The sequence below is a fragment of the Streptomyces sp. NPDC001492 genome (assembly GCF_053597275.1).
Map to the genome: position 1 here is coordinate 1 of NZ_JBSFHW010000020.1, position 108,001 is coordinate 108,001.

Consider the following 108,001-nt stretch of genomic DNA (forward strand, 5'->3'; position numbering starts at 1 on the left):
CCGCCGGCACCCCGCAACGCGCGTTCACCGGCTGACCCACCCGCAACGCCTGCGCTGCCACTTGGCGGCGCAGGCGATCGCCATCAGCCAGGACCGGAAGCTGTCCGGGTCGCGGAGCGAACCGAGGTTGCCGACGGCGCGCAGCATGGTTTTCGCGGAAGGACCCTACGAGGCGCCGCCCGCCACCGCCACGGCGTTGGGCCCGGCCCCCACCTCGACGGTGGCGGTGACTTCCCCGGTGCTGGTGTCGACGACCTGGGTCTCGCGGGCGTCGGCACCCGAGGTCACGTACGCGCGACGCCCCCCGTCGCCGAGCGCGATGCCTTCCGCGCCCGCGCCGACGTCCAGGTAGCCGCTCACGGTGTCGTTGCGCGCGTCGATGACCGACACCCCGTCGGAGCCGAAGCCGGTGGTCACATAGACCCGGCGGCTGTCCGGGGTGACGGCGAGGTGCTCCGCGCCCTCGGGCAGCATGACCGTGTCCTCGACGTCGCGCTCCTTGGTGTCGATCACGGCCACGGCGTCGGTTCCGAGGCCCAGCGTCACGTACGCCCGGCGGCCGTCGGGCGCGATCGCCACGTCGAAGGGGGCCGCTGCGGTGGTGAACCGGATGGTGTCGATCACCTTCTCCCGGGACGTGGAGATCACCGACACCGTGCCCGAGAGCAGGTTTGTCACGAAGGCGCGGGAGCCGTCCGGGGTGATGGCGACGTTCTGTGGCCGGCGGCCGACGTGGAGGGTCTTGGTGACCCGGTTGGTGGCGGTGTCGATGACCGACACCGTGTTGCTGCGGGCGTTCGTGACGTAGACCCGCTTGTCGTTCGGGGTCACGGCCACGCCTTCGGGCCGCTGCCCGACGCGGATGGTCCGGATCGCGGTCCTGCGGGTGGTGTCGATCACGGTGACGGCATCGGATCCGGCGCCGCCGGTCACGTACGCGCGCCCGCCGTGCGAGCCGACGGCGATGTCCGCCGCGCCGGAGGGTACGGAAATGGTGCCGACGACGGCGTTCTCGGCCGCGTCCACGACCGAGACCGTACGGGCGCCGGAGTTCGCGACGTACGCATAGCCGCCGCCACCGTCCCCGTCTCCGCACCCGCACCGTCGGCTCAGGTCTGCCGCCGCCGCCTGAGGGGCCGTCAGCGCCGCCGCGAGCAGGGCAGCCATGGCACAGCCACTCGCCGCTCTCCCCAGGGCGCGCGACCGCCGCCCCTGCTCGTGCCGCGCGGAACGGCTCTTGGCCTGCTGATGCGGGCGAACGTCGTACACGGGGCCTCCATGGCCATTCACCGGATCCGGAAGGAGCCGCTCCAGAATCCTGGGCCCCGGCACCCCTCCGTGGCAGGTGGTCGCGGTGCCGCGTGGAGTGTCACGCATTCGCCGACCCTTGGGCGACCGTTCGGGTGAAGGAGGGTCGGCCGTCCCTGTGGCCCACCCCTTCTTCGTCGCGATGGCGGCTACGACATCAGATGCGCGCATGCGCTGAAGACCCGTCATGCCCGATTCCTGCGACCTCAGGCGGAGCCACCATGCCTCGTTCACGGAACACCACGACAAGACGCCGCCGACACCTCATCCGTGCCTCGGCCGCGGCCCTCCTCGCGATGGCGGCTGCAGCCGCTCTGCCGGGCTCGGCACGCGCCGACCTGCCGGGGGCCGACCCCCAGCTGACCCGCGCTCCCTACCTCACGGATCTCGGTACGGGAAAGGTCCAGGTGAACTGGGCCACCACGACCCAGACCCGAGGCATCGTCAAGTACGGACCGCTCGGCAACTGCACCGCGAACACCGTGCAGTCCGTCCCGCTGGGTTCGCCGACCACCATCAACGGCGTCCGGGAGTACACGAACTCGGTGGCCGTCACCGGCCTTTCGGCCGACACCCACTACTGCTACCGGATCTACACGGGCGACGCCGCCCAGACCGATCTGCTGGGCACCAACACCTCCCCCGACTTCACGACCCTGCAGGCCGCGGGCGGGACGTCGCCGGTCACCTTCGCCGCGCTCGGCGACTGGGGCGACACCACCAACCGCGGTGTGAACGACGGCTCCCTCAACGTCAACCAGGCCAACGTCCTCTCGCGGCTGGCGAGCAGCGGGGCCCGGTTCGCCCTCACGACGGGCGACGTGGCCTACCCGGGCGGTACGCCCACCAGCTACGGCGACCTCAACCAGACGGGCGTGAACATCAGCGCCGTCTTCGGGCCCTCGTACTGGACCGTGCCGGGGCAGCGGATCCCGTACTTCTCACTCAACGGCAACCACGGCCGCAACCAGACCCTGCTGACCACCTGGCCGGAGAGCGCGACCGCGACCGCGTCGAGCGGCAAGTACGTGATGGAGGACTACGCCTCCTTCGACGGCTCGACCCCGGCCAGCTACCCCTCGACGTGGTACGCGTTCACCACCGGCGGGGTACGCGTCTACGCACTGGACGCCTCCTGGTCCGACAGCAACGTCGGGTCGGCCACCGGCGGCGCGTGCGGGTCGCCCTGCGCCAAGTACCAGGTCGACCACGACGCCCACTGGACGACGTCGTCGCCCGAGTACCAGTGGCTCCAGCAGGACCTGGCCGCGCACCCCGGCGGCATCAAGATCGCCGCGTTCCACTTCCCGCTGCGCTCCGACGACTCGACCGAGCCGGACGACGCGTACCTGAAGAACACCCCGGGCAGCACCGACACGCTGGAGCAGCTGCTGCACGACAACGGCGTCAACCTGGTGCTCAACGGCCACGCCCACATCTACCAGCGCAACATCGCCCCGCCCGGCGGCGTCATCAGCTACGTGACCGGGGGCGGCGGCGCCAACCTGAGCGGCTTCGCGGGCCACGGCTGCGCCACCACGGACGCCTACGGGATCAGCTGGTCGTACACCTCGAACGTGGGCCGCAAGTGCGGCGCCGCGCCCGCCCCGACCAGCGACTCGCAGGTGTACCACTTCCTGAAGATCACGGTGAACGGCAACCTCGTGACCGTCGCGCCCACCGATTCCAACGGCACCGTCTTCGACCAGAAGACGTACGACTTCGGACCGGACAGCAGCGCGCCCTCGGCGCCGGTCGCGCTGACCGCCAAGCGGCAGGGCTCCACCACCGCGCGGCTGGACTGGCGCAAGAGCACGGACAACAAGTCCGTGGCGGCGTACGACGTGTACCGCAACGGCACGTACCTGGCCACGCTGGCACCCGACGTGACGACGTACAGCGACAAGACGGCCACCTGCCCGGCCACCTACAGCTACCGAGTGGCGGCCCGCGATCTCGCGGGCAACACCAGCACATCCACGATGTCGGTCACCTGCTGACGGACTCGGACCGCCTGCGTCGCCACACGGCGACGCAGGCGACCGCCACCGCCGGAACCACCAGCCCCGTCACCACGATGACCAGGCGCTCGGCCTTGTGCTGCGCGGGACTGCGCCTGGAATCGTCGGCCGCGGCCGACTGCGGCGCGGGTGCGGCACCGTGCAGTTCGCGCAGGAGGTCGAGGTAGCGGGTGCCGAACGCCCTGCTCGGCTCGACCTGGGAGTTCTCGCTGAACTCGTTCCAGCTGATCAGACCGAGTGCATCGGGCGAGGAGCCCATGGCGTTGGCGTACTCGGTGCGCAAAGTGCGGCCGTCACGGCGCGGGACGGAGGAGGTGCCACCGACGCGGCGGGCGTCGAACCCCGGCGCGAACGGCGCGATCCAGTAGTGTCCGTCGGCGTGGACGGCGCGGGCCATGGCCCGGAGTTTGGCCGGAGCATCGGGATAGGTGTCCGGGTTGACGGACGACCAGTAGTAGGCGTCTCCGTCGGTGACATCGGCGAGCCGGCGGTAGCCGGCGGCGTTCTTCTCCGTCGACAGCACCAACAGCCCGGGGCGGACACCCGATGTGACACGGGCGACGTCCTCGCGCGAGAACTTGCAGGTACCGCTGAAGATGGTGAGCGGTCTGCCGTCCAGCCGCAGGAAGACGGGATCGTGGGCGTACCGGTCGCGGAAGGTGCGGAAGTCGGCGGCGACCCGGTCCACGGGCTGCGGACGGCGGGCGAAGTCGAGACCCTCGTAGAGCATGGCGAGCTTGAAGTGCTCGGACTTGGCGAGAGCCATCAGCTTCTCCAGCCGGTGGTCCAGCTTCGGGGTGTCCTTCCAGCTGGTGATGAAGCCGTCGATGCCCGCGGACCTGGCCCAGCGGATGTGCTGCCGGATCACCTGGGCGTCGTCGCTGGAGTAGGCGCCGAGAGCGGGGAGGTCGGTCTTGCCCCGCCGCCATGAACCGGCGTCGAACCACTGGTAGTAGTACGCCAGCAGCGGGACGGCAGGCTTTGCGGGGGCGGCCGGACCCGGTTCGTCGGCGGCGCGTCCCGGGGAGGGGATGCAGCACAGCACGAGGGCGGCCAGCAGCACGAACCAGCGCTTCACGGCGGCCAGCTCCTCGCGAAGACGTCCTCACCTGCCAGCGGTCCCGGCCTCAGCGGCTGCAGCTCCGACCCCCGCCGGGGCCTGCGGGTGCGACGGATCACCAGGACCGCACTGGCCAGGGCGAGCAGGGGGAGGCCGACGAACAGGAGGTCGAGGGGCGTGATCACCGGGGTGTCGACGGTCCGCGAACCGGACAGCCGGACCTCCTGGTCGGCGATCAGGCCGGCGGGCGCCTTCACCCTCACCAGGTAGCTGCCGCGCGGCAGATGAGTGAGGACGCCGGTCCCGTGCGCACCGAACCGTACCGTGCGCACCTTCCCGTCGGGCCCGGTCACCTCGGCCCGCTTTCCCGTACGGCCGCCGAAGACGGCGTCGTGCGCGGTGATCCTCAGGTCGTGGAAGGGGCCGGTGAAGGTGACGGGCTGCGAGGTGCGAGGGCTGAAGCGCTGGCGTCCGGCGTCGGCCAGCTGGGCCCCGTCGTAGATCAGGCTCTGCAGGGAGTACGTGACGGGCGTGTCGGCCAGCCGGCTGCCGCGGTACACCGGGATCGCTCCGTCGAGCCAGGTGATGCCGCGCACGTTCAGGTCCGTCAGCCGTCCGGTGGAGCTCTTCACGGTGGCCTTGGAGATGTGGGCGAGGTCGAGCGGGGCGGCGTGCTGGTCGGTGAAGCGCGCGGTCACGGGGTACTGCACGGTGAACGCGGCCGTGACCGTGTAGTCGGCGCGCAGCGGGAGGCCGTTCACGACGGGGCGGAAGGCCTGGTCCGGGTCGCGCTGACCGGCCCAGCGGGTGAAGCGGTAGCGGTGCCCCGCAGTGTCGACGGCGGTGTCCAGAAGGTGCAGCGTCTGGGGTGCGCGCGTGTGCGGAGCTGTGTAGCTCGCGTGACCGGCCGCGTCGGTGGTGACCACATGGCCGCCGAACCTGATCCGCACACCGGCCACCGCGGGCACGGTGCGGAAGCCGACCGTGACCGGGCGGGGGTCGGAGGCCGTGTGGCCCGGGGTCTTCGCCGCGCCGGCCTTCGCGGGTGCGGACGGCTGCGGGGCCGGGGACGCCTGCGGCGCTTCGGTCGCGGCGAGGACCAGGCCGCCGAGGGCGAGCAGTACGGCGGTCAGTGGCGGGCGCGGTCGTCGGGGGTTCACCGCTCTGGTCCTTTCCGGAGCCCCGGGACGTTGGGCGGGAGGTCGGCGGCGGAGCGCTGGAGCGGGGTGCCGGCGGCCGAACGATCCGCCCGGGAAGCCGCGGAGTGGCCGTCGGGCCGCGGCCCCGCGGTCGGACGGCCCCGACGGGAGCCGGCGCCCGGGCGGCGGAACGGGACGTCGAGCGGGGAGCGGGCGCTGACCTGGGCGGCGTAAGCCGCGAGGAGGACCACCGCGGAGGCCGCGGTGCCGTAGATCCCGTAGACCAGCGGCGCGTCGATGCGGCCGACCGGGCGGCGGGCCTGCAGGGCGGGGAGGACCTGGGGGGCGCGCGGTCCGTGTCCGAAGTCGAACGCACCGGCGATGCTCGGGGCACCGGCGTCCCGCTCGGCCAGCGGCTTCAGCCGCCAGTTGTCCTCGACGAAGCGCAGCGCGCCGGTGGAGTCGAGCACGGTGTGGTCGACGTGGCCCTGCCGGGCGTAGGGGCTGAGCAGGACGGCGGGCACCCTGAGGCCGCGGGGTCCGTCGGCGGCGCGGGGCGGGGAGACGTGGTCGTACCAGCCGCCGGAGCCGTCGTAGGTCCACAGCAGGGCCGAGCTGTCCCAGTAGTGGCTGAGCGCCAGCTGGGTCGCGAGGTTGCGGATGAGGTGCTGGCCGGCGGGGATGGAGCGGGCCGAGCGCTCGGCCGAGCCGTTCGTGGCGATGTAGGCGACGGACGGCAGGGTGCCTTTGTCGAGGTCGCGATAGTACTGGTCGAGGCCGACGATGTGCCCGCGCAGGGCCGGGTCGTCGACGAAGCGGGCGTAGCCGAGCAGCGGCACGCGGACCGGCTGGGTGCTGCCGGCGGTCCGGAAGGTCTCCTCGGGCCGGTAGCCCTCGACGTAGAACTTCCAGCTGACTGAGGCCTGTTGGAGCCGGTCGAAGATGGTGGGCCGGTCGCCGTAGCCGTCGGCCGGCACCTTGTCACCGCTCCCGGGCGCGGGCGTGGCGGACACCCAGTAGGAGCGCTCGGTCGCGGCGCCGTAGGGGGCGGCGGAGAAGAACCGGTCGAACAGGGTGCCGTGTTGTGCCGCGGCCCAGCTGAAGGGGAGGTCGCGACCGTCGTAGTGGCCCATGGCGGTGGAACCGTCGCGGCCCTGCCGGGTGTAGGCGGACACGAAGCCGTCCATACGGCCCCGGTCCAGCTGGTTGCCGATGATCGAGCGGGTGGGCGAGAGCGGCGCCGGCACCGTGCCATGCAGCGCGAAGGGCCGGACACAGCCCTGGGAGCGGTCCTGTTCGGAGCGGAGCTGGCAGGTACCGGCCGGCAGACCGTCGGCTCCGGGGAACGTGCCGAAGTAGTTGTCGAACGTCCGGCCGCCCTGCATGAGGTAGAGGAAGTGATGGATCGGCGTCGCGGGCCCCGGGTCCGAACCGGCCTGTGCTGCGGCCGCCGGAGTCAGCAGGGCGAGAGCCGCGACCAGCGCGCCGAGCAGCCGGGCGGCCCTCATGACGCACGCACCTTGTAGATCACGATGGTCTTCCGGTCCGCGTGGGCGCCGCTGGGTCCGCCGCGCACGTGCTCGACGCCGGTGTAGACGGTCATGCCGTGGTACTTGGCCGCCAGGGTGCGGACCTTGTCGCCGTAGAAGGAGGAACGGGCCGCGGTGTACGAGTCCCATACGACGTACTGGTACTGGCCGGTGCGCAGCGCGCGGTCGGGGTTGCGCACCGGCTGGTAGGCCGGGTTGTGGTGGAGCGTGCCGCCGGTGACCGAGAGGGCCGACACCTGGCGGTGGCCGTAGAACTGCAGCACGTTGGCGAGCGACGGTCCCGCCGCAAGCAGCCGTGCGCCCCGGGGGACATGGGCGCGGACCCAGTGGCCTGCCTCCCGGCCGCCGGGAAGTCCGCCCGTTCCGGCGAGCAGCTTTCCGGTGGGCGGGGGGTCGATCCGGGCGGCGGCGGGCACGGCCAGGGAGGCCGCGACCGCAAGGCAGAGCACCACGGATGCCACGGGGGCGGGCCACCGTCCGGGCAGGCGCAGTCCGGCGACCGCGACCAGGGTCCGTCCGGCGAGGACGGCGAGCACCGGGGCGATCGGCAGCAGGTACTGGTAGCCCTTGACGGGCCACAGGTCGAAGAAGAGCACCGGTACGGCGATCCACCACAGCAGCAGCGGCTCGCGCCAGGTGTTCCGCCGGCGCAGCCAGACCAGTCCGGCCGCCGCGGCGACGAGGACGGCCCAGCCGACCGCGCCGGGCACGGTGACCAGGTAGAACCACGGGTGGTGGTTCGCGCGGCGGAACAGCTGCCACAGCACGTAGTTCTGTCCGGTGCGGTGGCTCCCCGACAAGTACACCGCGAGCGGGAAGGCGGCGGCCACCGCGGTCATGGTCGCGAGGGCGTAGAGCAGGTGGCGCAGCCGGACCGGGACGCCCTTGGTGAGCGCGAAGAACCCGTACAGCGCGCCGAGGAACACGGCGCCGGTCTCCTTGGACAGGACGGTGGCGCCCATGGCTGCTCCGGCAGCGAGCAGCCATGGCTGGCTCGTGCTCTCGACGTACCGGACCACGCAGTACAGCACGCCGGTGGCGCACAGGGTCAGCAGACCGTCGAGGAGGACCTGGCGGCTGACGATCACGTGGTACGGCATGACGGCGAGCAGCAGCGCCGCGGCGAGGCCCGTCCTGTGCCCGTAGAGCCGCTTGGCCAGCAGATAGGTCAGGGCGACGCAGGCCACTCCGATGGCCGCCGTGACGGCGCGGGCGGAGTAGTCGTCGATCCCGCGCCCCAGGAGGCTCGACATGACGGTGGCCAGCAGCAGCGGGTGGGCGCGGAAGACCGGGAAGAACTGCTGGAGCGTCGGGTCGCCGGCCAGCGAGGCGGCCGTTCCCGTGTAGACGGCCTCGTCGCTGTTGAACCCCCTCGCGCCCAGGGCCCAGAACCGCATGAGGCCGGCCAGGGCGAGGACGGCGGTGAGCGGCACCGCCGCGTACAGCTTGCGCAGAACGTGCCCGCGCAGATCCGGCGCCCCGGGCCGGTTCCGCCGGGGGCCGGGGTCTGCGCGGGTGCTCGTGCCGGACGGACCGCGGGCGGTCGGTCGTCCGGCGGTGTCGGTCAGGCCGTGCACCAGCATGGCGGTGCCGGTGCGCAGCGCCCGGGCCTGCCGCATCATGGCGGTCCTCCGGCGGGCGTCGGGCGGACGGCGCCGTTCACGGCGAGCGGAGCCGTGAACTGCCAGTCCCAGCGCGGCCGTTCCTCGCCGTCGAGATGTCCGTCGGCGGCCGTGTGGACGCCTTCGCGCGCCAGCAGGCGGGGGATCTCCTCGGCCCAGCCGAAGTGGTCGGAGGCCAGGGCCCTGACCCGGACCCCGGACAGGAATCCGGAGAGGATCTCCCGTTCGCGGACGCGCAGTTCGGCATGGTCGAGGCCGTCCACGGTGAGGGCCGGGGCGAAGTAGCGGAAGGGCGGGAAGCCGTACGCGTCCTCGGTGTTGCCCAGGAGTCGGCGGACCGCCTCGTCGGAGGGGATGTCGGCCAGCCCGGGGGCACCGCGCTCGATGACGAACAGGTCGCGGACGGCGGTGGCGGTGCCGATGTCGCAGGGCACCAGCCGGTCCACGGCGTACTTGGGCGGCGGCACGAGGATCTGGGTGAGGGCGTTGATCGCCATGATGGGGAGGTTGAGGCGGGCGAGGGTCAGGGCGAAGGAGCGGCCCTCCTTGGAGTGCAGCCGGCTCTGCAGGCGCAGCTTCATCCACTCCGGGCCGGTCAGGTCGTCCGCGTGGACCGCGTGCAGGGTGTGGGCGCTGATGGTGAGCGGCTTGGGGAAGCACAGGGCGTGGCCGGCCGCGTCGACCAGCGTCATGTCGTCCGAGAGGAAGCGACCTCCCTGCTCGCGCAGGAGCTTGAGGATGGTGCAGGTCTTCCCGGTGTCGGTCAGGGCGGAGAGCATCACCCCGGTGCCGTTGAAGTCGAGGCATGCCGAGTGCAGCAGCATCCAGCCGCGGGGCACCAGCACGAAGCGCAGCAGGGCCTCGACGACGTTCGTGTAGACGACGTGCGGTGAGTGCGCCAGCAGCGGGCTGACCTCGATGGAGACCGGGTGGCCCAGATCGACGCGGAAGTTGGCACCGATGCGGCCGAGTTGCTCCTCGTAGTTCAGGCTCAGGGGCCGGCCGTCCTCGGGGCGGGAGAGTTCGGTCAGGGCGGCGCGGTGGTGTGGCATGCGGCGCCCGATGTCGCCGACCCGGATGACGATGTCGCAGCTGTCCGGCGCCACCCACTGGGCGCGGAAGAACTCCAGCTCGGGCAGGGCGACCTGGGATCCGATGGTGACCTGGCCCGCAATGTCGTAGCGGTGGGAGAGGTACTTCGGCCGCTTGTGGGCGCCGTGCGCCGTGGCCGGGTCGTCCGCGGCGGACTGCGGGTCGACCAGCGTGCGCACCGGGTCGCGCTTCGCCGCGCGGTGGTCGCCGGTTCCGTAGATGATCCGGTCGCTGAACAGGAAGCGCAGCAGGAACAGCCCGACGAGGGTGACGATGTTCGCGGACAGGACACCGACACCCCAGCTCACCAGCAGGGCCAGCACCGGCAGACGGCCGAGCAGCAGCACGTTGTTGAGCGCGAAGAAGCGGGCGGCACGGCCGGAGCGGGTGCCGTTGCCGGTGCCGCGGTAGACGAGGGACTCGACGAGAGCGAAGTTCCAGGCCGTGGAGACCTGGGTGGCCAGCGCCGCGCCCAGCAGGGGTGAGAGTCCCAGCACGTCGAAGAACAGCCACAGCGCGGCCGTGTTGGCACCGATCCCGCTCAGACCGATGAGCCCGAAGGCGATCAACCGGCCGAGCTCACGGGCACGTTGACCGCTCCGGCCCTGCCGCCCGGTCCGGCGCAGCCTCAGCAGATGACGCAGGTAGGTGAGCCCTTCGCGGAGGGAGGCCTTGGACCGGCCCGCGGCGCGCGGCGCGAAGGTGTACGCCACCTCGGCGACCCGGGCCGACGGATTGCGGACGAGCATCTCCAACAGGACCTTGAAGCCGAGGGGGTTGAGCCGGTCCAGGCCGACGGCGTCCTTGCGGAAGGCGAACAGTCCGCTCATCGGGTCGGAGACGGTGGCGAGGCGGCGCGGGAAGAACACCTTGGCCAGCAACGCACTGCCGGAGGAGGCCAGGGACCGTCCGGCACCGCTCAGCCCGCCGCTGGAACCCGACCCGGCGTGCCGTGTCCCGATCACGATGTCCATGTCGTGCCCCATGGCGGTCCGGGCGACCGCCGCGGCCGCTTCCGGCGGATGCTGCAGATCGGCGTCCATGACCAGCACCCAGTCACCCCGCGCCTGCCGTGCTCCGGCGAGCACCGCGCCCGACAGGCCACCGCCACGGGCCCCGGGCACGCGGTGCAGCATGCGCACGGGGCACGGACACAGCTCCGCGTGCTCCGCGGCGACGGCCGGAGTGTCGTCATCGCTGTCGTCGACGAGCAGAACCTCCGCACCCAGGGACGCGAAGGCGGGCCCCAGGGCACGCAGCAGCAGGGGGATCACTTCCTGCTCGTTGCGGGTCGGCACCACGACGGTCAGACGAGGTGGAGCAGCCCGAGGGGGCTCGTTGAGATCCAGGCAGGACAAGGTGGGGAGCGGGGGGATGCCGGTGCGATCCATCGTTCATCCGCCTCCAGACTGGCCGTCCCAAGTCGTATGTTTACGACGTAAGCGTACGGCTAGTCTGCTGCGCACATGTCCTCACAGTCAAGAACTAATGACGCATAAGCGACATATAGGTGAACTGAGGCTTTCCAGCCCATCCGGCTCGGCCCGTAAGGGATCCCCGAGGCCTCCGGTCCGGGTCGGCACCCTCCTCGGTGACGATCCCCGATCACGCTTCACCCCCCGAGGATGATCACCGACAGCAACCCGCCGACTCCCGGAGCAGCCGATGCGCCCCCGTAGCGCCCGTACCACCGCCGCCCTCACCGCGTCACTCGCCCTCGCCCTCGCCCTGGCGGCAGGCTCGTCGGCCGCCCCCGCGTTCGCCGCACCCGCGACCGCCTCCACGTCCGCCCCCGCCGCCACCGGCCCCGACACCGACGCCCTGCGTGCCGCCATCGCGGGGCTGCCCGACACGGACGCCACCTCCGCGGCCATCCGCGTCGGCGGCGACGGGACGTGGCACGGCACGGCCGGTGTGCGGGACGTCCGGACCGGGGCGCCGGCGCTGGAGAACGGGCGCTTCCGGGCCGGTTCCGTGACGAAGGTGGTCACCGCGGCGATCGCGCTGCAACTGGCCGCGGAGGGCCGCATCGACCTGGACGGCACCGTGCAGCAGTATCTGCCCGGCCTCCTCACCGAGGAGTTCGAGCCCGTCACCGTAAGGGAGTTGCTCAACTACACCAGCGGTCTGCGCTCGGGCGCATCCCTCGGGGACACGGTCGAGGACGGCTACCCGCACCGTTTCGAGACGCTGACCCCGCGGCAGGTCGTGGCGGCCTCCGTCGCCAAGGGCCCGGCGTACGCACCCGGCACACGGCAGGACTACGACAACATCCACTACACGGTCCTCGGCATGCTCATCGAGAAGGTGACCGGCGACTCGTACGCACACCAGGCCGAGATACGGATCTTCCGGCCGCTCGGCATGCGGGACAGCTCGTTCCCCGTCGGCGCCGACCCCCGCATCCACGGTCCGCACAACCGCGGGTACGACTGGATCGACGGCAGGCTGGTGGACGTGACCGACTGGAACATGTCCGACCGGTTCGCGGCCGGGGACCTGATCTCCACCACCGCCGATCTGCAGCGACTGCTGGTGGGGCTGTTCCGCGGCAGGGTCGTGCCCGAGCCGCAGCTCAGGGAGATGTTCACGCTGCCCGACGTGCCCGGCGCACGGTACGCGGCGGCGCTGGAGCGGTTCGAGCTGAACGGCAGGGTGATCTGGGGCAAGACCGGCTCGCGGCCGGGCTACGCCACGGTGATCGCCGCCACCCCCGACCTCTCCCGCACCCTGGTCTACTCGGTCACCTCGACCGACGCCAAGGGCGACGGCCAGGCGACCGCCGAGCGTTTCGCCTACCCCGCCTTCAACCGCTGAGAGGCCCCCACGCCCAGCCCCTCCAGCCGCTTGATCTTCTTCCGTACGACGTACAGCGGGATCACCCCGAAGATCCCGAACGACATGTCGATCACCGACCACCAGAAGGGGATCCCCCGGAGCGGCCCGCAGATCAGGGCGAGCGGGATGATCCCGGCGCAGGCGATCATCGCGAACTCGACGACCCAGATGTTGCGCACCGGGTCGCGGTAGGGGCCGTAGAAGGCGACCGCGATGACGAGGTGGGCGAAGGCGAGCCAGTCCGTGCCGTAGAGCAGGAAGGGGTAGTCGGCGTCGGCGGTGTCCAGTCCGTGCCGGACGCGCTCGATCCAGTCCATGAGGGCGTCCGGAGCGGGGAGGTGGCGGAGCAGATCCTCGGTCCAGCGCAGTTCGTGGACCAGGGGGAAGGCCGTGGCGCCGCTGAGCACCAGGCAGACGACGAAGAAGGCCAGCCAGGCGCGGATGCCCTTCAGCAGGGCGGCTCTGTCGCTCATGGCAGCAGCGTACGCCCGTTGTTGAACGTGTTCAAAACTGCTGTCGTCCGCTGCTTTCGCTCACCTGCCGGAGGGGATGACACCTCCGTCGCGGGCCGACTGTGCGACCGTCGGCACGGATCTCGCCGACGGTTCGGCGGTCCGGGGGGCCGACGGGCGGCTGGGGACCATGGAGGGGCTGGCGCTGGGAGTGGGAGTGACCGGGGCGGGTGCCGCCTTCGACGGCGGCAGCGTCGAGGGGCTGCTCGCGGGCGGCGGGGCGAGAGGGACCGCCGGAGCCGCCGGGCCGCCGGAGGCGGTGAAATGCAGAGGCAGCACGACGAGTGCGGCGACACCGCAGGTCAGGGCCGCTCCGGCGGCCGCACGCAGCAGGCGTCGGCGGGATGCGCCGCGCCGGATCTCCGCGTAGCGGCCGGGGGGTGCGCCCAGGTATTCGGCGGGGGGCCGCAGGAGGACGGTGAGCGGGTCGTCGGGGTCGAAGTCCGGGCCCTCGTCAGAGTGTGTGATCAAGGCTTCTCCTCAGGTGGGCGCGGAGCAGTTCGCGGGCCGTGTGGAGGTCGGCCTTGACGGTTCCTTCCTTGCGTCCGGTCAGCACGGACACCTCCCGGATCGGCATGTCAGCGTAGTAGTGCAGCAGGATCGGGACCCGCAGTCGTTCCGGGAGGGACTGCACGAGCAGCCGTACCGAGGGGTCCGCCTGTTCGGGATGCGGGGCCACCGCGGCCTCCGTGGTCGCCCGGCGCACGGCTCTGCGTTCGCGCTCCAGCTTGCGCCAGTGGTCCCGGACGAGGTTGGCCGCGGTGACGTAGAGGAAGCCGCGCGGCTCCGCGACGGACGTCCAGCGGGCCCAGAGCCGGGTGAACGCCTCCGAGGCGATCTCATGGGCCGTCTCGTCGTCGTCGACCAGCCGGCGGCACCAACCGGCGAGACGCGGATAGAGGGCGGCGAACAGCTCGGACGCGGCCTTCTCACGGGACCGTTTCAACGTTCTCCAGGGTCGTGGGGGCACTCGTAGGGGCGCTTGCGGAGGAAGACCCCGGGCCGACGGCGTACGTTCCGCCGGCCCGGGTGGCCGGTCAGGGACCGGCGGAGCTCAGCACCGCGAAGACGATCACGTTGTCGAGGTAGCCGTCACCGGTCCGCTTGCCGCCGCAGGTGATGAGCCGCAGCTCCGGCCGGTTCACGTTCCCGTAGACCTCCTCCGACGGGAAGTGCGCCTTGGACACCGTGCGGACCTCGGTCACGGCGAACACCGCGGCCGTGCCGTTCTCCAGGCGTGTCACGATCTTCTCGCCCCGGTGCAGCTCCCCCAGGCGCCGGAAGACTCCGTCCCCGTAGGCGCCGACCGTGACATGGCCGAGGATCACCGAGGGACCGGTCTGGCCCGGCGTCGGGGAGTGCTCGTACCAGCCCGCCCGGTCGTGCGCCGCGATCGGCGGCACCTGCACACTGCCGTCCGCGGCCAGGCCCAGCTTCATCACCGGGGTGTCCACCCCGATGGCCGGAATCCGGAGCCCGACCGGGACCGATCGCCCCACCGCGGACACCGACTTGGCGGACTGGGCCGCGGGCGGCGCGGAGGCGGAGGGCGTGTTTGCGGAGCCCGCGGAGCTCCCGGTCGTGGCGCCGGGGCCGCCGCAGGCGACAAGCAGTGCGGCCAGGGCCATGGCGGCGAGGGCGCGCCCGGAGCGCGGGCTCATGCCCCGTTCGCCTGCCGGCGGCGTACGAGGAGGACGGCGCCGCCGCCGAGGACGACGGCCGCGGCGGCGCCCCCGCCGACCAGCGCCCCCGTGTTCGAGGAGTCCGAAGTCGTCGGCGCCACACCGGTGTTCGGGGCACCGCTCGGCACGCGGGAGACCTGGCCCGAGGAAGGCGCCCGGGTCGGGGCCGCGCTCGGCACGGCACTCGGAGCAGTGGAGGCGCTGGGCCTGGTACTGGGGGGCGAGGTGGGCGCCTGGGTGGCGCTGGGGACGGGGCTCGGGGCCGTCTTCGCCCCGTCGGCGAACGCGGGCAGCGCGCCCGCCAGCACGGCGGTGCACGCAAGTGCCATGGCACTGAGGCCGGTTCGGCGCATGAATCGCTCTCTTTCGTCGGTCCGCCCGGTGGTCGACCGGCGGGTTGTGTGACTGATCGAGCGGAGAGACGAGGCAGCGGAGGGGCGGGTTGTAAAGAGCCGGCAAAGTCCCGTGAGACAGGGGGGACGGTGGGATCCGGCCAATGATCGGGGAATTGGTGACGACCGTGTGCGCGGGTCTTGAAGGTGCCTTGCGGCCGTTCTCGTCATGACGTAAGTACGTGAATCATGAACCTGTTCACCCGTGCTGCGTCTCCGCGCCGCCCGGCTCCCCCCACCGCCCCGCAACGCCCCCTCCGACCACCGGCGTTCGCCCCCACAGCGAACCGTCCGAGCCCCGCTCTCGCGGCGCTGACCGGAGAGTGGCTGATCGACCCGGCACACAGCCGTATCGGTTTCTCCGTGCGCCATGCCATGGTGACCACCGTGCGCGGGGCTTTCACCGAGTACCAGAGCCGGCTCTACTTCGACGGCCGTGATCCCTCCCGTTCACGGGCCGAGATCGTCCTGTCCACGGCGTCCGTCGACACCGGCGTGGAACAGCGCGACGCGCACCTGATCGGCCGTGACTTCCTGGACGCGGCGAACCATCCGAGGATGCGCTTCGTCAGTACGACGGTGCAGCTCGTGGAGCCCGACGTCTACCGTATGAACGGCGAGCTCACCATCAAGAACACCACCCGCCCCGTCGACCTGGAGCTCACCTACATCGGGCACGTCGTCGACGCGTTCGGGGACGAGCGGGTGGGCTTCGACGGCACGACCACCATCAACCGCTCCGACTGGGGCCTGACGTACAGCCAGAAGCTGGCGGAGGGCGGCGCCATGGTGAGCGAGAAGGTGCGCCTCCAGTTCGACATCGCGGCCATCCGCACCCTGCCCGCCTGACCCGGGGCGGGCCGCGGAGGAACCCGCCGTCCCTGTCACAAGCCCACGATCTTGTTCCACCTCTTCGCGAACTCCACCCGCTCCGTCGACGTGATGTCCCGGGCGATCACGAGCCGTTTGCGCATCTCGGCGTCCGGGAAGATCAGCGGGTTCTCGGCGAGGGCCGCGGTGTCCTTGTCCTTGGCGGCCGCGAGGACGTCCCGGGCGGCGGGGACGGGGCAGACGTAGTTCACCCAGGCGGCGAGTTCGGCGGCGACCTCGGGCGCGTAGTAGTAGTCGACGAGCCGCTCGGCGTTCCTCTTGTGCACCGCCCGGTCCGGGATCATCAGCGAGTCGGCCCACAGCTCCGCGCCCTCCTCGGGGACGACGAAGCGGATGTGCGGGTTGTCGGCCTGCAGCTGGATGACGTCACCGGAGTACGCCTGACAGGCCAGGACGTCGCCGCTGACCAGGTCCTTGGTGTAGTCGTTGCCGGTGAAGCGGCGGATGTGGCCCCGCGCGACGTACCTCTCGACCTGGTCGCAGACCCGGTGGAAGTCGGCCGCCGTCCACCTGGTGATGTCGACGCCGTTGCCCTGCATCAGCAGCGCGAACGCCTCGTCGAGGCCGGACAGCAGGGTCACCCTCCCCTTGAGGTCGCTCGCCCACAGGTCCGAGACATGGCGGATCTCGCGGCCGAGCCTGCGGCGGTCGTACGCGATGCCGGTGATGCCCGACTGCCACGGCACCGAGTACCTGCGGCCCGGGTCGAAGGCGGGCGAACGCAGCTGCGGGTCGAGGTACCCGGCCACGTTCGGCTGCCCCGCCCGGTCCATCTCCTGGACCCACCCGAGCCGCACGAACCGCGCACACATCCAGTCGCTCATGACGATCAGATCGCGGCCCGTGCGCTGATGGTTCATCAGGGCGGGGCTGATCTTGCCGAAGAACTCGTCGTTGTCGTTGATCTCCTCGGTGTACTCGACGGAGATCCCGGTGCGCTTCTCGAAGGCCTCAAGGGTGGGCCGCCGGTTCGGGTTGTCGTCGTCGGTGTCGATGTACAGCGGCCAGTTCGCCCAGGCCAGCCGCTTGTCACGGGCGGACAGATCGGCGACGGCACGCTCGCCGGGCCGCACATACGCGGCGGGCACCCCGCACCCGGCCAGACCGCCGAGCACCGCACCACCACCCAGCGCGCGCAGCAGGGACCGGCGGGAGGGGGAGGAGGTCTTCGGTGTGCGGGGCATGGGCGCAGCATGCCGTCCCTGCCGGTACGCCGACAATCGACGCAGCGTCGAGTACGCCCGCACCGGCCGGACACCCTGTCGAACGGCGCGGCCCCGGACGGAACTTGATCCGCCCGGGGCCGGGTGTCACGTCGTGGGGACTAGGCGTCCAGCGAGGTCATCACGTGCTTGATCCGCGTGTAGTCCTCGAACCCGTACCCCGACAGGTCCTTGCCGTACCCGGACTTCTTGAACCCGCCGTGCGGCATCTCCGCGACCAGCGGGATGTGCGTGTTGATCCATACGCAGCCGAAGTCCAGCTTCTTCGACATCCGCATCGCACGGCCGTGGTCCTTGGTCCACACCGACGAGGCCAGCGCGTACTCGACGCCGTTGGCCCACTCCACGGCCTGGTCCTCGTCCGTGAAGGACTGGACGGTGATGACGGGACCGAAGACCTCCTTCTGGATGATCTCGTCGTCCTGCTTCAGCCCGGAGACGACGGTCGGCGCGTAGAAGTAGCCCTTCTCGCCCACCTGGTGACCGCCGGCCTCGACCTTGGCGTGCGCGGGCAGCCGCTCGATGAAACCGGCCACCTGCTTGAGCTGGTTGGGGTTGTTGAGCGGGCCGAACAGCACGTCCTCGTCGTCCGGCTGCCCGGTCTTCGTCTCGGCCGCGGCCTTCGCCAGCGCCGCCACGAACTCGTCGTGGATGCCCTCCTGCACGAGGACGCGGGTGGCCGCCGTACAGTCCTGGCCGGCGTTGAAGAAGCCCGCGACGGAGATGTCCTCCACGGCCTTGGCGATGTCGGTGTCCTCGAAGACGACGACCGGCGCCTTGCCGCCCAGCTCCAGGTGGACCCGCTTGAGGTCCTTGGACGCCGACTCGGCGACCGACATGCCCGCCCGCACCGAGCCGGTGATGGAGGCCATCGCCGGGGTGGGGTGCTCGACCATCAGCCGGCCGGTGTCACGGTCGCCGGTGATGACGTTGAAGACACCCTTGGGCAGGATCGACCCGATGATGTCGGCGATCAGGACGGTGGACGCCGGGGTGGTGTCCGAGGGCTTCAGCACGACCGTGTTGCCCGCCGCGATCGCCGGCGCGAACTTCCACACGGCCATCATCATCGGGTAGTTCCACGGCGCGACCTGCGCGCAGACGCCGACCGGCTCGCGGCGGATGATGGACGTCATCCCGTCCATGTACTCACCGGCCGACCGGCCCTCCAGCATCCGGGCCGCGCCCGCGAAGAAGCGGATCTGGTCGACCATCGGCGGGATCTCCTCGGACCGCGTGAGCCCGATCGGCTTGCCGGTGTTCTCCACCTCGGCCGCGATGAGCTCCTCGGCCCGCTCCTCGAACGCGTCCGCGATCTTCAGGAGGTGCTTCTGCCGCTCGGCCGGGGTCGTGTCGCGCCAGCCCGGGAAGGCGGCGGCGGCCGCGGCCATGGCGGCATCCACATCCGCCTGGCCCGACAGCGGCGCGGTCGCGTACGCCTCGCCCGTCGCGGGGTTGACCACCTCGGTGGTCCGTCCGTCGGCGGCGTCCCGGAACTCACCGTCGATGTAGTTGCGCAGACGACGCAGCTCGGTGCTCACTGCCGGCCCTCCAAGTTCGAGTGGATCCAACGTGTCCATTGAATGAGACACCCACACTAATCCGATAGCCCACGTTTTCAACACCCCCGGTCACGCCAAGACTGCGAAATCCGCAGTACTCAGTCATGTAAACAACGAATTTCATCGGTCCGCCCTTGCGGAACCGCCGAGACGTCGTGCACAGTGAGGTCGTGGCCAGTCGAAGCGCAGAGCAAAGGGACTCGTCCCGCGAGTCCAGGAACGGCAGTCCCCATCTGGACGCCGTCTCCCTCGCCATCATCGAACAGCTCCAGGAGGACGGCCGCCGGCCGTACGCCGCGATCGGCAAGGCCGTGGGCCTGTCCGAGGCGGCCGTGCGCCAGCGCGTGCAGAAGCTGCTCGACCAGGGCGTGATGCAGATCGTCGCCGTCACGGACCCGCTCACCGTGGGCTTCCGCCGGCAGGCGATGGTCGGCGTCAACGTCGAGGGCGACGTGGAGAAGATCGCCGAAGCGCTCACCGACATGTCGGAGGTCGAGTACGTGGTGATGACCGCGGGCTCGTTCGACATCCTCGCCGAGGTCGTCTGCGAGGACGACGACCACCTGCTGGACGTCATCAACAAACGCATCCGGGCACTGCCCGGCGTGCGCTCCACCGAAAGCTTCGTCTACCTGAAGCTGAAGAAGCAGACCTACATGTGGGGAACCCGATAACCGTGAGGACCCGATAACCGTGAGCTCCAAGGACCTCAGCAAGACCGCGTACGACCACCTGTGGATGCACTTCACCCGCATGTCCTCGTACGAGAACTCCCCCGTCCCGACGATCGTGCGCGGCGAGGGCACCTACATCTACGACGACAAGGGCAAGCGCTACCTCGACGGTCTCGCGGGTCTGTTCGTGGTCCAGGCCGGTCACGGCCGCACGGAGCTCGCCGAGACCGCCTTCAAGCAGGCGCAGGAGCTGGCGTTCTTCCCGGTGTGGTCCTACGCCCACCCGAAGGCCGTGGAGCTGGCCGAGCGCCTCGCGGACGAGGCCCCGGGCGACCTCAACAAGGTCTTCTTCACCACCGGCGGCGGCGAGGCGGTCGAGACCGCCTGGAAGCTGGCCAAGCAGTACTTCAAGCTGGTGGGCAAGCCCACCAAGTACAAGGTCATCTCCCGCGCGGTCGCCTACCACGGCACCCCGCAGGGCGCCCTGTCGATCACCGGCCTGCCGGGGCTGAAGGCCCCCTTCGAGCCGCTGGTCCCGGGCGCGCACAAGGTTCCGAACACCAACATCTACCGCGCCCCGCTCTTCGGCGACGACCCCGAGGCCTTCGGCCGCTGGGCCGCCGACCAGATCGAGCAGCAGATCCTCTTCGAGGGCCCGGACACGGTCGCGGCCGTCTTCCTGGAGCCGGTGCAGAACGCGGGCGGCTGCTTCCCGCCCCCGCCCGGCTACTTCCAGCGCGTGCGCGAGATCTGCGACCAGTACGACGTGCTGCTGGTCTCGGACGAGGTCATCTGCGCCTTCGGCCGCCTGGGCACCACCTTCGCCTGCGACAAGTTCGGCTACGTCCCGGACATGATCACCTGCGCCAAGGGCATGACCTCGGGCTACTCCCCGATCGGCGCGTGCATCGTCTCCGACCGTCTGGCCGAGCCGTTCTACAAGGGCGACAACACCTTCCTGCACGGCTACACCTTCGGCGGCCACCCGGTCTCCGCGGCGGTCGGCCTCGCCAACCTCGACCTGTTCGAGCGCGAGGGCCTGAACCAGCACGTGCTCGACAACGAGGGCGCGTTCCTGTCCACGCTCCAGAAGCTGCACGACCTGCCGATCGTCGGCGACGTCCGCGGCAACGGCTTCTTCTACGGCATCGAGCTCGTGAAGGACAAGGCCACCAAGGAGTCCTTCAACGACGAGGAGACCGAGCGCGTCCTGTACGGCTTCCTCTCCAAGGCCCTCTTCGACAACGGCCTGTACTGCCGTGCCGACGACCGCGGCGACCCGGTGATCCAGCTCGCCCCGCCGCTGATCTCCCACCAGGAGACCTTCGACGAGATCGAGCAGATCCTGCGCGCCACGCTGACGGAGGCCTGGACGAAGCTCTGACCTCCCGGCGGTTCAGCCGCTTATACGGCCCGGTGTGCACCCGTACGAGTGAGAAGGGTGCATGCCGGGCCGCGTGCTGTCCGGCGTCGGCGCCGCCGCTCCTTAGCGTGCCTGGTAACCGATCGGCCCTGTCCTCGTTCCCCCGCACGGGGGAACAAAGATCACGGGAACCACAGATCCGAACCGAGGTGTACGCCCATGGAGGCCCCGCCGGACAACGACGTGCTCTGGGCACGCTCACTGCACTTCCAGCACAGTGACGGCTCGCCCGCGCTCAGCGGCGTCTCGTTCGGTGTCCGGGAGGGCGAGATCCTCGCCGTCAGCGGTCCCCGGGGCAGCGGGAAGACGACTCTGCTGCGCTGTCTGTCCGGCCAGGTAACAGCCCAGCGGGGCGAGGTCTGGTTCAACAGCGTGCCGGTCCACACCATGGCCCAGCCCGCCCGCGAGCGGCTGCGCCGCGACCGTTTCGGCTGGATCGACCCGGCCCCCGTGCTCGTACCCGAACTCAACGCCTGGGAGAACGCCGCCCTGCCGCTGATGCTGCGCGGCACCAGCCGCGAGCGCGCCAGGACGGCAGCCCTGGAGTGGCTCGAACGCCTCGACGTCGGCGACCTGTCCCGTCGGCGTCCGCACGAGATGAAGCAGGCCGAGCGGCAGCGCGTGACGATCGCCCGGGCTCTCGCCCAGGGCCCCACCGTCCTGTACGCCGACGAACCCACCGCCCCCCTGCACCGCGCCGACCGCGCCCACGTCCTGCGCACGCTCACCACGGCGGCCCGTTCGCACGGCATCACGGTCGTCGTCGCCACCCACGACCAGGAGACCGCGGCCATCGCCGACCGCACGCTGTCGCTGCTGGACGGCCGCTGCGTGAACACGGTCCACCTGCCCCCGGTGGCCGAGGCGGAAGGCCGGGCCCCGTGCTCGCTCTCCGTCTGACCCGCGACGCCCACCCGGCCGTACAGCTGCGCCGCCTCCTGGTGGCGGTGGCCTCGGCCGGCACGGGCTTCCTGCTGCTGTGCGCCCTCGGTTACGCGATGAGCCACCCGGCCAACCCCGGCGGCTCGGCCCTCCGTCTCGCCTGGTGCCTGACCCCCCTGGCCGCCACCGTGCACTTCGCGGTGGCGGTGGCCCGCACCGACCCCGGCACGAAACCCCGCTCCGGCCTCGCGGCCATCGGCCTCGGCCCCTTCCGCCTGATGGCGCTCTCCGCCACGACGACGGCCGTGTCCTGCACGCTCGGCTCGCTCCTGGCCCTCCTCGTCTTCCTCGACCTGCGCGGCGACCTCATGGGGGTCCCCTTCGACGGCGCGGCCTCGGTGTTCCTGGCAGCCGACCAGCCCCTGCCCGTCCCGGCGGCCCTGACCCTGCTGGCGCTGGTCCCGGCCGTCGCCTCGGCGACGGTGGCACTGGTCCTCCTCCCGCGGGACGCGCGACCGGCCGCGGCACGGGCGGTGGCACGGCACTACGGCCGCTTCGGGGCCTACGGCCGGACGGTGGCACGGGAGACCTTCGGAACGTACGGCCGCTTCGGCGCCCGCCTGCGCACCCGGCCCGCGGGCAGTGCTGCCGCCGACGCGACTCCCGCCCCGAAGACGGGCAGCACCCCGCCGCCCCAGCCTGCGGGCAGTCGTGCCGCTTGGGGCGGCTCCCGACCCGAAGAGAGCGGCACCCCGCACGCGCGGGCAAGCGAACCCACCCCCACAGCGCCACCCCCGGGCGAGGACTCGACCGGTGCCCGGCCGAACCCCGCCGCTGCTCACTCCCCCGCACCCGGCACCGCCCCCGCGGGCCTCCCCTGGGGCGTCGCCGTCCTCACCGCGGGACTGGCCGTGCAGGCCTACGCCACCGGCGCGTCGACCACCCCCGGCCCCCGGCTCCCCGGCGGCCTTGCCACCGGCGCCCCGTCGGTCCTCCTCGGCTGGGTGCTCACCACCCTCGGCCTCGCCGTCGCCGGCCCCGGCCTCGCCCATCTGTGCGGCCGCCTCCTCCAGGCGGGGCGCCCCGGCCCCCTCCGGCTGCTGTCCGGCCGCGTCCTCATGGAGGAGGCCACCCGCATCGGCCGCCCCCTCGGCATCGTCTGCGCGGTCGCCTCCGGCACCTACGCCATGGCCGCCCTGTACGACACGGGCAGCCCCGCCTTCGGGCCGCTCACCACCCTCGGCACGCTCCTGGTGTCCGGCTGCACCCTCGCCACGCTGCTCACCGCGGCCGTGGAGGCCAAGCACGCCCGGGCCGACACCACGGCAGCCCTGCTGCGCCTCGGCGCCCCGGCCACGATGCTGCGCGGCGCCGCCGCCCTGCGGGTGGGCGCACTGCTCGCCCTGTTCGTGCCGCTGACCCTGGTGGTGGCGGAGCTGGCGGCCCTGCCACTGGCCCGCTGAGAATTCGTACGAACAGAGTTCCCGGGAATCGATGAGTTCCGCGCGGGCCCCCGGTCTACCCCTGCGAACACCACGCATCCGACGGGAGAGACCTCACATGTACCAGCAGATGATCTTCGTGAACCTGGCCACCGACGACGTCGAGGCGTCGAAGAAGTTCTTCACGGAGCTCGGCTACACGATCAACCCGCAGTTCAGCACCGACGACTGCGCCTGTGTCGTGATCAGCGACACCATCATCACGATGCTGCTGAGCAGGCAGCGGTACGCGGACTTCACCAAGAAGGAGATCGCGGACTCGACGAAGACCAGCGAGGTGCTGATCTGTCTGAGCGCCGAGAGCCGCGAGAAGGTCGACGAGCTGGTGGGCAGGGCGGTCGCGGCCGGCGGCACCGCCAACGACGACGTCCAGGACCACGGCTACATGTACGGCCGTTCCTTCGACGACCTCGACGGCCACAGCTGGGAGGTCGTGTGGATGGACCCGGCGGCGGTCCAGGGCTGAGAGCCTGGGTCATATCCCCGACGAACGGCGTGCCTAGCATGGGCCCGTGCAGACGAGCCCGGCCCATGCGGCCCACCACGACGAGCGCGAGATCGAGACGCTGGAGGACTTCGACGCGACGGTGTCGGCCCGCGGCACCCTCGCCGGTTACCGCGTGCAGGCCGTCGACCTGACGGACCGTACAAGGGAGTTGCTCACCACCGACACCGCCGAGGCGGTGTTCCTCGGCTGTCCGATGCGCGAGGAAGCGGCCGCGAAGGTCCGCGCCGGCGGGGCGCTGGTCTTTCCGCCCGTCCCGCATCTGCCCTTCGACCCCTACCGCGGGCACCTGTACACGCCCGACGAGCTGTTCGCCTCGCTGGAGAAGGGGTACGAGCAGACGCCGGACGCCCTCGCCTACGCCTGGTTCCAGCGCACCAAAACGGACGGCGACATATTCGCCTCGATGCTGCGTGCCGTGCACGACGACTCGATCTCCGACGCCCTCGACGAACTCCTGCGCGGCGCACGCGTGGTGGGTGTCATGGGCGGCCATGCGATGGCACGCGGGACTCAGGCCTACGCCGGAGCGGCGCGCCTCGGCCGCGAGCTGAGCCGCTCCGGTTTCGTGGTGGCGACCGGCGGCGGTCCGGGCGCCATGGAAGCGGCGAACCTGGGCGCGTACGCGGCGCCGTACGAGGACGGCATGCTGGAGGAGGCCTGCCGACTCCTCGCGAAGTCACCCTCGTTCGTGCCCTCGATCACCGAGTGGGCCCGCGCCGCCTTCGAGGTGCGCACCCGCTGGCCGAAGGGCAACCACTCCATCGGCATCCCCACCTGGTTCTACGGCCACGAGCCGCCGAACCCCTTCGCCTCGCACATCGCCAAGTACTTCGCCAACGCCACCCGCGAGGACGGTCTGCTGGCCCGCTCGAACGCGGGTGTGGTCTTCCTGCCGGGCGCCGCCGGCACCGTACAGGAGATCTTCGACAACGCGACGCCCAACTATTACGAGTCACGGGGCGAGCCGACGCCCATGGTGCTCGTCGACCGCAGGCACTGGACGGAGCACCTGCCGACCTGGCCCCTCTTGCAGTCACTCGCCCGGGAACGCTCGATGGAGTCCCGTATCGCCCTCGTTGACCGGATCGAGGAGGCTCCGGCGGCGCTGAAACGTCTCGGTGGTTAATAAGAGTGCAAAGCCAACGCCCCAGGTACGCCTGCGCATTGACACTCCTTATCAAACGCTTATAAACCTTTGAGTCTCCTGGGGAGGGTGAGGCTTCACCTCCACAGTCGCCTCACGTCCCTCGTCAACCCCCCGCAGTTGCGCATCCCGTGAAGGGCAAACGTGTCCATATCTCGCCGTACCGCACGTCGTTCCGTGCAGATCCTGGGCGTCGCCGCCGCGTCCTCCGCGCTCGCGCTGAGCGCCGCGGGCTCCGCGCTCGCCTGCAACATCAGTGAGTTCTCCGCCGCACCCAAGTGCGACGGCAGCAAGGGCGTCATCACCGTCACCGACAAGGACGCCTCGGGTACCCCGGCGACGATCACCGTGTTCCTCGAGAACAACGGCGCCGACGCGAAGCAGGTCGGCGAGCAGGACGTCACCGGTTCCCGCGAGGGCGTCACCGTCACGTTCAACGAGGACTGGTCGCCGAACGCCGAGTACCGCATCCATGTCGCGGCCGGCAAGGACAAGGACCACCTGATCGTCGACAAGGACATCACGCCGAACCTGACGACTCCGTCCGAGGGCTGCTCGAAGGACGAGACCACGCCGCCGGCATCGCCGACGCCGACCCCGTCCGCCTCCACCCCGGCCTCGGAGTCCCCGTCCCCGTCCGCCTCGGACAGCACCCCTCCGGCGGACACCTCGTCCAACGCCCCGTCCCCGGCGGCCGGTGACGACAACCTCGCCGAGACCGGTGCCAACTCCAACACCGGCCTGATCGCCGGTATCGCCGGCGCGCTGGTCGTGGTCGGCGGCGGCGCCGTCTTCTTCGGCATGCGCCGTCGTGGGGCGAACAGCAGCCGCTGACGCCTCCCGCAGAGCAACGCTGTGGCCCGTCCCCGTATCCCCGGGGGACGGGCCGCGGTCGTTCACCCGAAGCTCGCCCGCTCCAGCCAGAACTCCAGCAGCTTCCGCTCGCCGACGATCTCCAGCTCCGGGCTGTCCAGGGGAATGCGGCGGTAGAAGGCGAGAAGCAGGGAGGTGAGCGGTCCGCGCAGGGCGACGTCCGCCTTCTCATGGCCGCGGCGCCAGCCGAAGCCCTCCTCGGTGCCCTCGATCAGCCTCCCCCATCCTTCGGACGGGGGGACCCCCGTCTCGCTTCGCTCGGCATGCGACTGCGGTGCGGTGTCGGTGGCATGGAGGTGAATGCTTTCTCCGGCGCCGATCGGCGCTTCCTTCCCCTCCCGCTCCCGCACCCATCCCACGATCTGCAACCACTCGTCGATCGCGTCGGCGGCGATGTCGGGGGCCACTTCGTACGGCAGCCCCGCGGCAAGCGTGGCGTCGGCACGGTGGACGGTGATCTCGTGGGCCATCCGGCGGGCCCAGAAGCCGGCGGTCTGGGGCCCGGCCCAGCCCCATACCTTCGCGTCGGGCCCGGCCTCGCGCAGCGCGCCCACGGCCAGCTCGCCGGCCTCCGCCAGCCAGGCGTCGAGGGCGGCGGCGTCACCCGGCGTCTCGGGGCCGTCGCCGCGCGGTATCTCCTCGTCGGGGACGTTCTCCTCGGCCCGTTTTTGCACTAGCGTCCCGGCCCAGCGCAGGACGCCGCCCATGTGCAGGTTGAGCTGTTCCAGGGTCCAGTCCGGACAGGTCGGGACGGTCGCGGACAGATCGGCGCCGCTCGTCACCACCGCCCTCAACTGCTCCACCTGGTGGGCGATTTCATCGCAGTAGCGATCATGCGTAAGTAGTGTCATCGCGCGCACCCTACGCGGAAACTCCTGGGCCGAGCACCACGATTTCCGCCGCGTCGAACTCCACCCCGACCGCGTTCCCGACCTCCGGCGCCTCCCGCAGCGCCACCGCCGCCTCCAGGCGCGGCGCCTCCTCCGGCTGCACCTGTACGGCGACATGGGTGCCCTTGAAGGTGCGGGCGGCCACGGTGCAGCGCAGGCCCTCGTCGGCGGGAACGAGCCGTACGCCGGCGGGCCGCACAAGCAGCGTGCGGGTGCCCTGCGGGGCGTCCTGGGGCACCGGCAGCTTGCCCCAGGGGGTGTCCGCCGCCTCACCCGTCACCATGCCCTCGACCACGTTGTCGAAGCCGAGGAAGCGGGCCACGAACTCGTCCGCGGGGCGCTGCCACACCTCCAGCGGCGTACCGGACTGGGCGATCCGCCCGTCCCGCATCACCACGACCCGGTCGGCGAGCGCGAAGGCCTCGCCCTGGTCGTGCGTCACGGCGAGGACGGTGGTCCCCAACCGCCCGAAGAGTTCCCGGAGTTCGACGACGAGGCGCTCCCGCAGCGAGCGGTCGAGCTGGCCGAGCGGCTCGTCCAGCATCAGCAGCCGCGGCCGGGGGGCGAGGGCGCGGGCCAGCGCGACGCGCTGCTGCTCACCGCCGGAGAGCGAGGCGACGGCCCGGCGGGCGGCGCCCGGCAGCCCGACGAGGTCCAGCAACTCCCGTACCCGTTCGCCCTGTTGAGAGCGCGTGGCGCCGTGCATCCGCAGCCCGAAGGCGACGTTGCCGCCCACGTCCCGCTGCGGGAACAGCTGGTGGTCCTGGAACATCAGGCCCACCTCCCGTTTGTGCGCGGGCACGCCCGACTGGTCGCGTCCGTCGAGCAGCACCCGCCCCCCGTCCAGGGGCTGGAGCCCCGCCACCACCCGCAGCAGGGTCGACTTGCCGCTGCCGCTGGGCCCGAGCACGCACACGATCTCGTGTTCGGCGACATCGAGGCCGACGGAGTCGAGCACGGCCCGCCCGCCGAACCGTACGGTCGCGTCCTCAAGGCTCAGCAGCATCTAGAACTCCCCGCTCCGGTCGGTGCGCAGCCGCTCGAGCACCAGCAGCGCCACCGCGCACACCACCATCAGAATCGTCGAAAGGGCCATCGCCTGGCCGTAGTTGAGCTCGCCCGGCCGGCCGAGCAGTCGAGCGACGGCGACCGGCAGCGTGGGATTGTCCGGCCGCGCGATGAACACCGTGGCCCCGAACTCCCCCAGTGACACCGCGAACGCGAACCCGGCCGCGACCAGCAGCGCCCGCCGCACCATCGGCAGATCGACCTCCCGCCACACCCGCCACGGCGACGCCCCGAGCACGGCCGCCGCCTCCCTCAGGCGCGCGTCCACGGCCCGCAACACGGGCAGCATGGTCCGTACGACGAAGGGGACGCCCACCAGCGCCTGTGCGAGCGGCACCAGAATCCACGAACTGCGCAGATCCAGCGGCGGCTTGTCCAGCGCGATCAGGAACCCGAAGCCCACGGTCACGGCGGAGACGCCCAGCGGCAGCATCAGCAGCGCGTCGAAGCCACGGACCAGCCGGCCCGCGTCCCGGCGCGCGAGCGCCGCGGCGGCCAGACCGCCGATCAGCACCGCGATGGCCGTCGCGGCGAGGGCGTACTGGAGGGAGTTGCCGACGGCCTCGATCAGCGGCACGAGGAAGGTGCCGCCGTCGTCGTGGGTCAGCGCCCGGTAGTAGCCGAAGCCGGAGGCACCGAGGGACCGCTGCACCAGCACGGCCAGTGGCAGGACGAGCAGCACGAGGACGGTGGCGAGGACCCCGGCGAGCAGTCCCCACTCCCCCGCCCCGCGGGGCCGCCGCGCCGTGACGTTCGCGTCCACCAGCCGCAGGGCGGCCTCCCGCCGCCGTACGGTCCAGGCGTGCACGGCGAGGATCGCCCCGACGGCGACGAACTGGACGATCGTGAGCACGGCGGCGGTGGACAGGTCGAAGATCTCCGAGGTCTGCCGGTAGATCTCGACCTCGAGGGTGGAGAAGGTCGGTCCGCCGAGGATCTGCACCACGCCGAAAGAGGTGAAGGTGAACAGGAAGACCATCAGCGCGGCGGCGGCGACGGCAGGCCCGAGCGCCGGCAGAGTCACCTTCCGCCAGGCCCTGAACGGCGAGGCGCCCAGCATCCGCGCCGCCTCCTCCTGACGCGGGTCGAGCTGCCCCCACAGGCCGCCGACGGTCCGTACCACCACGGCGTAGTTGAAGAAGACGTGCGCCAGCAGGATGGCCCACACAGTGGTGTCCAGCCGTACGCCCCACAGCTCGTCGAGCAGCCCCCCGCGCCCGACCAGCGCCAGGAACGCCGTACCGACGACGACCGTCGGCAGCACGAACGGGACGGTGACGACGGCGCGCAGCACCTGCTTGCCGGGAAAGTCGAGGCGCGCGAAGACATACGCGCCGGGGAGCGCGACCAGCAGCGTGAGCGCGGTGGAGGCGAGCGCCTGCCAGGTGGTGAACCACAGAACGTGCCGGATGTCGGACCGTGCGACGACATCCGCGATCCGCCCGAACTGCCACTGCCCGTCGACCTTGAGCCCGCGCGCCACGATCGCGGCGACGGGCCAGGCGAAGAAGGCGGCGAAGAACAGGGCGGGCACGGCCATCAGGCCGAGCCGCACCGCGCTCCCCGTCCGCCTTCTGCGGACGGCTACTTCAGTACGAGTGACGTCCACGACTTGACCCACTGGTCACGGTTTGCGGCGATCTTCGTCGGGGCCATGGTCTCGGGGTCCTTGGCCGGCTGCCCGTACTTCACGAACTCCGGCGGCACCTGGGCGCCCTCGATCACCGGGTAGACGAACATTTTCAGCGGCATGTCCTCCTGGAACTCCTTGGTGACCAGGAAGTCGAGGAAGGCCTTGCCGCCCTTGGCGTTCCGGGCGTTGCTGAGCAGTCCCGCGTACTCGATCTGCCGGAAGCAGGTGCCGTACGACGTCCCGGTCGGCGCGCTCTTCGGCTTCGGGTCGCCATAGATGACCTCGGCGGGCGGCGAGGAGGCGTAGGAGACGACGAGCGGCCGGTCCGCCTTGGCCTTCTTGCCGCCGGCGGACCCGGAGAACTCGTCGTTGTAGGCCTGCTCCCAGCCGTCGACGACCTTCACGCCGTTCGCCTTGAGCTTCTTCCAGTAGCCCTGCCAGCCGTCGTCGCCGTACTTGGCGGCGGTGCCGAGCAGGAAACCGAGGCCGGGCGAGGAGGTGGAGGCGTTCTCGGTGACGAGGAGGTTCTTGTACGCGGGCTTGATCAGATCGTCGAACGACTGGGGCGGAGCCAGCTTGTGCTTGCTGAAGTACGCCTTGTCGTAGTTGACGCAGATGTCACCGGAGTCGATCGGCGTGACCCGGTGCTTGGCCTGGTCGACCCGGTACTGCGCCTGGATCCGGTCGGACCCCTTCGCCTCGTACGACTGGAACAGCCCGTTGTCGAGGGCCCGCGAGAGCAGGGTGTTGTCGACGCCGAAGAAGACGTCGCCCTGCGGGTTGTCCTTGGTGAGGATGGCCTTGTTGACGGCCTGCCCGGCGTCGCCGCTCGGGAGAACCCTGACCTTGTATCCGGACTGCTTCTCGAAGTCCGCGAGGACGCTCTTCGAGACGGCCCACGAGTCGTGGCTGACAAGGGTGACGGTCTTGGAGCCGCCGGAGCCCTCGCTGCCGGACGACGACGAACCGCACGCGGACAACGTGACGAGACCGAGGCCGACCGCGGCGGCCACGAACGTCTTGGTGTGCACTGAATTCCTCCTGGCTGACCAGGAAGAGACGCGGCCCTGCCCGGGAGCGCCGGAGAAATCCGCCGGCTCCCGGGCAGGGCGCAACAGCTCGAGTGAAGACCGAACTTCCTACCCAGAATGACCTGGGCAAGGTTCAGAGGGTCTGCGGCCCGGTTGCCGCACTCTCAGCGCTGTGGCGCTCCCCTGTCGGAATATGAAGATGTACGTACGGGCTCAGGTTACCGCTCGGTGGCCGCGAGCTGGCCGCAGGCCCCGTCGATCTCCTGCCCCCGGGTGTCCCGGACGGTCACCGGCACACCATGCGCGGCGATGGCCTCGACGAATGCCTTCTCGTCCTCGGGCCGGGAGGCGGTCCACTTCGACCCGGGCGTCGGGTTCAGCGGGATGAGGTTGACGTGCACCGGCTTGCCGCGCAGCAGCCGCCCGAGCCGGTCACCTCGCCAGGCCTGGTCGTTGATGTCGCGGATGAGCGCGTACTCGATGCTGAGCCTTCGCCCGCTCTTCTCGACGTACTCGAACCCGGCGTCGAGGACCTCGCGCACCTTCCACCGCGTGTTGACGGGGACGAGGGTGTCGCGCAGCTCGTCGTCCGGGGCGTGCAGCGAGATGGCGAGCCGGCACTTGAAGCCCTCGTCGGCGAACCGGTGGATGGCGGGCACGAGCCCGACGGTCGACACGGTGATGCCGCGCTGCGACAGCCCGAGCCCGTCGGGCGCGGGATCGGTGAGCGCCCGGACGGCCCCGACGACCCGCTTGTAGTTGGCGAGCGGCTCACCCATCCCCATGAAGACGATGTTGGAGAGCCGGGCGGGCCCGCCGGGCACCTCTCCGTCCCTGAGCGCCCGCATCCCGTCGACGATCTGGTGCACGATCTCGGCGGTGGACAGATTCCGGTCGAGCCCGGCCTGTCCGGTGGCGCAGAACGGGCAGTTCATCCCGCACCCGGCCTGCGAGCTGATACACATGGTCACCCGGTCCGGGTAGCGCATCAGCACCGACTCGACGAGCGTCCCGTCGAACAGCCGCCACAGGGTCTTGCGCGTGGTCCCCTGGTCGGTCGACAGATGCCGTACGACGGTCATCAGCTCGGGAAGCAGCGCCTCCTGCAGCTTGCCGCGCGCACCGGCCGGGATGTCGGTCCACTCCGCCGGGTCGTGCGCATACCGCGCGAAGTAGTGCTGCGAGAGCTGCTTGGCACGAAACGGCTTCTCGCCGATCTCGGCCACCGCTTCCTTGCGCTCGGCAGGCGTGAGATCGGCAAGATGCCGCGGCGGCTTCTTGGCTCCGCGGGGGGCGACGAAAGTGAGTTCTCCGGGCTTAGGCATGGCTGTACCAGTGTCGCAGATCCCGCAGGGTGGCCCGCCCCCCTGAATGCAGGGCCCGCCTAAGCGGTGGTGTGCTCCAGCTTGGCCTTGAGCAGTTGCTCGTTGCGGGGCATCTCCTTGCGGACCTGCGGGCGGACGACCAGGGGGAGCAGGACCTTGCCGATGCCGTGTCCCTCGAAGTCGAGGTCCATGGTGATGTGGGTGCGGCGGCCGTCGTCGAGGGGTGTGATCTCGCCGTGGAAGTTGCCCCTGACAGGGCCGTCGATCCCGCGCACGGTCCAGGAGCGCTGCGGTTCGTACTGGGTGCACTCCATGGTCATGGGGATGTCGCGGCGGCCCACGTGCCGGGTGACCCGGACCCGGGACCCGAGTCCGAAGGGGCGGTCGTCGAGCTGTTCGGTGGCGACCGCGCTCAGCTGCCACTCCGGCATGTGGGAGGGGTCGATGATGTACGCCCAGGCGTCCTCGGGACGGCAGTCCACGTCGAACTCCTCGTGGATGGTGGACATGGCGCCTCCTCTTCGGGTTCGGGAGATTCCGTTTGAGGGCTTACATCGGAATCGTCCCACTCGGCCGACCGGTCCGCCATCGTCCGAAAAGCCTTCCGAAAAGCGTGGAGCCCCCGCCCTCTGGAGGGCGGGGGCTCCAGGCGTCACGACCGGTCAGCCGGACCCCACGAACAGCACCATCAACAGCCACACCACCGGCGCCGTCGGCAGCAGAGAATCCAGCCGGTCCATGATGCCGCCGTGCCCCGGCAGCAGCGTGCCCATGTCCTTGATGCCCAGGTCCCGCTTGATCATCGATTCGCCGAGGTCGCCCAGAGTGGCGCTGGCCGCGACCGCGAGGCCGAGGATCAGGCCCTGCCACCAGGCACCGTCGTCGATCAGGAACTGCATGCACAGCGCGCCCGCCACCATCGCGAAGGTGACCGCGCCGAGCAGGCCCTCGCGGGTCTTGCCGGGGCTGATGCGCGGGGCCAGCTTGTGGCTCCCGAAGCGCCAGCCGACGGCGTACGCGCCCGTGTCGCTGACCACCGTCAGCAACAGGAAGGTCAGCACACGCCACGGCCCGTCCCCGGCCGCCAGCATCAGTGCCACGAACGTCGCGAGGAAGGGCACGTAGAAGGCCGCGAAGACGCCCGCCGTGACGTCCTTGAGGTAGCCCTCCGGTGGCTCCGTCATGCGCCATACGAGGACAGCGAGCGCCGTGAGTGCCATGGCGACCCAGGCGCCCTCGGCGCCCCGCACATATCCCGCGACGACCATGGCCGCACCGCCGAGTGCCAGCGGAACCAGGGGCGCCTTGATGCCCTTGCGCTCCTGGAGGCGGCTGGTCAGCTCCCACAGCCCGACCACGACGGCGACCGCGACGACGCCGACGAAGACGGCCTTGACGATGAACAACGACGCGATGATCACCACACCGAGCGCGACACCGACCCCTATGGCCGCGCCCAGGTCGCGGCCCGCGCTCTTCTTCTGCGGGCGGGGCGCCGGCTGCGGGGCGTCGGGCATGGGCTCCGGATTCTGCTGCGCCGCCGGGTAGGGCGGCGACTGAGGGGGTTCGTCGCGGAACAAGGGACCGCTCAGCCGAGCGGCCCCCCGGTCGTCATCCTGGTCACCGCCGTACGCGGGTACCTCGGGCACGATGGGCATGGGGCGAGTCTGCTGCGCCTTGGGCGCATCGTACGCGGGACCCGCCGGGGCAGCCCCCTGGACAGGTCCCTGGTCGGACGGCCCCCAGTACCCCGCCTGCGACCCGGTGTGGGGCGGCGTTCCCCAGGAAGAGTCGTTCATCAGACCTCGAGCAGCTCCGCTTCCTTGTGCTTCAGGAGCTCGTCCACCTGGGCCACGTACTTGTGGGTGGAGTCGTCGAGCTCCTTCTCGGCGCGGCGGCCCTCGTCCTCGCCGACCTCGCCGTCCTTGATGAGCTTGTCGATGGCGTCCTTGGCCTTGCGGCGCACGGACCGGATGGACACGCGCGCGTCCTCGGCCTTGCCCTTGGCGACCTTGATGTAGTCGCGGCGGCGCTCCTCGGTGAGCTCGGGGAACACCACCCGGATGATGTTGCCGTCGTTGCTCGGGTTGACGCCCAGGTCGGAGTCGCGGATGGCCTGCTCGATGTTGCGCAGCGCCGTCTTGTCGAACGGGGTCACGACCGCCATGCGCGGCTCCGGCACGGAGAACGAAGCCAGCTGGTTGATCGGCGTCGGCGCGCCGTAGTAGTCGGCCACGATCTTGTTGAACATCGCCGGGTGCGCACGACCGGTGCGGATCGCGGCGAAGTCCTCCTTGGCGACCACGACGGCCTTCTCCATCTTCTCCTCGGCCTCGAGGAGGGTCTCTTCGATCACCACTTGCTCCTGCGTGTCTTGAGTAGGCCCGGCTGCTGTTCCGTATGCGTGGGGGCGGCGGCCGGCTGCGTCGCGTCTTCTTCCTGCACGGTTCCCGACCTGCGGGACATTGTCCATCCCCCGGTCAGGGTCCGTGGGTGTTGCTGGTCAGTCCCGGCTGCCGTGCTCACCCACAAGCGTGCCGATCTTCTCACCCTTGACGGCGCGGGCGATATTGCCCTCGGCCAGAAGCTCGAAGACGAGGATCGGGAGCTTGTTGTCGCGGCACAGCGTGATCGCGGTCGCGTCGGCGACCTTGAGGTCGCGGGTGATGACCTCGCCGTAGCCGAGGGAGTCGAACTTGACGGCGTCCGGGTTGCGCTTGGGGTCGGAGTCGTAGACCCCGTCCACGCCGTTCTTGCCCATCAGCAGCGCCTCGGCGTCGATCTCCAGGGCGCGCTGTGCGGCGGTGGTGTCGGTGGAGAAGTACGGCATGCCCATACCGGCGCCGAAGATGACGACCCGGCCCTTCTCCAGGTGGCGCACCGCGCGCAGCGGGATGTACGGCTCGGCGACCTGGCCCATGGTGATGGCGGTCTGCACCCGGCTGTCGATGCCCTCCTTCTCCAGGAAGTCCTGGAGGGCGAGGCAGTTCATCACGGTGCCGAGCATGCCCATGTAGTCGGAGCGGGCCCGGTCCATGCCGCGCTGCTGGAGCTCGGCGCCGCGGAAGAAGTTGCCGCCGCCGATGACGACCGCGACCTGCGCCCCGTCCCGCACGACGGCCGCGATCTCGCGGGCGATCTTGTGCACCACGTCGGGGTCCACGCCCAGGCCCCCGCCACCGGAGAAGGCCTCACCGGACAGCTTCAGCAGAAACCGGCCGCGTACTTTGCCGTCGTCGCTCTTCTGGGGCTTGGTGGTGGTCATGGAGATCCCGCCTCTTTCACGTGTTGCACATGCGAAGAAGGCCATTGCCGCTGGGGTGTTGGCATCCCATGCTCGGCAATGGCCTCCTCGTCAGATCTGCTGTCGTCCGTCACGCGCGTGCGGGACGGACGGCCGGACGGCTGCCTTCGACCCTATCGGGCCGAGGCGCCGATCGCGGCACGGACTCAGATGCCGACCTTGATACGCGTGAAGCGCTTCAGGGTGACACCGGCCTCGTCCAGGACCTTCTGGACGGACTTCTTGTTGTCGAGCGCGTACGGCTGGCCCAGCAGCGTGGCGTCCTTGAAGAAGCCGTTGAGGCGACCCTCGACGATCTTCGGCAGGGCGGCCTCGGGCTTGCCCTCGGCGCGGGTGGTCTCCTCGGCGACACGGCGCTCGGACTCGACGACGTCGGCCGGCACGTCCTCCTTGGAGAGGTACTTCGGCGCGAAGGCGGCGATGTGCTGGGCGACGCCCTTGGCCAGCTCGGCGTCGGCCTTGTCCAGCTCGACCAGGACACCGATCTGCGGGGGCAGGTCGGGCATGGTGCGGTGCATGTAGGAGAAGACGAAACCGTCGGCGAACTGCGCGAAGCGGTCCAGGACGATCTTCTCGCCGAGGTTGGCGTTGGCCTCGTCCACGAACGCCTGGACGGTCTTGCCGGCCTCGATCTCGGAGGCGAGCAGGGCCTCGAGGTCGGCCGGGGAGGTCTTGGCGACGTGCTCGGCGATCGCGTTGGCGACGGCCTGGAACTTCTCGCCCTTGGCGACGAAGTCCGTCTCGCACTTCAGCTCGACCAGGACACCGGAGGTGTTGTCGTCGGCGATGAGGGAGACCACGGCGCCGTTCTCGGCGGAGCGGCCCTCGCGCTTGGCGACGCCCTTCTGGCCCTTGATACGGAGCGCCTCGACGGCCTTGTCGACGTTGCCCTCGGCCTCGTCCAGCGCCTTCTTGCAGTCCATCATGCCGGCGCCGGTGAGCTCACGAAGCTTCTTGACGTCGGCGGCGGTGTAGTTCGCCATGAGTCTGTGAATCTTTCTCGAAGTCTGGAAGATCGAAGATCTACGGGGTCTACGGCCCCCATGTAGCCGGGGGCCGCTGACTCGCCGCTGACCTACGGGTGAACGGCGGGGGCGGACTTCACGCCGCCCCCGCCGTCAACCTCTGACGCTGACGGGTCAGGCCTGCTCGGCGTCCGCGGCCGGAGCCTCGGCGGCCGGAGCCTCAGCCTCGGGGGCCTCGGCGGCAGGGGCCTCGGCGGCGGGGGCCTCGGCAGCGGCCTCGGCCGGCTTCTCGGCCTCGGCGGCCGGAGCCTCGTCGGCCTTCTTCTCGCCCTCGAGCAGGTCGCGCTCCCACTCGGCGAGCGGCTCGCCCGCGGCCTTCTCGCCCTTGTCACCGGTGGCGACGCGCGAGCGGCTGATGAGGCCCTCGGCGACGGCGTCGGCGATCACACGGGTGAGCAGGGTGACGGAGCGGATCGCGTCGTCGTTGCCCGGGATCTTGTAGTCGACCTCGTCCGGGTCGCAGTTGGTGTCGAGGATCGCGACGACCGGGATGTTGAGCTTCCGGGCCTCACCGACCGCGATGTGCTCCTTCTTGGTGTCCACGATCCAGACGGCGCTGGGCACCTTCTGCATCTCGCGGATACCGCCGAGGGTCTTCTCCAGCTTGGCCTTCTCGCGCGAGAGCACGAGAAGCTCCTTCTTGGTCAGACCCGACGCGGCGACGTCCTCGAAGTCGATCTGCTCGAGCTCCTTGAGGCGCTGCAGACGCTTGTAGACGGTGGAGAAGTTGGTGAGCATGCCGCCCAGCCAGCGCTGGTTGACGTAGGGCATGCCGACGCGGGTGGCCTGCTCGGCGATGGCCTCCTGCGCCTGCTTCTTCGTGCCGACGAACATGACCGTGCCGCCGTGGGCGACGGTCTCCTTGACGAACTCGTAGGCGCGGTCGATGTACGACAGCGACTGGAGCAGGTCGATGATGTAGATGCCGTTGCGCTCGGTGAAGATGAAGCGCTTCATCTTCGGGTTCCAGCGACGGGTCTGGTGACCGAAGTGGACGCCGCTTTCCAGCAGCTCCCGCATCGTGACGACGGCCATGGCCGTTCTCCTTGAGTTTCTCGGTTGTACCGCGGGTGCCGGTGGGCACTCGCGCCTGACGCCCGCATGCGCCGTGCCACGAAGGACCGAGGGGCGCTGACATCCGGCTTTTGATCACCTGGTGTCGGGGCGTGCGAAGTCGACCCGGTGACCCGGATCGCCAGAAGAAGTGTACGGGACCGGCGAGGCACCGGGTGACGCCGCTGTCCACAACCGGGGAGTAGTCCACAGATCCCGGCCGTGATCGGGGACTGCGCGGGAGGGTTCTCGCATGCGAGCGAGGCGATACGTGCAGATGACGTGGGCGGCGGTGCTGGGACTGGCGTTGACGGTCCTGTCCCCCTGGGCCTGGGCGGACGACCCGCCGCCACCCGCGGCGCCGGGCCCACCGGTCCCCGCAGTCGGCCGCGCCTGGCCGGTGGGAACCCACCCCACGGTCCTACGAGGCTGGGAGCCCCCGGCGACGGTCTACGGCCGCGGCCACCGGGGCGTGGACCTGGCAGCCCCCGCCGGAACCCCGGTAAGAGCGGTGGCAGCCGGCCGCGTCTCCTTCGCGGGCCGGGTGGCAGGCCGCGGCGTGATCTCCGTACAGCTGACGGACACGAACCTGCGCACGACGTACGAACCGGTGACGGCGTCGGTGCGGAAGGGGGACGAGGTGGCGCCGGGCGAGGTGGTGGGGACGGTGGAACCGGGATCCGGCCACTGCACGGTCACGTGTGTGCACTGGGGCCTGCTGAGGGGCGAGACCTACCTGGACCCGCTGTCGCTGCTACCGCCATGGCTGCTGCGCAGGGGCCCGTCGAGGCTGCTGCCGGTCCTGGGAGTGCCCTTGCCACGTCAGTCTGCCCAGCCTGCGGGCAGTCGTGCCGCTGGGGCGGCTCCCGGCCCAGAGAAAGGCGGCACCCCGACAAGCGCGGGCCAGCGGCACCGCTCCGACGGCACCCCCACCGCCCTCAGCCGCGAACTCCCCGCAGCGCCATGGCCACCGCAGCCTCAGTGATCTCCGAGGGCTCCTCAGCCGCCCCGAGCTCGATCCGCCGCACAGCCGCGTCCACAACCCCCTGCACCAACATCGCAGCCAACCGGGGCGAAGAGTGCCCCATCTCCCCGAGCGCCTCGACGATCATCGCGACCAGCCCCCCATGCGCGGCCCGGATCTTCTCCCGAGCCCCCGCATCCAGCTCACTCGCGGAAATCGCCACCACGGCCCGATGCCGCCGGTCCCCGACCAGCACCAGCTGCTGCCGCACATACGCCTCGACCTTGCCCTCGGCCGACCCCGCCCGCTCCATCGCGGCCGAGACCTCCGCGGCCCACACCGGGAAGTCGACCGCGCACAGTTCCTCGACGACGGCCGCCCGGGAGCGGAAGTACTCGTACACGGACGACCGCGCGAGCCCCGTCCGCTCGGCGAGGGCCGGGAACGTCAGCGCCTCCGTCCCACCCTCGGACAGCAGAGACCGGGCCGCGTCCAGCAGGGCGGCTCGCTGCATCGACCGGTGTTCGGCCACGGAGGCCGCTCGAATCCTTGGCACGTCAACCACTTTACGGACGGACCACCCCCGACGGGAGTGAGTCGTGCCGCTCAGCGTCCGAAGCCGGCCAGCTTCGCCCGCAGCTGCAGCACCGACTTGGTGTGGATCTGGCTCACCCGGCTCTCGGTCACGCCGAGGACGTTCCCGATCTCGGCGAGCGTGAGGCCCTCGTAGTAGTACAGCGTGACGACGGTCTTCTCCCGCTCCGGCAGGGTGTTGATGGCCCGGGCCAGGAACCGTCTGAGTTCCCGGTCCTCGGCCACCTCCACGGGGTTGTCGGCGGCGGTGTCCTCCAGCGTGTCCATCAGACTGAGCCGGTCGCCGCCCTCACCCCCCACATGCAGCAGCTCTTCCAGGGCCACCACGTTGGCCAGCGACAACTGGCTGAACACGGCGTGGAGTTCATCGACGGGGATGCCCATCTCGACGGCCACCTCGCTCTCCGAGGGTGTCCGCCGCAGGCGCGCCTCCAGGGTCGCGTACGCCCGCTCCACGTTCCGCGCCTTCTGCCGCACCGATCGGGGAATCCAGTCCAGCGCCCTGAGCTCGTCGATCATCGCGCCCCGGATCCGGGTGATCGCGTACGTCTCGAACTTGATCTCCCGGTCGATGTCGAACTTCTCGATCGCGTCGATGAGCCCGAAGACCCCGGAGGAGACGAAGTCGGCCTGCTCCACGTTCGGCGGCAGTCCGACGCTCACCCGTCCCGCCACGTACTTCACCAGCGGCGAGTAGTGCAGGATCAACTGCTCCCGCAGCCGCTCGTCGCCCGTGTCCTTGTACGACCGCCACAGCTCGTCGAGCGTCGAGGGAGCGGGCGGCCGCACGCTGCCACCGTCACGGGCGGCTGGGGGGATCGCCGCCCGGTCGGACCCGGAGGTGTGCTGGGGCATTCGTCGCCTTGTGCCGTTCTGCTGTGAAGTGGGGGTGCCTGGGGGAGCTGTCGGTCTGGTGTCTAGATGCCGGTCTGTGCCGGAATCCTCGTGAGCGTAGCGTGACTGAAGTGTCGCGGTGCGCGAAGGCCGACGCGGATCGGGTGCGCAGATACGTTCCGCAGGACGCCCCAGCGAGTCACGGCGATCGCTGAGTGTGACTGCCGGGGGACGCCAACTGCGGGTATTTGCACAGGTGTCAGGCTTCCCCCGGACGGCCGAACACCCTCGGTCAACACGGACTGCGACCCTCGCGGACGGAGATCATCGCCTGGCGTGTCAACTTCCAGCCGTCGCCGTGTCGTTCGACGTAACCGAGTGATCGGAGTTCGTACAGTCTCGCGATCGCGTCGTCCTGCGTGGTCTGCGCACCCCGCGCGATGTCACCGGGCGGCGCCGCCCCGCGGCCGGGCAGTGCGGCCAGGACGCGGCGGGCGGCGGGCTCCAGCAGATCGCGGGGCAGCACGGGTCCGCGCCGGTCCGGCGCCAGTTCGCCCATGTCGCCGACCAGCTCGACGACCTCCGCGGCGTCGGTGACGAGCACGGCGTCGCCCCGCAGGAGCTCGTGCACTCCCGCGGACAGGCCGCTGGTGGCCGGCCCCGGCACCCCCATGGTGTGGCGCCCCAGCCGCTGCGCGGCCCGTGCCGTGACCAGCGAGCCGCTGCGGTGCGCGGCCTCGACGACCACGGTGCCCCGGGTCAGGGCGGCGATCACCCGGTTGCGGACGATGAATCTGCTCGGCGTCGGATGATCGCCGGGCGGCAACTCGCCGATCACCAGTCCCTGTTCCGCGATCCTGCCGAGCAACTCGGTGTGACCGCGCGGGTAGGCCCGGTCGGCGCCGCAGGCCAGCACCGCGACGGTGGCGCCGCCGGCGCCGAGCGCGCCCCTGTGAGCGGCGCCGTCGACCCCGTAGGCCCCGCCGGACACGACCACCCACCCGTGCTCGGCGAGCCCGGCGCCGAGTGTGGCCGCCATGTGCGCCCCGTACTCGGTACACGCCCGTGCCCCGACGATCGCGACGGATCTGAGGGCCCACATCCGCAGACTGGGCCGCCCGCGCACCCACAGCCCCACCGGCCGTGCGTCCCCGAGGTCGTCGAGCTGACCCGGCCACTCTCCGTCCCCGGGCGCCACGAACCGCATGTCGGCCTCCCGGGCGACGGCGAGATCCCGCTCCGGCTCGGCCTGCCCGGCCCGGTCCAGCAGCCCGGCCCACCGCTTGTCGGTGATCCCGACGAGCTGCGGCCCGCCCTCGCGCAGCCGGCGCGCCACTTCCACCGCGCCGAGCTCCCGCAGCCACCGCCCGCCGACCTCGTCCCCCGGTTCGAGAACACGGCTGAGAAGGACACGGGCCAGCAGCTCGCCGGCCGGGTCGTCGGCGAGGCTCATGTCAGCGCCCCGATGGCCATGGGGACGCCGCGCGGCACGCCGGTACGCAGTTGCAGCGCCAGGGCGACGTCCGTCGCGTCGGGCCGGTCGTGTCCCACGAGGTCCGCCACGGTCCAGGCGACACGCAGTACGCGGTCGAGCCCGCGGGCGGTCAGCACGCCCCGCTCCAGATTCCGTTCCGCCTCGTCCATCGCCCCGCTCGCTGCGTGCCAGCGGCTGCGCAGCTCCCGCCCGGGAACCTCGCTGTTGGTCCGCCACGGTGTGCCCACGAGCCGTGCCGCCGCACGCTCCCTGGCGGCCCGTACCCGGTCGGCGACGGTCGTGGTGGACTCGCCGCCGGCGCCGCGCTGGGTCAGCTGGGCGCGGGTGACCCGGTCGACCTCGACACGCAGGTCGACCCGGTCGAGCAGCGGGCCGGACAGCCGGGCCTGGTAGCGGCGGATCGCCGAGGGCGGGCACTCGCAGAAGTCGTCCGTCTGCGAGAAGCGGCCGCAGGGACAGGGGTTCGCCGCGAGAACCATCAGGAATTTCGCCGGGAACCGCACGACTCCCGCGCTGCGGGCGAGCACCACGTGCCCCGCCTCCAGGGGCTGCCGCAGCGCGTCGAGCGCATGGCTGCTGAACTCGGGTGTCTCGTCGAGGAAGAGGACGCCCCGATGGGAGAGCGAGACCGCGCCGGGCCGCGCGATGCCCGGGCCGCCGCCCACGAGCGCCTGCATGGTGGCCGAATGGTGCGGGGCGCAGTACGGAGCGACGTCGATCAGGGGTTTGCCCGGCGGGAGCAGTCCTGCCACCGAGTGCACCGCCGTGACCTCCAGCGACTCCTGTCGGCCGAGCAGCGGGAGGATCGCGGGGAGCCGCTCCGCCAGCATCGTCTTACCGGCGCCGGGCGGGCCCTCCAGGAACAGGTGGTGGCCGCCCGCCGCGGCGACCTCCACCGCCGTCCGCGCCGAGATCTGGCCCACCACGTCGGCGAGGTCATGCCCCTGGTCGTGCTGTGCGGCGCCCAGGCCGTGCATCCCCGTGGCCGCGCCGGTGCCGGGCACCCGCAGACCGGCGAGCAGGGGATCGGGACGGCCCTGCTCGTCCGGTTCCTCCTCGGGTACGGGCTCGTCAGCCAGGACGGCGATCAGCTGGCGCAGGCTGCGCACGCCCAGGACGGACACACCGGGCACCAGCGAGGCCTCGGCGGCCGCGCACTCGGGCACGACCACCTGCTCGTAGCCCGCGTCCGCCGCGGCCAGCACCGCCGGCAGGATGCCCCGCACGGGCCGGACGCGGCCGTCCAGACCCAGCTCCCCGATCATGACGATGTCGGCGAGCACCCGCGGGTCGATCCGTTCGCAGGCGCCGAGCACGGCGCAGGCGACGGCCAGATCGAAGCCTGACGAGATGCAGTATTAAACCCGCAGGTCGGTGGCTGCGGGTTCGATACGTGCCGCCTCCCGGATTATCTGCCGGGCCAGTTCTGCGACCAGTTACGAGCTATGCACCCAAGCTGGTCGGCGAGCTCTTCCGCGGCCTGCGCGGTGATGTGCTCCTTCGAGGCCAGCATGGTGAGCCGGCCTTCCTGCTCGACGGTGACGACGGCCCGCCCCCCGGGGAGGCTGTCGCGCAACTCCATGTGGATCTGAGGCCGAGGCTGCCGGGACCCGCTGTCACCCGTCGGGGGAACCCCTCCTCCTTCGTCCGCCATCGCAAGTACCTCCCTGCTCACAGCCGCACACTCGTTCGCATGTTCGAACGTACGGTCGAGGTGATCCGTTTGCGCCCCCCAGGCGGATCACCGACTGTGCCATACCGATCAGGCTGTGACCAGAGTGATTCAGCGGGTAACGGAAAGTCGTACTATTGGTCCGAATTTCCGTCACTCTGAGTGCGCCTACGGGCAAAGCTCTCCGCGATGTCCGCGAGCTGAAGCCTCTCCTCCGGCGTCATTTCCTCAATCCGCGCCGCGAGCACGCGCGTCGTACGGTCATCGCTCCACACGAACGGGTCCACGTGGAGGTACTGCGCCGCCGCAGCAGCGGACACCAGCGCGGGCGGCAGTTGGAGGCCTTCGGCAAGCGCACGGCACAGGCCGGCGGTGGGGATGTCGATGGGGAGGTTCTTCTCCACCTTCGCGATCCATCCGAACTTCGCTCGCTCGGGTTGCTTGCCCTCTTCGGGCTTCGGGTCGATGGACCGGGCTTCGAGGTCGCGCAGGCTGATGCCCAGCTCGGCGCGTCGTTCTCGCACGAGGTCACTGAAGTCGGTCCGCTGCGTCCGCTCGGTCATGGCGTGCATTCTGCCCTCTTCGCTCCCCGACGTGACGCCTGATGTCTACGTTACGACTATTGATCACTGAGTAAATAGCAGGTCAGTCGACGCAACCGTTCACGCCCTAGCACGAAGTGTCTACGGAAACCCCCGGTGCGCGCCATCCCCACGGGGTGTGATGTCTCAATCTGGCTGCGCCGTGCGTTTCCGTAGACAGCGCGTCTACGCACGTGTACTGTCGTCCTTGTTCACGCAAACGCACACAGCGTCTACGGAGGTGAATGCGTGCGTCCGCAAGAGGACTACATGGTGCTCGTAAGCGCTGGCCTACTGGTCCAGCTCATGGAGCGCACCGGCGATGGACGCTCAGTCAGCGTCCGAGAACTCGCCGAAGCAGCCGGATGCCACCCCAGCAAGATCGACGCCCTACGCCGAGGCAGGCGCGAGAAGTCCACCCTCGCCGAATCCCTGGCAATTGCCAAACGGCTGGGAGTCGACCTCCTGGTGCTCTGGGAGCACACCGGCCGCAGCAACCCGGCCCCCGCCGACGAACCCAGCCACATTGCAGCGGTGCCGGCATGACGGGCCCCCGGTTCTCCCGCGCCGAGGCGGAGCGCGTGCTCGGCCCGGCCGTCATCGAGAGGGCCCGCCGGCTGGTTGATGAGGCGCCGCCCCTTCGCCCTGAACTGCGCGAGCAGCTGCGGGCGGTATTCGCCTCGGCCCGCGCGATGCGTAAGCAGCCCCCGGCCGACGCCGCCTGAAAGACCGCGGGGCCGACCCGGACGCGACCCGGAATCGACCCCTCGCAACCCACTGAAACAGATGAACTGGAGTGGATCGCGTTGAACGCATCATCTCAGACCCCCATCCCGCTGCACGAGGCAGCCGTGCCGTGGCACGAGAAGCAGGCCGCGCGTGAGCGGAACGAGCTCTCGTACCAGACGACCTGCTCGTACCACGGCCTGCCCGAGGCGCACGTCGCCGCGCGAGCCACGGAGTCCGCGGTCCTAGTCACGGCCACCGACATCGACGTCCTCGCCGAGTGGCTGTTCGTGCAGGGCGGCAAGGTCAGGACGTCCGATCTCCCGTGCGGCCAGACCGTGTGGACGCTGGAGACGCGGACGTGGACGGACTCGCCGAAGTTCCCGCCGGTCCCGGTGTTCGTGACGGTGGTCCTGGTGACGGGCGAGTCTGTGATTTGGGAGATCGAGGACGCCACCCGCACGGCGCGTCCGGCCGCTGATGAGGCGGTGTCGGCATGAGCGAGCCGATCGTGAACGCCGTGGGTGCGGTGCGCGAGTTGGGTGCGCTGCCGGTGCCGATGGGCGCGGAGCCGTCCCCGTTCCCGCCTGCCTCTCGGGACTTCGAGGAGAAGCTCCGGCAGGACGTTGCCCGTCTTCAGGGCCTGTTGGCCGAGGCGGTCCGCGATGCCCACTTGGCTCGTCGTGAGCGCGACCTGATCCGTGAGCGGGTGTCGGAGCCGTACGGCTGCGCCCACTGTGGTGAGGCGAAGCGCTATCACGGTCGTCGGTACATCGCCAGCGCGGGCGTGCACTCGTGGGAGCAGCCGTCCGACGAGCAGGTCAAGGGCCGGATGCTGGCCCGGCGTGCGGCCCGGTTCCCGTTTCCGACGGTCCCGGAGTTGGACCAGGTCGAGGACGAGCTGGCGGGCGCCAACCTCTCGTTGTACGAGGAGGAGTTGACGTCGACTCGGCTGCGGCTGGCCCTGGCGTCGGCGCAGCGCGGGCGGCGTGAGTTGCGGGCCCGGGTCGCCGAGCAGCGCACGCAGACCGGCGGTGCGTGATGCAGATGCCGACCGAAGTCATCGACGCCCTCGCCGACATGAGCGTCGAGCAGGCCCTGTCCCTCGCGGTCGGACTGTTCGGCTCCGCCGCCTGCGCGTGCCTCCTCCTCATCGACGCCCACATCGACCCCGACACAGCCACGGGCCGCGCCATCGCGACGGCACACCAGACCGCAGTACACGCACGCCACGACCTGAACCGGTGGGCGGCTATCGCCTGGCTGCACACCAGGAAGGGCGTGCTCCTGGCCCGGATCGCTCTGGTGGCGCTGCTCCTGATCGCGGCCGCCTACTTCGCCCCCGCTGACTCCGCCTCGAAGGAGAGCGTCCGATGATCCACTCGAATAAGCCTGACCTCTCCTGGGAGACCAGCAGCGACCACCTGCGGGGCGTCCTCCGCGTCGACCAGATCCGCAACGACACCCTCGTGCAGCTGGTGCAGCACTGGGCGGACCCGAAGGCCCGTGACGAGATCCTCGACGCGCTCGACGAGCTCGCCGACGTCGTCACCCACGCCCGCCGTGAGGGCGAGTTGGACGCGGCGATCGAGCAGGTCGAGGACGCGGCGTCGATGGACACCGCCCAGGTCGAGGTCAGCTCGCACGACGTGCGGCGTCTGCTGGCTGAGAACGCCGAGGTTGAGCGGGTCACGTCGCGGTTCCTGCGGAGCGCATCGTGAGCGCCCGGGCCGAGCTGGTCCATCAGCTGCAGTGCGTGGGCGCGAACACCGAACGCGCCGCCGAGGAGATCGCTGACGCCCACGCGGCGGAAGTCCTCGCCGCCGACGGGCAGCAGTACCCGGGCCAGCTCGCCATGCTCACCGGCCTCGTCGCCACCCTGCGGGCCGTCGCCACGCACGGCGACATCGACGACGTCCGCAAGCTCCTCGACGAGCACCAGCGCGACGAGCAGGACGCGTACGCCGAGGCGGGTGAGCGCCGGTGACCGCCCGCCAGCTCCTGCCGGCCGCCGCCTACGTGGCCGAGGTCGCTGTGTTCGCCGTCGTTGCTTGGTTCGCCGCGTGGCCGATCCACAGCCCTGCTGTGTCCATCGCGACCGGCGTCACGGCCGCCTGGTTCGCCGGGATGTTCCTGCCCTGCCCCTGCCACCGCGCCACCTCACGTCGCACCACTTCGAACGGGGACCGCACATGACCGACACGACCGTGGCCGGGCCCACCAGCCCGGCCGCCGGCCGCCGGGTCACACCCACTGGCCGACTCATCCTCCCCGCCGACGCCGACCGCGCCGACTGGCTCACTGCCCGCCGCTCCGGCATCGGCTCCTCCGACGTCCCCGCCATCCTCGGCCTCGTCGAGCAGAACCCGCCGATCAAGGTCTACTACGACAAGCTCGGCTACGACGTCGACGATGCAGGCGAAGCCGCCTACTGGGGCACCGTCAACGAGGAGAACGTCGCCCGCCGTTGGGCCATGCAGAACCGCAGCGTGATCCGCCGTGTCGGGCTCGTCGCCCACCAGGATCACCCGCATTGGATGACCACCCTCGACCGGCGCGTCACCGAGTGTCCCCTTGACTCCAGCGAGCAGGCGCCCTGCGCGCTGGAGATCAAGACCCGGTCCGCGTTCAAGTCCGCGCAGTGGCACGCCGGGGCGCCCGACGACGTCACCGCACAGGTGCTGTGGCAGATCGCCGTCAACGGCTACGAGCACATGCACTACGCGGTGTTGATCGGCGGCAACGACTACCACCAGGGCGTCATCCGGGCCGACCAGTACACGGACGTGCTGGACGACATCACCACCGCGGTCGACAAGTTCTGGACCGAACATGTGCAGGCGCAGGTACCGCCCGCCCCCGACGGCGACGGGGAAGCCGTCACCCGGGTGCTACGCCGCCTGCACCCCACCCGTTCCGGGGCTGTGGACGTCGACATGCACCCCGACGCCTACGACGCACTCTGCGACTACAACCGGCACCAGCGCGCCGAGGCGGCCGCGAAGAAGGCGAAGAACCAGGCCAAGGCCCGCATGGTCGCCGCGCTCGGCGACGCGCAGGAAGCCCTGCTCTCGGGTGAGCGGGCGTACTCGCTGGAACCCACGAACGCCGCGCCGAAGGTCGACTTCGAGCTGATGGCCGAGCGCTACCCCGACGCCTACGCCGCCTGCGTGGCCCCGAATCCGACCGAGCGCATCTCCATTGCGCCGCAGTACAAGGGGGAAATCTGACATGGGACTGCGCGAGAACGCAGCCGTCGCGGCCGGCCGGACGCTGGATGAGACCGAGCTGGCCGACGTTCGGTACGAAGTACGTGAGACGCCTGACCTGACCGAGCCTGACCTCGGCGATCTCACCCAGGACGCCGAGTCCGTCCCAGCCGTCGTTGCCTGGTCCCGCGTCATGGGCGAAGTCCGCGCCATCGGCAAGAAGCAGGAGTTCAGGGGCGGCAACGCGGGCAACTTCAACTTCCGTGGCGTCGACCTTGCGTTGAACGCCTTCGGCCCCGCCTGCCGCAAGCACGGCGTCGTAGTCGCCCCCGTGAAGGTCGAACCGCAGTACCGCGACATCGGCACCAAGGCAGGCGGCACGAAGCGAGAGTGCACCGTCCTCGTCACCTACCGGATCTTCGGACCGTCCGGTGACTTCTTCGACACACAGGCCGCAGGCGAGGCCTCCGACTCCGGCGGCCGGTCCACGCCGAAGGCACAGAGCATCGCGCTGCGCACGTTGTTGCTGTCGGCCGGTCTGGTGCCGACCGAGGACCGGGACGCGGACGCCGACCACTTCGAGCGGGCCGAGTCCCCGGTGCGTACGGCCGCCTCATACCGAGACGAGATTTTGGAACAGGGCACGTCCCGGCAGCGGATGGCGCAGATCAACTACGAGATCAAGCAAGTCGGTCTCTACAACACGAAGGTCACCAACGAGGTTGGCGACGAGGAGCCGCTGGGCGCGTTCTTGTTCCGCGTCGGTAACGAGCGGTTCCAGGTTCAGGGCGGTGGCCAGTGAACGCCCCCTGGCACGTCCAGCGCATGGCCGCCCTCGACTTCGAGGCATCCGACAAGGACCCGGCCACCGCCCGCATCGTCTCCTGCGCCCTCATCCTCGTCGGCGGCGACCTGCCCACCGACACCCGCGAATGGATCGTCAACCCCGGCATCGCGCAGGAGCCCGGCGCGATCGCCGTCCACGGCCTGACAGACGAGTACCTCGCCGAGCACGGCACACCGGCCGAGCAGGCGATCGGTGAGATCGCCAAGTCGGTGGCGGAGGTAGTGGCCGCGGGCACGCCGCTGGTCGGCCACAACCTCGGCGGCTTCGACCTGAATCTCCTCAGCGCGGAGTGCCAGCGACACCTCGGCGACTCCCTCGAAGGGATCGCGCGACAGCCGCTCACGAGGGTCATCGACACGATGATCTGCGACTGGTGGGCCGCGCCGTTCCGGCGGCGAGTGTCGAAGGACCAGGGCCCATACGAGATGAAGACGACCGCCCAGACGTACGGGCTCGGCTGGGACGACAAGGCAGCCCACGAGGCCACCTACGACGCCCTGATGTCCGCCCGCGCCGCCTACCGCATGGGGGCGATCGCGCACACGCGGCCGGAGGACCGGCCCGACTGGGTGCAGCAGCTGCGGAACCGGCGCGGCCCGTACGACCGGTTCAATGACCTCGCGTTCGTAGACGTCGAGGAGCTGCACCGCCGTCAGGCGCGGTGGGCGGCGGAGCGAGCGGACGGGTTGCAGGCGTACTTCCGGGACCCGGCGAAGTCGGGTGAGAAGCACGATCCGGACGCGGTGATCGACGGCCGGTGGCCGCTGCGCCCCGTCGAGACGGGCGGTGCCGCATGAGTTTGCGCCGCAAGTACGACGACCTCCTCGACCGCTACAACGCGCGCGTCGCCGCCGACGAAGCCGAAACCGAAGCCACCGCCACCGAGGACTACGCCCTCTCCCACCTCTCCGCCGAGCTCGACCGGTGCAAGGAGACCGTGGCGCTCCACATCGTCGCCGCCGGGCATCCGTCGACGGTCGTGCATGACGTGAAGGCGTTCGCGGAGTCGCTGCGTGAGGCGCTCGCCGCGAACGGCGTCGATCTGCGGTTGGAGCTCGCCCGCCTCGAAGGGAGCCAGCTGTGAACGACCGCATCACCGCCGGTGCCGCCGCCGTCATGGGCACGCTCGTCGCCGCGACCGCCGCCGTCCGCTGGGCCGTCGCGCCCACCCGGCCGGCCATCGACGAGGACGACCTGATCGGGCCGCCCACCGCCTACACCACCGCCTTCGATCACGCACCCGCACCCATCTGCCGCAGCTTCGCCTACTGCCCGAACTGCCGCTGCACGACGGCGGGCTCGGTCAATGACAACGGCTGGCTGTGCGGCGAATGCCTCCAGCCCGCCACAACCACCACGGGGGGACAACCGTGAGCACCACCACCATCGCCTGCGCCGAGCCCGCAACCGGCCCGGCCCGACCCGACCTTGAGTTCACCGTCCACGACCACCGGCCCGCCCCGCAGGGCAGTAAGAAGCGAGGCCGCTACGGGCAGATCATCGACGACTGCAAGCGCCTCCATCCCTGGCGCGAGGCCGTCGAGGATGCCGCCCGGGACGCCATGATCGATGCACAGGACGACCCTGAGGAGTGGGTCATCTCCGAGTGCCTGCCCGGCGGAGTCATCGAGGCAAAGCCGATCGAGACGCTGGACGGTCCGCTGTCGGTCGAGATCGTGTTCACCGTCCGCAAGCCGGCCTCGGCCCCGAAGCGGCGCATCACCTGGCCCACCACCCGGGACAGCGGTGACATCGACAAGCTGCTCCGCTCCACGTTCGACGCCCTCACCAACGCCGGCGCGATCGCCGATGACTCGCGGGTCGTCGAGGTCACCGCGCGGAAGGTGTTCCCGGGCGAGGGCCTCGACGCGCTCGAAGCTCCTGGTGCGGTGATCCGCGTGTGGAAGCTCGCCGAGGCGGTCCCACGGTGAGCGCCTACAGCGGGCAGATCCCCGACACCCGCACCCTCCCCGGCGAATGGGCCAAGCAAGCCGCCTGCATCGGCCTCGAAGACCAGATGCACCCCGACAACGACGAACGCGAGATCGCCGACGCGAAGGCCATCTGCGGCCGCTGCTGGGTGACCCGCGAATGCTTCTGGGACGCCGTCGCCACCGGCGACATGCAGCACGGCATCCGAGCCGGGCTGCGGCCGAACGAACGGCGGGCCGTGCTCAAGGAGTTGCAGCGGCGGCAGGCGGAGAAGGCGGCGGACACGGAGCTGGCGGCATGAGCGCCGCTCTGTGGCTGGACTCCGCGCTCACCGTCGACCTCGGCGAAGGCTTCGAGATCAAGCAGGGCGACCGCGCCGGACAGATCAAGTACACGCGTCAGCCGCGCGCCAAGTTCGAGTGCCTGCGCTGCAACAGCCTCGAAGGCCCGGTGTCCGGGGCGGCGGCGGTGATGCGGTTCACGGCCACGGTCCGGGCCGCGCACATCTGTCATGCGCCGCCCCGGCAGCAAGCCGCCTGACCGCTCAACAACAAGCGCCCCGCCGGGCGGAATCCGGCGGGGCACCACACCCCAAGGAGAACACGATGCCCGACCAGCCCAACACCCTCACCCCCGACGAGGTCAACGCGATCGTCCGCAACATGGACGACCCCCGCTACCCGACCCGCATCACCGTCTACTGCGACCGCTACGGCTGCGAGACCGAGCACACCGGCGAGTACATGGTCAGCGCGGAGATGGACAGCGAGGAGCGCCTCGCCATCGCCCGGAAGCACCTCGTCGATAACGCGGGGTGGGAGCACACCGACGAGGGCGACGACTTCTGCCCCACCCACGCCGGGTCCGGCGACTGACTACCTGACCGGCGGCCGGCCCCACAGTGCCCCCGCGCTGCGGCCGCCACCGGGCCCGTCCCCGCACTTCCCCCGCCGCGGGGACGGGCCCAACCCGCACAACACGAAGCCCCGCCGAAGCGGGGCCGGATACGGAAGGAGGGAACGGTGTCAGGACGCCGCGGAACGTTGCTCCTCGACCTCGCGCACAAGCCGGCGTACGTGCTCGCGCGTGTACCCGGTCAGTTCCACCACGTCGCCCTGCCGCATGCCCTCCCGCATGGCATCGGCCATGGCGATGGCCAGCGCGGCGCGCGCGTCATCGGCGCGCTTCTCGGCAGCGTTCTTGACGCGCACGGCCTTCCGCAGTGCGGCAACGGTTTCTTCGGTGGCGGGCATGTCGACATGTTCGCACATCCAGGTGGCCACACGGAAGCCCACTCCTCAATGGCGATTCCGATACTCCCATGTGGCCACATTCATGTGGCATCATGGATGTGCGCCAGAGGCCCGTAGTGCGCAGCACTCACACACGCACTGGCCTGCCCATTCACCCCACCCCATCCGCCAGAGAGGCACCACGTGACCACCCAGACCGACACCGAACACCAGGACGACTTCGCCGTCTTCCTCATCCAGCACAGCCGCGGCGAAGCCCACATCCAGATCAGCAGCGAACTCCGCGAGCTGCTCTCCGCCGTCCAGGAACACGGCCGCAAGGGCTCGCTGACCCTCAAAGTCACCGCCGAACCGCCCAAGGGCCACGTCGACGGCCAGCCCCTCCTCATCTCCGTCGAGTCCGAGCTGAAGGCACCCCGGCCGATCGCGCCGCCCTCCATGTACTTCGTCGACGACGACGGCCGGCCCACTCGCAACGACCCCCGCCAGATGCAGGCCTTCGACGTCCGCGACATCAACACCGCCACCGGCGAGATCAAGGAAATCTGACCCGTGACCAACACCGACAGCAGCAGCGTCGTCGCCATCAGCACGCTCGCCCAGCAGGCCCTCGCCCCCAAGGACGTCGAGCCCGGCAACATCTACCTTGTCGCCACTGCCGACGGCCGCGTCCAGACCGTCGACCTGACCGGGCCCGAGTACACCGGCCAGCTCGCCCGCAAGGTCGGCACGACCGTCGTCCGCGACGCAGCGTCGTTCCTCACCTACTACGCCAAGCACCACGACGACGCGTCCGAGGTCTACTCCGACGTCGAGAAGCTCACTGTCGTGGCCGTCCTCGACGCGCACTCCGCCGACGAGCCCGGTTTCGGCGGCCACCGCCTCAGCCTCCAACTGCGCCGCACCAAGGCCTGGGAAGAGTGGACCAAGCTCGACGGCAACCTCGTCAGCCAGGACGACTTCGCGAACTTCCTGGAGGACCACCTGCCCAACCTCGTCGAGCCGGACGCCGCGACCATGCTGGAGATCGCGCAGTCCATCAAGGCCACCACGAAGGCCGACTTCCAGAGCAGCAGCCGGCTGCAGTCCGGTGAGCGGAAGTTCAGCTTCGTCGAGGACACCAAGGCTTCCGCCGGGAGCAAGGGCGACATCGCGATCCCCGAGACCTTCAAGATCGCCGTGCAGCCGTTCGAGGGTGCTGACCCGTACTCGATGACCGCCCGCTTCAAGTACCGGCTCGGCGGCGGACAACTCGCCCTCGGCTTCAAGTTGGAGCAGCCCGAAGAGCGCGCCAAGGCCGCGTTCACCGACGTCCTCCAACAGATCGCCGAGGGCATCGACACGCCGATCCTCAACGGGACACCGGCCTGATGGCCGGCCGCGGGCAGGGACGCGCCGACTCCCGCTGCCCTGCCTGCGGCCTGCCCCTCCTCGTGCAGTGGGTCGGTGACGTCGCAGCCCTGAAAGCCCGCGTCACCCTCCCGCCGCCCGAGGAACGCCTCCCGTACCCGCAGGCACTCGCCGACCGCACACCGGACGACCTCGTGTGGTGCCTGCCCCGCCTCCCGCACCGGGCCCTACGGCTCCGCTGGACCGGACTCCGGCACCCGCCGGACTGCCCGCACCAGCACCTCACAACGCACAAGTGCCCGACGCAACCGCTCTTCTGAGGAGACCGCCCGTGGACAACGTCCGCCACATGCCGCGCGACCAGGCGGACACCGACGGCTTCACCCGAGTACCGCCCTGCGACCTCGAAGCCGAGGAATACGTCGTCGGCGTCGTCATGCACTCCAAGGTGGCCTACGACGAGTGCTCCCTCCTCATCACCCGCGACGACCTGTACAAGCCCGCCCACCAGCTCATGTGGGACACCGCCGCCGGCATCCACGCCACCGGGCAGCCCTGCCATCCCGCTCTCGTGCGCGCCGAGATCGAGAAGCGCGGGCAGCTCCACCGCGTCGACAACGGCACCCTCATCCACAAACTCGGCGACCTCACCATCGCCCCCCTCATGGCCGCGTCGTTCGCCGAGCGCATCGCCGAAACCGCACGCCAACGCCGCTACGACGCCCACTCCACCGCCCTCAAAGCCGCCATCGACCGCAAGGCCGACGGCGACGAACTCGCCGCGCTCGTCGCGGACTTCCAGCAGGGCGAGGCCCTCCGTGAGAACACCGGCCGCGGCCCCGCCCACCTCGTCGCCTCGTTGCTCGACTGGGGCACCTTCTTCGCCACCGACTTCGGCGCCATCCAGCTCCTGCCCGGCAAGCTCATGGGCCCCGGCCAGCAGATCACCGTGGTCGGCGACGGCAAGGCCGGCAAGTCCCTGTTCGTGCAGGAGTGGATGTGGCGCATGGCCACCGGCCAGTCCTTCCTCGGCGACCACGCGCAGGAGCCCGTGCGGATCCTCTACTTGGACGCGGAGAACGGGCAGGAGCAGGTCCAGGAACGCTTCCTGTCCTTCGGCGCCGGCCCGCGCCACATGGGCGAGTTGCGCTACGCCAGCTTCCCACCCGTACGCCCCCTCGACACCGCAGGCGGAGGAGCCGACCTCCTCGCCCTGGTGAAAGCCACCGGCGCCGAGCTCGTCGTCATCGACACCGTGTCCCGGTTCATCGGCGGGCCCGAGAACGACGCCGACACCTGGCTGGCGCTGTACCGGCACACGCTGCTGCCCCTCAAGCGCGACCGCATCGCCTCCGTCCGCCTCGACCACTTCGGCAAGGACAAAGACCGCGGCGGCCGCGGCTCCTCCGCCAAGACCCAGGACGTCGACCACGTGTGGGAACTGTCCGCGCAGGGCGGCGGCGCGCTCACCCTCAAGCGCACCCACACCCGCACCGGCATCGGCCCCGACTTCTTCTCCCTCATCCGCCAGTCCAAGCGCGACGGCGACAACTGGGCACTCGGCGGCACCCGCCACGTCCTCATGACATACGAGACGGAGCCCGACACCGGGATGGCCGCGATCCCGGGCACCGTCGAGCACATCATCGCCACCCTCGACCGGGCCGGCGTGCCGAACGAGGCGGGCAACCGGGTGGTGCGGGAGAAGCTCGCCGAGCTTCACGTACCGGGCAGTAACACGAAGATCGCTGAGGCCGTCCGAGCCCGCAAATCACGGTCCGAAATGCCAGGTTTCGACGTTTCCCCGCAACGTTTCCCCGAGGCGTTCCCCGACACGTTTCCCGGAAACGTTTCCCGGAACGCACCCCGGAACGAAGAAACCGCAGGTCAAACGTTTCCCGGAAACGTCGGGGAAACGCCAGGAACGCCCCCCGTTCCCCACGTTCCCCCCACGAAGTGGGGGAACGGGGAGGGAACGCAGGAACAGCAGAAGCCACAAGAACCCCTCTGCACCGTCTGCGAGAAGCCCCTCACCGGCTACCGACTCGACCGCGGCTACGACACCCACCTCGGCTGCGAACCCGAAACCGGAAGCCACCCACCACAACACGACGCACCCCACGACGCCGCCTGAAAGGACACCCGCCATGACCACCACGCCCAACACCCTCATCCCCGAACCGACCGTCCAGACCACCGGCTACACCGTGAGCTGCCTGCCCGAAGGCCACGACGAGCGGTGGACGTTCTCCGTCCGCGTCTCCTACCGCGGCGAGGGCCTGTGGTCCGTGCAGTGCCGCGGCCAGTACGTCGACGCCAACGGGCAGCGCTCGCCCGGCTTCCAGTGGAGCCACGGCCCTCAAGAGCCCGCCACGCAGGCGGAGATGGACGCCTACGACGCTGAGCAGGCCATCTGGCTGAAGGCGTACCGCTTCGACCACGACACAGCGCTCCGGATCGCACGGGAGCTGGCGCCGACGCTCACCTACCGCGGCCGGTCGGTGGCCGACGTGCTGAGCCCTGCTGTGTGACCCCCAGCCGCCAAATAGACGCCACGCCATCCCAACGCCCAACCAACAAAGGAAACCCATGAACACGCAGCCCACACCACCCACCGACCAGCAACTCAACGACCTGGAAACCCTCGCCAAGAACATCCCCGCCGGCCCGTGGACCGTCGACGACACCCACGCGGAACTCCGCGGCTCGCACGGCAACCTGCTGGCGGACCTGTGGGACGACCGGCTCGGCGCGTACTTCGCCGCCCTGTCGCCTGACGCTGTTCGTGCGCTCGTCGCCGAGGTGCGCCGCCTGCGCGCCGCCCTCGCCAACGAGGAACGCCAGCACGGCGACACCATCGACGACCGCGACCACTTCCACGAGATGGCCGACAAGCTGGCCTACGCAGTCGCCCCGGAAGAGGTCATCGGCGAGCACTCCTCGATGAACTGCCCGTGGGACAACGCCCTCGACCTGATCACCCCGATGGCCGAGGTTGACAAGCTCCGCCAGCAGTTGGCCGCGGGCCGCGCCCAGGCGTGGCGTGACCTCGCGGACAGGGCCGACCCCCAGCGTCCCGAGGTCTCGTTCTTCGGCGACCACGGCCACCAGGTCGGCGCCTGGATGCGGAAGCAGGCCGAGTACGAAGACCGCAACGCCGCGGTCCGGCCGGCCGTCGAGACGGGAGCGTGACCCGTCATGGCCACCGCCACACCCAGCAGCGACCGAGCCCGCCGCCGGACCATCGTGTGCGCCTGCTGCGGCCAGACCGCCGCCCACCGCGGCCGCGGCTACTGCGTTGCCTGCTACACCCGATGGGTCTACCACGGCCGCCCCGCCGGCGGCCCGCCCAAGCCCGGCGAGACAACACCGAAGCCGCGCGCCAAGACCGACCGGATCATTCCCGCGTTCTGCGGACACGGCCATCGCCTCAACGTCGAGAACCTGCGCTTCACCCCCGACGGCATCCGCTACTGCCGAGCCTGCCGGTACGTCACCGAGAAGACGTACAACGAGAAACAGTTCACGTACCGGCACGACGGGCACGACGTCATCCCCACCGTCGACGGCCGCCGCTACTGCCGCACCTGCAACCGCGGCGACCACGACATCGACGAGATGGCGATAGAGCGCACCGCCTCCGGCGACCGGCCCGCACGGGTCAGCCCCGCCGAGCTGGAAGCCGCCGTCATTCAACTGCGCCTGTACGGCCTGACCTACGAGCTGATCGCCGCCCGCACCCGGTGCAGCCTCCGCCACGCCTGGTGGATCTGCGAGCGGAACGGGCTGACCAAGCCGCGGGCGGTGAAGACCGCATGAGCCGTCACGAGGAGATGTGCCCGCACTGCCGCGGCAAGGCCGGGCTCGACGAGACGCCAACCGTTGAGGCGCGGGAGATCACGCTGCCGGCCGTGCCGACGGCGATCCGCGTGCACCAGTCCGACCAGCCGCCGTTCGACTGCACCCTGCACCCCGACGGCACCCTCACCGCGGTCCTCGCCGGGGAACTGCGGCGGAATCACTTCACGCTCGCCGAGATGTGCGAGCGGAACTGGGCGGGCGCGCACATCGAGTTCGATCCGCCGCCGCTCATCGAGGAGCCCGAGCCGGAGCCTGCGCCCGCTGTGGTGCAGGGCGTGATCCCGCTGACTGTCGCATGACCACACCGGACCGGCCGCCTGCTGGAGCTAGCAGCAGGCGGCCGGCTGGCCCAGCCTCTCACCTCACCCCCTGGAGCAACCAATGACTGACCAGGCCACGCAGCTGCCCGCCCACTGGTCCCCGGCGCTGACGGACGCCTTCTGGACCGCGGTCAATGCGCCCACCTACGAGGAGTCCGCGGCTGCCACGCTTGCGTTCGCTCAGCTGCTCACCGCTGTCCCGGTGTCGTCCCCGCCGCCGGACCAGACCGCCGACCGCGACCGCATCGCCGGGGCGTTGGCTTCCGTCGACGGCTGGAGGTGGGCCCCGGGCTTCAAGGACGGGAGCCCAACGTGGCGGGCCTACCAGGACCGTGCCGCCGCGGTGCTGGCCGTGCTGCCGCCCGCCGACCGGGCCGCCGTCCTCGCCGAGGTGCTGCCCGCCTGGGAGGCCGTGTACGAGCCCGGCAACGTCTCCGACTACCTGATCGGCTACGCCAACGACCAGGACGCCGCCACCGGAATGGCCGAAGCGTGGATGCGCTCGCAGGCCGAAGTGACGGGCCGCCTGGAGTGGGTGTCCGAGGAGCGGATGGCGACCGACCGTTACGACCGGTGGTTCGAGCTGATCGAGCGCCACGGCGACGGCATCGACACGGGGCCGGGTATCGTCGTGCGGCGCCGTCTGGCCGCCGAGGCGCAGCAGGAGGACGACGCCGGGCGCCGCGTCTACGCGTGGGCGCAGACCATCGACACCGCCGACGGCGGAAACACCGTCTACATTCCCGGCGTCCACCACAGTGGCGGCGGCTCCGAGGAGACGGCCGTCATCGTCTCCCGCGAGGACGTACCCGTGCTCGCCGCGATGCTCGCCGAGGCGCAGCAGCCCGACACCGAGGCGCAGCCCGAGTGGGCGCGGCCGGAGACCGAGGAAGAAAAGCTCGCCAAGGCTCAGCGCATGGCCAAAGCCTTGAGCGCGCCCCCTGTTACACCGCCTGAGTGGGCTAGCACCACGGAGTGGCCCAACCGGCACAAGCGGCGCGGCGACCGCCGGGTCCATGCCACTGCACCCTTCGAGACGGGCGTGACGCGGCAGTTCTGGACCGCCTGCGAGAAGCCGATCGGCAAGGGCGGCTACGCGATCAACCACATGCCTGTGGACTGCCGGGACTGCAAGCGAGCCATCACCGCCGTCCCGGTGCAGCCCGCGGCAGACGGCAGCGGCGAGGAGGCGCGGCCAACCGAGACCGTGCACCGCTGCCCGCCGGACGGGTCAGGTCTCACCCCGTGCTGCGGGCGCACCCCGTTCGAACTGCCGATCAGCGACCGCATCAGCAGCGAGGCGCCCGTCACTTGCAAGGGGCCGCGGTCGTGAGCAACGCCGACCTGTTCGTCGAAGCCATCGACACCGCCATCCAACTCGGCCAGGCGCTCCTCGGCTGGCTCATCTTCCTCGCCATCGTCGGCACCATCCTGCTGCTCGCCGCGATCGCGACCGGGGCGTACGGCGCGCGTGCCGCATGGCGGGCCACCACAGGGCCGTCCTGGGGTCGTAGCGCGCTCCGGGCCCGGATCTGTGCCGCCAGACGCACACGACGCCCACAGAGGCGCACAGAGCCTCAACAGTTCGAGGAAGCAGCATGATCGGCCGCGCTATCGGAGTCGGCATCGTCTGCGCCCCGTTCATCTCCGCGCTCCTGCTCGGCCTCGGCCGGGCGGGACGCGCCCTCCACCACCGGTGCGTCGACTGGCTCGACCAGCTCCTCGACCCCGACGGGCGCGCCCACCGCATCGCCTACCCGATCCTTCACCCGCACCAGTTCGCCTACGCCGCATGGCTGAGGGCCACCGACCGCTGGAGCAGCCGATGACCAAGTCCGCCCGCGAGCGCCTCATCCGCGCCCTCAACGACGACGCCTGCACCTGCGGAGGCAGCGCCTGCCCGACCGCCGAGCAACTGGTCGACGCGTACGCCCATGAGCTGGCCGAGAAGATCCGCGTTCGCTGCGGCGAGCTGATCGACGCAGCCGGGCCGCGCGCCACGCCATCTGATCCGCAGTACGACCGCGCCGCCGGGTTCGCCGACGCTGCCAACCTGATTGACCCGGAGGCGCAGCCGTGACCGTCCTGTGGGCCACCGAAGAACTCCCCGGCATCAACTGGGACCCCGAACCACCCGACGACGAAGACGACGGCCCCTGGTGCCGATACCCCGACCTCAACGGCCAACGAGCCAGCCTCATCGCCCTCCACACCATGACCACCATCGAACCCGCGGGAGGCTTCCTGTGAACCGCGCCCTGTGCACCCTCTACCTCGCCGCCTCCGCCTGGCTCATCTGGTGCACCGCCCAAACCAGCGGCCACGCCCCGTTCTGGCACACCGCCCTCAACGCAGCCGCCTCCGTCGTCCTCCTCGCCGCGTTCGTGCAGCAGCTCGACCTCCGCGACGCGCGCCGGCACATCGCTGTTCTGCACGAGTCCGCGGCCCGCAAGCACGAGGCCTTCCACGGCCGGCCCCTCACACAGCTGGAGGCGTTCATGTGGGAGGGCCTGGCTGAGCAGTTGACCGAACCCGACGACCATGAGGACGCAGCATGAACGGCCGGCCGACCGCGTCCACGATCACGGACGCCGAACTCGACGCCCTGCACGCCACGATCGACCGCGTCCGCGCCCTCGAAGCACGCCTCTGGCAAGTCGACGAGCAGCGCACCGAGGCGGTGTCCGCCGTCTGCCATTCCATGGCCAACGACCTGCGGTGCGCACTCGGCGAGGACACCGCAGCCGCACTGCCGTCCACAGCAGAAGACGCCCTCACACGCGTCCGAAAGACCCTCGACTCCGTAAAAGCCGCAGGGCAAGGCCACACCCCATCCACCCGGTACGACAGGGGCGTAGCGGATGGCGTCGACTGGGTGACCAGACGCGTCCTCGAAGCGATCGACGCCCGCCTCGTGCACGAGCCGGCCGATCTCACACCGTGCACCGGCTTCCCCGACAGCTGCCCCAACCCTGTCGATGTGCCAGCCCTGTCCCCGTACCACGGTGGCGGTGTCCGCTGCGGATGCGGCGACCAGCCCAAGGAGAACTGACCCATGGCCAAGTGCACGACCTGCCTCCAGCCCATCCGCGGCGAACATGACTGTCCCGGCCTCGGCGATATCCAACTCAGCCGGAAGCTCGGCCACGGCCTCATCGTCGACACCGCCCCGCACCGAGCCCGCATGGCCGTCGCGCTCCTCGCCAACGGCGCGTACGGGCTGACCATGCAGTCCAACGACCAGATCAACATCGCCGATCAGGTGCTGTACCAAGTCGTCGGCTACGACCCGGAGTCGGCCGCCCTAGTGCTCGAACTCGTTGAGGACTGGCGGCCGAAGGCGAAGGAGCAGCCCGATGCCTGAACCCGAGCTGCACGTCCGCGACCTCACCCCGCCCATGCCCGTCGTCGTCTGCGAGTCCGGCCGGCACATCAATCACCCCGGCGAGACGTGCGAGGAGTTCGACGAACTGCAGGCCGCGTTCCGGGCCTACCTCGAACGCGGCCTCGCCGCCGCGTACGCCAGCGCCATGGCCGAGACGGACGCCATGGTCGACCGGTTCCTGATCAGCGGAGACGGGTCGGGTGAGATGCGTGGCTTCCTCCCCGCCACGCGGATCAGTATCCCGTACCCGCTGTCAGAGGCGGAGATAGCAGACCACGGGGTCACCGTGCTGCCGCCCGAACCGACCCCGGCGGAGCGGGCGTTCGCGATCCTCGAACCCCACCTGCACAACGTGCCCCTCTACCGGCCGCGAGGGAGGCTCCTGCCGTGAACGAGTCCCGCGTCCTCTCGCCACGCCTCTCGTACACCACCCGCGGCCGCCTCCGCGCTCAACGCTGTATCGACGGCGCGGCCTACTGGCTCATCCAGCGCGGCCGCAACCGGGCGGCGGTGTGGCTGTGGCGGGCCTGCCGCATGTGGTGAGCCGGCGGACATGCCGCGGCCCGCTGCCGGTGGAGAGACAGCGGGCCGCGCGCCTCCGAGGGCGCCCCCCTTTGTGGAGTCCTGAGACCGTACGCCCGGTGCGGGCCGGATGGAAGAGCACTGTCACCCACACGGGTTACGCTGAGGGTGCGGCTCGTTGGTGAACCTGGCTGCACCACGCGCCGTCTGCTACAGCACGAAGAAGCCCCGCCGAACTCTCATCGGCGGGGCTTCGTCTTGCGCGGCTACTCCTCTGGCGTCTCCAAGTCGGTGCGCTTCCCCTGCTTGATCCCGGCCTGCCGCTGCGCCCAGTACGCGTCGAACCAGGCGACGTCGTACTCGGGGCGAGAGCTTCCGGGCCTGTAGACGGGAGGCGGCCAGCCCTCGGCGGGGTTCGTGGCGAGCCGGTGGATCAGGGTTCGGCTGCGGCCCACTCTCTCGGCGAGCTTCGGGATGGTCATCGTCTCCCTCTCCGGCTTCTGCCGCTCGGGGGCGTCGGGCATAGGCCAATCCTCTCGGAGAGGTGTGGACATTGTCCACACTTCTCGCTACGGTCGTACTCGGTAAAGGGAAAACCCCTCGACCCATGTGGAGTTGGAGCTCCGGGCCGAGGGGCGGACCCTCTCTAACCTCGACGAAAGAGCAGGTCCTGACCGTGGATGTTATCCGCGAGACCAGCACCCAGCCCAGCCCCGCGCTCGCCGCCTACGCACACGCCGCACAGGACTGCCGCGACATCGCCGCCCTCACCGGCGTCCGCGACTGCGACCGTGACCCCGAGTGGCGCGCCTCCGAGTACGAGGCTGAGCAGCGGTACGACGAGGCCCGCAACGCTGGCCACAGCGCGGCCGACGTCCTGAAGGCGGGGCGGAAGGTATGAGCCAGCAGTCCAGCGCCGCCACCGAGCCTTGGCCCAACGGCGTCATCGCCCGCTACCTCACCGTCGGTGGCGCCACCGTCGACCTTCGCCACGACATGGCCCTGATCGTCGACACCGAACCGAACCTCACCATCGCCTCATGCGGGGGTGGGGGCTGCGCCGCGACCCACACCGAGAAGTGGGGCCCGTACTCCTTCCGCACCGACAACGGCAGTACCGGCGCCGACCAGGAAGTCGCCAAGTGGGCGCAGGGCCACGCCGAGAAGTGCCGCGCCCTGCCCAGGCCCACCATATGAGCCGCCCGCCTGGCTACCGCGCCGTCCGCTACGCCGCCCTCGCCGACGTCGTCCGCACCACCTGACCCCACCAGACCGCCGCGCCCCGGCACACCCCCCGGCCGGGGCGCGGCACCAGACCGAGAGGCACCCATGGCCCGCGCCCGCGACCGCCAGCCCACCGACACCTACGACGACCACGAGGACCACGGCGAATTCGTAATCCGCGTACCCCGACGCACCCCCACACCACGCCGCCACAGGCACTGCGGATGCCGCCGCAACCAGTCGCCCATCGTCGACACCTTCCACACGCCACTCGCACGGTGGGGGATCACAGTCCTCGCCATACTCGCGTTCGTCGCACAGATGGCGTGGCCGGCCGTCGCACTGACCGTCGCCGCCACCGTCGCCTGGAAGCACCGCTGACCATCAAGGAAGGCACCGATCACCGTGACTGCCCAGACGCCCCCCACCGAACGCGCACCCGTGCGCTCGCTCACCCGCGGGCAGATCGCGGTGCTCACCATCGCCACCCTCCCCATGATCGCCGTAGGTGCGGGGGGAGCGCTCGGCACCTACGCCAACGCCTCTTCCGTCCTGCACAACTCCCGCACCGCGCTCGGTGTCGTCGCCGCCGGCGAAGGCGCCACCCTCGTCGCGGCCCTCGTCATGATCGGCGTGACCATGCTCGGCCAGGCCGCGCCCGCGGTCGTCCGCGCCGCCCTCTGGGTCCTCCCCATGGCCGCGTCCTGCATGGGTCTCGCCATCGCCCCCGCTCTGCGTGAGGCCGTCGTGTACGCCCTCACCCCCCTCGCGATGACCGCGGCCGCCGAGGGCATCAGCTTCCTCGCCCGGCGGATCGTCTCCCACACCACTGGCGTCGACGTCGAAGCCCAGCGCCGCAACGCCGACACGATGCGGCAGATCGCCTTTCACGCTGCGCAGGCCGAACGTCACCCCGACAAGAAGGTGCGAGACGAATCGGCTCTCAAGGCGTGGAAGCTGATGAAGGAGATCGGCGAGGGCGACGCCCAGCTCGGCTCAGGGCTCATCACTGTCCAGCGCGACCGGCTCACCCAGGGCGCCGACATCGCCCTCATGGCCATGCTCACCGGCGGCAGTGAGCCGAGCCCGGCTCAGCCCGTGAGCCCGGCCCTTGAGCCCGCTGATCCCGGTGAGCCGACTGGCGGCACGGTGCTCCTGACGGGGCGTGACAAGGCGGCTCACGAGCCGCACCCGGCACCCGCTCTTCCCGCCTCCCAGCCGATCATCAAGCCTGGTGACCAGGGCATTCGGCGTGAGCCCGTCCTGAGCCCGGCTGAGCCCACCTTCGCGAAGACCACGCAGAGCGCCGCTGAGACCGACTCTGGTGAACCGGCTGAGCCTGAGCCGGGGGCCGACGAGAAGGAGCAGCAGATCGCCGAGCTGGCTCACCGTCTCACGATCGGTGAGCGGCTCACGAAGACGAGCGCGGCTCAGATCCTCGGTGTGAGCCCGGCTACTGCGGGGCGGCGGCTCAAGGATGCTCGGGATCGTGTCGGTGAGGGGACGGGGTTTTACGCATGAGCGCGGACACGATTCCGACGGTCACGCCGGACCCGTCTGCCACCCCTCCGGGCGTCACGGTGAGTGACAATCAGGGCGGCGGGGCGGGGCGGGGCGGGGGCCAGAACAGCTCAGGGAGCCCCCTCGTGGTGGTTCAGCAGGGTCGCGGCGCCGCCCCGCCCCGCCCCGCCCCCACCCCTTCTCAGGGCAACACAGACAACTCGCTGCGAAACGGATACGCGGCGATCTCACACACCGTGTCCGGCGAGACTGCGGCGATCGGCCTCGGGTTCCTCCTCGGCGGCCCTGTCGGCGCCATCATCGGCGGCAGCCTCGCGCCTGCCGCGCTCGCCGCGCTGATGTGGCGGCGCCGGAGTGCCGAGCACGACGAGAACAGCAACGGCGACGGATCGGGCACCGCCGACAGCCGTTCGGACCGTCCCGGCGCGCGCGACCGCACAGGCGGGACAGGGAGCCAGGGCCGCGGCAACAGTGCAGGCCGCAACAACGGCAACGGCCCGGACAGCGGCCGGCACAGGGCCCCGAAGAACCACCGGGACACCCCTGGCGTCGGCCCGCAGCGGAAGCCGAAGGTCAAGGACCCGGTCGCCGACAAGCTCGGGAAGCTCGGCAAAGACCTCAAGGACAAGCTGAAGAACCGGGGCGACAAGCCCGGCCCCGACGGCAAGGCACCCAAGCGCGGCAAGGACGACAAGACCGTCAAGGACCCGAAGGCACCGAAGGACGGCAGCCAGGGCAAGGGCCTCAAGGACGGGCTCCGAGACGGCGCGAAGGTCAAGGACCGTGGCAAGCAGGACGACAGCGACCGGCCGTGGCGCGGCCGAGGCGACAAGCCCGAGAAGCCGAAGAAGGACCGCAGGAAAGGCCGCGACCACGACGCCTCGTCGTCGACGGCCCGCGACGGTCTCGGCCCGAAGAAGCCGAACGGCGGGGGCGGTGTTAGCGGCGAGATCGACGAGGACCGCATCGCTCTCGTGCGCGCCAAGCGTGAGAAGGCCAAGCGGCGCGCCGCCATCGAGGCAGGGAAGAAGGCGGCCGCCCAAGCGGCCCGCGACCAGACGCTGGGCGACCCGCACCAGGTAAAGCTCGAAGTCACCCGCGGGCACAACCGGCGCATCGACCTGGAGCTCCAACACGAGAAACAGCGGCTGGCCCTCACCGCGGCGGCCGAGAAACCAAGGAGTACCCCCGTGAACTATCCCGCGATCCAGGCCGCCCCGACAGGCAGTCGCACCGCTGGTGTCGCTGTCGCCCGGCAGATTGATTTCCGGGCGTCGTCGGCGTACGCGATCCTGCTTGCGATGGCCGAGCAGCTGGCGTACGGCCTGCACCGCGACGAGGACGCCGACATGGCCGACCACATCGTCGAGCTGACCGGCATCCCGAACATGTGCAAGAACCTGAGCGTGGCCGTGCAGGAAGCCGGCCGTGCGCTGGCCCGGACGGCGCCCCTGCACCCCACAGTGATCAAGCACCTCAACAACGCGGCGGTCGCCGCCCGTAGCGCCGGGCTGATGGCCGACAACATCATGGTCGTGTTCGTTCAGGCACACCGCGCCGACATCATCCGCGTCCTCGACCCGCGCGTCGGCGAAGAGCGCTGGAACCTGCGCAACGGGCCCGGCACCCTCGACGCGGCGAAGCTGCGGGCCGCGATCGCCTCCGCGCACTCCGCGCGTCTCGCCCTGCCCGCTGGCTCGTCGCCCGCAGGTGGCGGATCGGGCGGTGGCGGCAAGCTCGTGCCAGCCTCCGACGACAGCACCAAGAAGCTCGTCAGCCTCATGAAGGGCTTCACCCGCGGCCACATGGTCACCGTCTTGTCCGAGGTGGCCGGCGCGGCCGCCGGTGTCGAGGTCGTCGCCGACTCGGTCACCAAGCTGTACCGGCGCATGGCCAAGACCTGGCCGACCGAGGGCGTCGTCGATGACACCGTCCGCGCGACCGCATCCAAGGTCCGCTCGGTCGCCGACGAGCTCAGGAAAGCGATCAAGGCAGCGCAGCGTGCGCATCAGCGGGAGCTGCGGCTGAACGCCAAGGGCCGCGCTGGCAAGGGTGCGCGGGTCGAGCGGAAGTGGGACGTCGTCGGCCGCAGGCCGTCCAGCTGACATGAGAGGACACAAGGCCGTGGCCACCACAGACATTCCGGCGGGCTTCGAGACGCCGACCGACAAGCCGAAGCGCTGGGACTTCTCCCGTGACGCCGTCACCCACGGCCGACTCGTCGCATGGGGCAGCGAGCTCGGCGTCGCCACCGCGCTGATCGCGCCGCTCGCTGACATCCCGTGGGAAGCCGGCGCGGCCGCCGGTGTCGTGTGCACGGGCGCGGCCGTGTTCTACGAGAAGGCCCGCGGCTCGTGGCGGCGCGTCCAGGTCGCCCGCACCACCTCGTGGCTGGCCACGACCGGATGGCTCTCCTACGCTCTGGCCACCCGTCCCACCCTGCTGACGATGGCGTTCGGCGGGGCCATCTGGGCGACCGGCGCCGCGGTGAACATCGGCATGGACCGGTGGGGGGAGGAGACCCGCGCCGCAGAGAAGGAGTTGGACCGGCGTCTCGAACAGGGCGAGCAGATCAAGCAGGCGCAGGACTCGTGGTCGAAGCTGATCGAGGAGATCTGCGGCATCGAAGGCGTCGTCGCGGACCCGGTCATCGACAGGTGGCGTGGCGGGGTCGGCGAGACCATCAAGCTCACCCTGCCGGCTCACCTGAACATCGAGGCGCTGCGCGGCTACGAGGCCGCCCTCGCCGGAGCCCTGCACCTGCCGAAGGGCGGCGGGGTCACCTTCAACGCGGGCGGCCCCGAGACTCCCCGCAACGTGGTCTATATGGCGATCACGCGGAAGAACGTAATGTCCGGCGCGATCCCGTACCCGTCACTGGCTCCGACCACGATCAACCGGCCAGTGGAGTTCGGCGTCATCGGCAACGGCGACGCGGCCGGCCTCAACATGAAGGACGAGGGCATCATCGCCATCGGCGCGCAGGGCTCCGGCAAGACCGCGTTCATGAAGTGCCTCGGCCTCGGCCTGATCCGCTGTGTCGACGCCATCGTGATCGACCTCGACACCTCGGCCAAGATGAGCGCCCCGTTCGTCAGCCCGTGGCTGCGGCACGGCATCGGCCGCCCGCTCGTCGACTGGCCGGCCACCACCCCCGACGAATGCCGCCTCGCCATTCAGGCGGGCAGGATTGCGATCGACGCACGGAAGACGCAGTACGCCGACCTGCTCGAAGACGAAGACCTCGACAACCTGCCCGCACGCCCGGACCTTCCGGCGATCGTGTACCGGGTCGACGAGACCAAGAGCATGCCGGACGACGTCCTCGATGGCATTGACTGGATCATCAACGAGGGGCGTTCGGTCAACGTGCGCGTGTCCGTCACGGGCCTGCGCGCCACCCGCGACTACGTCACGGCCGCGATGGACGAACTCACGCCGGGCCGTGTCGGGCTGCGCACGAACAACGCGTCCGAGCTGGACATGCTGTTCCCCGGGCACGGGGCGCCGGACATGTCGATCTTCACGGACCCCGGCGTCGTGGTCTACATGTCCGCCACCCGGGGCCCGTTCCAGCCGACCCCCGCCAAGGTGTGGGCGACGATGGCGGAGGTCTTCGCCCAGGGCACACCGGGCTACGACCGCATGGCAAGCCTGTTCATGGCTGCGGCCCGGGAGCTCTCCGAGATCCGGCCGGACATGGATGCGGTCACCGCGGAGGCGATGGGCCTCGCCTGGTCGCAGCGGTGGGCGCGGATCATCCCGAACCTGCGCGGCGACTCCCACGGCAACGTCACCCCGGACCGGATGCACGAGTCGGTGTGGGAGCTCTACCAGTCATGGGAGGCCCCCGCGTCGTACGACCTGCTGCTCGGTGACCCGGCCTCAGCGCCGACGCGCGGGGCGGCGGCTGAGATCCCGCGCCTGTCCGAGGAGATGCTCACCGACGACGAGTTGGACCGGCTCGCCGCGCAAGAGGCGGCGATCGAGCTCGCGAAGGCCTCCCCGAAGCCGAAGTCGAATGAAGAGCTGGCCGTCGAGCTGTTCCAGGCGCAGGGCCGCCCGGTGAAGCCGTCCGTCGTGTACCCGCTGATGGTGAAGGCCGGCTACACCCAGCATGAGCGGACGTTCCGTGACCTGTGCGCGAAGTTGGGCCTTCAGGACAAGCTGGTCAGGGGCCATGATGGAACCTACGCGGCAGCAGCAGTCGAGAGCGGTGAGGGTTCCCATGCCGGACGAATTCCCGGACCTGAAGATGACGCCGATGGAAGAGGCGATGCTCCACATGGCGGAGCTGATCTCCGCCCTGATGAAGGCCGGGCTCAGTGAGAACGCTGCCGTGCGGTTCGCCGCGATCTACTTCAACGAGCAGTCGGGTTCCGTCGACGACGAGGACACCGGCTGAGCGCCTTGCGACCACGAAAGCCCCCGGGTCGCACCCCGGGGGCTTTCTGTATCCGCCTTGCCGAAACGGAGAATCCAGTGTCCGCGCTGCCTGAGCCCTACCGCAAGTACGCCGCCCCTGCTGGGCGGCGCCCCGTCCACGCGTACGAGGTCGAGCTGTACGACGAGGCCGACCCGATCGTCTACGTGCGTGACCCGTACAACCCGAACCGGTCCATCGAGGTGCGCCGCTCCGCGCTGCTGCCCGCCACCCCCACGCCACCCCGGGACCTGACCCCGCAGCCGCTGTTCGACCCGACAGCGCAGCGCCTCGTGGCCGGCGGAGTGGGCGTCGGCGCTGCGGGTGCCGGCGTCGGGTTCGGCTTCCACGAACTCGCCGCGGGTATCGCGCTCATGGGCGGGTCGGGGCTGGCGATCCTGCTTGGTCTGCTGCTCGCTGCTGGCGGGCTGCGCGCCCGGAGCGTGGTGAACGTGCACAACGAGTCGCACACGTACGTCAAGCAGAAGTGGTTTGGGCGGATGGGCGTCACGAACGAGTTCTGAGTGCCAGACTGGGTGTGTCGAATGCAGGCCCCAGCCGCTCCCCCCGTGGCGGCTGGGGTCGACTCATGTCCTCACTGCGGTCCGCGTCGCCACGGCCGGCCGTCCCCTGGCTGCTTGTCCTCGCGCGTCAGCTGGCGTCGGGCCGCGTTCGTCACCATGACGCCGATCAGCGCGACGCCGGACAGCCATGCGAGGACGGTCCAGCCCTGCGCGATGCTGGCGAAGAACAGGGTGAGGGCGGCGACGAAGACTCCGGCGTCGACGGCGCCTGCTTTGCGGGGTGTGTCGGTCATGGGGGTGAGTGTGGGGTGTGGGTGTGTTGTGGGGGAAGGGTGTTGCTGGGTTGTGACGTGCTGCGGCCCCGCCCGGGGAGTGGTCGGGCGGGGCCGTCGTCATGCGGTGGGCTACGTAGGGATCGCGATGAACTCGCAGTTCGTCCAGCGACACACATCCTCGGCCGCAGGCCCGTACTGGACGTACCAGGCGTGGTCATGAAGCCGCTCGTCTTCGCGGACGTCCGGATCCTCGGCGCAGGTGGCAGCCCACTCCTCATCGGTGGAGGCCCATTCCTCGCGGTGGGCGATGAGGATGCCGAAGCCTTTGATCTGCGCGTCAGGATCGTTCCGCCGGAACGGCGTGCCGGATTCCATGACAAGGTCGCCAGGGCGCGGGTCGCGCATGCGGGCCCACATGTCGGCGACCACAGGGGCCGGGTTGCCGACGAGGGTGGCAGTGCGGAGCGCCTTGGCCGTGCCGATCATCATGAGGCGACGAGCGATGGCCTTGTCGTCGAGGTCGAGCAGGTCGTCCTCGGTGCGCGCAGTGCCTGTGATGCCTTCGCGGGGCTGCGGGTAGCGGGTGGTCGTGTCGCTCATGGTGTGGGCTCCTCACTCGGCGGCTCGGGGTAGTCCACGCAGTCCTTCGTGTGCAGGATCTCCACGGTGGTGCCGTCTGCGCGGCCGACGAGGATGCGGACGTCCACGGTGGGCGGGGTGGCGTGGCAGTGGGGGCAGTCGATGTGGCCTTGGGGTGGCTGGCTCATGTGGGCTCCTCGCCCGGGCGCACCGGGCCCGCGCCATCCTCGCGCGGCATGAGCCCCTGGAACGGGCGGCCGATGGATACTACGCGCTTCCCAGGCTCCAGCGGCGGCCGAGACTCGGCGATGAGGGCGAAGTGCTCCGCCTCCAGGTACAGCATGTCGACGTTGAAGGGCTCGGGTTGCTCGCTCATGTGGTCTTCTCCTCGCTGCCCACCGGGCGCTGCGGCCACTGGTACTGCTGGGTCCCGTCGAAGTCCGAACCCATGTGATCCCCAGGGTGGCCGAGCCCCCGTACGCAGCGGGCAACGCTTCGGGGGGTGGTGCTCTGAGGGTCTGGTCGGTGGGCATCCCCGCACCGCGTGTCGGGGTCGCCGTCCCGGGCCACGCGTTCTGCTGCCGCGCGCTCGCGCTCCTTCTTGGTGACGCGCTCGTGCATCAGCTCGATGAGCACGTCGGACCGGGAGCGGCCCTCCTCGACGGTGGCGTCGAAGTCCTTCAGGAGCTGTTGCGGGGGGCGGAACGAGATGGGCGGGGTCTGGCCGGTGGCGGGCCGAGCCATGGGTCCTCCTCGGGTTGCGTATTACAGAAACTAGGATCCATCTGCGCAAGCCTGTTGACAAGCCCCCTGGTGCGGGTGCATTCTCGTATTACAGAAACCGCACCACAGCAGGGGGTAGACGATGAGGCACACGGCGAACGAGACCAGCACCACCACCCTCACCCGCCTCATCAAAGCCCTCGACGCCAAGCACCCCGTCACCATCACCTACACCAAGGCCGACGGCACCGAGACCCTGCGCACCATCGAGATCTTCAACGTCATCGTCAGCCACGCCGGCGACATCCTCGTCCGCGCCATGGACCGCGAGACCGGCGAAGTCCGCTCCTTCCGCCTCGACCGCATCCAGGCCTACACCGTGCACCGCACCGCCTACGTGATCGAGCGCCCGGCCGCCGACACCACGGAGTCCCGCACCGTCGGCCTCGCCACCGTCACCGTGCTCTACCCCGTCGACTGCCCCATTGCCCAGCGCATCGGCATCCTCGCCGACGCCCTCGCCGCCTGACCGCCCGACACGACAGGATGAACCCCATGACCGACGACGAAGACCGCGAACCCGCCTACTGGTTCTGCAACTCCTGCGGCGACGAGGTCGACGACGAGACATCCGAATGCTGCGACGACGGCGAGATCGAGCCCTCGTACGACAACTGACCCCCGCACAGCAGAAGGCCCCGCCCCCCGCACACCCACGGGACGGGGCCTTCGCCCTGCGCGCACCTGCCCACCAGTTGACGCACATCGTTACCATCACACCATGACAACCGGTAACCAGCCAGACCCCGAGCCGGTGCCGGACCGCGCCCCGCACCCCCTCGACCGCCCCCGCGACGCCCGCGGCCACTTCGTCCGCGGCATGACCACCGTCCAACGCGACGCCGCCGCCGCCAACTACCTGGCCGACCACCCCGGCACCCGCTACGAGGACCTCGCCAAACTCTTCGGCTACTGCGACAGGGGTCAGGCATGGCGCGGCGTGCAGGCGGCGAAGGCCGACGTCGCCCGGCCGGCCGTCACGAAGCTGATCCAAGCTGAGTCGGAGCAGCTCGACGACCTGTACGTCATGGCCATGGAGGTCATCGAGGCCAACCACGTGACGGTCAGCCACGGCAAGGTCGTCACGATGCTCGACCCCGAGACCCGCGAGGAGAAGCCCCTCGCGGACAACGGGCCGAAGCTGCAGGCGATCCAGACCGCGCTCAGGATCCGTGAGTCGTATCGCAAGCTGCATGGCCTCGACCAGCCCGCGCAGGTCGCCGTGTCCGGCAGCGTCAAGTACGAGGTCGTCGGCGTGAACCCGGAGGACCTGAAGTGAGCAAACACGGGCCCTGCCGCACCTGCCCCGAACCCGCCGTCGCGTGGATCCGCCTTGCCGACGGCTCCCACGTGCGCCTGTGCAAGCCGTGCTTGGACGCCTGGTTCGACATGGCCGACGACATGCCCCACCTGGAACCACGCATCTGGGGCTGGTTCGTACGCCCGGCCGGCCCGTCGGCCGAGGCCGTCGCGGCTTGGGCCCGCAATCCGGCGAACCATCAGGACGTGGCCGCCGTGCTGCGCATGGAGGCCCGCATCAACCCGGACTGGCTGCGGAACTTCGTCGCCCGCATGCACAGGGCGCACGGCGTCAGCCTGGTGCGCACATGACGACCGCGCTCGACCAGGACGCCATCGTCCGCTACGAGCCTCGCGGCGCTGCACAGCAGCTCTTCAAGTGCCGCGACTCCGAAGTCTTCATGGCGGGCCCGGCCGGCACCGGCAAAAGCCTGGCGTGTCTGTTCCGGCTGCACCTGATCGCGCTGCACAACGCGGACATGCGCGGCCTGATCTTCCGCAAGACGGCCGTCTCCCTGGGGTCGACGACGCTGGTGACGTGGGAGAAGAAGGTCATCGCGGACGCGCTCGCGCGGGGCATCGTGAAGTGGTTCGGCGGCTCGGCGCGGGAGGCGCCCGGCTACCGCTACAGCAACGGGGCGAAGATCGACGTGGCGGGGATGGACCGTCCGGAAAAGATCATGTCGGCGGAATACGACTTGGTCTTCGGCGACGAGGCCACCGAACTCACCCTGAACGACTGGGAGTCCGTCGGCACCCGCCTCCGCAACGGCAAGCTCTCCTGGCAGCAGCAGATGGGCGCCTGCAACCCTGCCCACCCCACGCACTGGATCAAGCAGCGCTGCGACCAGGGGCAGGCGAAGATGCTCGTCTCCCGGCACCGCGACAACCCCGCCTATGTGAACGCCGACGGATCCCTCACCGAGGTCGGCCAGGCCTACATGGCGAAGCTCGACGCCCTGACCGGCGTCCGCAAGTCGCGGCTGCGTGACGGGACATGGGCGGCGGCCGAGGGCCTGATCTACGAGGGGTTCGACGAGGCCGTGCACCTGGTCGACCAGTTCACGATCCCGCTGCAGTGGACACGGTGGATCACCGTCGACTTTGGCTTTACGAACCCCATGGTCATGCAGTGGTGGGCCGAGGACGGCGACGGCCGGCTCTTCCTGTACCGGGAGCTGTACCACACGCGGCGCCTGGTGGAGGACATGGCCAGGCAGGCGCGCGACCTGATGATCTGGCCGTCCGGGCAGTGGCGGGAGCCGCGGCCGCGCGGGGTGATCTGCGATCACGACGCGGAGGACCGGGCGACGCTGGAGAAGCACCTCGGCATGGGGACCTCGGCGGCGCACAAGTCGGTGTCGGACGGCATTCAGGCGGTGCAGTCCCGGCTGAAGGTGCAACCGGACGGGCGGCCGCGCCTGTTCATCGTGCGGGGCGCGCTGGTGGAGCGGGATGCGGAGTTGGACGGGGCGAAGAAGCCGGCGTGCACGGAGGAGGAGCTCACGGGCTACGTGTGGGCGGTGAAGCCGGGGAACAGCGGCGGCCTGAAGGAGGAGCCGCTGAAGGAGAACGATCACGGGATGGACGCGCTGCGGTACATGGTCGCGGAGCGGGACTTGGGTGGGCGGCCGAGTGTGCGGGTGCTCGGCTGAGGTGTTGTTCTGACCCCACAAACCACACGCTTCTGTGACTTCTCCACAACCAATCACGGGTATACAGCGGTCTCAGTTGTAGGAACCCCACAAACGCGCTTACCATCAGCCGCATGACGGCAGTGATCGACGGCCTGCGCGCCACCCGACGCCCCCGCATCCCGGGTGCTCTCGCGCACCTCGCCCGCCACGCCGCCGCGCAAATCCAGGCCACCGCCGACCGCCTCTCCGGCAGCCTCCTCACCGTCACCGGACTCGGCTGCATCGACGTCGGCGCGTTCGAGGCCCACACGATCGCTGGATGGATCACCACGGGCGTGACCGTGCTCCTGCTCGATTGGAAGCTGGACTCGGCGCCCGGCGGTGGCAGATGACCGGGTCCGAACTCCTCGACACCGTCGAAGTCGAGCGCCTCGCGCTGCGGCCCGGCGACATCCTCGTCCTCAAGTGCCCGAACCTGCTGACCGCCGAGGAGTTCGAGGAGATCTCCGCCCGCTTCAAGGAGATGTTCCCGGACACCAAGTGCATGGTCCTCGAAGGCGGCGCTGATATCGCCGTGTTGAGGGCCGAACCGTGAGCAGCCTCATCGGCGCGTTCCTCAACAAGGCGAACACCGCCCCGCCCGTCCCCTACGCGGGCCGCGGCTACCTGCGCCAGTCCGGCATGGAGGCCGGCGCCGACCCGACCAGCTACATGCGGGCCTACGCCTCCTCGGGCACGGTCTTCTCCATCGTCAGCATGCTCGCGCGGCAGACCGCGAAGAAGGGCTGGCACCTCTACCGGCAGCAGCCCCAAGACGGCCGCCGCCGCTACACGACCGGCGACAAGGGATCCGACGAACGGGTCGAGGTCGTCAAGCACCAAGCCATCAACGTGTGGAAGCGCCCCAACCCGTTCATGTCCGGGTTCCAGCTGCGCGAACTCGCGCAGACCTACCTGGACCTGACCGGCGAGGCCTACCTCGTCGTGCAGCGCGACTCCCGGGCCACGTTCCCCACCGGGCTGTGGCCCGTGCGCCCGGACCGGATGGAACCGGTGCCGTCCCGGGACGACTTCCTCGCCGGGTACGTGTACCGGGGCCCGTCCGGCGAGCTGGTGCCGCTGGGGACGAACGAGGTCATCCAGGTCAAATATCCGAACCCGTTCGACCCGTATCACGGGCTCGGCCCGGTCCAGGCGATCCTCGTCGACATCGACGCGGCGAAGTACTCGGCGCAGTGGAACCGGAACTTCTTCTTGAACTCCGCCACTCCGGGCGGTGTGATCCAGGTCGACAAGCGCCTCAGCGATGACGAGTGGAACGAGTTCACCAACCGGTGGCGCGAGTCCCACCGCGGCATGGGCGCCGCCCACCGGGTCGCCGTGCTGGAGCAGGGCGCCGAGTGGGTGCCGAACGCGCACACCATCCGCGACATGGACTTCGGGAACCTCCGCGGCATGTCCAGGGACGTGATCCGTGAGGCGTTCACGATCCACAAGGCGATCTTGGGAACCTCGGACGACGTGAACCGCGCGAATGCGGTCACCGCGCAGGAGCACTTCGAGAGCTTCCTGCTCACCGACCGCCTCGACCGGTGGCGGGACGCCCTCGACTGCTCCTACCTCCCGCTGTTCGGGTCGACGGGTGAGGGCGTGGAGTTCGACTACGAAGACCCGGTCACCTCCAACCGCGAGGCGGACGCGCTGGAGCTGAAGTCGAAGGCGCAGGCCGCGCAGATGCTCGTGAGCGCCAACTTCGACCCGCACGACGTGCTGGAGACCGTGGGCCTGCCCGACATGGGCGTGGTCGAGAGATCAGTGCAGGAACCTGCGGCGCCTCCCAGCTGGCTGGCCGAACCGCCGCAGCCGGAGCCGGACGGCGACGAGGCTGCGGAAGCCGCTTTGAAAGCCCTGATGGAACGCCAGATCGCATGGAACCGGGCAGGTGTCCGATGAAGAACGTTCGCCCCATCAAGGCCCGGATCAGCGCCCAGGCAGGCGTGACCCGCGTCGACGTCTACGACGACATCGGCGAGGGCGGCTGGTTCAGCGAAGGCCTCACCGCGAAGAGCTTCGCCAACCAGCTCGCCGGCCTGTCCGGACCGCTGGAGGTCCACATCAACTCCGGTGGCGGCGACGTCTGGGACGGCATCTCGATCAAGAACGCGATTGAGACCCACAAGGGCCACGTGACCACGGTCGTGGACGGGATCGCCGCGTCCATCGCGTCCGTTATCGCGCAGGCCGGGACCGAGCGGGTCATGATGCCCGGCTCCATGCTGATGATCCACGAGGCGTTCACGTACGCCGCCGGGAACTCGGCCGAACTCGCCAAGACCGCAGCCACCCTGGACGATGTCTCAGCGAACTTGGCCGCGATCTACGCCCGCTCGGCAGGCGGCACGGCCGACCAGTGGCGGGCCGCCATGAAGGAAGAGACCTGGTACACCGCCGACCAGGCCGTCGAAGCTGGACTCGCAGATCGCGTCGGCGACGGACAGGCGGCACTGCCGGTGGGCTTCGATGTGGCCGCGTTCTCCGACGTCCCGGGCCGGATCGCAGCCCAGTTGCGCACTCTGCCCCAGGCCTCCGTACCGTCCGAGCCGGCTCTGCAGGAACTGGCCGGGCCGGAAGCGCCACGCCTGACGATCAGCGTCGAGGGCGCCCTGGACGAGGCCCTCGTGGAACGCCTGCGCGCCGCTGTCCGCACACCTGAGGCCGCAGTCGAGGAGCCCGCCCCGGACGCCGGAGAAGGCGACGGCGAGGCCCCGCAGGAGCCCGAAGCGCCCGACGGCGGCAACGCCGACGAGGGCGCCATCAGCAACCACGCCGAGGACCTCCCCGGCTGGCTCACCACCGACTCCGCGCCGCTCCCGGCGTGGCTCACAACCGCCGAGGAGGCGAAGCTGTGACGATCACCATTCCGGACTCCCCGGCGGGACTGGCCGAGGTCCTCAACGACGCGGACAAGCTCAAGGAACTCTGGGCATCCAAGGAGGAGCTCAGCAAGTTCATCGAGGGCTACGCCACCGCCGTCGACAAGTCCAACCGCGGCGAGATCAACGCCCAGGCCCGCGAGCAGATGCAGCTGGTGCTCGCCGAGTACCTGAAGAACAACGGCTCCGACGCGAAGCCGCCCGTGGACTTCGCCGGCGAGCGCGCGCACGCCCTGTCCCCGGAGATCAAGGGCCTGTCGTCCGGCGCCCGCAAGAGCCTGTACAACCGGCGGGCCCCCGGCGCCGCGGCGGACGGCATCTTCGCCGACGCGTCGGAGTTCTTCCGCTCGACCTGGTACCGGGCCGACCGGCTGAAGGACTTCGGTGAGCTGCGGCCGAAGCTGGACAAGCTCATCGAGATCCAGAACTCCTACGGCAGCGAGGTCCCGGCGGACGGTGGCTTCCTGATCCCGGAGGAGCTCCGCTCCGAGATCCTCCAGGTCGCGCTGGAGACCGCGGTGGTCCGGCCGCGCGCCACGGTCATCCCCATGTCGTCGCTGCGGGTGCCGATCCCGATGATCGACGACACCTCCCACACCAGCTCGATCCTCGGTGGCGTCGTCGGCTACTGGACCGAGGAAGCCGCGGGCCTCACCGAGTCGCAGGCCAGCTTCGGCCGCGTCGTCCTCGACGCGAAGAAGCTCACCGCCTACGCCGAGGTCCCCAACGAACTCCTCATGGACGCCCCCGCGTTCGAGGGCTTCTTCTCCGGCACCTTCCCGAAGGCCATCAGCTGGTTCGAGGACGTCGCGTTCCTCACCGGCACCGGCGTGGGCGAGCCCATGGGGTTCATCAACTCCCCGGTGTCCGTGCAGGTCGCCGCCGAGGCCGGGCAGCCCTCCGGGACGATCGTCTGGGAGAACCTGGTCAAGATGTACGCCCAGATGCTCCCCACCAGCCTGGGGCGCGCCGTCTGGATCGCGTCGATCGACACCTTCCCCCAGCTCGCCACCATGGCCCTGTCCGTGGGCACCGGCGGCGGCCCCGTCTGGATCGGCAACATGGCCGGCGGCCAGGGCGGCATGGACGCCCCGCCCGCCACCATCCTCGGCCGGCCCGTGTACTTCACCGAGAAGACCGGCCCGCTCGGCACCACCGGCGACATCTCCTTCGTCGACCTCAGCTACTACCTCATCGGCGACCGCATGGAGATGCAGTCGTCGAGCTCCGAGCACTACAAGTTCGCCAACGACAAGACCGCGTACCGCGTGATCGAGCGCGTCGACGGCCGCCCGTGGCTGCAGTCCGCGATCACCCCGAAGAACGGCAGCACCGCCAAGCTGTCGCCCGTCGTCCAGCTCGCTTCCCGCTGAGCTTGCGGCAGTGACGCCCCGCTAACCACCCCAGTCACAAAAGGAAGGCACAGCAATGGCAGGCATGCACGGACTCGGGCGCGTGTACAACGTGATCCCGATCGCCGCCGGAAACGCATTCAAGCTCCGCGGCGCGTCCGCGTGCAGCTTCGTCTGCACCGGCAACGACACCTTCACTCTCACTGTGGCGTCCACGTTCGGCGGCTCTTACGCGAGCCCCGGCAACATCATCACCAAGAAGTGGACGAACACGGCGACCAACGGCACCGCGGCCTGGGTGGAGGCCACGCAGTCCGCGTCCAACGCGGTCACCATCTCCTCCGGCACGGTCGTGTTCACGGTGCTGACGTCGCAGATCGCCGACCCGAGCGCCTACCTCAAGGTGTCCGTCGGCGCGTCTGGGCTCGTGACGGCGATCCTCCACGACCTGACCGTGGCCCGGAAGCCGGCGAACCTCGAAATCCTGGGGGCGTAGGCGATGACGACGATCATCAAGAACGCCGACGTCCGTACCCTCTCCGGCGGCATCCTGGTCAGCCGGGCAACGAACACGCTGCCCGCGTCCGCGACCGGGAACATCTTCGTCGTCTCCGGCGGCCGCATCCTCGTGCGCGGCCTGGTCGGCGAGGTCACCACCGCGGTGCAGAACCAGGCGTGCACGCTGGCGATCGGCACCGCGCCGACGGTCGGCACCGGCTCGACGACCGCACTCGGTACCGCTTCGAGCATCATCGCCGCGCCGATCGGCACGCACATGACGGCCAACCCCGGCGGTGCGACTGCGGTGGACCTGTCCACGCAGGCAGGCACGCTGATCAGCGCGGCGGCCCTGTTCGTGGTGCCGGTCGGGAACATCACGATCACCACGTCCGCGACGAACACCGGCTCGGTCAAGTGGGACCTCGTGTACGTGCCGCTGGATAACGGCGCGCAGGTCGTGGCGGCCTGACGTGCTGGAGACCTGCCCGGAGTGCACCGCGAGGTTCGCGGTGGGCCTGCTGCGCTGCCCCCAGTGTCAGGCCCCCGCGCCCCGCTTCGCCGACCGCATGAAGGAGGAAGACATGCCGCGCATCACCGTGGAGGGCGGCCCGTCCAACCCGGACGCGCAGCCGGGGGAGATCGGCTACATCGCACCCGAAGGAGGCGATGACGTATCAGCTGGCAGCAACTCCTCGACATCCGACGACAGGCCCGAGCCGAGTTCGAGCGAGACCCCAACGTCATCGGACCCCCAACTGCCTGCCCCCGAGACGGAGAACCCCTCCTCGCAGGACCGCCCAGCGAGCCAGGGATCTGGTTCTGCCGATTCGACGGATGGCAGTACCCCCGCGACTGGGACCGGCCGGAGCCGCCGGCAGGGCTCTTCGACGGGGTCGCGGAAGGGCCGGGGGGCTACGGGGGGCTCCCGTAAGTCCGACGATGACAAGGAGTGATCAACGTGCTCAGGTTCCACAGCACCACCTACACCGTCCCGGGCCGGGGAGAGTTCCGGTCCTCGTGGTGGCAGCTCGGCGACCGGATCTTCCGGCACCGCATGCAGGCGCTCGGCTAACCACAGCACCACAACGACGAGTTCGAGGGAGGAGGAGCAGATGACCGCAACCGGCTACGTCTCAACAACCGGCGACACCCGCAAGGTCAACAAGGCGGGCGACACCATGACCGGCGACCTAGTCCTCAACGACTCCTCCCCGGACACCCCCAACTCGGCTGCGGCGAAGGCGTACATCGACGCGCTCGTGGCTCTCCTCGCTCCTCTCGCGGGTGCCACGTTCACCGGCGACGTCGCGGTCAACGGTGCCAACCTCACCGTCAAGCGCGGCGATGGCACCGGCGCTTATCGGCTGCGCGTGACCGGCGGAGGGTTGGACTTCGAGATCGCCGGGCTCGACGTCTTCATCTCCAAGTGGGCCAACGCCGACTTCTCCGGTGCGCAGTCGAACGTCATGCGCTGGGAGGCCGCGGGCCCGCACCTGATCGGCCGTGTCCAGTTCGGCACGGGCGCATTCGACAACGTCCACGACATCGACTCTGGCACCGGCGTGGCCGCGCTCGGCAAGAAGAACGGCCTGGCGAACATCCGCCTGGCCGGCTTCAAGGGGACCGCGGGCGCCCCCACAACGGGCACATGGACGGCGGGCGACGTCGTCCTCGACTCCGCCGGCGCGTGGCACCTGTGCACAGCCTCCGGGACCCCGGGGAGCTGGACATGACCGATGTCATCGCGGGCCAGACCGTGACCCTGCTGGGCCAGTTCTACGACTTCCAGGGCGGTAGCCTCGTCAACCTCGACGCCACCCCCACGATCGCCATCACGAGCATCGCCACCGGCGCGACCGCCCTCGCCGCCACCACGACGGGCGTCACACACCCAGGCACCGGCTCATACGGCTACGCCTGGACACCTCCCTCGTCGCTCACCGCGGGCGCGTACCTCGCCACCTGGTCCGGCCTGAAGTCGGGCGCCCCGGTCACCGCGACCGAAACCATCAACGTCATCGCCCTGTACAGCGGGACCGCCGCCAACTTCAGCGAGGAAGGCGTCTGCTACTGCACCCGCGAACAGGTCAAACGAGCCCTCGACATCAAAGAGACCGCCCGCAGCAACGCACAGATCGACCGGGCGATCCGCTCCGCACGCCAGGACATCGACAGCCGGATGAACCGCGTGTTCTATCCGACCGACGCCACGAAGCGGTTTGACTGGCCGAACTTCCAGTACGCCTACCCGTGGCGGCTGTGGCTGGATCAGTCGGAGCTGGCGGCGATCCCGACGTCGGTCACGTCTGGCGGGGTGCAGATCCCGCTGTCCGCGTGCAACTTCGAGCCGGTCAACTCCGGGCCCCCGTACAACTACCTGGAGCTGCGCCGGGACCAGTCCTACTCGTTCGGGGTGGGCTCGACACCCCAGCGGGACATCTCCATCACCGGCACGTGGGCCGGATGCCCGGCGGACACGGACCCGGCCGGCCAGCTTGCTGCGGCGGTCTCCTCGACGACCGCGACCAGCGTGACCGTGACGGACGGCAGCCTCGTCGGCGTCGGCGACCTGCTGATCGTCGACAGCGAGCGGATGCTCGTCACCGACCGGACCAGCAACGACACCGGCCAGACCCTGGTATCCGGGGCGACGACGGCGAACCCCGGCGACAACGCGGTCACGGTCCAGGACGGTACACAGGTCCACGTCGACGAGGTCATCCAGCTCGACTCCGAGCGCATGCTGATCCTCGACATCACCGGCAACACCGCCACGGTGAAACGGGCGTGGGACGGCACCGTCCTCGCCGCGCACACTGCGGGCGCGCACGTCTACGCCTTCCGCACGCTGACCGTGCGCCGCGGCATGCTCGGCACGACGGCCGCGACCCATTCCAACGCGACCGCGTGCAGCATCCACCACGTGCCCGCCCTGATCAACGCTTTGGCGGTCGCTGAGGCGGAGAACCGGCTGCTGCAGGAGATCGCGGGCTACGCCCGGACGGTCCGCACGGAGGCCAGTTCGGGCAACACGACCTCCCCGGTATCCGCCACCGCGCTGAACGACCTGCGGGACCGCGCGTTCACCGCTCATGGGCGCAAGGCCCGGCAGAGGGTGGTGTGACATGGCCTCATTCGGTATGAACCTGCGGCTGAAGGGCCCCGTCGTCGAGGGCCGCGGGGCCGCGATCGTGAAGGCGATGACCGAGGTCGCGCTGGAGGAGCTCGCGGACTACACCCGCTACGAGGTCCTCATGCAGTTGGACAGCGTGCTGCAGCACCCGACGGGCTACTACGAATCGCAGGTCAAGCCCGACCGGGTGGCGCCGGACATCTACTCCATCAACGACAGCGGCGTGATCTACGGGCCGTGGCTGGAGGGCATCGGCTCCCGCAACGCCCCCGTCACCAAGTTCGAGGGCTACCACACGTTCCGCATCGTCCGGAACCGCATGGCGCAGAAGGCCCGCGTCATCGCCGAGGCCGCCATCGCACGCCAGATGGGGGCCCTGGAATGAGCCTCGACCTGACGACCATCATCAACGCAGTGGCCGGCCACGCGCTCGCGTCCGGCTACTTCGATGCCGTGAACGGGCACGAACCGCTGTCGCCGCCCACGTCCGGCGTGACCGCCGCGGTGTGGACCGAGCAGATCGGCCCCGCCCGCGGCGGCTCCGCCCTCAACTCGACGTCAGCACGGCTCGCGCTGTTCGTGCGCCTGTACACGCCCATGGCGCAGCTGCCGTCCGACGCGATCGACCCCGCCATGATGGCCGCCCTCGACGCCCTCTTCACCGCCTACAGCGGCGACTTCGAACTCGGCGGCCTGGTCCGCGAGGTCGACCTCCTCGGCGCCTACGGCGAACCCCTCTCCGGGCGCGCGGGCTACCTGAAGACGTCCGGCACCGACTACCGGGTGTTCACGATCACTCTTCCCCTCATCGTCAACGACCTCTGGGAGCAGGTGGCGTAGTGGCAAAGACCAGTGGGCTCGGTGACGGCCTCCACATCGCCGGCTTCGACGCGTCGGGCGATATCCAGCAGCTCGGGCAGATCGGCGGCGGCCCTGCTCTGCTGGACGTGACCGGCATCAACAAGTCGGCCCATGAACGGCTCGGCGGCCACAGGGACGGCCGCTTCGAGATGACGACGTTCTTCAACCACGTCGCGGTCACCGGCGGCACGCACGAGAAGCTGGCGGCGCTGCCCCGCACGGACGTCATCATGACCTACTGCCGGGGCACGCTCCTCGGGAACCCGGCCGCGTCGCTGGTGGGCAAGCAGGTCAACTACGACCCGACGCGCGCGGCCGACGGCATGCTGACGTTCGGCGTGAGCGCGCAGTCCAACAGCTACGGCATCGAGTGGGGCAGGCAGCTGACGGCCGGCGTGCGCACGGACACGGCCGCGACGAACGGCGCGTCGATCGACACGACCGCATCTGCCAGCTTCGGCGGCCAGGCGTATCTGCAGGTGTTCTCCTTCACCGGGACGGATGCGACGGTGAAGATCCAGGACAGCGCGGACAACTCCAGCTTCACGGACGTCGCCTCGTTCGCCTTCACGCAGGTGACGGCGGCGCCGTTCTCACAGCGGATCGCCCTGTCCAATACCGCGACTATCCGCCGCTACGTGCGCGCGGTGACGGTGACGACGGCCGGTTTCACCTCGATGGCGTTCGCTGTGAACGTCATCAAGAACGAGGTTGCGGGAGTGGTGTTCTGATGGATGTCGAACTGTCCCGGCCGCAGCCGCTCATGGGCGCCGCCGCGTACAAGACGTACGAGATGCGGGCCCCCCTCTCGACGCACTTCCGGCCGGCGACGTGCGCCGAGGTGGACTGCCCGCACTACCTGAACGGCTGGCGCGTCCATCTCGAAGCCCTCACGGAGGATCTGGCGGACGCTGCCCGCAAGTCGGGGCGCCGCTACCGCGAGGAGAAGGTCGCGGAGGGCCAGACGTACCTCGTGTTCGAGGCGGGTCAGAACTGTTTCCGCGTCTCGCAGCACCGGGCCCGGGTGGACCGGCCGCCGCTGTACGTCGTCCGCGACGGGGACTTCCGTGGGAACCCGCGCGGTACGAAGGCCCGCCTGCACCAGCGCGCGCAGGACTGGGTGGAGGACTTCGCCACGCATCAGCAGGCGATTGCAGACCAGATCGAGAAGGGGTGATCACCCATGGCGAAGGCTTCAGGTCTCGGCCAGACAGCTCTGTCGGTGGACGACGCGTCGGGCACCGTCAAGGACATCAAGAACGACGTCACCAACTGGCAGCTGTCGACGCCCCGAGGGGTGCAGGACATCACCGGCGTGGACAAGTCGGCGATTGAGCGGCTGCTGCTGCTGGCCGACGTGTCGGTCACGTACAACGGCGTGTTCAACGCGGCGACCGGCCTGTCCCACGACGTCTTCAAGACGGTTCCGTCGACGTCGGTGAACCGGACGTGCACGAACACGGTGAACGGCGTCACCCTCGCGTTCGAGGCGCTCTTCTCCGACTACCAGCTGACCCGCGCGAACTCCGGAGAGCTTACGTGGAGTGCGCCGGGTGCCCTTGCGGATGGCGCCGTTCCTACCTGGAGCTAGGCCCAAGTCATGTCTAGTGTCCGCCAGTTGACCGATAGGCTATCCAAGTCGTCAACACTTGGAGGCCAGGTCATGGGCGGAGCAACGTCCGGGAAGTTCACCGTTAAGTCTTGCGGCAACGCGCACGCCTGGTGTGCCGAATGTCGCCCCGCACAGGCAGCCGCGCAGCGGAAGCCGCCGAAGCCGAGGAAGGAGTACGACAGGCCATGCAGGAACTGCGGGCGCTGCGACGCCTGCCTCGGGATCGAGGCCCCAGAGGGAATGAAGGTCTGCCGGTCGTGCCGGGAGACCAAGCCACTGAAAGCCTTCGCCCGTCGGACGGACACCGGCGGCTACCGCAATCAGTGCACGCAATGCCGAAACAGCGGGATGACCTCGTCTCGCTGCGAGTCGTGTGGGAAACCCTTCGCGCGCCTTGGCAGCACTGCTCGAACGCTGTGTGCGGCCTGTCGCCCCGCACTCACGAAGCAATGCGCCCGATGTGGCTCGGAGTTCGTGGGGTCGATGGAGCAGCGCCGGTACTGCTCGCCGGAATGTCGCGATGGCGCGCTCGACGAAAAGCGCCGGGCGGCGCGACAGAAGGTACGGCTGGAAGCCCTCCAGGCATACGGAGGCAACGAGCCCGCGTGTGTGTGCTGCGGCGAGGAGATGCTCGTCTTCCTCTCGCTGGACCACATCAACGGCGGTGGCCGAGCCCATCGTCAGGAGACAGGCGGAGGCGGCTTCTACAGCTGGCTGCGCCGCCACAACTACCCGGCCGGGTTCCAAGTGCTCTGCCACAACTGCAATCTCGGCCGACAGATCAACGGCGGCACATGCCCGCACGAGGAGAGATGACGATGGGTAGCAGGAGAAACCCCAAGCAGTACAAGCTCATCTTCGCCGACGGCGACTACGAAGGCCTCGAAGTCGTCATGCGCTCCGTCACCATCCGCGAGATGCGGCAGATGCGCGGCGCCAGCAGCGACGAGTCCGACGGAGACACCTTCGACCAGCTCCTCGGCCTCGTCGCCAGCCACATGGTCGAGTGGACCCGGGAAGACGAGGACGGGCAGCCGCTGCCGCCCACCCTGGAATCCCTGGAAGACGAGGAACCCGGGCTCATCCACATCATCATCGGCAAATGGACCGAAGCGGTCGCTGGGGTGCCCGCCCCTTTGGAGCAGACCTCGAACTCTGGCGAACCATCCCTGGTGGAGTCCGTCCCGATGGAAGCACTGTCACCAAGCCTCGCGAGCTGAGTGATGCCGAGTTCGTGCTCGGCCTGTGCGACCGCTGGCACAAGACGCCGTCGGAAATAGACGACGAGCCCGCCGAGTCCCTACGCCTGCTGCTGATCGAACGATTGGGGGTGAACCCGGATGACCAACGTGGTGGAGATCCTGATTACGGCTAAGGATCTTGCCGGACCCGCCATGAAGCAGGTCGAGTCGCAGGTCGCTGGCACCAGCAACGCCATGAAGACCTTCCACAAGACCGCCCTCGTCGCCGGGGGCGCCCTCACCCTCATAGGCGCCGAATCCATCAAAATGGCCAGCAAGTTCGACGCCTCCATGACCCTGCTGCACACGCAGGCCGGGGTGGCGCAGGACAAGATGGCCGGGCTGAAGCAGGGCGTCCTCGCGCTGGCGGGGAAGGTCGGCCAGGACCCCGACTCGCTGGCGGAGTCGCTGTTCCACGTCGAGTCGAACTTCGAGTCGATGGGCATCAGCAGCAGCAAGGCGCTGCACCTCGTCGAGACCGCCGCCAAGGGCGCCACCACCGGCCACGCCAAGCTCGTCGACGTCACCAACGCCCTCACCGCGGCCGTCGCCTCCGGGATCCCCGGCGTCCAGAACTTCGACCAGGCGATGGGCGTCCTCAACGCCACCGTCGGCGTCGGCGACATGAAAATGCAGGACCTCGCCTCCGCGTTCGGCTCCGGCATGGTCGCCACCGTCAAGGGCTTCGGCCTGTCCATCACCGACGTCGGCGCCGCGTTGGCGGTTTTCGGCGACAACAACATCCGCGGCGCCCTCGCAGGCAACCAGCTCCGCATGTCCGTGATGGCCCTCGCCAAGCCCGTCCAGGGCGGTGCGGACGCGTTGAAGAGCATCGGCCTGCAGACCGACACCCTGGCCAAGGACATGCAGAAGGGCGGCCTCAAGCTGGCCCTGGAGGACCTCGTGCAGCACATGCACGCGGCCGGCGTGTCATCGAAGGAACAGGGCCAGATCATCACGGACGCGTTCGGCCGGAAGGCCGGCGCGGGTCTGAACATCCTCGTCGGGCAGATGGACCGTCTGGAGTCGAAGTACCCCGCGCTGGAGAAGGGCGCGAAGGGCTTCGGCCAGTCGTGGGCCGACACCCAGAAGACGTTCGCGTTCCAGACGAAGCAACTGCAGGCGTCATTCGACGCTCTGATGATCACCGTGGGCGAGAAGCTCATCCCCCCAGTGCAGGCCTTCGTCAGCCTGATGCTGGAGCACAAGACGGCCACTGTCGGCACCGTCGCCGCTCTGGCCGGGCTCCTCACGGCCACGGTTGCCGTGTCCGCGGCGATGAAGGCTGCCGCAGCGGCGCAGGCACTGTGGGCCGTCGGCGGGCGGGCGGTCGCTGCGCTACAGGGCGTCTTCGAGGGCGTGGCGCTGCGGGCGATGTACATGCGGGAGGCGTTCATCGCGGCCGGCGGCGGGGTGGCCGGGCTGCGGGCGGCGTTCGCGGAACTGGGGGCGGTCGGGAAGGCGTCGCTGGTGATCGGCGGGCTCGCGCTGCTCGCCGTGGGCGTCTCGAAGCTCGCGGATCTGGGGAAGACAGCCCCGCCGGACATCGACAAGCTGACGACGTCCCTGGATCACCTCGCGTCCTCGGGGAAGTTCTCCGGCGAGCTGAAGAACGCGTTCGGGGACGTCAACGGGCTGATCGCCGACATCAAGAAGCTCAACGCGGAGACCGAGAAGAGCAAGGGGGCGTTCGGGTTCCGGGTCCCGGGCCTCGACGACCTGGCTGACTCCATCGCGGGCGCGATCAAGGGCTCGGACAGTCTCGACTCGCTGAAGGGCAAGTTCAAAAGCCTCGACGAGGCCATGGCCGGGCTCGCGTCGAGCGGTCACGCTTCGGTCGCGGCGAAGGACTTCGCGATCATCAGCCAGGCGGCGCGCGCGCAGGGCTACTCAGTGAAGGACGTGACCGCGCTCATCCCGAAGTATCAGGCGGTCATCGCTGGGCTCAAGGGGGACCAGGAGGTCGCCGCCGAGAGCATGGGTCTGTTCGGGAATGCGGCGCTCTCCACGCAGGCCAAGCTGGACGCTGAAGCGCAGTCCGCGAAGGGCCTCGAACAGTCGATCATGGCTCTAAACCAGGTGCACCGTGGTGCGTACGACGCGGAGACGGCTTTCTACCAGGCCATGTCTGACGCGTCGAAGGCCGTAAAGGCGAACGGGAAGACCCTCGACGTCCACTCGGAGGCGGGCCGCAAGAACCGTGACGTACTGTCGCAACTGGCTGCGAGGACAGAAGACCTCGTCGACAAGAAGAACAAGGAACACGTCTCCTGGGACGCGGTCGACAAGGTCTACAAGAAGGGCCGTGAATCTCTGATCGCCACTGCTGAGGCGATGGGCGACACGAAGAAGCAGGCCGAGAGGCTCGCGGATGAGCTGCTGAAGGCGCCAGAGGCGAAGAAGTTCCAGTTCAGCGTGGAGAAGAAGAGGGCTGAGCACGACCTCAACGCGTTCAACGCGGCGGTCAAGAAGACGCCGGGCGCCAAGTCGGTGACGTTGACGACGCTGTCCAAGACAGCGGAGACGGTGCTGAAGGCGTTCGGCTTCAAGGTCACCCACTTGAAGGACGGCTCCGTCAAGATCACTGCCAAGACGGGTGCTGCCTTGGCCGCGATCAGCGACGTGCAGGGAGCCGTTGACGGTTTGCAGGGCAAGAACATCGGCATCGGCGTCTACACGACTGAGTACTACAAGAAGGTGCAGGCTGGCCCGCACATCCCCGGCATCACGAAGAACGCCACCGGAGGCCTCGCCGGGTACGCGGACGGCGGCGACGTCCAGGTCGCGCCCAGCGGGCTGATCCGCGGCCCGGGCACCGGAACGTCGGACAGCATCCTGGCGATGTTCGCGAGCGGCGCCGTCGGAAAGATCTCGAACACTGAGTTCGTGGTCAACGCCGCATCCACCCGCAAGTACCTGCCGCTGCTGGAGGCCATCAACCAGGGCCGCCTGAAGCTCGCCGGGTTCGCGAAGGGCGGCCTCCCCTCGGCGGAGAGGGAAGCCCGCAGCGCCCTCCACGGCGAGTTCGGCATCAGCTACTTCGGACGCCTCGCCGGATATCAGCGCACCCCGTTCGAGCACGGCCTCGCCGCCCCCGGCGACCTCTCGGCACTCGTGGACGCCCTGAACAAGGCCGCGAGCGAGATCAAGGCCGCCACCCGCGGCCGCACCGAACACCACCTGCTGAAGGAACTCGACTCCGCGGGCAAGGCGCTGATCCGGCACGAGCAGGCCCTCAACAAGGTCACCAAGTCCCTCGACAGCGCGAAGTCGAAGCTGGACAACCTCAAAAGCTCCGCTTCCCAGCTGTCCGACAGTGTGAAGTCCGGCGTGCTGTCCGCCGCGAACATCACCCAGGGCGCATCCGGGCAGCCCGTGACGGTCGCGTCCATTATGGGCGGCCTCACTCAGTCGCGGGATCAGGCGACCGCGTTCGCCGGCGCGCTGAAGGGCCTGCAGTCGAAGCACCTGTCGAAGGCCTTGATCCAGCAGATCGCGGAGGCCGGCATCAACGGGGGCGGCCTGGAGACGGCGGGAGCGCTGCTGGGGGCGTCGCCGTCGGAGATCGCGTCGATCAACAGCCTGCAGTCGCAGATCAGTAAGGCGGCCGGGGCTGCGGGCAAGACAACATCCGATGCCGTGTACGGGGCTGCGATCAAGGCGCAGACGGTCGCGGTGAACAAGCTGCGGCACTCGCAGGAGCACCTGCAGAAGTCCATGGACAGGCTGGCGAAGTCCATGGAGAAGGCGATCGAGCGGGCGGTGGGGAAGAAGGCGGCCGGGGGGATCGTCGGGGCGGCCGCGTCGGGTGGTGTGCGTGGCGGGCTGACGTGGGTGGGGGAGCACGAGCCGGAGCTGCTGGATCTGCCGGTCGGCTCCCGGGTGTGGTCGGGCTCGGATTCACGCCGCATGGCCGGAGCGGCCCATGGCGGTGGCGGCGGCCCGATCGTGATTCAGCTGCGGATCGGGGAGCGGGAGTTCGGCGAGCTGTGGGTGGACGCGGGCCGCAAGCAGGTGCGTGCGCGCGGCTCGATTGAGGCCACGCTGCGGCCGCCGCGCGGCCGGTAACAGGGAGAGGAACGAGAGTGCCTTATACGACGTGGAACGGAGCGGCGCCGACAACTGCGGCGCTGCCATCGGTGAACACTGGCACAACCATCAAGACGATGCTCCAACTAGCCACCCCCGCAACGAGGATGATCCAGGTCCTGGAGTGGGGCTTCTCCCTGGATGACCCGCCAGGCGCGGACGGTGTGATTGAGCTGCTGCAGACCGACGTGGCGGCGACGGTGACCGCACACGTCGCCTCCGGCGTAATCAACCTCGACCCCAACGGCACCGCGTCACTGCTGACGCTGGGCACGAGCGCGACCGGCTACACGGCCACGGCAGAAGGCACGGTCACGGCGACACGCCCCTTCGACACATGCTCACTCAGTTCGGTGAGCGGCGAATCCGGACTCTCCTACGTGCGGACCTTCATGCCAGACGACCGTCCGATCGTCGCCGTCAGCAAGTTCTTGAGGGTGCGGGCGACTACCCCGACTACCGGCTCCGACATGCGCTGCTTCGTTACCTTCCAGGAAGTGGGCTGATCGATGCCGGGTCTTGTCGCGCAGGTTGCCGGGCTGCGGCGCCGCCTGGCGTTCCTGCCCGCGCCCGCGCGCAGCTCTGGGGAGGCGTCCACCGGCCGCCCGGTCACCGTGGAGATGCTCGTGCGCGGTGTGTGGGTGGACATCACCGACCCGTACACGATGGTCCGCGACGACTCCGGAAAGATCGACATAGCGACCGGCATCCAGGGCGGCGAGGGCTCGCAGACGGAGCGGGCCCAGTCCAAGCTCACCCTGAAGAACCAGGACGGCCGCTTCACTCCCCGCAATCCGACCGGCCCGTACTACGGTGCCATCGGACGCAACACGCCTTTCCGTATCAGCGTGCCGGACGGGCTCGGCGGCAAGTCCTACCGGATCTGGGGCGAAAACTCGGCGTGGGAACCCGGCTGGGACACCTCCGGCACGGACGTGTGGGTCGACACGGCGATCGTCGGCATCATGCAGCGCCTCGCGCAGGCCCCGGCACCGGAACGCTCGGTGCTCTACACCGCGCTCACCACCCCGCTGCCCGACACCGTGATGGCGTACTGGCCGATGGAGGACGCGAGCGGGGCGACATCGCTCGCCTCGGCGCTCCCGTCGGGCTCGCCGATGACGTGGACCGGCACGCCCACCCTCGCTTCGTACGCCGATTTCCCGGCCTCGGACCCGGTACCCGAGACGTCCGCGACCGTTTTCTCGGGCGGCGTGGCCAAGTACACGGCTACCGGGTCCACACAGGTCCGCTTCCTGTGCTCCATTCCGGCTGCCGGACTGACGCAGGGCACGGTGGTGTGCGCCATCGACCAGGAGGATCTGGGCGGCACCGCATTCTGGGAGCTGTACTTCGGAAATTTCGCACAGACCGGGCACTCGTTCACGCTGCGCCAGAACATGTCAGATGGCTCTGAGCTGGGGCTGGAGCTGGAGTCGACGTACGACGTGCGTGGCAGACGGCTGTACGTGTCGGTCGAGTTCCAGCAGTCGGGCGGCACCATCAACCGCGCCGTCCGCTTGTACGACCTCGATACGCAGACCAGCTACGACACCACCGACACCGGCGTCGCTGCGACGCTGACGCGGGTCACGCGGGTGCAGTTCGGGCCGGCGAGCCGCTCCGCGGTCGGCCCCTTCGGGTCTACGGGCCTCTCGGCTGTGGCCGTGGGGCATGCGACGGTCGAGAACACGATCACCTCGAACACGATCCTGGGCGCCCATCTCAACCCGATTGGCGAGACCGCAGGTCGGCGGATTCAGCGTCTGTGCGGGGAGGCCGGGATCCCCTTCGAGTGGATCGGCGACCTCGACGACACCGTGGCCATGGGCGGCCAGTCGAAGGCGAACACGCTCACGCTGGTGCAGGAGGCGTGCCTGGCGGACGGCGGCCTGCTGTACGAGACGAAGGACGTCCTGGGGCTCGGCTACCGCACTCGGGTGTCGCTGTACAACCAGACCCCGGCCTTGGTCTTGTCGTACACGGGGTTCAACTTCGCTGAGATTCCGGTCCCCGTCGAGGACGACCGGCAGGTCCAAAACCAGCTCACCGTCACCGTGAACGGGGTGGCCGCGTCCTATGAGCAGACGGACGGCACGCTCGGCACCGCGACGATCGGCACCTACGGCGAGAACAGCGGCCTCACCCTCAACCTCGCCTCGACCGACACGGCCACCCTCCTCTCCCATGCGGCGTGGCGCGTCCACCTCGGCACTGTCGACGAGGCCCGGTTCCCGACCATCACCGTGAACCTGGCGCATCCGTCGATCACCCCGGACCTGCGGCGGGCGATCCTCGCCCTGCGGATGGGCGACCGGGCGCAGTTCACTGGCATGCCCGCGTGGGTGGGCCCGGACAACCCGGATCAGCTGATCCTCGGCACCAGTGAGACCCTCACGCACTTCGAGCACCGGATCACGTTCGTATGCGCGCCGGCGTCCCCGTACTCGTACATCGGCTACCTCGACACGAACAGCCCCCGCATGGACACCGCGGGCAGCCAGCTCGCCGCGGACGCCACCTCGGGGGCAACGAGTCTGTCGGTGGCCACGACGTCCGGGCCGGTGTGGGTGCAGTACGGGCAGCTGAACGCGAACAGGAACTTCGAGACGGACCTGTCGAACTGGTCCGGCTCCGGGGCAACGATCGCGCGCGTCGCCACACCAGGCAGCCCCCCGTTCTCCGGCTTGTGGTCGATGCAGATCACCCCGGACGGGGTCGCGACGTTCCCGAACGCCGGGTCCGAGCAGATCGCTGTGACCGTCGGCCAGCAGTACACGCTGTCCGGGTGGCTGTACTGCGCCACCTCCCGGCCCGTCGACCTGAACATCAACTGGTTCGACGGATCCCATGCCTATTTGTCCACTTCAAGCTCTGAGCAGACCGTCACCGCGAACACCTGGACGTGGTTTCAGCAGACCGCGACCGCCCCCGTCGGTGCGGCCTTCGCGAACCTCGCACCGACGGTTCCGACGACGCCGCCGAGCACGGACGTCCTGACGGTCGACGAGGTCATGTTCTATCCAGCCACGGAGACCCCGAGGCCCGACGAGTTCCCCTTCGACATCAGGGTCGGCGGCGAAGTCGTGACCGTCACCCGCATCGCAGGCGGCACCTCGCCGCAGACGTTCACGGTGACCCGCAGCGTGAACGGCGTCGTCAAGGCGCAGACCGCGGGCACGGCCGTCGAGCTCGCCCACCCCTACTCCATCGCCCTGTAAGGAGGTGCCCCCTTGGCTACCGAGACCTACCCGCCGCTGTTCGCGGGGCAGCGCTGGACCGCCAGCTTGGCCCAGTCGATGCTGCCGGTCTTCGCCCGCAAGACCGCGGACACATCGCGGGCGGCAACGACCACGACGACCCCGGACCCGCACATGCAGTTCACCGTGGCCGCGAACGCCGTGTACCAGATGGAGGGCTGGATCAAGTACGACGGCCCGACGGCCGCCGACCTGAACCTGGACTGGTCGGCGCCCGCCGGGAGCCTCGGCGAGTGGTACGGGTGGGGCGCCGGCCACTCCCCGGTGATTACGTTCTCGGCGGCCGGCGCGGCGCAGCTGGACACCCAGGGCGGCCGCGGCTACCCGATCCGCACCGAGACCAACGACATCACCTCCGCCCGCAGCTTCGGCTGCCTGGGCACCGGGCTCATCCCCCTGACGCTGACGCTCGGCGGGATCCTGCGGGTCGGTTCGGTGGGCGGCACGTACTCGTGCGACTGGGCTCAGCTCACATCGGATGCGACTGCGGTGACGCTGTACACGGACTCGTATCTGAAGCTGACACGGGTCGCCTGAGAAGGGGGTTGGGGTGGCGAACAGCTATGTGGTGACGGCCCGAAACGGGAGCGGCGAGCCGGTGGTGGGGGTGTCGATCAGCAGCATCGACCAGGAGCAGCCGGTCGTGAACGAGATGGTCGTGGTGAACGCGGTGGCATCCGCTTTGGCCGGTGTGGCGGGGGTGGAGTCGGTGGTGAAGCGGAAGTTCGAGCAGGTCATCACGATCGTCTGACTAGCGAGCACGCACTAGGAGTGTGACCATGGCGACCTGTCGAGGCATCGACGTCTCCGCCTACCAGAGCACCCAGGACTGGAGCGTCCGCAGGACCGAGGGCGTCGTCTTCGCCTTCGCTAAAGCGTCCGAGGGCCAGACGTCACGGGATAGCCGGTTCGATAGCCACATCAAGGGCATCATCACCGCCGGACTTGTCCCGGGCGCCTACCACTTCGGATGGCCCAACCAGGACCCGCACCGGGAGGCAGCGAACTACATCGCCGCTGTCCAGCCGTACGCGCGGGCCGGGTTCGTGCACTGGCTGGACCTGGAGCGCTACTCCGATGGCCGCAACTACAAGGGCCGCACGGACGCGCAGATCCGCGAGTGGGTGGCCACGTGGCTCGCCGCAGTACGCACCGCGTATCCGGCGCAGCGGGTCGGGGTCTACACCTCGGCCGACGACATTGCCAAGGGCCACGTCCCCGACGGGGTGGACTGGTGGTATCCGGCCTACCCCTGGGGGCCGGCCGCGTACTCGCGTGCGGAGGCCGCGGCCCGGCCGAAGGTGTCCGGCCGGCATCCGCTGCTCTGGCAGTTCACGTCGCAGCCCATCGACCGCAGCATCGCCTATCTGTCCGCCGCGGACCTGCGCGCGTGGGCCCAAGGAACTGAGGAGGACCCCATGGCAGGGATGACGAAGCAGGACATCTACGACGCGGTGTGGAAGACCGATCAGATCGCGGCCCCGGCGGACGCGCCGGACTTGAAGACGAACCCCACCTGGCAGGCGCAGTCGTACCTGAAGGGCATCGATCAGCGGCTGCAGAAGCTCCTCGCAGGCGAGTCGGCGCAGTCGGCTGCGATCGCCGCGCTGGCGAAGCTCGTTGGTTCCGAGGTGGACACCGCGGCGGTCGTCGCGGCGGTGCAGAAGGCCATCGCGGACGCGGTGGTGAAGGTGTCGGTCGACGTGACCGGCCCTCAGGGCTGAAGGAGCCACGAGAATGAAGATCTTCGGTAGAGAACCCGTCGCGATCCTGGCGTTCATCGCCGTCGCCCTCAAGCTCCTCGCCGCCTACGGCATGCACGTCTCCGCCGACCAGCAGACCGCCATCATGGCCGTCCTGTCCTGCGTCGTCGCCGTCGCCCAGGCGTTCATCCTGAAGAACGGTGCCGCGTTCGCCGCCCTGGTGAACCTCGCCCACGCGGGCATAGCCCTCCTCATGAACTTCGGTCTGCACATGAGCGCCGATCAGCAGGCCCTGTGGATGACTCTCATCGAGGGCGGACTCGCTCTCGCCGTGGTGCGCCCGCAGGTGACGGCGCCGATCGCAGCCTTGAAGATCGAGCAGTCCAGCCTCGTCACCGCCGCGTAGGGAGGCCCGTGGACGCCACCACCATCGGCGCGGTCCTCGCCTGCGTGGGCGTCGTGTCCGGCTCGGTGGTGACGTTCCTCGGGAAGCGTGGCGAATCGAAGAACTCGCTGACGGACCAGCTCCAGGAAGAGCTCGCCTCAGAACGCGCCGAGCGGAAAGCCGCACAGGCCGAAGCAGGCGTGCTGGCCAAGCTCAGGCACGACGACCTGATCAGGATCACCAAGCTCGAAATCGAGATCATCCGACTCGGAGGAACCGTCCCCCATGACCCGGACTGAGCGAAGGATCGTGTTGCACTGGCGCGGGATCGCCACGGCGTGCGCGATCCTCGCTCTGTTCGGGATCTCGCTGGTCTTGTGGCACCGCATCGACTCCTCGGACAGCAGGGCCGCTGCGGCCGCCGCCGAGGCGAACCGCCGAGGCAATGCGGTGTCCACACTCGCCGGGGACGTGCGTGCGCTGCGCGTCCAGGTGCAGGCCGCGGGCAAGACCCCGGTTGCTCCGGACCCCAGCAAGGCAGTCTCGGATCTTCCTGCCCGTACGGTCGTCCCGGTGCCGATCCCAGGGCAGCGCGGCGCAGCCGGCGCGCCGGGAAGGCCCGGAGCTTCTGGGGTGCCAGGACAGCCGGGGCAACCTGGAGCTTCGGGTGAGCCGGGGACTCCCGGAGCGAGCGGCGCACCCGGAGTTCCCGGCCAGCCCGGTCAGCCTGGCAAGGACGGGAAGGACGGCACGAACGGCACCAACGGGGCGCCCGGCCAGCCGCCTGCAGGCTGGTCCTACACGTGGACGTCCAGCGACGGGGTGACGCACCACGTGACGTGCACGCGTACCGGGGACTCGCCGGATGATGCGCCGGAGTACGACTGCTCGGATTCGTCGACGGAGACGCCGCCGCCGGGGAACGGGAACGGCGGCAACGGGGGGCTGCTGTCTCTGGGGTGGGCGCTGGCCCGCCGCCAGTACGCCTAGGCCGCCTTCACCAGCTCGGCGCGCTCCGCTGTCATCCACTCCTCGACCAGCAGCCCGTACAGCGTCCGCTCGGCCACCGTCCACTGCCTGCCTCTCGCACCCCGCGCCAGGGCACGGATCGCCTCGTTCACGACGGCCGGAGACCGCGTGGAACCAGGGCGGATGAGGTCGGGGGACATGCCCCAATCCTATTGCCCAGCAGGGACAATCCGCTCAGCCGCATCCAACGCCAGACCCCATGGATACTCCTTCGGCTTGCCCTGCCCGGGCTGGTTCGGCACGAACCCGCCCTCCCCGTACAGCACCTCGACACCCATCGCCCGCAACTCGGCCACGGACCGCTCGAACTGCCGATGCTGCACGTAGGCCGCGTTCACGCACGGCATCGCCACCATCGGAATGCCCTTACCGATCCCCTCAGCGACGACACCGACGACGAAGTCCCGAGTGATCCCTTGCGCCCACGCGTTCACCGTGTTGAAGGTGGCCGGCGCGACGAGGATGACGTCCGCCTTCGGCCACACGTCGGGCTCGCCCGGCAGCTTGTACTCCGATCGCACCGGGTGCCCGGTCAGTTGCTCCAGCTCGTCGAGCTGGCCGTCAAGCCAGCGGGCCGCGGTGGGGGTGAGGCCGAGGCACACGTCGAAGCCTCGGGCCTGGGCGTCCTCGATGACGGAGGCAACATCGAAGACGGGCGGGGCGGCCGAGCCGAACAGGTACAGAGTCCGAGAGGTCACGCCGGGTAGTGGATCACACGCAACCGCCCCCGCTCCAGGTGGAGTCGAGGGCGGACGCCTACCGCGCGCCATCTGCGCGAGTACCGTTCCGAGTGGGAGCAAGGAACGAGGAGACCAGTATGCCCTCACCAGACGACGACCACACGGGTACCCGCATCAGGGAACAACGCAGACTGGCCAGGCTCACCCAACGCGAGCTCGCCGACCGCCTGCCCTACTCCTACAGCCTGCTGAACCAGGTTGAATGCGGCGCCCGCCCGGCCACCGCGGACTTCGTCGCCGCCGTCGCACACACCCTGAAAGTCGACGTCACCGTCCTGACGGGACAGCCCTACGTGACCGAATTGCAGCGCGACCGGCTCGCCGAGCTGGTCCGCCCCATCCGCGAGGCCCTCGACCTGTACGACCTCGGCACGAACCCAGACCTGCGTGCCCGGCCGGCCGATGTGCTCGTCGCCGAGGCTGACCGGCTGTGTGCGGAGGTGCGTGCCACGCACCTGCGTAACGCCGCCCGCGCGCTGCCTGGGGCGATCGCCGAGCTCACGCACACCGCTTGGGCCACGCCGTCCACCGAGCTGTGGCAGGCGCTCGCCTCGATGTACCGCACTGCCCACGACATCACGGTGAAGCTCGGCTACTACGACCTCTCCGCCGTCGCCCTTGACAGGATGGCGTGGGCCGCCGAACGCGCCTCCGACCCGTGCTTGGGCGCGGTCCGCCAGTACATGCGCGCCCTCGTCTACTTCCGCGAGGGCGAGTACACGATCGGGCAACGCCTCATCACGTCCGGGCATGGCATCGTCGGCCAGGCCGAGGAGACCCGCGAGGCGCTCGCCGTCGCCGGCCAGCTGCACCTCGGCGCCTCGGTCATCTGCGCGCGCGCCGCCAACGCGACCGCCGTACAGCGGCACATCACGGAGGCCACCGACATCGCGAAGCGCACCGGGGATGCCTCGGATGTGCACTGGCTGTCCTTCGGCTCGGCCAACGTGCGCTTGCACCAGATGTCGGCGGCCGTGGAGATGGGCCAGTTCGACGACGCGCTGAAGCAGGCTCGGAGGATGCGGCTGCCCGCGAAGCTCGCAACGTCCCGCCGCGCGCACTTCCTGATCGACCGGGCCCGAACGGAGATGGAGACCGGGCACACCAGCGCCGCACTTGAGCACCTCCTCGACGCGCGGAAGGCAGCACCGGAGCAGACCCGATACCACCCGGGCGCCCGGGAGACGATCCGCGGCCTGGTGCATCTGTCGCGGCGGACGCCGGACACCCTGAACAACATGGCGGCCTGGGTGGGCTTGTAGGTCACGCTCACAGCGCTCACAGAAACGTGAGCGTTGTGCCCTTTCCCCGCGCCTACCGTCTCGTATGTGAGACGGATCACCACACGCGGGGAGGCGTGACCATGGGCACCGACGAGGACGTGAGCACGACGACGATAGACGCGCTCGCGTTGCTGGAACTGCCCGACCCCGACGGTCTCACCACGGAGCAGGTGCGCGGCGCCGTCTGCATCTGGAACCGCAATGAACCCCCGCTCACGGCGGCCACGGCCGTCGATCTCGGCGAGCGCCGACACAAGCGGCTCGATGGCCGCTACTCCACGTTCCCCCGCGCTTGCCACCGCCACACCCACGAGGCCGCGTACAAGGCGCTGATCGCACACACCGCCTCGTGTGAGCAGTGCGTCGACGACTCCACCCAGTGCCCGACAGGGCGGGCGCTGCTGCGGCTGATGAGGGAGCACCGGCGATGATGTGCGACCGCTGCTCCGAGCCGATCCAACGCGGCGAGCCGTACGAGGAGATCCCCATCGACCGGCCCACCGGCGCCGGCGTCACCGTCGTCCTCCATAAGCGGCTGTGCGCCCGCCCGGAATCGCAGACCGCCCCGGTCGATCGGTGGAACGGGCGCACCATATGACTCCTCGGTGCTGACGGCGATTTGCGCCGAGGAAACCGGCTGTCCCGCATGCCCCGAGCGGCGGACGGCCCGACCCGCCGCCGGCGACTCCCCTGACGCCGGCGGCGGGTCACTCCCCGAGACGGTTGAGCGTCACTTCCAGGTCCAGGACTGTGGCAATGCGGATCAGGTTGTCGAGGACCGGGGACGCGTGCCCCTGCTCGATCCGGTTCACCGCCTGCCGGTCCATCCCCGCCAACTCGGCCAGCCTCTCCTGCGTGAGGTTCGCATGCAGGCGGGCGGCGCGTATCTGGTCGCCGATGGCCCGGCGGCGGGCGAGGACCCAGGCGGGCGGAGGAGCGGACGGCACCCGCACCACGCTGTCTGGATCATGAACGGGTGTCTGTATCGTCCACCGTACATTTGTGGATCAGAAGCGGGGCCCTTGTGCACAGAGTGCGGAGATACGCCACGCATATGGGTGATGCGGGGATTGGAACCTTGCTCAACGTAAACACGCAGCAAAGGGTGTGAAGCACCCCCCACGTCGGCCGGCCGCCGACCCGCCCCCCAGGCATCGGCGGCCGGTCACAACCTCCCCCGGGCTGAACGCCGCTGAGGGAAACTCACTTCCAGATGATCTCGATCGTGTCATCGTCGAAGTACGCCCCACCCGGCAACCGGCCCCGGCGCGCGGGGTGCACCCGCACCCTCATCATGAACACGATCACCGCACGCTTCCGCGACAGGTCCAACTGCTTCCACTCCGCGTTGATGTCCTCCACACCGACCAGGCCGGCCACCGGGTTCACCTCGACCGCCCGCGCTAGCGTCTGCTCAGCCTGCTCCAGCCGGTCCCGGGCCGCCTTCCGCGCCACCCGCCACTCCTGCAGATCCATGGCCCCCTCGCCGAGGGCCTGAGCCAGCCCGTCGAGGACCTCCCGCGCCTGGCGCATGTCCCGCTGCGCGCCCCGCACGTCGACAGGCTCCTCCCGCGCGGCGAGCAGGTCGGTCGCATCGTCCCGCGACAGCCGGTCCAGCACGAGGAACGTCACATATTCGTCGAGCGGCTCCGCCTTCCGCACCACATGCTTCGAAACCCGGCACGCGTACGCCATCTCGTTCCTGCCGCCGGACCGGTTGCTTGTGACGGTCCGCATCGTCTGGTTGCCGCACAGCCCGCACTCGTAGATCCCCGTTCCGAGGTGCTTACGCTCGCTGCCCGGGGTACTGCGCCGCCCGGGGTCGGACAGCAGAGACACAACACTGCGCCACGTCGCCTCGTCCAGCAGGGCAGGCCATTTGGCGGGCCCTGCCTCTTGGCCGCGGTGGCGGATGATGCCCGCATTCCGCGGCCGGAGAATCATGCTGCGGACCTCAGTGGGCGCCCACTCGCCGCCCGTGCTGGTGCGCACGTGTTTCTCGTTCCACTCGGCAGCGATCGAGTGCAGCGACGCTCCCGAGAGGATGGCCTCAGCAGCCCACGCGACATGCCAGGCCTCGGAGTTCTCCAGGATCTCGGCGTCGTGGCCGCACGCGCACACGGCGAGGACGGTCACACCGTCACGGATGCCGCAGGAGCCGCACACGCGGCCTGCGACGAACGGGCCGACCGCGTGGCACTCGGGGCAGCGCTGCACCACTGTGAAGCCGTCCACGGACCCGCAGGAGGAGCAGTGCAGGGCACGGGGGGTGATGCGGTCCTCTTCGTAGCCGAAAGGCCGCCGGCCGCCGAAGTGCTTGCCCTGCTCGGCCATCTGGTCGCGGGTCCGGCGCTGCCGCTCGACCATCCGCTCCACTTCATAGCGGGCCTGCACACCCAGCTGGCGGGCGATCATCCGGCCGGTGGCGGTGGTGAGGTCAAGGTGCCCGGCTTTGACGGTGCGGGTCTGGACACGGCGGGGCTCGCACACGTCGATGTACTCCTCCAGCTCTGCCGGGGAGCGGTGGAGGCGGTCGGTGTGCCAGGCCAGGACGGTGTCTGCGCGGCCCGCTCGCAGTTCCGCGAGGAGTTTTTGGTATCCGGGGCGCGGCTTGCCGCTGTAGGCGCTCAGGTCGTTGTCGGTGAGGACTTCGACGACTTCGATGCCGATGCTCTTGGCGAGGGCTTCGCAGTCCTCGCGTTGGCGTTCGACGCCGAGGCCTGCGCCTTCGCGGTCGCGGCTGATGCGGCAGTAGATGATGGCGCGGGTCGGGATGCCGGGCGTGTCCATGCTTCACCCTGGCACATTAGAACGGCACTCCGCTGGCTTTTGCTAGGTCGAAGCCGCTTCCGGCCTTCGGCACCGAGGCCGGGCTCAGCCCCACGGTCAGCTTCTTCTGCGGCCACTCGCCGCCCGAGTTGACGACCGCCGCCCGCACCCGGTCCCGGCTCTCGCTCAGGCTCTTGTCCGGCAGTCCCACCAGCGTGAACGCCGCGACCCCCGGCTCCAGATCGGCCTGAACCTCGACCACCACGCCCTCGACGCCGACCAGCGCCACCGAACACGTACGCGCGAACCCCATCAGGCCACCCCCCGCGCGTGTTCCACCACGGGTGCGCCGCGGTCGGGGAGCAGGACGCCCACCAGGTCGATACGGACGCCTCCCGGCGGCGCCCCGCCGTGTTCCTGAACCCAGCGTTCGGCCAGATCGCGCAGGCGCTGCGCCTTCGTCGGCGTGACCGCGGCCATCGGATGCTGGAAGATGTCCGCCCTGCGGGTCTTCACCTCGCAGACCACCAGGACGTCCCCGTCCCGGGCCACGATGTCGATCTCACCCGTCCTGCCGGAGCGCCAGTTGCGCTCCAGGACGGTCATACCGGCGTCCGTCAGCCGCCGCGCGGCCAGATCCTCGCCGTACCTGCCCATGGCACTGCGTTGTGCGTTGCGTGTCCTCATGTCGGCACCACCTCCGGCGCCAACCGTCACGCATCCGCTCCGACCGAGTGGATCTTGGTGGACTACTCGGCGGTTGTGGACAAACCCGTCACCCGCACGAGCGACCTACCACGGCCGTCAGCCGCCCGGCAGCTCGAGATCGCTCTTGTTCAGCTCCTCGATGTTCACGTCCTTGAACGTGAGTACCCGCACCTGTTTCACGAACCGAGCCGGCCGGTACATGTCCCAGACCCAGGCGTCCGCCATGGACACCTCGAAGAACACCTCGCCCTGGACCGAATGCACCTGCATCTCGTAGTCGTTGGTCAGGTAGAAGCGCCGCTCGGTCTCGATCACGTATTTGAACAGACCGACGACATCGCGGTACTCCCGGTAGAGCTTCAGCTCCATCTCGGTCTCGTACTTCTCGAGGTCCTCGGCGCTCATGGCAGCTTCCCCTTCAGCCGTGCGATCCCACCATTGTGCGCCAGTCCCGTGAGCCCCTAGACGATTTCGGGGTCAAGGGTCACGGGCCCGGCCGGGGGACCTTCGTCGAGCAGCCTGCACAGCAGCTCGGCGAGTCTGGTCGGATACACGGTCTCATGGGCATGGGCAAGTTCCCGACACGTCCACCAGCGTGCTCCGGCGACGCTGCGCCGCTCCAGTTCCGTGAGGCCCGTGGCTTCGGGCACCACCCTGGACGTGTTCGTCGTACGGGCCAGGTAGTACCACTCGTCCTGATCCCAGCGGCGGCCCGCGAACGGGAAGGAGCACATCCGCCGCCACAGCACCGGGCCGAGTTCGACATCGGTGATGCCGGTCTCCTCGGCGAGTTCCCTGAGGGCGGCCTCCTCACGACTCTCGTCGCCCTCCAGTCCGCCGCCCGGCGTGAACCACCAGTCGTCGGCCGGATCGTCCGGCTCATGGCCGTGCAGGAGCAGGATGCGGTCCTCGGGGTCGAGCAGAACCACCCGGGCCACCTTGCGCAGCCCGCCCGGGTACGAGTCCTCGTACCCGCCCGCAGCCTCAGCGGGCACCCACGGGCTCCGTCCGCGTCCGGGTGCGGCGCCCGCCCATCCGCTTGGCGATCGGGCCGTACGCGCCGCCACCGAGGACGAGGACGGCTCCGGCCGCGATCAGGGTGACGATGATCCGCAGCGGGCCCGGCTGGGAGAGCGCACCGAGGGTCTCGAAGCCGGTGGGGCGCTCCAGCATGCCCTTCATGGGCCAGACGACGGCGTCCACGCGAGCCGTCACGGCGGAGCGCGGCACGGTGCCCTGGGCGGCGTCACTGAGGTGGGCGGAGGAGTCCAGCGACCCCTGACGCTCGTCACCGAGCAGGAACAGGCGGCCCTGGGGGACCTTCACGGTCGGGATGTTCTTGTCCTCGACGACGCTGCCCTTGAGGTAGCCCTCGTCGATCTGCTTGCCGTTGACGGTCAGCTTGCCGTTCGTGCAGCAGGAGACCGTGTCACCGCCGACCGCGACCACGCGCTTGACCACGGAGGCGCCCGTCACCCAGGACTTGTCGTTGAAGACGACGACGTCGCCGCGGCGGATCTCACTCCCGTCCACGCGCTGTGCCAGCACCCGGTCGCCGGCTTCGATCGCCGGCGTCATCGAGGTGGTCGGCACGGTGTACGGCCGGTAGACCACCGCTCCCCAGCCGAATCCGCCGAGGAACAGCACAATGCCCAGTGCGACGGCCAGTCCGGACAGTCGCTGTCCGGCCTTGCTGCCCACCGGGCCCGTGCTCTTGCCGCCGCTGCGCGGGGCCGTACGCGTAGTGCTCTCGCCACCCATGGGTCCGCACCCTACCCGGCGGTACCTGACGCGGTCAGCCCCTCATGGCCGACCGTGGTCACAGCTGCACCAGGGCTTCACCAAGGCATGGTCAGGCGGAGTGCTCCGCGCCCGCTTTGCGGGTCTCGGCCGCCGCGATCTTCCTACGACGCCACAGGGCCACCGGCACCACCCCGGTCAGGGCGAGCGCGTTCGGCGCGGCCGTCAGGGCGGCGGACGCCGAGGACTGGTCGTTCAGTCCCTGCTGGTCGAAGGTGTCCGGGATCGGGAGGGTGTCCCAGCGGGTGATGGGCCAGGCGATGACGATGGCGCGTCCGACGACCTTGCTCACCGGAACCATGCCGTTGTGCTTGTCGCTCTGGTTGTAGCGCGAGTCGCGCGAGTTCTGACGGTGGTCGCCCATGACCCAGATGTAGCCCTTGGGGACCTTCACCGTGAACTGGCCGCCCTGGTCGTCGACGCTGCACGGGGTGTTGCCTGCGTACACGAACGACGCGTCGTTGAGCGCCTTGCCGTTGACCCTGAGCGGGCCGGAGCCCTTGCAGGAGACGGTGTCGCCGCCGACGCCGATGACGCGCTTGATGAGGTCCTTCTCCTCGGCGGACGGCATCAGGCCGATCCAGCTGAGGGCCTTCTGCAGCGGGTTCGGATTGGCCGTGGGCTCGCCAGCCAGCCAGTTGTCCGGGTCGTGGAAGACGACGACCTCGCCGCGCTCGGGCTTCGAGCCGAACCAAGGGGTGAGCTTGTCGACCAGGACCCGGTCGCCCTGCTGCAGGGTGTTCTGCATCGAGTCCGAGGGGATCGAGAACGCCTGCACCAGGAAGGTCTTGATCAGCAGCGCCAGCACGAGCGCGATGCCGATCAGGATGGGCAGCTCCTTCCAGAAGGAGCGTTGCTTCTTGGACTTGGGGGGTGCCCCGTCCGACCCCTGTTCCTCGGCCCGGTTCCGCTCGCCCGGCGTCGCGCCGTCGTCGGTCGCCCCGGAGTCACTCCCGGAGGTCACGGCGCTGTCCGCGGCCGGGACGGCTGCGGAAACCCCTGGGACGGGCTGTCCGCGGTGCTCCTCGCCGTCGTGTCCGGACCGTGCGCCAACCGCCACATCCCCCACGCCAACTCCTTACTCTGTGCCGCTGCCTGCCCCAGACGCGGTGCAGGCCCACCACTCCCATAACGAGCGGGAGTTCCGCAGGGCTCGGGAGCTGGACCGTTCCGTTGAAATAGTCAGGAGCAACCCTATGCGACAGCTGCGGGGACGCGGTCGTCCCCGACACGGAGTTGGAGACGGAGGAGAAAGTTTTAGGTTCTTTCAAGGAAGTCCAATGGCCGAAGGGCCAGGCGATCACCATCGCCCGTCCCACCACCGAGTCCTCGGAGACCGTGCCGCCGTAGGGCGTGTTCTGGTGGGCGCGGGAGTCCGCGGAGTCGCCCCGGTGGTCGCCCATCACCCACAACCGGCCCTGGGGGACGGTGATGTCGAACGGCTGTGTGGAGGGGGCGTTTCCGGGATACAGGTAGTCGCCCTCGGTCAGGGGAACGCCGTTGACGGTCACCCGCCCCTGCGTGTCACAGCACTTGACATGGTCGCCGCCGACGCCGATGACCCGCTTGATGAGGTCCTTCTCGTTGTCGGACGGCAGCAGGCCGATGAAGGTGAGTCCCTCCTTGACCTGCTTGACGACGACGGGGTCGTTCTTCTTGGTCGCGGTCTGCTCGTCCGCGAGCCAGCCGCCCGGGTCCTTGAAGACGACGACGTCCCCGCGTTTGGGCTTCGAGCCGAACCAGGGGGTGAATTTGTCGACGAGGACGCGGTCGCCGATCCGGATCGTCTGCTCCATGGAACCGGACGGGATCACGAACGCCTGCACGAGGAACGTCTTCAGGACCAGGGCTATGAGGACGGCGACGCCGACGAGGAGGGGTATTTCCTTGACCGCGCTGCGCCTGCGCTTTCGTTTGACCTTGCGCTGCAGCTTGCGCCGCTCGGCGCGGGTGCGGCCGGCGCCCCCGGCGACCGGACCGGAGGCACGGCGGGAGCCGGTGGGCAGCAGGCTCTCGGCCGGGCTGCTCGCGGCACCGCGGGGTTTGCCACGGTTACCCATGCGCACCGTCCGCGGCGGGCACGCGCGCGTAGGCGCCGGGACGCTGCAGGCGGGTCCAGTGGGCGGTGGGCCAGATGATCCAGTCGGCGCGCCCGATGACGTCCGAGAGGGGGATCATGCCGCCGCCGGGTGAGCCCAGGTGGTCGCGGGAGTCGCTGGAGTCGCTGCGGTGGTCCCCGAGGACGAAGAGGGTGCCGTCGGGCACGACGACGGCGAAGGGCACCGTGGACGGGCTGTCACCGGGGTGGAGGAACGTCGACTCGTCGACCGACCGGCCGTTCACCTTGATCCTCCCCTCCCTGTCACAGCAGACCACGTGGTCGCCCCCTACACCCACGACGCGCTTGATGTAGTCGCCGCTCCCGAAGTAGCCGGTGCCGTCGAACACGACGACATCGCCGCGGCGCGGCTCGGCACCGAAACGGTACGCCAACTTATTTACGAGAACCCGGTCGCCAATCCTCAAACCGTTTTCCATGGATCCGCTGGGAATCTGGAATGGTTGGACCACGAAAGAGTTGAGGAGCAGCAAAAACACCAGGCAGACCAGCAGGGTCAGGCTGATCCTCCCGCCGGGCAGCCAGTCGGCGACCCGCGACACCAACGCGAAGCGCGACCGTCCCTCCGGCCCCTCTGTGTCCGAAATCTCCTGGGAGACGTCCTCGGAGTCGGAAGGGCGGGAGGAGCGGTCGCGCTCCGTGTGCTGTGCTTCGGTGTCCATCGGGGCCAGATGCTATCCGGCCCCGACAGGAACGCCTGCGCGAGCTCAGCTGTCGCGCTTCTCCTTGATCTTCGCGGCCTTACCGCGCAGCTCGCGCAGGTAGTACAGCTTGGCGCGACGCACGTCACCGCGGGTGACGAGCTCGATCTTCTCGACGATCGGGGTGTGCACCGGGAAGGTGCGCTCGACGCCGACGGAGAAGGAGACCTTGCGGACCGTGAAGGTCTCGCGGACACCGGCGCCCTGGCGGCGGATCACAACGCCCTTGAACTGCTGCACACGGGAGCGGTTGCCCTCGATGACGCGGACGTGGACGTTGACGGTGTCACCCGGGCGGAAGGCCGGGACGTCGCTGCGCAGCGACGCGCTGTCGACGGAGTCGAGCAGGTGAGACATTTCGTCTGCTTTCTTCGCTGATGCCACAGGTCATCAACGGGAGCTAGGTGTTCCGGAGGATGCTGTCCGTGTCGGGGCGGGCGTCGTGTCCCCCTGTGGCAGGGGCGCACGCCGGACGACGCACAACAGCGGTCTATTCTTCCACGCCCTCGGTCCTGCGCCAAAATCGGCCGTACGGCTCCCCCTCCGGGTCCGGGGCCCAGCCCAGGATGGAGAGCATCTCGCGGTCCTTCTTGTCGAAGGCCTTGGGGTCGCAGCGCTCGATCAGGTCGGGCCGGTTGGCCGTCGTGCGCCGTAGGGCCTCGTCGCGGCGCCAGCGGGCGATCTTGCCGTGGTGGCCGCTGAGCAGCACGTCGGGGATGCCGCGGCCGCGCCACTCGGGCGGCTTGGTGTAGACGGGGCCTTCCAGGAGGTTGGCCATGGCGCCGGGGGCGAAGGAGTCGTCGCGGTGGGACTCGGCGTTGCCGAGGACGCCGGGCAGCAACCGGGCCACGGCCTCGGTGATCACCAGGACGGCCGCCTCGCCGCCGGCGAGGACGTAGTCGCCGATGGACACCTCGTGGACGGGCATACGGGTGGCGTACTCGTCGATCACCCGGCGGTCGATGCCCTCGTAGCGCGCGGGTGTGAAGATCAGCCAGGGCCGCTCGGAGAGCTCGACGGCGAGTTCCTGGGTGAAGGGGCGGCCGCTCGGGGTGGGCACGATCAGCGCGGGTGCGTGCGAGCCGGTCTCGTAGCCGTCGGCGAGGGCGGAGTCCAGGGCGTCGCCCCAGGGGTCGGTCTTCATGACCATGCCGGGGCCGCCGCCGTACGGGGTGTCGTCGACGGTGTTGTGGCGGTCGTAGGTCCAGTCGCGCAGATCGTGCACATGGACGTTCAGCTGTCCACGCGCGCGTGCCTTGCCGACGAGGGAGACGTTCAGGGGTTCCAGGTACTCGGGGAAGATCGTGACGACGTCGAGGCGCATCTCTTACGACTCTTCCCGGGTCGACGCGATCTCCGCGTGGTCGTCGATCAGCCCGGGCGGCGGGTCGATGACCGCCTTCTGCTCCTCCAGGTCGATCTCCGTGACGATCTCCTCGACGAACGGGATCAGGACCTCGCTGCCGTCCGGACGCTCCACGATGAACAGGTCCTGGGAGGGCAGGTGCGAGATCTCGGTGATACGGCCGACCTCGACGCCGTCCTTGGTGACCACGTCCAGGTCCATCAGCTGGTGGTCGTAGTACTCGTCCTCCTCCTCGGGGAGCACCTCCGGGTCCACCTCGGCGATCAGGAGGACGTTGCGCAGCGCCTCGGCCGCGTTGCGGTCGCGTACGCCCTCGAAGCGCAGAAGCAGGCGGCCGCTGTGGACGCGGCCCGTCTCGATGGTGAGCGGGCCCGCCGAGGCGGGATCGGTGGCCAGGACGGCGCCGGGTGCGAGCCGCAGTTCGGGCTCGTCGGTACGGACCTCGACGGTGACGTCGCCCTTGATGCCATGGGCACGGCCGATCCGTGCGACTACGAGCTGCACTTCCCAGGATCTCCTGTCGTAACGACTGGTAACGACTGCGGGCCGGGGACGGCACAGTGGCCCTCCCCGGCCCGAGCCGGTGTTGCGTTTGGCGTCAGCGGACGTGGTCCACGTCGACGAGGTCGACGCGGACACCGCGGCCGCCGATGGCGCCCACGACGGTACGCAGAGCGCGCGCGGTGCGGCCGTTGCGGCCGATCACCTTGCCGAGGTCGTCGGGGTGGACCCGAACCTCGAGCACGCGGCCGCGACGCAGGTTGCGCGAGGCGACCTGCACATCGTCAGGGTTGTCGACGATGCCCTTCACGAGGTGCTCGAGAGCCTCCTCGAGCATGCTCAGGCCTCGGTCGACGCGGACTCGGCAGCAGCCTCGTCCTTCTTCTCAGCCTTCTTCTTCTGGGTGATGGCCTCACCCTTGCCCTCGTCGTCGCCACCGAGGGCGTCGAACACCGGGCGAGCAGCCTTCGGCTCGGCCACGAGCAGCGGAGCCGGGGCGGGCAGGCCCTTGAACTTCTGCCAGTCGCCGGTCAGCTTCAGGATGGCGAGAACGGGCTCGGTCGGCTGCGCGCCGACACCCAGCCAGTACTGCGCGCGCTCCGAGTCGACCTCGATGCGCGAGGGGTTCTGCACCGGGTGGTACAGACCGATCTCCTCGATCGCACGGCCGTCACGACGGGTGCGGGAGTCGGCGACGACAATGCGGTAGTGAGGCGAACGGATCTTGCCCAGACGCTTCAGCTTGATCTTGACTGCCACGGGAGTGGGTTCTCCTGGATTTGACGTGGTTGGGCACGGCGAGATTGCCGCGTGGGGTTGCGGTACCCGAGTGCCCGATGGACGCGTCAGCCGGAGGCGAGAGGGTTCCTGTGCGGCTG

At 69.8% G+C, this 108,001-nt stretch carries 137 protein-coding genes and 3 pseudogenes; 85 read left to right on the forward strand and 55 right to left on the reverse strand.

The genetic code is table 11. The features are described 5' to 3' along the window. Positions 1–24: 24 nt before the first annotated feature. The gene (locus tag ACWC1K_RS24475) at positions 25–147 is read right to left on the reverse strand and encodes a hypothetical protein (protein ID WP_450834246.1); all 123 of its coding nucleotides are present in this window, start codon (positions 145–147) and stop codon (positions 25–27) included. 18 nt (positions 148–165) lie between these two features. Further along, the gene (locus ACWC1K_RS24480) at positions 166–1,269 is read right to left on the reverse strand and encodes a YVTN family beta-propeller repeat protein (RefSeq protein ID WP_450834248.1); all 1,104 of its coding nucleotides are present in this window, start codon (positions 1,267–1,269) and stop codon (positions 166–168) included. Between the two features lie 260 nt (positions 1,270–1,529). Here ACWC1K_RS24480 and ACWC1K_RS24485 point away from each other — a divergent pair, with 260 nt between their 5' ends. Next, positions 1,530–3,308 (forward strand): fibronectin type III domain-containing protein, encoded by a 1,779-nt coding sequence (locus tag ACWC1K_RS24485; RefSeq protein WP_450834249.1) that lies wholly within the window; start codon positions 1,530–1,532, stop codon positions 3,306–3,308. Here ACWC1K_RS24485 and ACWC1K_RS24490 read toward each other — a convergent pair. Genes ACWC1K_RS24490 through ACWC1K_RS24510 form a run of 5 tightly spaced genes read right to left on the reverse strand, consistent with a single transcriptional unit; the run spans position 3,298 to position 11,183 of the window. After that, positions 3,298–4,407, reverse strand: coding sequence for an endo-1,3-alpha-glucanase family glycosylhydrolase (locus ACWC1K_RS24490; protein ID WP_450834251.1), 1,110 nt, complete (start codon positions 4,405–4,407; stop codon positions 3,298–3,300). The two genes, ACWC1K_RS24485 and ACWC1K_RS24490, sit on opposite strands and share 11 nt — an antisense overlap. Next, on the reverse strand, positions 4,404–5,549 hold the full coding sequence (locus ACWC1K_RS24495; protein WP_450834253.1) for a hypothetical protein: 1,146 nt from the start codon (positions 5,547–5,549) through the stop codon (positions 4,404–4,406). Before ACWC1K_RS24495 ends, ACWC1K_RS24490 begins: the two co-directional genes overlap by 4 nt. Further along, entirely contained in the window at positions 5,546–7,036 is a 1,491-nt protein-coding gene (locus ACWC1K_RS24500; RefSeq protein WP_450834255.1) for an alkaline phosphatase family protein, read from the reverse strand. The genes ACWC1K_RS24495 and ACWC1K_RS24500 overlap by 4 nt, the downstream gene beginning before the upstream one ends. After that, the gene (locus tag ACWC1K_RS24505; protein ID WP_450834257.1) at positions 7,033–8,700 is read right to left on the reverse strand and encodes an ArnT family glycosyltransferase; all 1,668 of its coding nucleotides are present in this window, start codon (positions 8,698–8,700) and stop codon (positions 7,033–7,035) included. The genes ACWC1K_RS24500 and ACWC1K_RS24505 overlap by 4 nt, the downstream gene beginning before the upstream one ends. Beyond that, positions 8,697–11,183, reverse strand: coding sequence for a glycosyltransferase (locus tag ACWC1K_RS24510; RefSeq protein WP_450834259.1), 2,487 nt, complete (start codon positions 11,181–11,183; stop codon positions 8,697–8,699). Before ACWC1K_RS24510 ends, ACWC1K_RS24505 begins: the two co-directional genes overlap by 4 nt. A gap of 274 nt (positions 11,184–11,457) precedes the next feature. On the opposite strand from ACWC1K_RS24510, the gene ACWC1K_RS24515 reads away from it, so the two are divergent. After that, the gene (locus ACWC1K_RS24515; RefSeq protein WP_450834260.1) at positions 11,458–12,609 is read left to right on the forward strand and encodes a serine hydrolase domain-containing protein; all 1,152 of its coding nucleotides are present in this window, start codon (positions 11,458–11,460) and stop codon (positions 12,607–12,609) included. Here the strand turns inward: ACWC1K_RS24515 and ACWC1K_RS24520 are convergent. From ACWC1K_RS24520 to ACWC1K_RS24540, 5 genes are all read right to left on the reverse strand, one after another. Continuing rightward, positions 12,588–13,103, reverse strand: coding sequence for a hypothetical protein (locus ACWC1K_RS24520; protein ID WP_450834261.1), 516 nt, complete (start codon positions 13,101–13,103; stop codon positions 12,588–12,590). The genes ACWC1K_RS24515 and ACWC1K_RS24520 overlap by 22 nt on opposite strands. Before the next feature lie 60 nt (positions 13,104–13,163). Continuing rightward, on the reverse strand, positions 13,164–13,613 hold the full coding sequence (locus tag ACWC1K_RS24525; protein WP_450834263.1) for a hypothetical protein: 450 nt from the start codon (positions 13,611–13,613) through the stop codon (positions 13,164–13,166). Beyond that, a complete protein-coding gene (locus tag ACWC1K_RS24530) occupies positions 13,597–14,088 on the reverse strand; it encodes an RNA polymerase sigma factor (RefSeq protein ID WP_099931608.1) in 492 nt (163 codons plus the stop codon). The genes ACWC1K_RS24525 and ACWC1K_RS24530 overlap by 17 nt, the downstream gene beginning before the upstream one ends. Before the next feature lie 91 nt (positions 14,089–14,179). Continuing rightward, a complete protein-coding gene (locus tag ACWC1K_RS24535; RefSeq protein WP_450834265.1) occupies positions 14,180–14,803 on the reverse strand; it encodes a class F sortase in 624 nt (207 codons plus the stop codon). After that, positions 14,800–15,177, reverse strand: coding sequence for an LPXTG cell wall anchor domain-containing protein (locus ACWC1K_RS24540; protein WP_450834267.1), 378 nt, complete (start codon positions 15,175–15,177; stop codon positions 14,800–14,802). Before ACWC1K_RS24540 ends, ACWC1K_RS24535 begins: the two co-directional genes overlap by 4 nt. 228 nt (positions 15,178–15,405) lie before the next feature. Here ACWC1K_RS24540 and ACWC1K_RS24545 point away from each other — a divergent pair, with 228 nt between their 5' ends. Continuing rightward, entirely contained in the window at positions 15,406–16,065 is a 660-nt protein-coding gene (locus ACWC1K_RS24545) for a YceI family protein (RefSeq protein ID WP_450834269.1), read from the forward strand. Positions 16,066–16,100: 35 nt separating this feature from the next. Here ACWC1K_RS24545 and ACWC1K_RS24550 read toward each other — a convergent pair whose 3' ends face one another. Beyond that, positions 16,101–17,291, reverse strand: a complete 1,191-nt coding sequence (locus ACWC1K_RS24550) for a polyamine ABC transporter substrate-binding protein (protein ID WP_450834270.1) — start codon at positions 17,289–17,291, stop codon at positions 16,101–16,103. A gap of 140 nt (positions 17,292–17,431) precedes the next feature. After that, complete coding sequence (locus ACWC1K_RS24555) at positions 17,432–18,871, reverse strand: gamma-aminobutyraldehyde dehydrogenase (RefSeq protein WP_450834272.1); 1,440 nt, start codon at positions 18,869–18,871, stop codon at positions 17,432–17,434. 176 nt (positions 18,872–19,047) lie between these two features. On the opposite strand from ACWC1K_RS24555, the gene ACWC1K_RS24560 reads away from it, so the two are divergent. The 7 genes from ACWC1K_RS24560 (at position 19,048) to ACWC1K_RS24590 (ending at position 25,859) form a co-directional block, all read left to right on the forward strand. Next, positions 19,048–19,566 carry an Lrp/AsnC family transcriptional regulator gene (locus ACWC1K_RS24560; RefSeq protein WP_450834274.1) on the forward strand — a complete coding sequence of 173 codons (519 nt, stop codon included), beginning with the start codon at positions 19,048–19,050 and terminating at the stop codon, positions 19,564–19,566. A 19-nt stretch (positions 19,567–19,585) separates the two neighbouring features. After that, complete coding sequence (locus tag ACWC1K_RS24565; RefSeq protein WP_450834276.1) at positions 19,586–20,950, forward strand: aspartate aminotransferase family protein; 1,365 nt, start codon at positions 19,586–19,588, stop codon at positions 20,948–20,950. 198 nt (positions 20,951–21,148) lie between these two features. Continuing rightward, positions 21,149–21,889 carry an ABC transporter ATP-binding protein gene (locus ACWC1K_RS24570; protein WP_450834278.1) on the forward strand — a complete coding sequence of 247 codons (741 nt, stop codon included), beginning with the start codon at positions 21,149–21,151 and terminating at the stop codon, positions 21,887–21,889. Beyond that, complete coding sequence (locus tag ACWC1K_RS24575; RefSeq protein ID WP_450834279.1) at positions 21,871–23,334, forward strand: hypothetical protein; 1,464 nt, start codon at positions 21,871–21,873, stop codon at positions 23,332–23,334. The genes ACWC1K_RS24570 and ACWC1K_RS24575 overlap by 19 nt, the downstream gene beginning before the upstream one ends. Positions 23,335–23,431: 97 nt before the next feature. Then, positions 23,432–23,839, forward strand: coding sequence for a VOC family protein (locus tag ACWC1K_RS24580; RefSeq protein ID WP_450834281.1), 408 nt, complete (start codon positions 23,432–23,434; stop codon positions 23,837–23,839). A 46-nt stretch (positions 23,840–23,885) separates the two neighbouring features. Beyond that, positions 23,886–25,007, forward strand: coding sequence for an LOG family protein (locus ACWC1K_RS24585; protein WP_450834282.1), 1,122 nt, complete (start codon positions 23,886–23,888; stop codon positions 25,005–25,007). A 162-nt stretch (positions 25,008–25,169) separates the two neighbouring features. After that, positions 25,170–25,859 (forward strand): LAETG motif-containing sortase-dependent surface protein, encoded by a 690-nt coding sequence (locus tag ACWC1K_RS24590; protein WP_351480370.1) that lies wholly within the window; start codon positions 25,170–25,172, stop codon positions 25,857–25,859. Positions 25,860–25,921: 62 nt separating this feature from the next. Here ACWC1K_RS24590 and ACWC1K_RS24595 read toward each other — a convergent pair whose 3' ends face one another. The 11 genes from ACWC1K_RS24595 to rpsB form a co-directional block, all read right to left on the reverse strand. After that, the gene (locus tag ACWC1K_RS24595; RefSeq protein WP_450834284.1) at positions 25,922–26,749 is read right to left on the reverse strand and encodes a maleylpyruvate isomerase family mycothiol-dependent enzyme; all 828 of its coding nucleotides are present in this window, start codon (positions 26,747–26,749) and stop codon (positions 25,922–25,924) included. A gap of 10 nt (positions 26,750–26,759) precedes the next feature. After that, complete coding sequence (locus tag ACWC1K_RS24600) at positions 26,760–27,794, reverse strand: ABC transporter ATP-binding protein (RefSeq protein WP_450834286.1); 1,035 nt, start codon at positions 27,792–27,794, stop codon at positions 26,760–26,762. Continuing rightward, positions 27,795–29,396: an ABC transporter permease gene (locus ACWC1K_RS24605; RefSeq protein ID WP_450834515.1), complete on the reverse strand. Its 1,602-nt coding sequence runs from the start codon at positions 29,394–29,396 to the stop codon at positions 27,795–27,797. Positions 29,397–29,440: 44 nt separating this feature from the next. Beyond that, a complete protein-coding gene (locus ACWC1K_RS24610; RefSeq protein ID WP_450834288.1) occupies positions 29,441–30,520 on the reverse strand; it encodes a thiamine ABC transporter substrate-binding protein in 1,080 nt (359 codons plus the stop codon). A gap of 218 nt (positions 30,521–30,738) precedes the next feature. Then, positions 30,739–31,845 (reverse strand): 23S rRNA (adenine(2503)-C(2))-methyltransferase RlmN, encoded by a 1,107-nt coding sequence (gene rlmN, locus ACWC1K_RS24615; protein ID WP_450834290.1) that lies wholly within the window; start codon positions 31,843–31,845, stop codon positions 30,739–30,741. 59 nt (positions 31,846–31,904) lie between these two features. Next, positions 31,905–32,354: an SRPBCC family protein gene (locus tag ACWC1K_RS24620; protein ID WP_450834291.1), complete on the reverse strand. Its 450-nt coding sequence runs from the start codon at positions 32,352–32,354 to the stop codon at positions 31,905–31,907. Positions 32,355–32,507: 153 nt separating this feature from the next. Then, the gene (locus ACWC1K_RS24625; protein WP_450834293.1) at positions 32,508–33,644 is read right to left on the reverse strand and encodes a phosphatidate cytidylyltransferase; all 1,137 of its coding nucleotides are present in this window, start codon (positions 33,642–33,644) and stop codon (positions 32,508–32,510) included. Beyond that, positions 33,644–34,201 (reverse strand): ribosome recycling factor, encoded by a 558-nt coding sequence (frr, locus tag ACWC1K_RS24630; protein ID WP_030943211.1) that lies wholly within the window; start codon positions 34,199–34,201, stop codon positions 33,644–33,646. The genes ACWC1K_RS24625 and frr overlap by 1 nt, the downstream gene beginning before the upstream one ends. Before the next feature lie 147 nt (positions 34,202–34,348). Next, complete coding sequence (pyrH, locus tag ACWC1K_RS24635; protein ID WP_351480389.1) at positions 34,349–35,110, reverse strand: UMP kinase; 762 nt, start codon at positions 35,108–35,110, stop codon at positions 34,349–34,351. 185 nt (positions 35,111–35,295) lie between these two features. Next, on the reverse strand, positions 35,296–36,132 hold the full coding sequence (tsf, locus tag ACWC1K_RS24640) for a translation elongation factor Ts (RefSeq protein WP_450834294.1): 837 nt from the start codon (positions 36,130–36,132) through the stop codon (positions 35,296–35,298). Between the two features lie 156 nt (positions 36,133–36,288). Then, a complete protein-coding gene (rpsB, locus tag ACWC1K_RS24645; RefSeq protein ID WP_450698701.1) occupies positions 36,289–37,209 on the reverse strand; it encodes a 30S ribosomal protein S2 in 921 nt (306 codons plus the stop codon). A 271-nt stretch (positions 37,210–37,480) separates the two neighbouring features. Between rpsB and ACWC1K_RS24650 the strand changes: the two are divergent. Continuing rightward, positions 37,481–38,047 (forward strand): annotated as a pseudogene (locus tag ACWC1K_RS24650) (M23 family metallopeptidase); the annotation flags it as partial. 118 nt (positions 38,048–38,165) lie between these two features. Here the strand turns inward: ACWC1K_RS24650 and ACWC1K_RS24655 are convergent. The 6 genes and pseudogenes from ACWC1K_RS24655 to ACWC1K_RS24680 form a co-directional block, all read right to left on the reverse strand. Next, the gene (locus ACWC1K_RS24655; RefSeq protein ID WP_389079293.1) at positions 38,166–38,723 is read right to left on the reverse strand and encodes a TetR/AcrR family transcriptional regulator; all 558 of its coding nucleotides are present in this window, start codon (positions 38,721–38,723) and stop codon (positions 38,166–38,168) included. A 74-nt stretch (positions 38,724–38,797) separates the two neighbouring features. Continuing rightward, on the reverse strand, positions 38,798–39,640 hold the full coding sequence (whiG, locus tag ACWC1K_RS24660) for an RNA polymerase sigma factor WhiG (protein ID WP_450834296.1): 843 nt from the start codon (positions 39,638–39,640) through the stop codon (positions 38,798–38,800). A gap of 271 nt (positions 39,641–39,911) precedes the next feature. Next, on the reverse strand, positions 39,912–41,072 hold the full coding sequence (gene dprA / locus ACWC1K_RS24665) for a DNA-processing protein DprA (protein WP_450834298.1): 1,161 nt from the start codon (positions 41,070–41,072) through the stop codon (positions 39,912–39,914). After that, a pseudogene (locus ACWC1K_RS24670) lies at positions 41,069–42,460 on the reverse strand (YifB family Mg chelatase-like AAA ATPase); the annotation flags it as partial. The pseudogene ACWC1K_RS24670 and the gene dprA, both read right to left, overlap by 4 nt. Positions 42,461–42,522: 62 nt before the next feature. Continuing rightward, positions 42,523–42,768: a hypothetical protein gene (locus ACWC1K_RS24675; RefSeq protein WP_450834300.1), complete on the reverse strand. Its 246-nt coding sequence runs from the start codon at positions 42,766–42,768 to the stop codon at positions 42,523–42,525. Between the two features lie 152 nt (positions 42,769–42,920). After that, on the reverse strand, positions 42,921–43,349 hold the full coding sequence (locus ACWC1K_RS24680; RefSeq protein WP_450834302.1) for an XRE family transcriptional regulator: 429 nt from the start codon (positions 43,347–43,349) through the stop codon (positions 42,921–42,923). Between the two features lie 267 nt (positions 43,350–43,616). Between ACWC1K_RS24680 and ACWC1K_RS24685 the strand changes: the two genes are divergently transcribed. The 17 genes from ACWC1K_RS24685 (at position 43,617) to ACWC1K_RS24765 (ending at position 50,956) form a co-directional block, all read left to right on the forward strand. After that, positions 43,617–43,913, forward strand: a complete 297-nt coding sequence (locus ACWC1K_RS24685; RefSeq protein ID WP_450834303.1) for a helix-turn-helix domain-containing protein — start codon at positions 43,617–43,619, stop codon at positions 43,911–43,913. Further along, a complete protein-coding gene (locus tag ACWC1K_RS24690; RefSeq protein ID WP_450834305.1) occupies positions 43,910–44,092 on the forward strand; it encodes a hypothetical protein in 183 nt (60 codons plus the stop codon). The genes ACWC1K_RS24685 and ACWC1K_RS24690 overlap by 4 nt, the downstream gene beginning before the upstream one ends. 81 nt (positions 44,093–44,173) lie before the next feature. Continuing rightward, entirely contained in the window at positions 44,174–44,593 is a 420-nt protein-coding gene (locus tag ACWC1K_RS24695; protein ID WP_450834307.1) for a hypothetical protein, read from the forward strand. After that, positions 44,590–45,135, forward strand: a complete 546-nt coding sequence (locus tag ACWC1K_RS24700; protein ID WP_450834309.1) for a hypothetical protein — start codon at positions 44,590–44,592, stop codon at positions 45,133–45,135. Before ACWC1K_RS24695 ends, ACWC1K_RS24700 begins: the two co-directional genes overlap by 4 nt. Positions 45,136–45,140: 5 nt before the next feature. Next, positions 45,141–45,470: a hypothetical protein gene (locus tag ACWC1K_RS24705; RefSeq protein ID WP_450834310.1), complete on the forward strand. Its 330-nt coding sequence runs from the start codon at positions 45,141–45,143 to the stop codon at positions 45,468–45,470. Continuing rightward, entirely contained in the window at positions 45,467–45,814 is a 348-nt protein-coding gene (locus tag ACWC1K_RS24710; RefSeq protein ID WP_450834312.1) for a hypothetical protein, read from the forward strand. The genes ACWC1K_RS24705 and ACWC1K_RS24710 overlap by 4 nt, the downstream gene beginning before the upstream one ends. Next, positions 45,811–46,080 carry a hypothetical protein gene (locus ACWC1K_RS24715; protein ID WP_450834314.1) on the forward strand — a complete coding sequence of 90 codons (270 nt, stop codon included), beginning with the start codon at positions 45,811–45,813 and terminating at the stop codon, positions 46,078–46,080. The genes ACWC1K_RS24710 and ACWC1K_RS24715 overlap by 4 nt, the downstream gene beginning before the upstream one ends. Continuing rightward, on the forward strand, positions 46,077–46,289 hold the full coding sequence (locus ACWC1K_RS24720) for a hypothetical protein (RefSeq protein WP_450834315.1): 213 nt from the start codon (positions 46,077–46,079) through the stop codon (positions 46,287–46,289). The genes ACWC1K_RS24715 and ACWC1K_RS24720 overlap by 4 nt, the downstream gene beginning before the upstream one ends. Then, a complete protein-coding gene (locus ACWC1K_RS24725; RefSeq protein WP_450834317.1) occupies positions 46,286–47,323 on the forward strand; it encodes a YqaJ viral recombinase family nuclease in 1,038 nt (345 codons plus the stop codon). The genes ACWC1K_RS24720 and ACWC1K_RS24725 overlap by 4 nt, the downstream gene beginning before the upstream one ends. A 1-nt stretch (position 47,324) precedes the next feature. Next, entirely contained in the window at positions 47,325–48,104 is a 780-nt protein-coding gene (locus ACWC1K_RS24730) for an ERF family protein (protein ID WP_450834319.1), read from the forward strand. Next, the gene (locus tag ACWC1K_RS24735; RefSeq protein ID WP_450834321.1) at positions 48,101–48,946 is read left to right on the forward strand and encodes an exonuclease domain-containing protein; all 846 of its coding nucleotides are present in this window, start codon (positions 48,101–48,103) and stop codon (positions 48,944–48,946) included. The genes ACWC1K_RS24730 and ACWC1K_RS24735 overlap by 4 nt, the downstream gene beginning before the upstream one ends. Then, the gene (locus ACWC1K_RS24740) at positions 48,943–49,233 is read left to right on the forward strand and encodes a hypothetical protein (protein WP_450834323.1); all 291 of its coding nucleotides are present in this window, start codon (positions 48,943–48,945) and stop codon (positions 49,231–49,233) included. Before ACWC1K_RS24735 ends, ACWC1K_RS24740 begins: the two co-directional genes overlap by 4 nt. Continuing rightward, positions 49,230–49,523: a hypothetical protein gene (locus ACWC1K_RS24745; protein ID WP_450834325.1), complete on the forward strand. Its 294-nt coding sequence runs from the start codon at positions 49,230–49,232 to the stop codon at positions 49,521–49,523. Before ACWC1K_RS24740 ends, ACWC1K_RS24745 begins: the two co-directional genes overlap by 4 nt. Beyond that, positions 49,520–50,080: a RusA family crossover junction endodeoxyribonuclease gene (locus ACWC1K_RS24750; RefSeq protein WP_450834327.1), complete on the forward strand. Its 561-nt coding sequence runs from the start codon at positions 49,520–49,522 to the stop codon at positions 50,078–50,080. Before ACWC1K_RS24745 ends, ACWC1K_RS24750 begins: the two co-directional genes overlap by 4 nt. Beyond that, a complete protein-coding gene (locus ACWC1K_RS24755) occupies positions 50,077–50,382 on the forward strand; it encodes a WhiB family transcriptional regulator (protein WP_450834328.1) in 306 nt (101 codons plus the stop codon). Before ACWC1K_RS24750 ends, ACWC1K_RS24755 begins: the two co-directional genes overlap by 4 nt. Then, on the forward strand, positions 50,379–50,621 hold the full coding sequence (locus tag ACWC1K_RS24760; RefSeq protein ID WP_450834329.1) for a hypothetical protein: 243 nt from the start codon (positions 50,379–50,381) through the stop codon (positions 50,619–50,621). Before ACWC1K_RS24755 ends, ACWC1K_RS24760 begins: the two co-directional genes overlap by 4 nt. Positions 50,622–50,686: 65 nt before the next feature. Next, on the forward strand, positions 50,687–50,956 hold the full coding sequence (locus ACWC1K_RS24765) for a hypothetical protein (RefSeq protein WP_450834330.1): 270 nt from the start codon (positions 50,687–50,689) through the stop codon (positions 50,954–50,956). A 150-nt stretch (positions 50,957–51,106) separates the two neighbouring features. Here ACWC1K_RS24765 and ACWC1K_RS24770 read toward each other — a convergent pair whose 3' ends face one another. Continuing rightward, on the reverse strand, positions 51,107–51,364 hold the full coding sequence (locus ACWC1K_RS24770) for a hypothetical protein (RefSeq protein ID WP_450834332.1): 258 nt from the start codon (positions 51,362–51,364) through the stop codon (positions 51,107–51,109). Between the two features lie 153 nt (positions 51,365–51,517). On the opposite strand from ACWC1K_RS24770, the gene ACWC1K_RS24775 reads away from it, so the two are divergent. The 18 genes from ACWC1K_RS24775 to ACWC1K_RS24860 all read left to right on the forward strand — a co-directional run bounded on the left by ACWC1K_RS24775 (position 51,518) and on the right by ACWC1K_RS24860 (position 60,793). After that, positions 51,518–51,883, forward strand: coding sequence for a hypothetical protein (locus tag ACWC1K_RS24775; RefSeq protein ID WP_450834333.1), 366 nt, complete (start codon positions 51,518–51,520; stop codon positions 51,881–51,883). Between the two features lie 3 nt (positions 51,884–51,886). After that, positions 51,887–52,705 (forward strand): DUF2303 family protein, encoded by an 819-nt coding sequence (locus ACWC1K_RS24780; RefSeq protein WP_450834335.1) that lies wholly within the window; start codon positions 51,887–51,889, stop codon positions 52,703–52,705. Beyond that, positions 52,705–53,004 carry a hypothetical protein gene (locus ACWC1K_RS24785; protein WP_450834336.1) on the forward strand — a complete coding sequence of 100 codons (300 nt, stop codon included), beginning with the start codon at positions 52,705–52,707 and terminating at the stop codon, positions 53,002–53,004. Before ACWC1K_RS24780 ends, ACWC1K_RS24785 begins: the two co-directional genes overlap by 1 nt. Positions 53,005–53,015: 11 nt before the next feature. Next, complete coding sequence (locus ACWC1K_RS24790; protein ID WP_450834338.1) at positions 53,016–54,818, forward strand: AAA family ATPase; 1,803 nt, start codon at positions 53,016–53,018, stop codon at positions 54,816–54,818. A gap of 13 nt (positions 54,819–54,831) precedes the next feature. Further along, entirely contained in the window at positions 54,832–55,215 is a 384-nt protein-coding gene (locus ACWC1K_RS24795) for a hypothetical protein (RefSeq protein WP_450834340.1), read from the forward strand. A gap of 58 nt (positions 55,216–55,273) precedes the next feature. After that, positions 55,274–55,876 (forward strand): hypothetical protein, encoded by a 603-nt coding sequence (locus tag ACWC1K_RS24800; protein WP_450834342.1) that lies wholly within the window; start codon positions 55,274–55,276, stop codon positions 55,874–55,876. Positions 55,877–55,882: 6 nt separating this feature from the next. Beyond that, on the forward strand, positions 55,883–56,503 hold the full coding sequence (locus ACWC1K_RS24805) for a hypothetical protein (RefSeq protein ID WP_450834343.1): 621 nt from the start codon (positions 55,883–55,885) through the stop codon (positions 56,501–56,503). Beyond that, positions 56,500–56,844 (forward strand): hypothetical protein, encoded by a 345-nt coding sequence (locus ACWC1K_RS24810; RefSeq protein ID WP_450834345.1) that lies wholly within the window; start codon positions 56,500–56,502, stop codon positions 56,842–56,844. The genes ACWC1K_RS24805 and ACWC1K_RS24810 overlap by 4 nt, the downstream gene beginning before the upstream one ends. Positions 56,845–56,926: 82 nt before the next feature. Next, positions 56,927–58,198, forward strand: a complete 1,272-nt coding sequence (locus ACWC1K_RS24815) for a hypothetical protein (RefSeq protein ID WP_450834347.1) — start codon at positions 56,927–56,929, stop codon at positions 58,196–58,198. After that, a complete protein-coding gene (locus tag ACWC1K_RS24820; protein WP_450834349.1) occupies positions 58,195–58,467 on the forward strand; it encodes a hypothetical protein in 273 nt (90 codons plus the stop codon). Before ACWC1K_RS24815 ends, ACWC1K_RS24820 begins: the two co-directional genes overlap by 4 nt. Beyond that, positions 58,464–58,694 (forward strand): hypothetical protein, encoded by a 231-nt coding sequence (locus ACWC1K_RS24825; RefSeq protein WP_450834351.1) that lies wholly within the window; start codon positions 58,464–58,466, stop codon positions 58,692–58,694. Before ACWC1K_RS24820 ends, ACWC1K_RS24825 begins: the two co-directional genes overlap by 4 nt. After that, the gene (locus tag ACWC1K_RS24830) at positions 58,691–58,945 is read left to right on the forward strand and encodes a hypothetical protein (protein WP_450834353.1); all 255 of its coding nucleotides are present in this window, start codon (positions 58,691–58,693) and stop codon (positions 58,943–58,945) included. The genes ACWC1K_RS24825 and ACWC1K_RS24830 overlap by 4 nt, the downstream gene beginning before the upstream one ends. After that, positions 58,942–59,115 carry a hypothetical protein gene (locus ACWC1K_RS24835; protein WP_450834355.1) on the forward strand — a complete coding sequence of 58 codons (174 nt, stop codon included), beginning with the start codon at positions 58,942–58,944 and terminating at the stop codon, positions 59,113–59,115. The genes ACWC1K_RS24830 and ACWC1K_RS24835 overlap by 4 nt, the downstream gene beginning before the upstream one ends. Then, positions 59,112–59,423, forward strand: coding sequence for a hypothetical protein (locus ACWC1K_RS24840; protein ID WP_450834356.1), 312 nt, complete (start codon positions 59,112–59,114; stop codon positions 59,421–59,423). The genes ACWC1K_RS24835 and ACWC1K_RS24840 overlap by 4 nt, the downstream gene beginning before the upstream one ends. Next, the gene (locus ACWC1K_RS24845) at positions 59,420–59,917 is read left to right on the forward strand and encodes a hypothetical protein (RefSeq protein ID WP_450834357.1); all 498 of its coding nucleotides are present in this window, start codon (positions 59,420–59,422) and stop codon (positions 59,915–59,917) included. The genes ACWC1K_RS24840 and ACWC1K_RS24845 overlap by 4 nt, the downstream gene beginning before the upstream one ends. Positions 59,918–59,920: 3 nt before the next feature. Next, positions 59,921–60,229 (forward strand): hypothetical protein, encoded by a 309-nt coding sequence (locus ACWC1K_RS24850; protein WP_450834359.1) that lies wholly within the window; start codon positions 59,921–59,923, stop codon positions 60,227–60,229. Next, positions 60,222–60,641: a hypothetical protein gene (locus ACWC1K_RS24855; protein WP_450834360.1), complete on the forward strand. Its 420-nt coding sequence runs from the start codon at positions 60,222–60,224 to the stop codon at positions 60,639–60,641. Before ACWC1K_RS24850 ends, ACWC1K_RS24855 begins: the two co-directional genes overlap by 8 nt. Then, positions 60,638–60,793: a hypothetical protein gene (locus ACWC1K_RS24860; protein WP_450834362.1), complete on the forward strand. Its 156-nt coding sequence runs from the start codon at positions 60,638–60,640 to the stop codon at positions 60,791–60,793. Before ACWC1K_RS24855 ends, ACWC1K_RS24860 begins: the two co-directional genes overlap by 4 nt. 245 nt (positions 60,794–61,038) lie before the next feature. On the opposite strand, the gene ACWC1K_RS24865 is transcribed toward ACWC1K_RS24860, so the two are convergent. Further along, entirely contained in the window at positions 61,039–61,296 is a 258-nt protein-coding gene (locus tag ACWC1K_RS24865) for a hypothetical protein (RefSeq protein ID WP_450834364.1), read from the reverse strand. Between the two features lie 152 nt (positions 61,297–61,448). Between ACWC1K_RS24865 and ACWC1K_RS24870 the strand changes: the two genes are divergently transcribed. From ACWC1K_RS24870 to ACWC1K_RS24900, 7 genes are all read left to right on the forward strand, one after another. Continuing rightward, positions 61,449–61,673, forward strand: a complete 225-nt coding sequence (locus ACWC1K_RS24870; protein WP_450834366.1) for a hypothetical protein — start codon at positions 61,449–61,451, stop codon at positions 61,671–61,673. Then, positions 61,670–61,969, forward strand: a complete 300-nt coding sequence (locus ACWC1K_RS24875; protein WP_450834368.1) for a hypothetical protein — start codon at positions 61,670–61,672, stop codon at positions 61,967–61,969. The genes ACWC1K_RS24870 and ACWC1K_RS24875 overlap by 4 nt, the downstream gene beginning before the upstream one ends. A 132-nt stretch (positions 61,970–62,101) precedes the next feature. Next, on the forward strand, positions 62,102–62,377 hold the full coding sequence (locus tag ACWC1K_RS24880) for a hypothetical protein (protein WP_450834370.1): 276 nt from the start codon (positions 62,102–62,104) through the stop codon (positions 62,375–62,377). 24 nt (positions 62,378–62,401) lie between these two features. Then, positions 62,402–63,517, forward strand: coding sequence for a hypothetical protein (locus tag ACWC1K_RS24885; RefSeq protein WP_450834371.1), 1,116 nt, complete (start codon positions 62,402–62,404; stop codon positions 63,515–63,517). 236 nt (positions 63,518–63,753) lie between these two features. Then, positions 63,754–65,622 (forward strand): hypothetical protein, encoded by a 1,869-nt coding sequence (locus tag ACWC1K_RS24890; protein ID WP_450834373.1) that lies wholly within the window; start codon positions 63,754–63,756, stop codon positions 65,620–65,622. 19 nt (positions 65,623–65,641) lie between these two features. Continuing rightward, positions 65,642–67,846, forward strand: a complete 2,205-nt coding sequence (locus ACWC1K_RS24895; protein ID WP_450834374.1) for a hypothetical protein — start codon at positions 65,642–65,644, stop codon at positions 67,844–67,846. A 153-nt stretch (positions 67,847–67,999) separates the two neighbouring features. Then, positions 68,000–68,464: a hypothetical protein gene (locus ACWC1K_RS24900; RefSeq protein ID WP_450834376.1), complete on the forward strand. Its 465-nt coding sequence runs from the start codon at positions 68,000–68,002 to the stop codon at positions 68,462–68,464. A gap of 71 nt (positions 68,465–68,535) precedes the next feature. Here ACWC1K_RS24900 and ACWC1K_RS24905 read toward each other — a convergent pair whose 3' ends face one another. The 5 genes from ACWC1K_RS24905 to ACWC1K_RS24925 form a co-directional block, all read right to left on the reverse strand. After that, positions 68,536–68,757, reverse strand: coding sequence for a hypothetical protein (locus tag ACWC1K_RS24905; protein WP_450834378.1), 222 nt, complete (start codon positions 68,755–68,757; stop codon positions 68,536–68,538). A 111-nt stretch (positions 68,758–68,868) separates the two neighbouring features. Then, the gene (locus ACWC1K_RS24910; protein WP_450834380.1) at positions 68,869–69,339 is read right to left on the reverse strand and encodes a hypothetical protein; all 471 of its coding nucleotides are present in this window, start codon (positions 69,337–69,339) and stop codon (positions 68,869–68,871) included. Then, positions 69,336–69,506, reverse strand: a complete 171-nt coding sequence (locus ACWC1K_RS24915) for a hypothetical protein (protein ID WP_450834381.1) — start codon at positions 69,504–69,506, stop codon at positions 69,336–69,338. Before ACWC1K_RS24915 ends, ACWC1K_RS24910 begins: the two co-directional genes overlap by 4 nt. Then, positions 69,503–69,694 carry a hypothetical protein gene (locus tag ACWC1K_RS24920; protein WP_450834383.1) on the reverse strand — a complete coding sequence of 64 codons (192 nt, stop codon included), beginning with the start codon at positions 69,692–69,694 and terminating at the stop codon, positions 69,503–69,505. Before ACWC1K_RS24920 ends, ACWC1K_RS24915 begins: the two co-directional genes overlap by 4 nt. Continuing rightward, positions 69,691–70,062 (reverse strand): ribbon-helix-helix domain-containing protein, encoded by a 372-nt coding sequence (locus tag ACWC1K_RS24925; RefSeq protein WP_450834384.1) that lies wholly within the window; start codon positions 70,060–70,062, stop codon positions 69,691–69,693. The genes ACWC1K_RS24920 and ACWC1K_RS24925 overlap by 4 nt, the downstream gene beginning before the upstream one ends. A 121-nt stretch (positions 70,063–70,183) precedes the next feature. Between ACWC1K_RS24925 and ACWC1K_RS24930 the strand changes: the two genes are divergently transcribed. The 29 genes from ACWC1K_RS24930 (at position 70,184) to ACWC1K_RS25070 (ending at position 94,406) form a co-directional block, all read left to right on the forward strand. Continuing rightward, positions 70,184–70,570, forward strand: coding sequence for a WYL domain-containing protein (locus ACWC1K_RS24930; RefSeq protein WP_450834386.1), 387 nt, complete (start codon positions 70,184–70,186; stop codon positions 70,568–70,570). Between the two features lie 26 nt (positions 70,571–70,596). Beyond that, positions 70,597–70,719 (forward strand): hypothetical protein, encoded by a 123-nt coding sequence (locus ACWC1K_RS24935; protein WP_450834388.1) that lies wholly within the window; start codon positions 70,597–70,599, stop codon positions 70,717–70,719. Positions 70,720–70,822: 103 nt separating this feature from the next. After that, on the forward strand, positions 70,823–71,380 hold the full coding sequence (locus tag ACWC1K_RS24940; RefSeq protein ID WP_450834390.1) for a hypothetical protein: 558 nt from the start codon (positions 70,823–70,825) through the stop codon (positions 71,378–71,380). Next, positions 71,377–71,712, forward strand: coding sequence for a hypothetical protein (locus ACWC1K_RS24945; RefSeq protein WP_450834392.1), 336 nt, complete (start codon positions 71,377–71,379; stop codon positions 71,710–71,712). The genes ACWC1K_RS24940 and ACWC1K_RS24945 overlap by 4 nt, the downstream gene beginning before the upstream one ends. Next, positions 71,709–73,055 (forward strand): phage terminase large subunit, encoded by a 1,347-nt coding sequence (locus ACWC1K_RS24950; protein WP_450834394.1) that lies wholly within the window; start codon positions 71,709–71,711, stop codon positions 73,053–73,055. The genes ACWC1K_RS24945 and ACWC1K_RS24950 overlap by 4 nt, the downstream gene beginning before the upstream one ends. A gap of 113 nt (positions 73,056–73,168) precedes the next feature. Further along, positions 73,169–73,429 carry a hypothetical protein gene (locus tag ACWC1K_RS24955; protein ID WP_450834396.1) on the forward strand — a complete coding sequence of 87 codons (261 nt, stop codon included), beginning with the start codon at positions 73,169–73,171 and terminating at the stop codon, positions 73,427–73,429. Next, positions 73,426–73,632, forward strand: a complete 207-nt coding sequence (locus ACWC1K_RS24960; RefSeq protein WP_450834397.1) for a hypothetical protein — start codon at positions 73,426–73,428, stop codon at positions 73,630–73,632. The genes ACWC1K_RS24955 and ACWC1K_RS24960 overlap by 4 nt, the downstream gene beginning before the upstream one ends. Further along, complete coding sequence (locus tag ACWC1K_RS24965) at positions 73,629–74,990, forward strand: phage portal protein (RefSeq protein ID WP_450834399.1); 1,362 nt, start codon at positions 73,629–73,631, stop codon at positions 74,988–74,990. The genes ACWC1K_RS24960 and ACWC1K_RS24965 overlap by 4 nt, the downstream gene beginning before the upstream one ends. Further along, positions 74,987–75,946, forward strand: coding sequence for a head maturation protease, ClpP-related (locus tag ACWC1K_RS24970; protein WP_450834401.1), 960 nt, complete (start codon positions 74,987–74,989; stop codon positions 75,944–75,946). Before ACWC1K_RS24965 ends, ACWC1K_RS24970 begins: the two co-directional genes overlap by 4 nt. Continuing rightward, positions 75,943–77,343 (forward strand): phage major capsid protein, encoded by a 1,401-nt coding sequence (locus tag ACWC1K_RS24975; RefSeq protein ID WP_450834403.1) that lies wholly within the window; start codon positions 75,943–75,945, stop codon positions 77,341–77,343. Before ACWC1K_RS24970 ends, ACWC1K_RS24975 begins: the two co-directional genes overlap by 4 nt. A 55-nt stretch (positions 77,344–77,398) precedes the next feature. Continuing rightward, positions 77,399–77,818 (forward strand): hypothetical protein, encoded by a 420-nt coding sequence (locus ACWC1K_RS24980; protein ID WP_450834405.1) that lies wholly within the window; start codon positions 77,399–77,401, stop codon positions 77,816–77,818. A gap of 3 nt (positions 77,819–77,821) precedes the next feature. Beyond that, positions 77,822–78,292, forward strand: a complete 471-nt coding sequence (locus ACWC1K_RS24985; RefSeq protein WP_450834407.1) for a hypothetical protein — start codon at positions 77,822–77,824, stop codon at positions 78,290–78,292. 643 nt (positions 78,293–78,935) lie between these two features. Then, positions 78,936–79,556, forward strand: coding sequence for a hypothetical protein (locus ACWC1K_RS24990; RefSeq protein WP_450834408.1), 621 nt, complete (start codon positions 78,936–78,938; stop codon positions 79,554–79,556). After that, on the forward strand, positions 79,553–80,947 hold the full coding sequence (locus ACWC1K_RS24995) for a hypothetical protein (protein WP_450834410.1): 1,395 nt from the start codon (positions 79,553–79,555) through the stop codon (positions 80,945–80,947). The genes ACWC1K_RS24990 and ACWC1K_RS24995 overlap by 4 nt, the downstream gene beginning before the upstream one ends. A 1-nt stretch (position 80,948) precedes the next feature. Next, positions 80,949–81,341: a hypothetical protein gene (locus ACWC1K_RS25000; RefSeq protein WP_450834411.1), complete on the forward strand. Its 393-nt coding sequence runs from the start codon at positions 80,949–80,951 to the stop codon at positions 81,339–81,341. Beyond that, positions 81,338–81,796 (forward strand): hypothetical protein, encoded by a 459-nt coding sequence (locus ACWC1K_RS25005; RefSeq protein WP_450834413.1) that lies wholly within the window; start codon positions 81,338–81,340, stop codon positions 81,794–81,796. The genes ACWC1K_RS25000 and ACWC1K_RS25005 overlap by 4 nt, the downstream gene beginning before the upstream one ends. Further along, complete coding sequence (locus ACWC1K_RS25010; RefSeq protein ID WP_450834414.1) at positions 81,796–82,548, forward strand: hypothetical protein; 753 nt, start codon at positions 81,796–81,798, stop codon at positions 82,546–82,548. Before ACWC1K_RS25005 ends, ACWC1K_RS25010 begins: the two co-directional genes overlap by 1 nt. Next, entirely contained in the window at positions 82,548–82,994 is a 447-nt protein-coding gene (locus ACWC1K_RS25015; protein ID WP_450834416.1) for a hypothetical protein, read from the forward strand. Before ACWC1K_RS25010 ends, ACWC1K_RS25015 begins: the two co-directional genes overlap by 1 nt. Positions 82,995–83,000: 6 nt before the next feature. Beyond that, positions 83,001–83,408, forward strand: coding sequence for a hypothetical protein (locus ACWC1K_RS25020; protein WP_450834417.1), 408 nt, complete (start codon positions 83,001–83,003; stop codon positions 83,406–83,408). A gap of 648 nt (positions 83,409–84,056) precedes the next feature. Next, positions 84,057–84,245: a hypothetical protein gene (locus ACWC1K_RS25025; protein WP_450834419.1), complete on the forward strand. Its 189-nt coding sequence runs from the start codon at positions 84,057–84,059 to the stop codon at positions 84,243–84,245. Next, a complete protein-coding gene (locus ACWC1K_RS25030; RefSeq protein ID WP_450834420.1) occupies positions 84,242–84,649 on the forward strand; it encodes a hypothetical protein in 408 nt (135 codons plus the stop codon). Before ACWC1K_RS25025 ends, ACWC1K_RS25030 begins: the two co-directional genes overlap by 4 nt. 120 nt (positions 84,650–84,769) lie before the next feature. Beyond that, on the forward strand, positions 84,770–88,738 hold the full coding sequence (locus ACWC1K_RS25035) for a phage tail tape measure protein (protein ID WP_450834422.1): 3,969 nt from the start codon (positions 84,770–84,772) through the stop codon (positions 88,736–88,738). 128 nt (positions 88,739–88,866) lie between these two features. Next, positions 88,867–89,265 (forward strand): hypothetical protein, encoded by a 399-nt coding sequence (locus tag ACWC1K_RS25040; protein WP_450834423.1) that lies wholly within the window; start codon positions 88,867–88,869, stop codon positions 89,263–89,265. A gap of 3 nt (positions 89,266–89,268) precedes the next feature. Next, positions 89,269–91,980 carry a carbohydrate binding domain-containing protein gene (locus tag ACWC1K_RS25045; protein ID WP_450834424.1) on the forward strand — a complete coding sequence of 904 codons (2,712 nt, stop codon included), beginning with the start codon at positions 89,269–89,271 and terminating at the stop codon, positions 91,978–91,980. Between the two features lie 12 nt (positions 91,981–91,992). Then, complete coding sequence (locus ACWC1K_RS25050; protein ID WP_450834426.1) at positions 91,993–92,556, forward strand: hypothetical protein; 564 nt, start codon at positions 91,993–91,995, stop codon at positions 92,554–92,556. 13 nt (positions 92,557–92,569) lie between these two features. Then, positions 92,570–92,770 (forward strand): hypothetical protein, encoded by a 201-nt coding sequence (locus ACWC1K_RS25055; protein WP_450834427.1) that lies wholly within the window; start codon positions 92,570–92,572, stop codon positions 92,768–92,770. 28 nt (positions 92,771–92,798) lie between these two features. Next, positions 92,799–93,743, forward strand: a complete 945-nt coding sequence (locus ACWC1K_RS25060) for a glycoside hydrolase family 25 protein (RefSeq protein ID WP_450834428.1) — start codon at positions 92,799–92,801, stop codon at positions 93,741–93,743. 13 nt (positions 93,744–93,756) lie between these two features. Further along, a complete protein-coding gene (locus ACWC1K_RS25065) occupies positions 93,757–94,128 on the forward strand; it encodes a hypothetical protein (RefSeq protein ID WP_450834429.1) in 372 nt (123 codons plus the stop codon). Positions 94,129–94,136: 8 nt separating this feature from the next. Continuing rightward, positions 94,137–94,406 (forward strand): hypothetical protein, encoded by a 270-nt coding sequence (locus ACWC1K_RS25070; RefSeq protein ID WP_450834431.1) that lies wholly within the window; start codon positions 94,137–94,139, stop codon positions 94,404–94,406. A 687-nt stretch (positions 94,407–95,093) separates the two neighbouring features. Here ACWC1K_RS25070 and ACWC1K_RS25075 read toward each other — a convergent pair. Continuing rightward, complete coding sequence (locus ACWC1K_RS25075) at positions 95,094–95,276, reverse strand: hypothetical protein (protein WP_450834433.1); 183 nt, start codon at positions 95,274–95,276, stop codon at positions 95,094–95,096. Positions 95,277–95,285: 9 nt separating this feature from the next. Next, positions 95,286–95,834 carry a flavoprotein gene (locus ACWC1K_RS25080; protein WP_450834434.1) on the reverse strand — a complete coding sequence of 183 codons (549 nt, stop codon included), beginning with the start codon at positions 95,832–95,834 and terminating at the stop codon, positions 95,286–95,288. Positions 95,835–95,953: 119 nt separating this feature from the next. On the opposite strand from ACWC1K_RS25080, the gene ACWC1K_RS25085 reads away from it, so the two are divergent. The 3 genes from ACWC1K_RS25085 (at position 95,954) to ACWC1K_RS25095 (ending at position 97,757) form a co-directional block, all read left to right on the forward strand. Beyond that, the gene (locus ACWC1K_RS25085; protein ID WP_450834436.1) at positions 95,954–97,138 is read left to right on the forward strand and encodes a helix-turn-helix domain-containing protein; all 1,185 of its coding nucleotides are present in this window, start codon (positions 95,954–95,956) and stop codon (positions 97,136–97,138) included. Positions 97,139–97,239: 101 nt separating this feature from the next. Continuing rightward, positions 97,240–97,590 (forward strand): hypothetical protein, encoded by a 351-nt coding sequence (locus tag ACWC1K_RS25090; RefSeq protein ID WP_450834438.1) that lies wholly within the window; start codon positions 97,240–97,242, stop codon positions 97,588–97,590. Beyond that, a complete protein-coding gene (locus tag ACWC1K_RS25095; RefSeq protein WP_450834439.1) occupies positions 97,587–97,757 on the forward strand; it encodes a hypothetical protein in 171 nt (56 codons plus the stop codon). The genes ACWC1K_RS25090 and ACWC1K_RS25095 overlap by 4 nt, the downstream gene beginning before the upstream one ends. 109 nt (positions 97,758–97,866) lie before the next feature. Here the strand turns inward: ACWC1K_RS25095 and ACWC1K_RS25100 are convergent, their stop codons facing one another. From ACWC1K_RS25100 to rpsP, 15 genes and pseudogenes are all read right to left on the reverse strand, one after another. Next, a complete protein-coding gene (locus ACWC1K_RS25100) occupies positions 97,867–98,106 on the reverse strand; it encodes a helix-turn-helix transcriptional regulator (protein WP_450834440.1) in 240 nt (79 codons plus the stop codon). Between the two features lie 256 nt (positions 98,107–98,362). After that, positions 98,363–99,949, reverse strand: coding sequence for a recombinase family protein (locus ACWC1K_RS25105; RefSeq protein WP_450834441.1), 1,587 nt, complete (start codon positions 99,947–99,949; stop codon positions 98,363–98,365). A gap of 25 nt (positions 99,950–99,974) precedes the next feature. Beyond that, positions 99,975–100,241: pseudogene (locus tag ACWC1K_RS25110) on the reverse strand (magnesium chelatase domain-containing protein); the annotation flags it as partial. Next, positions 100,241–100,645 (reverse strand): YraN family protein, encoded by a 405-nt coding sequence (locus ACWC1K_RS25115; RefSeq protein WP_450834443.1) that lies wholly within the window; start codon positions 100,643–100,645, stop codon positions 100,241–100,243. The gene ACWC1K_RS25115 and the pseudogene ACWC1K_RS25110, both read right to left, overlap by 1 nt. A gap of 87 nt (positions 100,646–100,732) precedes the next feature. Further along, the gene (locus tag ACWC1K_RS25120; protein WP_003965949.1) at positions 100,733–101,041 is read right to left on the reverse strand and encodes a DUF2469 domain-containing protein; all 309 of its coding nucleotides are present in this window, start codon (positions 101,039–101,041) and stop codon (positions 100,733–100,735) included. A 56-nt stretch (positions 101,042–101,097) separates the two neighbouring features. Further along, positions 101,098–101,631 carry an NUDIX hydrolase gene (locus tag ACWC1K_RS25125; RefSeq protein ID WP_450834444.1) on the reverse strand — a complete coding sequence of 178 codons (534 nt, stop codon included), beginning with the start codon at positions 101,629–101,631 and terminating at the stop codon, positions 101,098–101,100. Next, on the reverse strand, positions 101,621–102,397 hold the full coding sequence (gene lepB, locus ACWC1K_RS25130) for a signal peptidase I (RefSeq protein WP_450834446.1): 777 nt from the start codon (positions 102,395–102,397) through the stop codon (positions 101,621–101,623). Before lepB (ACWC1K_RS25130) ends, ACWC1K_RS25125 begins: the two co-directional genes overlap by 11 nt. Positions 102,398–102,488: 91 nt before the next feature. After that, positions 102,489–103,496: a signal peptidase I gene (lepB, locus tag ACWC1K_RS25135; RefSeq protein ID WP_450834447.1), complete on the reverse strand. Its 1,008-nt coding sequence runs from the start codon at positions 103,494–103,496 to the stop codon at positions 102,489–102,491. Continuing rightward, positions 103,384–104,496 carry a signal peptidase I gene (gene lepB / locus ACWC1K_RS25140; protein ID WP_450834449.1) on the reverse strand — a complete coding sequence of 371 codons (1,113 nt, stop codon included), beginning with the start codon at positions 104,494–104,496 and terminating at the stop codon, positions 103,384–103,386. The genes lepB (ACWC1K_RS25135) and lepB (ACWC1K_RS25140) overlap by 113 nt, the downstream gene beginning before the upstream one ends. Continuing rightward, a complete protein-coding gene (gene lepB, locus ACWC1K_RS25145) occupies positions 104,489–105,217 on the reverse strand; it encodes a signal peptidase I (RefSeq protein ID WP_450834451.1) in 729 nt (242 codons plus the stop codon). Before lepB (ACWC1K_RS25145) ends, lepB (ACWC1K_RS25140) begins: the two co-directional genes overlap by 8 nt. Positions 105,218–105,262: 45 nt before the next feature. Beyond that, on the reverse strand, positions 105,263–105,613 hold the full coding sequence (rplS, locus tag ACWC1K_RS25150) for a 50S ribosomal protein L19 (protein ID WP_030866123.1): 351 nt from the start codon (positions 105,611–105,613) through the stop codon (positions 105,263–105,265). A 133-nt stretch (positions 105,614–105,746) separates the two neighbouring features. Beyond that, a complete protein-coding gene (trmD, locus tag ACWC1K_RS25155) occupies positions 105,747–106,580 on the reverse strand; it encodes a tRNA (guanosine(37)-N1)-methyltransferase TrmD (protein WP_450698712.1) in 834 nt (277 codons plus the stop codon). Positions 106,581–106,583: 3 nt separating this feature from the next. Continuing rightward, positions 106,584–107,126: a ribosome maturation factor RimM gene (gene rimM, locus ACWC1K_RS25160; protein ID WP_450834452.1), complete on the reverse strand. Its 543-nt coding sequence runs from the start codon at positions 107,124–107,126 to the stop codon at positions 106,584–106,586. A gap of 94 nt (positions 107,127–107,220) precedes the next feature. After that, the gene (locus ACWC1K_RS25165) at positions 107,221–107,460 is read right to left on the reverse strand and encodes an RNA-binding protein (protein ID WP_003973401.1); all 240 of its coding nucleotides are present in this window, start codon (positions 107,458–107,460) and stop codon (positions 107,221–107,223) included. A gap of 2 nt (positions 107,461–107,462) precedes the next feature. Then, entirely contained in the window at positions 107,463–107,882 is a 420-nt protein-coding gene (gene rpsP / locus ACWC1K_RS25170; RefSeq protein ID WP_099931567.1) for a 30S ribosomal protein S16, read from the reverse strand. Positions 107,883–108,001 lie beyond the last annotated feature (119 nt).

Excerpts from the sequence above, each read along its gene's own strand:
- lepB (WP_450834446.1), bottom strand. The coding sequence starts at position 102,397 with ATGGGTGGCGAGAGCACTACGCGTACGGCCCCGCGCAGCGGCGGCAAG.
- ACWC1K_RS25005 (WP_450834413.1), top strand. The coding sequence starts at position 81,338 with ATGAGCCTCGACCTGACGACCATCATCAACGCAGTGGCCGGCCACGCG.
- dprA (WP_450834298.1), bottom strand. The coding sequence starts at position 41,072 with ATGAGCCTCGCCGACGACCCGGCCGGCGAGCTGCTGGCCCGTGTCCTT.
- ACWC1K_RS25020 (WP_450834417.1), top strand. The coding sequence starts at position 83,001 with ATGGCGAAGGCTTCAGGTCTCGGCCAGACAGCTCTGTCGGTGGACGAC.
- ACWC1K_RS24920 (WP_450834383.1), bottom strand. The coding sequence starts at position 69,694 with ATGAGCGAGCAACCCGAGCCCTTCAACGTCGACATGCTGTACCTGGAG.
- ACWC1K_RS24960 (WP_450834397.1), top strand. The coding sequence starts at position 73,426 with ATGACCGGGTCCGAACTCCTCGACACCGTCGAAGTCGAGCGCCTCGCG.
- ACWC1K_RS24980 (WP_450834405.1), top strand. The coding sequence starts at position 77,399 with ATGGCAGGCATGCACGGACTCGGGCGCGTGTACAACGTGATCCCGATC.
- ACWC1K_RS25040 (WP_450834423.1), top strand. The coding sequence starts at position 88,867 with ATGATCCAGGTCCTGGAGTGGGGCTTCTCCCTGGATGACCCGCCAGGC.
- ACWC1K_RS25075 (WP_450834433.1), bottom strand. The coding sequence starts at position 95,276 with ATGTCCCCCGACCTCATCCGCCCTGGTTCCACGCGGTCTCCGGCCGTC.
- ACWC1K_RS24710 (WP_450834312.1), top strand. The coding sequence starts at position 45,467 with ATGATCCACTCGAATAAGCCTGACCTCTCCTGGGAGACCAGCAGCGAC.
- ACWC1K_RS24830 (WP_450834353.1), top strand. The coding sequence starts at position 58,691 with ATGACCAAGTCCGCCCGCGAGCGCCTCATCCGCGCCCTCAACGACGAC.
- ACWC1K_RS24700 (WP_450834309.1), top strand. The coding sequence starts at position 44,590 with ATGAGCGAGCCGATCGTGAACGCCGTGGGTGCGGTGCGCGAGTTGGGT.
- trmD (WP_450698712.1), bottom strand. The coding sequence starts at position 106,580 with ATGCGCCTCGACGTCGTCACGATCTTCCCCGAGTACCTGGAACCCCTG.
- rlmN (WP_450834290.1), bottom strand. The coding sequence starts at position 31,845 with ATGCCTAAGCCCGGAGAACTCACTTTCGTCGCCCCCCGCGGAGCCAAG.
- ACWC1K_RS24825 (WP_450834351.1), top strand. The coding sequence starts at position 58,464 with ATGATCGGCCGCGCTATCGGAGTCGGCATCGTCTGCGCCCCGTTCATC.
- ACWC1K_RS24910 (WP_450834380.1), bottom strand. The coding sequence starts at position 69,339 with ATGAGCGACACGACCACCCGCTACCCGCAGCCCCGCGAAGGCATCACA.
- ACWC1K_RS24475 (WP_450834246.1), bottom strand. The coding sequence starts at position 147 with ATGCTGCGCGCCGTCGGCAACCTCGGTTCGCTCCGCGACCCGGACAGC.
- ACWC1K_RS24800 (WP_450834342.1), top strand. The coding sequence starts at position 55,274 with ATGAACACGCAGCCCACACCACCCACCGACCAGCAACTCAACGACCTG.
- lepB (WP_450834449.1), bottom strand. The coding sequence starts at position 104,496 with ATGGGTAACCGTGGCAAACCCCGCGGTGCCGCGAGCAGCCCGGCCGAG.
- ACWC1K_RS24600 (WP_450834286.1), bottom strand. The coding sequence starts at position 27,794 with ATGCTGCTGAGCCTTGAGGACGCGACCGTACGGTTCGGCGGGCGGGCC.
- ACWC1K_RS24905 (WP_450834378.1), bottom strand. The coding sequence starts at position 68,757 with ATGACCGACACACCCCGCAAAGCAGGCGCCGTCGACGCCGGAGTCTTC.
- ACWC1K_RS24550 (WP_450834270.1), bottom strand. The coding sequence starts at position 17,291 with ATGCCCCGCACACCGAAGACCTCCTCCCCCTCCCGCCGGTCCCTGCTG.
- ACWC1K_RS24795 (WP_450834340.1), top strand. The coding sequence starts at position 54,832 with ATGACCACCACGCCCAACACCCTCATCCCCGAACCGACCGTCCAGACC.
- ACWC1K_RS24675 (WP_450834300.1), bottom strand. The coding sequence starts at position 42,768 with ATGGCGGACGAAGGAGGAGGGGTTCCCCCGACGGGTGACAGCGGGTCC.
- ACWC1K_RS25035 (WP_450834422.1), top strand. The coding sequence starts at position 84,770 with ATGACCAACGTGGTGGAGATCCTGATTACGGCTAAGGATCTTGCCGGA.
- ACWC1K_RS24765 (WP_450834330.1), top strand. The coding sequence starts at position 50,687 with ATGCCCGACCAGCCCAACACCCTCACCCCCGACGAGGTCAACGCGATC.
- ACWC1K_RS24605 (WP_450834515.1), bottom strand. The coding sequence starts at position 29,396 with ATGGCCGTGCCCGCCCTGTTCTTCGCCGCCTTCTTCGCCTGGCCCGTC.
- whiG (WP_450834296.1), bottom strand. The coding sequence starts at position 39,640 with ATGCCCCAGCACACCTCCGGGTCCGACCGGGCGGCGATCCCCCCAGCC.
- ACWC1K_RS24880 (WP_450834370.1), top strand. The coding sequence starts at position 62,102 with ATGGCCCGCGCCCGCGACCGCCAGCCCACCGACACCTACGACGACCAC.
- rpsB (WP_450698701.1), bottom strand. The coding sequence starts at position 37,209 with ATGGCCGTCGTCACGATGCGGGAGCTGCTGGAAAGCGGCGTCCACTTC.
- pyrH (WP_351480389.1), bottom strand. The coding sequence starts at position 35,110 with ATGACCACCACCAAGCCCCAGAAGAGCGACGACGGCAAAGTACGCGGC.
- ACWC1K_RS24690 (WP_450834305.1), top strand. The coding sequence starts at position 43,910 with ATGACGGGCCCCCGGTTCTCCCGCGCCGAGGCGGAGCGCGTGCTCGGC.
- ACWC1K_RS24730 (WP_450834319.1), top strand. The coding sequence starts at position 47,325 with ATGGGACTGCGCGAGAACGCAGCCGTCGCGGCCGGCCGGACGCTGGAT.
- ACWC1K_RS24595 (WP_450834284.1), bottom strand. The coding sequence starts at position 26,749 with ATGACACTACTTACGCATGATCGCTACTGCGATGAAATCGCCCACCAG.
- ACWC1K_RS25120 (WP_003965949.1), bottom strand. The coding sequence starts at position 101,041 with ATGAGCGCCGAGGACCTCGAGAAGTACGAGACCGAGATGGAGCTGAAG.
- ACWC1K_RS24955 (WP_450834396.1), top strand. The coding sequence starts at position 73,169 with ATGACGGCAGTGATCGACGGCCTGCGCGCCACCCGACGCCCCCGCATC.
- ACWC1K_RS24540 (WP_450834267.1), bottom strand. The coding sequence starts at position 15,177 with ATGCGCCGAACCGGCCTCAGTGCCATGGCACTTGCGTGCACCGCCGTG.
- ACWC1K_RS24850 (WP_450834359.1), top strand. The coding sequence starts at position 59,921 with ATGGCCAAGTGCACGACCTGCCTCCAGCCCATCCGCGGCGAACATGAC.
- ACWC1K_RS24995 (WP_450834410.1), top strand. The coding sequence starts at position 79,553 with ATGACCGATGTCATCGCGGGCCAGACCGTGACCCTGCTGGGCCAGTTC.
- rplS (WP_030866123.1), bottom strand. The coding sequence starts at position 105,613 with ATGTCTCACCTGCTCGACTCCGTCGACAGCGCGTCGCTGCGCAGCGAC.
- ACWC1K_RS24810 (WP_450834345.1), top strand. The coding sequence starts at position 56,500 with ATGAGCCGTCACGAGGAGATGTGCCCGCACTGCCGCGGCAAGGCCGGG.
- tsf (WP_450834294.1), bottom strand. The coding sequence starts at position 36,132 with ATGGCGAACTACACCGCCGCCGACGTCAAGAAGCTTCGTGAGCTCACC.
- ACWC1K_RS24925 (WP_450834384.1), bottom strand. The coding sequence starts at position 70,062 with ATGGCTCGGCCCGCCACCGGCCAGACCCCGCCCATCTCGTTCCGCCCC.
- ACWC1K_RS24845 (WP_450834357.1), top strand. The coding sequence starts at position 59,420 with ATGAACGGCCGGCCGACCGCGTCCACGATCACGGACGCCGAACTCGAC.
- ACWC1K_RS24545 (WP_450834269.1), top strand. The coding sequence starts at position 15,406 with ATGAACCTGTTCACCCGTGCTGCGTCTCCGCGCCGCCCGGCTCCCCCC.
- ACWC1K_RS24680 (WP_450834302.1), bottom strand. The coding sequence starts at position 43,349 with ATGACCGAGCGGACGCAGCGGACCGACTTCAGTGACCTCGTGCGAGAA.
- ACWC1K_RS24935 (WP_450834388.1), top strand. The coding sequence starts at position 70,597 with ATGACCGACGACGAAGACCGCGAACCCGCCTACTGGTTCTGCAACTCC.
- ACWC1K_RS24740 (WP_450834323.1), top strand. The coding sequence starts at position 48,943 with ATGAGTTTGCGCCGCAAGTACGACGACCTCCTCGACCGCTACAACGCG.
- ACWC1K_RS25085 (WP_450834436.1), top strand. The coding sequence starts at position 95,954 with ATGCCCTCACCAGACGACGACCACACGGGTACCCGCATCAGGGAACAA.
- ACWC1K_RS24570 (WP_450834278.1), top strand. The coding sequence starts at position 21,149 with ATGGAGGCCCCGCCGGACAACGACGTGCTCTGGGCACGCTCACTGCAC.
- ACWC1K_RS24760 (WP_450834329.1), top strand. The coding sequence starts at position 50,379 with ATGAGCGCCGCTCTGTGGCTGGACTCCGCGCTCACCGTCGACCTCGGC.
- ACWC1K_RS25095 (WP_450834439.1), top strand. The coding sequence starts at position 97,587 with ATGATGTGCGACCGCTGCTCCGAGCCGATCCAACGCGGCGAGCCGTAC.
- ACWC1K_RS24970 (WP_450834401.1), top strand. The coding sequence starts at position 74,987 with ATGAAGAACGTTCGCCCCATCAAGGCCCGGATCAGCGCCCAGGCAGGC.
- ACWC1K_RS25045 (WP_450834424.1), top strand. The coding sequence starts at position 89,269 with ATGCCGGGTCTTGTCGCGCAGGTTGCCGGGCTGCGGCGCCGCCTGGCG.
- lepB (WP_450834451.1), bottom strand. The coding sequence starts at position 105,217 with ATGGACACCGAAGCACAGCACACGGAGCGCGACCGCTCCTCCCGCCCT.
- ACWC1K_RS25105 (WP_450834441.1), bottom strand. The coding sequence starts at position 99,949 with ATGGACACGCCCGGCATCCCGACCCGCGCCATCATCTACTGCCGCATC.
- ACWC1K_RS24785 (WP_450834336.1), top strand. The coding sequence starts at position 52,705 with ATGGCCGGCCGCGGGCAGGGACGCGCCGACTCCCGCTGCCCTGCCTGC.
- ACWC1K_RS25165 (WP_003973401.1), bottom strand. The coding sequence starts at position 107,460 with ATGCTCGAGGAGGCTCTCGAGCACCTCGTGAAGGGCATCGTCGACAAC.
- ACWC1K_RS24515 (WP_450834260.1), top strand. The coding sequence starts at position 11,458 with ATGCGCCCCCGTAGCGCCCGTACCACCGCCGCCCTCACCGCGTCACTC.
- ACWC1K_RS25065 (WP_450834429.1), top strand. The coding sequence starts at position 93,757 with ATGAAGATCTTCGGTAGAGAACCCGTCGCGATCCTGGCGTTCATCGCC.
- ACWC1K_RS24990 (WP_450834408.1), top strand. The coding sequence starts at position 78,936 with ATGACCGCAACCGGCTACGTCTCAACAACCGGCGACACCCGCAAGGTC.
- ACWC1K_RS24535 (WP_450834265.1), bottom strand. The coding sequence starts at position 14,803 with ATGAGCCCGCGCTCCGGGCGCGCCCTCGCCGCCATGGCCCTGGCCGCA.
- ACWC1K_RS24505 (WP_450834257.1), bottom strand. The coding sequence starts at position 8,700 with ATGATGCGGCAGGCCCGGGCGCTGCGCACCGGCACCGCCATGCTGGTG.
- ACWC1K_RS24625 (WP_450834293.1), bottom strand. The coding sequence starts at position 33,644 with ATGAACGACTCTTCCTGGGGAACGCCGCCCCACACCGGGTCGCAGGCG.
- ACWC1K_RS24520 (WP_450834261.1), bottom strand. The coding sequence starts at position 13,103 with ATGAGCGACAGAGCCGCCCTGCTGAAGGGCATCCGCGCCTGGCTGGCC.
- ACWC1K_RS25000 (WP_450834411.1), top strand. The coding sequence starts at position 80,949 with ATGGCCTCATTCGGTATGAACCTGCGGCTGAAGGGCCCCGTCGTCGAG.
- ACWC1K_RS24865 (WP_450834364.1), bottom strand. The coding sequence starts at position 61,296 with ATGCCCGACGCCCCCGAGCGGCAGAAGCCGGAGAGGGAGACGATGACC.
- ACWC1K_RS24930 (WP_450834386.1), top strand. The coding sequence starts at position 70,184 with ATGAGGCACACGGCGAACGAGACCAGCACCACCACCCTCACCCGCCTC.
- ACWC1K_RS24620 (WP_450834291.1), bottom strand. The coding sequence starts at position 32,354 with ATGTCCACCATCCACGAGGAGTTCGACGTGGACTGCCGTCCCGAGGAC.
- ACWC1K_RS25015 (WP_450834416.1), top strand. The coding sequence starts at position 82,548 with ATGGATGTCGAACTGTCCCGGCCGCAGCCGCTCATGGGCGCCGCCGCG.
- ACWC1K_RS24510 (WP_450834259.1), bottom strand. The coding sequence starts at position 11,183 with ATGGATCGCACCGGCATCCCCCCGCTCCCCACCTTGTCCTGCCTGGAT.
- ACWC1K_RS24805 (WP_450834343.1), top strand. The coding sequence starts at position 55,883 with ATGGCCACCGCCACACCCAGCAGCGACCGAGCCCGCCGCCGGACCATC.
- ACWC1K_RS24875 (WP_450834368.1), top strand. The coding sequence starts at position 61,670 with ATGAGCCAGCAGTCCAGCGCCGCCACCGAGCCTTGGCCCAACGGCGTC.
- ACWC1K_RS25025 (WP_450834419.1), top strand. The coding sequence starts at position 84,057 with ATGCTCGTCTTCCTCTCGCTGGACCACATCAACGGCGGTGGCCGAGCC.
- ACWC1K_RS25030 (WP_450834420.1), top strand. The coding sequence starts at position 84,242 with ATGACGATGGGTAGCAGGAGAAACCCCAAGCAGTACAAGCTCATCTTC.
- ACWC1K_RS24815 (WP_450834347.1), top strand. The coding sequence starts at position 56,927 with ATGACTGACCAGGCCACGCAGCTGCCCGCCCACTGGTCCCCGGCGCTG.
- ACWC1K_RS24985 (WP_450834407.1), top strand. The coding sequence starts at position 77,822 with ATGACGACGATCATCAAGAACGCCGACGTCCGTACCCTCTCCGGCGGC.
- ACWC1K_RS24855 (WP_450834360.1), top strand. The coding sequence starts at position 60,222 with ATGCCTGAACCCGAGCTGCACGTCCGCGACCTCACCCCGCCCATGCCC.
- ACWC1K_RS24940 (WP_450834390.1), top strand. The coding sequence starts at position 70,823 with ATGACAACCGGTAACCAGCCAGACCCCGAGCCGGTGCCGGACCGCGCC.
- ACWC1K_RS24500 (WP_450834255.1), bottom strand. The coding sequence starts at position 7,036 with ATGAGGGCCGCCCGGCTGCTCGGCGCGCTGGTCGCGGCTCTCGCCCTG.
- ACWC1K_RS24580 (WP_450834281.1), top strand. The coding sequence starts at position 23,432 with ATGTACCAGCAGATGATCTTCGTGAACCTGGCCACCGACGACGTCGAG.
- ACWC1K_RS24485 (WP_450834249.1), top strand. The coding sequence starts at position 1,530 with ATGCCTCGTTCACGGAACACCACGACAAGACGCCGCCGACACCTCATC.
- ACWC1K_RS24950 (WP_450834394.1), top strand. The coding sequence starts at position 71,709 with ATGACGACCGCGCTCGACCAGGACGCCATCGTCCGCTACGAGCCTCGC.
- ACWC1K_RS24705 (WP_450834310.1), top strand. The coding sequence starts at position 45,141 with ATGCCGACCGAAGTCATCGACGCCCTCGCCGACATGAGCGTCGAGCAG.
- ACWC1K_RS25090 (WP_450834438.1), top strand. The coding sequence starts at position 97,240 with ATGGGCACCGACGAGGACGTGAGCACGACGACGATAGACGCGCTCGCG.
- ACWC1K_RS24915 (WP_450834381.1), bottom strand. The coding sequence starts at position 69,506 with ATGAGCCAGCCACCCCAAGGCCACATCGACTGCCCCCACTGCCACGCC.
- ACWC1K_RS24725 (WP_450834317.1), top strand. The coding sequence starts at position 46,286 with ATGACCGACACGACCGTGGCCGGGCCCACCAGCCCGGCCGCCGGCCGC.
- ACWC1K_RS25060 (WP_450834428.1), top strand. The coding sequence starts at position 92,799 with ATGGCGACCTGTCGAGGCATCGACGTCTCCGCCTACCAGAGCACCCAG.